The sequence below is a fragment of the Paenibacillus sp. ov031 genome (assembly GCF_900143165.1).
Lineage (GTDB): Bacteria > Bacillota > Bacilli > Paenibacillales > Paenibacillaceae > Paenibacillus > Paenibacillus marchantiae.
Genome location: NZ_FRDO01000008.1, coordinates 57672 through 173014, shown reverse-complemented (window position 1 = coordinate 173014; position 115343 = coordinate 57672). Strand labels below are relative to the sequence as shown.

Below are 115343 nucleotides of genomic sequence, written 5' to 3'. Positions count from 1 at the left end.
CCGATATCGACCATACCATTCTCGACCTGGGTATAGATCTGGGAGGAAGGCAGGGATTGGATACTGGTCTTGATGAGTGGAAATTGATCCTGAAAGTAGGATAAGACCCGTGGCAAAATCTGAATGGCAATGGATGTGGTTGTACCGAGTCTGATATGTCCCTGAGGGGTCTCATCGAGATCCATCAGCTTCTGTTTCAGCTCCCCCACGATGTCCAGCATACGTTCGGCATGTTGAAGAAATACCTGTCCGCGATCGGTGAGGGTGACCGGTTGGTTCCGATCGACAAGAACGGTTCTGAATTCATCCTCCAAGCTCTTGATCTGGGCCGAGACGGCGGGTTGAGTCAGATTTAGAAGTTCTCCGGCTTTGCGGAAACTCATCGTTTTCGAGATGGTAATCAGCGTCTCCAGTTGACTGATATTCATGTATGGCCTCCTTGCACGTAAAATGTCTTCTGTCTATCCATAGGTGGAATCCCGTAACTGGTCATTGTTCCGTTCCTTAAATTATAGGTGATTCAGGACAGCAGGGCAATGAAGGGAACATCATGGATTTGGGGAGGTCCATTAGAACGAGAAATTAATTTTATTTCAAGAAATTAAATTTTTAACATTTTAAGAAACAGTAAAAAAGTCCTAAATGCCTTTTGCCATGCCTCTCTATGGCAATTGTTCTTGCAACAGATGCGAAAAGCCTCGTTTTTTCGCTAGAATCAGCTATAAACATTTGCCCCGCGGATGACGATAAATTATAGTACACATGCCTTACCGAATTCTTGGTGAATTCTTGTACGTGATAAAGTATAATAAATTTATTGAATATGGGACTTTTGGTGTGTGACCAATAACCCAGTGTAAGGGGGACATTAGACAGTGAAAGCGGAAGTGATTAATCCTTTCCTGGAATCCGCACGGAACGTATTCGAACAGCTCATCCAGGTTTCGCCTTCCACCGGGAGTCTTGGCGTGAAAAATGTGGAGTACATTGCAGACCATGTCTGGATCGTGATCGGAATGACTGGACAACTGAGCGGAAACATCGTGTTTGGAATACAAGAGTCGGTAGCATTGAAAATCGTTTCTGCCATGATGGGCGGCTTTGTCATTACAGAAATGGACGAAATGAGTAAAAGTGCTATTTCTGAACTTGGCAATATGATTAGCGGCAATGCAAGTACCATCCTGTCCAATCAGGGTGTCGTTGTTGATATTACACCTCCACAAGTGATGAATTCTGAATACGTGAGTTCTTTTAGTGCAACGAAGGCATTGAGCATTCCTTTGCTGATGGACGGAATCGGTGAGATGGATATTCAAGTGATGATCTCGTAGAATAGAACCATACGCCTCTTGGGGCAATATGTGTTCAATACGGGAGGACATCGGGTATGTTGAAAGATCAGGTTGTTTTTATCACAGGTGCGTCGAGCGGAATTGGTGCGCTCTGTGCACAGATGCTGATAGAAGAAGGAGCCATCCCGATTCTGGCTGCCCGCTCGCGGGACAAGCTGGAAGAGATTGGTGCTTCGCTGAAAGGGCAACATGAACTACTCACGTTAGATGTAACGAATACTGAGCAAGTTCAGACAGCCGTGGATGCGATGTTGCAGAAATACGGACGAATCGATATTTTGCTGAATAACGCTGGTTACGGAAAATTTGCAGCGATGACGGATATGTCTGTGCAGGAATTCGATGAGATGATGGACGTTAATTACATGGGCATTGTTCGCTGCACCAAGGCAGTGCTGCCGCAGATGTTACAACGAGGCAGAGGGCAAATCGTGAATGTAGCTTCCATGGCTGGCAAGATCGGAACTGCAAAATCCGCTTCATATACGGCAACCAAACATGCCGTACTTGGCTTCAGCAATGCCCTGCGCCAGGAACTTCGCAAGACCGGAGTCACGGTAACGACCATTAATCCCGGACCCATCGATACACCGTTCTTCCAACGGGCAGACCCCTCCGGCAACTATGTTAATAATGTACGCTGGATGATGCTGAAGCCGGAAGAGGTTGCGGGGCATATGATCCGGGCGATGAAGAAGCGCAAGGAAGAAGTGAATCTGCCCAGACTGGCTTCGGCTGGAGTGTGGCTGTATCAGCTATTTCCGCGTCTCGCTGACAGGCTGTCGCACGGAGTAATGAATCAGAAGTAAGATGCAACAATGGGCATCATATATCGGATAAAAGAAGGGCTCCGCCGAGGGGCTTTTCTTTTTTTTGTGTGCAAAGACATGTTTCATGAATAAGATTTGGTCCGCAGGCTTTTTTCGCATATAATGAAAGGTAATGTGATGACAGGCTTCGGTTTTATTAGTACAAGCAGGGCTAGAGCATCAAAACGAATAAATTTAAAGGATGGACATACATGACGAATCAAACATTTGCTTCAATTGGCGTAGAACAGGATCTTGAGGCTGTACTCGCCAGACATGGCATCAACGAACCTTCACCGGTACAGGCACAGACAATCCCGGTTATTTTGGAAGGTCGCGATGTGGTTTCAAAATCGCAGACGGGAACAGGCAAGACACTCGCCTATTTGCTGCCACTGCTGCAATCCATCAAAAGTGATGTAAAAGGGACACAGAAGCTCATCATAGCTCCTACACAAGAGCTGGCGATGCAGATTGTCCGCGAAGCACAGCGATATGGAGAAGAACGCAAAATTGGCGTTCTGGGGCTAATTGGCGGCGCCGCAGTAAAACGTCAGATCGAGAAGCTGCGTGAACACCCGGAACTGGTTGTAGGAACGCCAGGACGTCTGAAGGAATTGATCACGCTGAAAAAGCTGAAAATGCACAATGTCTCCACGATTGTTATTGACGAGGCAGACCAGGTATTCCAGCTCGGCGGGGTAAGTGACGTGGACTTCGTATTGCGCAGTGCCCTGCGCGACCGTCAGCTTATTTTCTTGTCAGCAACGATTGATGAGCACACTGCTGGACTTGCGAAGCGGGAGATGAAAGAGCCGGTACAGATCGGAATTGAACCGGACCGGGCAACTGCGGCGGGACTTGAGCATTTTTATTTTGTAGAAGAAAACCGCAACAAAATTGATATGCTGCGCCGTCTGGTTAGACAGTATAACCCGGATCGTGCCATCGTCTTTGTGAATGCTACCGAGGATATTGGCGAGGTTGAAGCGAAAATGAATCATCTGGGCTTCTCGGCAGCTGCGCTGTATGGAGATGCTGACAAAGTGACCCGCAGCAACGTGCTATCCGCTTTCCGTAACGGGAAACTGCAACTGCTGATCGCGAGCGAGGTTGCAGCCAGAGGACTGGATATTGAGGGTTTGCCGATGGTCATTAACTATGACCCTGCATTTGATTCGGAACATTATGTTCACCGTGCAGGAAGAACAGGTCGTATGGGTCGCAGTGGTATCGTGTTGTCGATCGTGGACGAAACGCAAATTTTCATTATGCGCAAGTTTGCGCGGGAACTTGGAATCGAATTGCCGGAACGTGTATTGTTCGGGGGTAAAGTGCTGGAGGCTGATCCGCGTCCGGATACGCGGCCTGAAGGACATTCTTTCTCCAGAAAACCAGGGCAGTCCCGGGATCGTAAACCTGGTCAGGCCAGCCGCAATGGCGGCGCCAGAACTGCTGCTTCGAATCAACGTCCGGCGGGCGGCAAGCCAGCTGGCAATACAGGCAGAACAGAACGGGACCAGGATCGTAAGAACAAGGGCGCTCCTAAATGGAGCAAAGGTAAAGAGCCACGCTCTGAAGAATAAAACCTGACGAAAGAGGTGCAGGGATAGATGGATAACGTTCAACCACCCGTATTGAAAATCAACGGGCTAAGCGGAGGATACAGTGCCAAGCGGCCGGTCCTCCACGGCATCGATCTGGAAGTTGGACGCGGAGAAATGGTCGGACTGATCGGATTAAACGGTGCTGGCAAAAGTACTACGATGAAGCATATTTTAGGATTGATGACTCCTCAACAGGGAGAAGTGCGGGTCATGGGCAAGAAGCGGGACGAAGATCCACAGGTATATCAATCCGCCATGGCCTTTGTACCGGAATCTCCTGAGCTGTACGACGAGATGACAGTCATGGAGCATCTGGAGTTTACGGCCAGAGCATATGGCGTTTCTGAGGCTGATTTCAAAAAGCGTACGGAGAAACTGCTCGACTTGTTCCGCATGAATGAGAAAAGTACCAGTCTGTCGACCCACCTGTCCAAAGGTATGCGGCAAAAGGTCATGATCATGTGTGCCTTTGTGGCAGGTCCGCCACTCTATATCATTGATGAGCCTTTCCTGGGACTTGACCCCCTCGGAATCCGCTCTTTGCTTGATTTTATGCTTGAAATGAAGGCTTCGGGATCATCCATTTTGTTGAGTTCACACATTCTGTCCACCATTGAAAATTACTGTGACCGTTTTATTGTCCTGCACAGAGGACAGGTCATTGCTCAAGGGACGCTGAATGAGCTGCGTACTCAATTCGGGGAATCGGATGCCACGTTGGAGCATATGTTCTATTCCCTTGTACAAGGCAGGGATTAAGCATGGATCTCAAGCAGTTATGGAAGCAAAGACGCACTGGATTCTGGAATGGAATTCTTCCTTATCTGGGTTATGTCATTCAGAGCGGCGTAGCCATGGTGTTCTTATTTCTCGTCATTGCGTTCTCCGCCTGGTATACATCGTTTGTACAGCACATTCCGGAGGGATTTCCGATTCGCTGGATAACGTTGCTATTGTTGGCGCCACTGGTGCTGTTTAGCAGCTATCGTACATATCTGCATCCGGCAGACATCGTATTTTTACGTCCGCAGGAATATCGGATGCACGAATATCTGAAAAACAGCTTTGCTCGTGGCATTATCTATAAAACCTTGGGTATGCTGCTCGTATTTGTAACGTTGTGGCCGCTCTATGTTCGAGCAGATCAGGATGCAAGGCCATTTGGCTGGTTTATCCTGCTTCTTCTGTTGTGGAAAGGGTTATCGAGCTATGGGGCTTGGCAAGAACTACGCATGGTGCAAATCGGTGCCGCTAGAGGATATCGTTTGCTCCGATGGGCTTTGGCTATACTGGCGATTGCCGCCTGGTTGTGGCAGCCTCCACAGCGCAGTATCTGGTTCCTGCTGCTGCTGGCCGTCGTTTATATCGTTGCTCTGCGTATCCCTCTGAAACATCGGGTTTCATGGGACCGTCTCATTCAGGTGGAGCAGGGCCAGGCTGGACGAGTGATGCGCACGCTGGGATGGTTCGTAGATGTGCCTTCATCAGGCCAAAAAGTAAGTTCTCGCCGCTGGCTCAGCAAATGGGGGAGTGGCCTCCCGTGGAACGCAGGGAAAGCCTACCGCTATCTGATCACCAAAACGTTCATCCGAACTGAAGTGTTCTCTATCGTTGTGCGCTTGGTTGTACTGGGCATGCTGCTGTCCTGGTGGACGGCAGGCAGTTATTTCGGGATTGGTGTATACCTGTTCTTCCTGCTGCTTGTGGGTGTGCAACTGGGTGCACTGCGTCGCAGTCATGGTGAATCGTTCTGGATTATGATTTATCCCATCTCGGGAGAAAGTCGTCGATCCCAGGTGCTAGGGTTCATCTCGAATCTACATGCGCTGGTTGCTTTGCTTATGTGGTTGCCGATGCTGGCTGCGGGATGGAGTGGACTGAGCATGACCATAGCAGCACTGGTCCTTGGTGTGCTGGTCATCTACTTGATGCGACGTTCTCAGGGTAACAAGTGGTTGAAGGAAGAAGAGGATGAATGAACGGTTGGGCGTCTGACTAGTTAACGTTCAATGGCAACGCCGACTAGGGACGCTTGCGTAACATAACAAAAGAAGGGTATTCCGAGCTGTATCCCGGAATACCCTTCTTTGTGCTACAGTCAGCTTACCTTGTTCCGACTCCTGGTGAGGACGTATGAACTAACAGAGGAATGATTTTGTGATAATGACGAGCAAGATGAACAGAACGAGAATGGCACCTGTATTTGTAAATCCTCCTCCGTAACCGTAACCGCCGCATCCATAACCGCCTCTTGTTTCTTCAACTACTCCAGACATGGTCATTCCCCTTTCAAGTGGTGTTGGGCACGCCCTTGCGTACATCGTATATTATGTGCTTTGGGGATAGGCTGATTGGGCCGTTGCCCGGTAGAGCCTGAAAATTCATCGTTTTGGGCCTTTGCCCGTCAAGATAGCCACACGTTTTCAAAGCGGAACACAAAATACCCCTTTATATCGAGAGACATTCATCAGGATACAAAGGGGTTCGTATTTGAGTCAGGCAACGGATGCAAGTCCGCTCCCTGACTTATTTATTTGGATTAGCATTACTGCATATAAATTAAGTTGTCTGTAGATCCAAAACTCCACGATAGATCGTGTCGAACAGATCTTCCAGTCCGGATTCTTCAATACAGGAGAAGGCGATTCGCAGATCCGCCTCACCCAGCGCAATCGTACCGACGCCGTATTTCTGTAGCAAATGGGTCCGGAGCTGCTCTGCGCCGACATCCTTCAGCTTCAGGCACATGAAGTAACCGGAGTTGAACGGATAGTAATCCCATACCTCACCGTATTTACCGCTATCGAGGATGGATTTTACTTTGTTGGCGCGGCCTTTCATGATTTCAAACTTCTCCAGCTTCTGTGCCTCGAACTCAGGTGCTTTCAGCGCATCCAATACAAAAGTTTGGGAAGGATGCGGACCACTGGAGATGGTTGCCCGGATAATACCGAGTGTTTTTTGCTCCAGAGCATGGAGAACTGCAGCATCTTCATGGGCGTACGTGATGAATCCAACGCGGAAGCCCCATACGAATTCTTCCTTCGTGGCACCGTCAACTTTGACAGTTAACACACGTGGGTGGAGGTTCGCCAGTTTGCCAAACAGGGATTCGTGAATGGAATCTTCGAAGAAGAGACCAAAGTAGGCATCATCTGTCACAGCAACGACGTTCACACCAGCCTCAGCCGCTTGATGGATCGTATCCACGATTGCATCTGCTTCTTCGGCTCCAGGCGTATAACCTGTCGGGTTGTTCGGGAAGTTCAGCAGCACGATGGCTTTGCCTTTGTCCTTCTGCGCAAGCAACGCTTCGAGCAGGCCAGCACTGTTGAAGTTCAATTGATCATCGAACAGGGGATAATGAACTAACTCGCCATGACGACGAATTCCGAAGGTCAGCTCATAATTTTCCCAGTTTTTATCCGGATATATAACAGCGTCCCCTTCTTCGGCGAACAGGTCGGCTACGATACTCAGTCCATGAGTTAATGCGTTAGTCACAATGGGGTTACCAAATGTTTTACCTTCAAGGGAAGGTGTTTCCTTCAGCATCTTGTCTCTCCATACGGTCCGCAACTCAGGCTTCCCTGCAGGCGGAGCATAAGGGTACAAATCTTTCGGTTGGTATGCGGACAGCTTATCCTGAATAACAGCTAGGTGCATCGGCACACCGCCCTCCAGAGCAATACCAATCGTAGCATTGTAGGTTTTGGCCAGACTTGCTGCTTCAGCAGACTGACTCAAGATACCTTCTTTTGGAAAATAGATTTCTTTGCCGAGCTGCGACAGCATGGAGTAGACGTGACTGCTGCCTGCCTGAATACTTTCGTTCAACTGTTCAGCCAGTGGATTCATTCTTTTCATCCTTCCAAGTCTTTGGGATTCAACTGCCTAACATTATAACACCTTGCCTTGCCCCCGTCACGGAAATTACGCATAATGACAGTTTTATCACTTCACCGCGTTGTTGCGGGTGTTTTCGAGTTAGGTTAATGTTACTTCTCCCGATTGATTATACTATGGAAAATGAATGTTATTTCTGATGGAAAGGACAATATTTCCGCATCATTTCGGCAGTTTCTGCATCTCGTCCTTCGTTACGCTGTTCCAGTTCGCCGCTAATATGGTCAAAGCGTTCAGCCGAGAGGTTCTGTCCAAATTTGAACTTGGCACTGATCCGTTCAGGAACAATGCGAACCACAGCAACGGCTTTGAGATTACCCTTGTAGCGGGGATCAGCTGCATCAATGGGGACATATCCGCCCTGCGGCTGGAGTTTCTCCATAAAGCGTTGAAGAACCTTGCCCTTGATGTCCAGATCCTGAACCGGCTCTGCCTGTCCGAATGCCATTACACTTTTGAAAAAAGAAGTTGCCGGACAAGCTAATTCGGGATCACTGAAATAAGATGGAATCAGGGAAAACTCTTCTGCCACGGTAAAACTGACGGAGGAATCCTGCTTGATCTGTTTCATTTTCTCTCCGGCAAGACTGCCATGGAAATAAAAACAACCGTCCATATATACGAAGTTTAGCGGTGTTACCCGTGGCTGCCCGTCCGGACTAACCGTTCCCAGAAAACCAAAGGAGCATTGGTCCAGAAATGTTATCATTTCCTGTTCTTCATCTACATTGAATTCTTTTCTTCTCATCGGTGTTCCCCCTTGAATAGCATGTGGATTAAATCACTGTACCTTAGCCATAACATTAGAACTTGCATTGACATATAAAAAGATCCAATTTACATTCACTTTAATAGACCAATTTATTTGGAAAAAGAGGTGCACGATGGAATTGTGGCTGCCTATGGATTCATACGTGGTTCAACACCGTTACAAATACGAGGCATTGTACCATGCTTTGCGTGACGCCATTCATGCAGGGACGCTGGTTGGAGGCACAAGACTGCCTTCCACTCGAGAGTTAGCACGTCAATATGAAATGTCACGCGGCTCCGTGGCACAGGTATATGACATGCTGCTGGCTGATGGTTACGTGCGAGCGCATAGGGGAAGAGGGACTTTTGTTTCGGACACCATAACAGCACAGGACCATGCAGAGCAGGAGGCAATGATTCAACTTTCTCCATGGGGAGAGCGGGTGAGTACGCTGAATATTCAGAATGAAAAGGAAAAACCGTCAGCCATTGACCGGGAGCAACGGGTCATCAACTTCCATGTACAGCGTATGCCTGCCGAGCATTTCCCACAAGCGGAATGGAAAAGTGCGCTGGCCGCCGTTCATCGGAGCGGATCGCATGAACGAAGTGGTGCTGCTGGAGACCTTGAACTACGTGAGGCCATCGCATCACATCTGAGGTGGACACGGGGCATTCAGGCTGAGGCATCACAGATCGTACTGTTTAGTGGTTCCATGCAGGGCATCACTTTGATAGCACAGCTGCTTATCCCTGAGGGGGCCGCTGTTGTATTGGAAAACCCGGGATATAAGGGAATTGCTCATGCCGTTAAGTCCTGCGGAGGAAAGATTATTCCAGCGGAAGTAGATACCGGGGGGATTATTCCGCAGTCCTGGGAAGCACAGACGTTATTTGTGACACCTACCCGCCAGTTTCCTACAGGGGCTGTCCTTGGTCTGGACAGACGGAGAGCAATACTTGAATGGGCCTCGGAGCGAAATGCCGTCATTATTGAAGATGATTATGATAGTGAATTTCGCTGGGGAGGTAGGCCGATTGAACCGCTCAAAGTACTCGATCGTGAACAACGGGTCATTTATGTCGGATCGTTCTCACAAACGATGGTTGCATCCTTCCGGCTTGGTTACGCCGTTCTGCCACCCAGTCTGGTGCAGCCACTGATCGCTGCAAAAGCACTGTACGAACCCGTACCTCCTGCCCTTCTGGAGCAGCGTGCACTTGCGAAGTTTATGGCCCGAGGAGGGTATTTGCGCCATCTAAGACGGTTAACCCGTCTCTATGGGGAACGGCATGCTTTTTTTGTCAGTGAGATGAAGCGGGAATTACCGGAACCTTTCATCATGCAGCCTGGGGATGCTGGATTGCATATTTATGCTACGTGGAAAGGGGATATTGACAGTTACGAGCGGTTCAAGGCACTGGCTCAGGAAGAAGGTGTCGTATTCCGTGATGCGGTTCGTTATTGGCTGACTCCAGGTCCGCCGGCTGTGTGTTTTGGCTTTGCACATCTGGAGAAAGAGGAGATTGAAGAGGGGATAAGGCGAATGCGGTTAGCATGGGAGAAGTGCACATTTTCGTTTCGGTGAATTCCGCTGTATAATGGAATAAGACGTTTCGCTCCAGCAGGAGCAGAAATATATAAACACATATCGCATCATTTTTGATGCAGTATGCAAAAGAGATTAACTTTCAAGGGGGAGTGGCGACATGCTGCAGGCATCGCCGTCATCTTTTGTTATTTTGCCCGCCGTCGCCAAAATTGTCTGCGAACCGGGATGGAAGTGGCAAAAGCGGGAAAAACCGATGCAAAACTATGACTTATTTTATGTATGGAGTGGTGAAGGGACCGTTGTGCTGAATGACCGATCGTATGAAGTTGGCAAGGGTAGTTGTTTTCTGTTCAGGCCAGGCGATCATCCTACTGCAACACATAATAAGCAAAAACCGTTGGTACTAACGTATATTCATTTTGATGTAGATATACCCGTTAATGATGTTCCCCAGTCCTATCGTGAGGTACTGGAAACGGTGGAATTCGAGCACTTGCTGGCTCGTTATGTAAGATTGTTCCTATCCGATGTATATGGGCGGGATGAGGAGAGCCGACTGATTCTGAAACAGCTGATGATTCATTTGCTGCGTGCAGATACAGAAGCTCCTGTGGAGAAAAAGGTGAGCAACCAGTTGTCCGATGTCATCCAGGAGGTAGCTAACTATGTACGCCAGCATCCGGGGATAACACATCGCGTGGAAGACCTCGCTGCAAGGGCTGGATTATCGCCGCGATACTTCTCGATCAAGTTCAAGGAATTGATTGGTTCGTCCGTGCAATCCTATATCATTCGCATGCGCATTGAGCGGGCTGAGCATCTGTTGGTGCATACCGGCATGAATGTGACCGAAGTGGCAGATGCCCTGGGGTACCGCGATATCTTTTTCTTCAGTCGTCAGTTCAAGCAGTATACCGGCAAAAGTCCGTCCGAGATTCGTTAGGGCCTCTCTGTCCGGTAGAATATGGTAACGTTTCAATTCTGGGAAGCAGGGGTAAGTATGTAGCATTCCAGACGATCGAAAGGGGGAACTTGTGATGAACGGAAAACGTCGGGTCCGCAACCGGGGATGCTCTATCAGGGGCTTTAATATTTTCCGGAACCGCCTGCGCCGCTCCAAACCGGCAGAGGAAATGCAGGACGTATGGTTTTAAGGAATGGTCAGAAAACCAATATGACGAAGCTTAGCTTCGTATTGCATGTATACATGGAATGGGAACGGTAATCATCCTGACTTCTACATAGCTCTGAAGCGGATAATCGGATTCTCTGATCGGCAAAAGGTACTCATAGCCTGGACACTTTACCCTTAAAAGGTGTTCCGGCTGTGAGTACCTTTTTATATTTATTTTTTTATATAGGCCAAAGTTCTGTGTAATCTGTTTCTTGAGATCAGAAATTAAAAAAGATGACTCCTGTTATTCAGGAATCATCTGCGTATTGCTCAATGGATTGGTTTTAACCGACCGAGCAATTCTCCCATTTTGACGGAGTCGCCAGGCTGCAAGCCTGGGTCCGGTTCGAATGTACCGCTCTGTGTTAACAGTACGACGGTGGAACCGAATTCAAAATATGCGAGATCATCGCCTTGTGCCCATGAACTTACATCCGCACCAGCGTACTGTATGCTGCTCACGTTCATTGCGCCTACTTTCACGACAGCAACTTCTCCATAATCATGAGCAATATACGTAATGAGCCGTTCGTTCCGACTCAGCACCGATTTCATATGGGTCAGACCAAAATCGTTTACTGGATAAACCTTGCCCTTAATATGTTCACTCTCAATGCGGCGACCGCTAACAGGAGCATGAATGCGGTGATAGTCGCGTGGGCTGAGATACAGGACAAAGGCATAACCGTGCTTGTACTTCTCCAGATGTGGTGAGTGGTTTAATAATTCAGCAAGTGTATAATTTTGTCCCTTAACATTCAGGAGCGTTCCAGCAGATACAGGACCGGCTGCCGTGATTTTGGCATCGACCGGACTGATCAGTGCATGTTCTGAAAGTTCAAGCGGGCGCATGCCCGGTTTAAGTTTACGGGTAAAGAAATCATTCAATGAACGATATTCCTTCCAGTCTTTCTCAGCTTCCTGAACAGGGATGTCGTAGGTCCGGACAAAATAAGGGATAAATGCCTTGCTTCCCCGGCTCTTGGAGAAGGCTCCCACAGTCCGGGAGATCCATTTGCGAGAAGAAAGCTCGGTCATTAACCGCAACAGCGTTTTTGCCATGAATATCCCCCTTAGGGTTAGTGCGAACTTCAAGGCCGGCAGGGCCGGCCGTTCTGCATAATATTGACACAGAATGCCCACGAAATCAATATAGGCCGCGATCATACGTCTGGGGTTGCCTTGGTATGCGCGAATTCTGCTCCAGCAGCAGACGTCCATAAGCCATCGGCTGCCGGTAGCTGGCTTTCCAAGTCTCCGTCATTCCGGCCTTGCGGAAACCGTAGCGCTGATCCCTTCCGTTGCATTCGATAAAATAAATCTGGCCCTTCTCTGTGATCCCCAGATCAAGTCCGAGGTCCGCAAGATGAGGCAGGCTCGAAGCCAGCGTCCGTGCGATTCGGAGCCCGACAGACCGGATTCTGGTCTCCAGTTCAAGTGCATGCCAGTCGGTTGCCTGCAAGTCAAGAGCTTCAGCCAGCGTCATGACTTTGCTGCCTTGGGCGATATTCGTGACAAACGTATGCGCCGGAGCCACCTTGGCGAATATGCCTGTGATCGCCCACAATCCGTCACTTCCTCGTTGCACGGATACCCGCAGATCTACAGGTCTTCCCTCAAAACGAACCAGAGGTATGCGTTCTTCAATGAGATAGGCATGCCGGAAAATACGGCGCAGGGTGGCTGATGGCAGTTGTCCCTTATTCAGTCGAAAGGTGGCCCATCCCTTGCGTGAAGTCCTTGTCTCACATGTCAGTTTCCATTGACCGTCCTTTTGGAATATCCGCATAATGCCGTGACCGATGCTTCCGCTGCATGGCTTGATCACCAGATCATCGTAATGTTCCATCATATATGCCAAAGAATCAGGTGTAGCTTTGACCGCACGGGGGAGATGTTGCCTGAGACCGGGGTCCTGATAAAGCATCTCGTGAATGTGGTCTTTGCGGTATCGATTGCGGACATTGTAAACCTGTATGCCCTGCAACAGCAGTTTGGTCACCTGATGCTGCTCCGAACGGCGAAGCTGGAGAGCCCGGTTATGAATAACGGAGGGCAATGGCATCCTTTGACGAACGTATATACCCTCTTTTTTTACATAAGCCATACAGGTTTTGTTGTCCGAATCCACGTCTTCCAGCCGCAAAAAACAAGGGGTTAATCCATAACAGGCCGCTGCCTGTTCAACATTCGCGAGTGATTCCTGACCCGTCCTTCCAGCCGGTATCCCCCGGTACATGCGTGAATCGAACAGAATACCGATCGTTTCTTGTAGCATGACCGTTCCTCCTTCAATGTTATCGCGACCATGGATCGTCCATCCATGGAATGCCGGCCTGTCACCGCATGGTTGGACATCACGATAACGCAGACCGGAATCATGATGCTTCGATATGCATCAAAGAGTGCTCTTTCCAGCCCTTTGCATCATATGGATTTATGCAAATGGCTTACATGATATCGTATGACATCTCTGGGGTAGGGGCGTGGACAGCCGCCTTACATAAGTGAACGGGTACAGCCTATTTCAATAGGGACAGCTCGATCATTCATACCTTGAAGCTTGTGCAGCGATGAAAATGTAACCCACCAAAGTCATGAATTACAGTGGCAGATGCCCATACTGACGCATAAGATGCCGGAGACGAACGTTAGAGGAAGGAGCTAGCTGTATGAGTAAAAAAGGCAATAAGAAGGTTCCTACGCCAAAACTGCGGCATGTGAGTCCTAAATTTAAGGAACTGGATCTGACCAATCGACGGTCAGACACAATGGACTCAGGTTTCACTTCGAATAGGGAAGAACGCTTGAATACAAATAAACGGAATTCGAAGGCCATTCAGGCATCAGAAGAATTCCTATCCGAATCAATGGAGCTACCTGCTTCAACGAACGAGCTGGAAGACCTGGAGATCGTAACCAAAGCCATCAAACCGGAACCCGTAGAGTCTGATAGCGAGAAAGTCGTCGAGACGCAAGATATCCTGGAAAAGCAGATTCAGGTCAGCAGCGTGGCTCCGCTTGTTTTGGAAGAAGAGCTGGGTATCAACAAGCAAGAAACAGCAAGCAGGGACCGGTTGCAGATCCTGAACCAGAACCAGATGCCTGGTCATACCGGACACTATATCTACACGGACGACTTGAGTGAATTTGCTGTTACGGAGAGCAAACTGGCTCCTTTCTCTGTGGATGCCTCCAAGCTGAAACCGGATGCGGTCGGCAGTGAAGCATTGCAGGATTATGCGGTGACCAGCATACACATAGCAGACGGGGCCATTGTTTCAGCGAAACTTGCGGAAGCGTCTGTATCTGAGGAGCACCTGATTGACGGCTCTGTGTCTGGTCATAAAATACGAAATGCTTCTATTGCAGGTGAGAAAATCAGAGATGGCAGCATTACTTCTCAGAAGCTTGGCAACCAGGTCATCGATTCGGCCAAAATTGCCGACGGTTCCATCGGCACAAGACATCTCAGCCGCATGCTGGTAACGGAAGAATTAATCAAGAATCATGCCGTAACTGGAGACAAGATTGCGATTAGCGGGGTGGATACAAGACATCTCACGGGGGGAGCTGTGAATACCTCCAAACTGGCTGACGATGCAGTGACTACATCCAAAATTCGGGAAGCTGCTGTCACAGGCAGCAAAATCGAAGAACTATCCATCGAGTCTCACCATATTCAGGCAGGTGCTGTTAAACAGACACATCTGGCAGAAGGGTCTGTCGGTCGTTCACAACTATTAAATGGCAGTATTGGAAGTGACCAGATAGAGGATGGGTCCATACAAACAAGACATTTAGCTGAGGGTTCACTAAGTGGAAGACATCTCTTGGACGGTTCAATCGGATCAAGCCAGATTCGCGCTCATTCTGTTGGCAAGGAGCAGATTGGCAATGGAGAAGTGGGCAGTGAGCATTTGACGGAAGGTGCAGTAACCAGCAGCAAACTGGCAGACCAGTCTGTGGGAACAGCAAAATTGCTGGAGCAGTCCATTACGGCATCCAAGATCTCTGATCAGAGCGTCATTTCTTCCAAAATTGCGGATGAAGCCGTACAAGGTAAACATCTTGCCAAAGGGTCCATTCGTGCGGAACACATTGCGAATCGGGGAATTACACCGGTACATGTGGACAATTCCGCAATTCACTCCATTCACATTGCAAGTGGGAGCATCGAGGCAACTCATCTATCTACCGCAAGTGTGTCCGGAGATGCTCTCGCAGACGACGTGGTGTGTGAGCGGCATCTTGCAGAGTCGGCCGTGGGTACGTATGAATTGCAGGATGCTGCCGTTACAGACGTTAAACTCGCGGATGGAAGTGTGACAACAGAAAAGCTTGGAACGGCATCGGTGAGTAGCAGAGCGCTTGCCCCGGGAAGTGTTATATCCTCGCATCTTGCGAGTGGTGGAGTCACAGGTACACATCTGGCTCCAGGCAGCGTGGGTTCCGAGGCTCTGAGACCTTATGCAGTGAAATCGGAACATCTGACAGAACATGCCGTAGGTGTGCCTCATCTTCAGCCAGGCAGTGTTGAAACGGATGCGATTGCACGGGCCGCGGTCACAACAGATAAATTGGCTATTGATAGTGTAACTTCAGCCCAGCTGGCTGGCGGGTCCATTTTTCCGCCTCATCTAACAGATCATGCGGTTACCTCCCCCAAGCTTTCACCAGAGAGTGTTGCCACAGATAAACTGGCGGATTTTGCTGTCACGTCAGCTAAACTGGCAGACGGCAGCGTGACTTCTTCCAAGATTATGGCAGAGAGCATTAACGCCAAACATATTCCATCAGGAACCATTCGCGGATATCACCTGAAGCAGCATGCCGTTTCCTTGGAACATTTGTCGGAAGAAATACGCTCGCCGGAATTATTCGCTGATGGCAGTATTACCGGCAACAAACTTCGGCATGACTCCATAAGTGCGGACCATTTGACAGCAGACTCGGTATCGGGGACAGAACTACAACAGGCTGCTGTAGGTAGCGAGCACTTGCAGCCATCCGTTGTACAATCCGTCCATCTGGCTGAAGGCAGCGTGAAATCTGACCATTTGGGAACTCAAGTAGTGAGCTCACAGCATCTGAAGGCAGACATCATTCATGAGGAGCATATTGCTGAACAGGTGGTCACATCGCATCACTTGGCACCTGGATCTGTTGAAACAGACCATCTGGCACCTTTATCCATTACAGCGGCTCATCTTCAGCCAGGTTTAATTAGTGGTTTGCATCTTCAGGCAGAGTCGACAAGTGCTGTTCATCTGCAGCAAGGAGCTGTGCATTCCCGTCATATTCAAGATGGTGAGATTCTTCCTCATCATATCCATGAACGCAGCATCGGAACGTCTCATCTGGAAGAAGAAGCGGTAAGTACGATTATATTGCAGGATGAATCTGTAACACGCTCCAAACTAGCAACTGGTAGTGTGGATGGCAGTAAATTAGCCGCAGGAACCGTATCGGCTACTCACATTGCTAATGAAAGTGTGCAGACCCGTCATATCCAAGAAGGAGCAATCCTTGCTGATCATATTCAAGAGTGCAGTATTGGCTCAGTTCATCTGGATGAGGAGTCTGTAAGTGCGGTTCATTTGCAAAATGGATCTGTAACAAGTGCCAAACTGGCGGATGGCAGTATAAACGGCAGCAAATTGCTTGAAGGAACCGTATCGGGGATTCATATTGCGTCCGAAAGCGTGCAATCCGAGCATATTCAGGCAGACGCCATTCATGCTGACCATATTCAGGAGCGGAGCATCGGCACAACCCATCTGGAGGAGGAAGCAGTAAGTGCGATTCACCTGCAAAATGGGTCTGTCATCAGTGCCAAACTGGCCGACGGCAGTGTAACCGGCAGCAAGTTGATCGAAGATGCGGTGTCGGGAATCCATATCGCCTCTGAAAGTGTGCAATCCCGCCATATCCAGGCAGGAGTAATCCTTGCTGACCATATTCAGGAGCACAGCATTGGCATGCTTCACTTGGAACAGGAAGCAGTAAGTGCCATTCATCTGCAAAATGGATCTGTAACAAGTACCAAGTTGGCCGACGGCAGTGTAACCGGCAGCAAGTTGCTTGAAGGAGCAGTATCGGATATCCACATTGCAGACGATAGTGTGCAATCCCGTCATATTCAAGAGGGAACAATCCTTGCTAATCATATTCAAGAGCGAAGCATCGGCACAGCACATTTGGAAGAGGAATCGGTAAGTGCCATTCATTTGCAAAATGGATCTGTAACGAGTGCCAAACTGGCGGATAGCAGTATAACCGGCAGCAAGTTACTCGAAGGTACGGTATCCGGGATTCATATCGCATCGGAAAGTGTGCAATCCGAGCATATTCAGGCAGGAGCCATTCAAGCTGATCATATTCAGGAGCGAAGCATAGGCACAACCCATCTGGAAGAGGAAGCAGTAAGTGCGGTTCATCTGCAAAATGGGTCCGTAACGAGTGCTAAATTAGCTGACGGTAGCATTAGCGGCAGCAAATTGCTCGAAGATGCTGTATTGGGGAGCCATATCGCGTCGGAAAGTGTGCAAACTCGCCATATCCAGGCAGGAGCGATCCTTGCTGATCATATTCAGGAGCATAGCATTGGTACGTCCCATCTGGAGGAGGAAGTAATAAGTGCGGTTCATCTGCAAAATGGGTCCGTAACGAGTGCCAAACTGGCCGATGGCAGTGTGAGCAGCAGCAAACTGCTTGAAGATGCGGTGTCGGATGTCCATATTGCCAATGGAAGTGTGCAATCCAGTCATATCCAAGAGAGAGCCATCCATGCTGACCATATTCAAGAGCGAAGCATTGGAATCTCCCACCTCAAAGCGGAATCGGTCAGTTCGATTCATCTGCACAATGGTTCCATAACAAGTGCCAAAATGGCTGACGGCAGTGTAAACGGTAATAAATTGCTTGAAGGTGCGGTATCGGCTATCCACATAGCAGACAAAAGTGTGCAATCTCGGCATATTCAGGATGGAACGATTCTTGCTGATCATATTCAGGAACGCAGTATTCGCACAACCCATCTGGAAGAGGAAGCAGTAAGCGGGATCCATCTACAGAATGGGTCCGTCACAAGTGCCAAATTGGCCGATGGCAGCGTGAACGGCAGCAAACTGAGTGAGCAGAGTATTACCTCTAATCATTTGAATGCGGGGATTGTAGGTCCGGCGCATTTGAGCGAAGAGATATGGAATGCGATTCGTCAGTTCAGTGGAGAAACGCTGGAACAACTGGCAGCTATCAAAAGACAAGAGGGATTGCTTCAAGCAGGAAGTGAGGCAGTACCGCCATCACAGCCGGCAATTGTCGTGGAACCCTCAAGTGTCGATCTGAAGGAAACGCAGTTTATCCAGACGTCGGGTCAGGAGCTGGGGCAACAACAAGAGCATCCATCGCAAGCTAACCAGCTTGGAGATTCATTGACGACAGCTGGCACGGTCCAGCCACAGCTACCGCTACCACAGCCTGAATTTTCACATGAGATCGATGGAATTAAGGAGTTCAAGCTGAGGGAGCAAGCAGTTAAGCAGGAGCATTTGAGTGATGGAGCTGTTGGAAGCAGCCAGTTGCAGCATGGAGCTGTGGGTCCTGAACACCTGTCATTCCAGCCCGTACGAAGTGTCAGCCGTCAGCCTGTGGTGCAGCAGTTCGGTATGGAGGCCTTTATATTGCCTGAGGATGAACAGTGCGTGGAAGTAACGGTAGCCTTTGAGGAGTCGTTTATATCGGAGCATTATGTGATTGTAGCCATGTGTAATGATCGGGGATTCCAGGTGTCGCTCCTCTCCCAGAGTGAGGATGAAGCCGTACTGGAAGTGTCACGAACTACGGGCTCCACACACACCTATGGATTATTGTCATGGATTGCCGCTGGGCCTTCCGTGTAAGAATGCGAGATCATGTGTCCTCATTCAAGACATCTGTAGACGAATGATTTCACATGTTTAAATAGACAAAAGCGGTTCCCGGATATGTCCGGGACACCGCTTTTTTTCATATATAAGCTTGCTCCGTTCGGACGATGAGGGGTGCCTGAACGATTTAATATGAGTTCAACAACGAATGATTCTTACAGTCCTACAGCTTGATAAGCTTTGGTAATTGCAGTAGCTTCAGCCGAAGTCGCTCCGTACAGATCTTTAGCGGCTTGGATTGTCGCTGTTTTGGCAGCAGCAAATTTGGATGTAGGTGTCAGATAGTTCACGAGTGTGCTGTAGAAGATTTGAATGGCTTTATCACGCCCGATCCCTGTTACAGTGACACCATTATGTGTACCGCCTTGAGCTGCAAGATAGTACGCTTTGTTAATGATACCGCTGTTGGTATGAACGCCTCCGTTGTCCGCTGTTCCAGTATAACGGTCAGCGTATTTGTCAGGTTGTCCATACAATGTAGGGTTGGATAGGGAGCGCAGTGCATCACCTGCAATGTTAGGGGTGTAGACATCGTCGCCAAGCAACCAGTTTTTGCTTTGGATCGTATTTCCGAAAATATCAGCGAAGGCTTCATTTAATGCACCTGGCTCATTGCGGTACTCCAGATTGGCTGTATACTCAATGACACCGTGAGTCAATTCGTGGCCTACTACATCCAGATCACCAGATAGTGAACGGAAAGTCGTTCCATCACCGTCACCAAATACAATCTGTACTCCGTTCCAGAATGCATTATTGTAGTTGGAGCCATAATGCACAGTGGATTTAATGAGCAAACCGTTGCCATTAATACCGTTGCGGTTGAATTTGTTTTTGTAGAAATCATACGTGGCAGCAGCATGGGCGTGGGCATCTACGCCAGCACGATCAGTCCATACGTTATCGGAATCTGTCAGGAGTGTACCTGGAATGGAGGAACCATTGTTTGCAGTGTAAGTTTCAATCCCATTGCCGCGAGTGGTATCTTTCAGTTGGAAGGTACTGCCGGATTGGGTGGTTGTAAGGGTTTTGGTATCACCAAGTACACCTGTACCTGTTCCTGTTGCGAAGTTGATGAGGTCATATTGAGATACGATACTGCCGTCAACGGCATTCACGAAATATTTGGTACGTAATGGGGCAGGATCCAGCACATTGACTTCGGTAATGTAAACAAGGTAGGTTTGGTTGTCCTCTTCATTGTGGTAAATGTTCAACTCGGCTTCAGGGGTTTTCTGTGGTTCGCCAAGCTCTCCAACGCGGGAAGTGGCTTCTTCCGATGCAATCTTGATCGCATCTTCTGCACTGATTTCAGCGACACCGTCATTAGGGATAGCTTGTTCTTCAACCGGTGGGAGATCTCCAAGTGCGGATGAAACCTGGCCTGTTTTGTCTAGGTGGATCGTTTGCTCGGCACCGTAGACTGGAATGCCCTTAATGTACTGCTTCAGGCGGAAGTGTCTTACACCAGAGGTGTCCGTAGTCCTTTTAATAATTTTGAGTTGGGATTTCACGTCGGAATTCAGGAATTGTTCCTGTTGTCCAAGGAAATTGAAGATTGTTTCGTCAGAACCGCTGTTCAACTGGATACCCTCCTCAGAGGCATAAGGGGCCTGCAATGGAATGGACTGATCAGACAATGGAGCTGCAGCAGCAGAAGATACGGAAGCGAGCAAAAGAGCTCCTCCAAGAATTGTTGGCATAACTTTAGCAAATTTCATAGTAAACTCTCCCATTCTCAATATGATTTTTTTGGAAAACACATAATTATGCCAATCTCGGTTGGAGTTCCGTCTGCAACTTGGGCAGCGCGGAGTGTGGGGCTGAATCTGAAACGTGGAATATGACAAGAAACGATAAGGAACAAAGTCGGCAGAGCCTGTATGCCTGTGGTTGGGCGTGTCAAAGGAGTACCGTTTATCCGGTTCAGCCATGAGGCTTAATCGTTCATTGTGGTTCCTCTTTCAGAAGCCAGGGGCCTTGTCCACTTGCGAAGCAGAAGATGTTCTTACGGAGCCGGGGTGTTCGTTCCGGGTTCACATAATAGAGCCTGAACTACGTATTGAACGGCATCACTCCTCTCAAGGTACATGCAACAGAGCAAAAACAGCCTCTTGTATCATCCTGTACGCATAATTAACCCCAGGTCAATTAACAGGAATGAAAAAAGATTACTAAGGAACGTTTGTTCCTCATTAGGATTTTTTTGTCAATCTACTGCTTGCAACGTATATTATCACAATGTAAAAGTTTGGAAAAGATGCAATTTTAAATTTTTTTTAAAATTGTGTCTGAAGTAGGGGAGCGGTAGCATATTTCGCATATTTTGACGAATTCTGTCTAAATAAATGGATTGACTGAGCCGGGTGGCAGACAGAACCTGCTCGGTTCAAGGACATACGCCGTTTCCACTGCTCCATGAATACATAGAATAACGTGTACTCCCTTTGCATGCCGATGATGTACACCCGGGAGGTGACTGTGTTGCAAAAACGTGGCAATACAGCTTTTTATGCAGCCAAATCGAATCTGGCACAAAGAAAAGCGCAATTAAAGAAGCGTCGTTTGAAATCTGCTTACCAAAAGGGTACAAAGGCCTACAAGTACGTAATTCCACCCGTGGAGCAAACGGAATTGCCAGCATTCGGAGCTGAGCATGCGATGAGAGAGACACTTGCACAGGATTCGACGTACTCGCATAAACCACTGCTTTCGGTCATTATACCTGCCATGAATGAAGAGCGAACCATTGGTGCAGTCGTGCGTCAGTCGCTGCGGATATGCCGTGATGCTGAAGTGCTTGTTATTGTGAATGGTTCAACGGATGGGACGGCAGTAGCGGCAAAAAGGGCAGGGGCACAGGTGCTTCGTTATGCCGAAGCTTTGGGACATGATGGAGGGAGAAGAATCGGTGCAGCGGCAGCTCGTGGCAGGGTGCTGTTGTTCACGGATGCAGACATTCCAATTCCGGCAGAACATCTCGCGCCTTATGTGCGAGCGGTTCTGGACGGGACGGATGTGGCGCTTAATGATTATAACGGACCGGTCGCGCGTATCCCTGTTCACCCTGTGGTAGAGGCCAAACATGCGCTGAACAGCATGCTCGCGAGACCTGATCTGCAAGGGGCTTCCATGACAGCCATTCCGCATGCATTAAGTCGCAGGGCACTTGAAGTGATTGGGACGGACACACTGGAGATTCCACCGTTGGCACATGCAAAGGCGGTTACCAACGGGTTGAAGGTGCGTGCCGTCCATCATGTGCCTGTAGGCAAAATGAACGCAGTTCGAGTCAAGAAACGAAGCGGACCTGACCCGCTCAGTCAAGTGGTCTGGAATGATCATCTGACAGCGATCAGGTGGATAACCGATACACTCGGCCCACGTGGAGGACATTCCGATCTGCAGCGTGTTCGTAGCCTGACGAGGTGAGCATGTTGCCTAAAACAAGAAAGAAACCTCGTCAAAAGATGCAGCATGCTGGAGGTGAGGAAATGAAGGAGCGTTCAGGGGGTGTCCGTCGTCAACGGACAGCAGGCAGACGAACACCAAGGAACAGAACCAGAACCATGGGCAGGAAGAGCCTGACTAAATCGCCGCTAAAGAGTTCAGCATCGAGCAGGTCGGCAATGAACAAATCCGTATTGCATGAAGCATTCAGCGCAGGGCAACGGGCAGGACGCATGACGTTGGAAAATGAACAATCGATTGAACAACATGCGCGTTCAACATGGCAGGAGCATGGGGCTGCGATCTCAGCGGAGCTAAGGAGTTATTCTGCTGCAATGCAGGCAGGGAAAGCATTCATGCAGGGTTATGCTCAAGCTGCGGGACGCTCATTGAATATTATTCCACTTGCCCTGAATAAACCTGCCGCTGCAGTCGTCTGTGCCTGCAATGAGGAACTTACGCTGGGGCAAGTACTTGTACAACTGAAACGTTTGCCGCTGACAGATATCGTTGTGGTATTGAATGGAACAACGGACAACAGTCTGAGACAGGTGCTTGAACAGCCTGGCATCACGCTGGTCTATGAACCTGACCGGGCGGGACATGATGTAGGCCGCGCCTTGGGGGCCAAAATGACGGAGGCGGAGACCCTTCTCTTTGTGGATGGGGATATGGTCGTCCCGGCAGAGCAACTCGCCCCGTTTCTGTATGCGGTCGACCGGGGAGATGACGTGGCACTGAACAATCTTTCATCGCTGTTGCCTCCATTTGCCCGCCAGGATGAAGTGAGCCGGATCAAGGCATATCTCAACCGTGTGCTTAATCGTTCGGATCTGGGTTCCAATTCGTTGACGGCTGTACCTCATGCCCTCTCACGTAAGATGATCCAGATCGTAAAACCGGAGGCGCTGGCCGTTCCTCCCAAAGCGCAAAGTCTAGCCATTCAGCATGGATTAAAAGTGACTGCACCCAGTCAAGTGGATGTCATTCGTTCCAATCGCCTGCGTTCCACCAATACGGGCAGCGGCAACGAAGTCGCCCGATTGATCATTGGCGACCATCTGGAGGCGATTGCAACCTGGCTGGATATGGGCGGCAATAAGTCACAAGCCCGATCCATTTCTCGTGCTGAAGTGGCCTACAGGAGGAACGCCAGATGACACTGACGAGTATTATTATTCCGACGTACAACGGGCTGGAACTGCTGAAGCCGTGTATCGATGCCATTCGAAAATATACCGATTCTCATACATCTTATGAAATCATCGTTGTGGATAATGGCTCGGTTGACGGAACAGCAGCGTATTGTGCACGGGAACGAATTCGTTTTGTTCGGTTGCCGGACAATCGGGGTTTCCCGGCGGCTTGCAATGCCGGGCTCCGTGCAGCCTGTGGTGATGAGCTATTGCTGCTGAATAACGACGTTACTGTTACCACCCGCTGGCTCGAAAATCTGCGGGCAGCCCTCTACAGTGATGCAAACATTGGTATTACAGGTCCGGTGACCAACTATGCAAGTGGTATCCAGCAGGTAGAGCTTGAGTTCCGGGACATGGCACATTTTCAGGAACTGGCAGCTGCCAACAATATAGTCGATTCTTCCAGATGGAAGGAAGTCAGACGAATTGTCGGCTTATGTATGCTCATGCGGCGAAGTGTGATGGAGGACATTGGTGTGCTTGACGAAGTCTATTCGCCGGGACACTATGAAGATGACGATTATTGCTACCGGGCCTGCCAGAAAGGCTATCGTTTGCTGGTATGCGGGGATGTCTTGGTACATCATCGCGGCAGCGCGAGTTTCCTGAAGACCGATCCTGTAGCATGGAAACAGTTGCTTGAGCGCAATCGATCCATTTTTATCAACAAATGGCATGTCGATCCCCTTAAATATATTGAGACATCCGATGAAGGAGGGATAGTGGAATGAAAGGTGTAATTCTTGCTGGTGGAACAGGAACACGACTGTATCCTCTGACCCGGCTGATTAACAAGCATCTGATTCCAGTCGGCAAGCATCCGATGATTATGTATGGCATCGACAGACTCCGCCAGGCAGGCATTGAAGAGATATTGATAGTGATCAACAAACATTCCGCTGGTTTATACACGGAGTATTTGGGTGGTGGAGCAGATCATGGCGTCAAGCTAACGTATCGGATTCAGGAAAAGGCAGGCGGGATTGCCGAAGCATTGGATCTGGCGACATCGTTTATCCTTCCTGGAGAGAAATTCGTTGTGCTGCTGGGAGACAATCTGTTTAGCGACGATTTGAAGCCTTATGTGGATAAGTATATGCAGCAGCCTGCGGGTACAGCTCGTGTCTTGCTCAAAGAAGTGGACGATGCACGGCGGTATGGGGTGCCGGTGTTTGATCCACAGCATCCGGAACGAATCTCATACATTGAGGAAAAACCGAGTGATCCGAAGACCTCTTATTGTGTTACTGGCATATATATGTATGATGACCATGTATTCAACCTCATTCAGAACATTACACCTTCTGCACGCGGCGAACTCGAAATTACGGACGTGAACAATCATTATGCAGCAGCTGGAGGACTGGAATACGATATTTTGCAAAAATATTGGAGTGATGCAGGGACGTTCCAATCGCTTCAGGAAGCAGCCATCCGCATGAAGGGTCAACTGCCCTAAAATATATGCGCCTGATGCTGCCGCTGTGAGAGGTCCCATGAGAGCAGAACAACCTGCGCCGGAGCCGGAAGAATGCTCCGGCGCTTTGTGCAGCGGCGGCACTCCTCGTGCATGCCAAGGGAGGGAATGCCGTGAGAGTAGCAAAACGCAGCGACTTGGGCAGGAAGAAGACACTGGGCGGTCATGCCGGCTCCTTGTACGTATCTGTGGGAGTGCAGCCCAAAGCAAGTTCGAATCACGAATGGGGAAACCAAGGTGCGAAGCAGGGGAATGTGGAACTCGCAGGAATAGAGCGCAAGCTTCTTGCAGAACCGAAAGGCAAAGCCAGCGGGCGCACCGGCGCAAGACGTGGTGCGAGCGCTGGATCACGAACCAAAACGGGAGCGAAAACAGGCGAAGGGCGTGGCATTGCAGGCACCCGCGTGAAAGCAGGCGAGCGTACAGGCGTGAGCCGTGGCCGTAAAGGGGCGCGAGCCAAAACGGGCATGCGCGCAGTTGCAGGCCGCAGGCATGCTGCGCCGCGGGGCGGGTGGGCCGCAGGCGCCCGCGCCAAACAGCGCACGGCTGCGCAGCGTGCGCCCGGGCCAGCACCACAAGCCAGCACGCCACAGGCGCTGCCTGCCAGCGGTGCTGGCCCCGCCCCGCCGCAAGCGACACACCGACACGGTGGTGTCGCCCCCGCGGGGCGGGAAAGCGCTGCCGCGCATGCTGGCAGCGCAAGGGCAATGGCGCCTGCGCAGCCGGCAGCAGCGCCCGAGAGCGGCTACGCCGAGGGCTTCCGCGACGGCGTGTTCGCGGGCGGGGAGGCGCTGGTGGCGCAGCACATCCCGCCCGATCATATTCTGCCTGCCGTGGCGGCGGCAGATCTGATCGAGGCGGGATTCCGCCAATATGCGCCCACCCTAACCCGGCTGGCCAGCCCTCATGAGATGGCTGTCCATATCCAGGGGGCGCTGGATGCGCAGCGCCCCCTGTCTGTCGTTCGCCTCGGAGATGGCGAACTGCTGACCCTGGCAGCCGATACGGTGCTGCCCGGCGAGCAAGTGCAGGAGCTGGCACCGTTTCTGCCTTATGCAGGGGTGCCACGCTCCACCCCAGACATCCGCGCTGAGCTCGCGGAAGCCATTCGCGGCGCGGATTGGATCGGTGTCCCCATCTCGCGTGCGCCTACTTTTCAGGGACTTTTATTTCCAGTATTGCGCCATTTCGGCATTGACTGGTCCCGTCTGAATCTGACCAGTTCCACGATTAACTACAGCCTGCATCATTCGGGTCTGTTGTTGCCTGTGGTACAGGGGCGCCGGGTGCTGCTGATTGGAAGCCAAGCTGCAGAGCTCGGGGCGTTGTTGAACGGCCACGGGGTGCAAGTGACAGGCATTATAGGAACAGTGGATGGTGTTGTGGATATCCCGAGAGTGATGCAGCAGACTGCGGAGCATTCGTTCGATATCGCTCTGGTAGCAGCGGGAATTCCGGCCGTCATTCTGTGCCGCCGAATCGCTGGTGAACTGGGGCGGGTTGCCATAGATTTTGGACATTTGGCTGACAAATTGGTTACAGGAGAGCTTCATCTCTAATGGACGATCTGGTGCGACGTTCATCGTAACGCGCATTTGGATGAGGGGAAATGGAGGAAGCAACATGAGCACATCAGGCAGACGTTCAAAACAGCGGAAAGCATCATCATCCGAAACCGTTGTTTTGCATGCAGCTCGAAGCCGGAGTGGAGGGAAGATTAGACGCCAAGGCTCAGGCAAACGGGCAGCCAAGAACGCAAAACTGTATAAGCAGGGCTACCATAGAGGCTATGATGAGGGCGTACGACAAGGGGAAAGCTCATTCGGGCTGGTATTCGAAGGCGTAAGCATTATTATTCCGACGTACAACCAGCGCGAATATGTCCTGCAATGTGTGTCCAGTATTGAAAAGCATACACCGGCCCCCTTTGAAATTATTGTTGTGGATAACGCATCCAAGGATGGCACGGCGGAAGCCGTGCTTCGCAAAGGTGGCATGGTAAGGGTCGCTGCGCTGGATAAGAATCGTGGTTTTGCCGGCGGTGTCAATCATGGACTGATGATGGCGAGGGGGCGACATATCGTCGTGCTGAACAACGATACACTGGTCACCCCGGGCTGGTTGGAAAACATGATGACCTGTCTTGACAGTCATCCCGAGATGGGAGTTGTGGGTCCGGTTACAAATTACATCGGCGGAGATCAGCAGATTGAAGTCCCATACAGTGATGTGGATGACATGTGGTCTTTTGCTGCCCGACATAATCGCCCGGATGCCACGAAACATCGGGAGACCGACAGGCTGGTCGGATTTTGCTGGCTGTTCTCACGGGAATTGCTTGAGCGGGTAGGTTATCTTGATGAAGGTTACGCCGTGGGCAATTTTGAAGATGACGACTGGATCATTCGGGCGAAGCTGGCGGGATACAGGCTGGGGGTAGCCGGAGATGCCTTCATACATCACTACGGAAGTGTAAGCATGAAGGCGCTGGGAGAACAGGATTATGAAGTCGTAAATAAGGATAACGAACAGTTTTATACTCAAAAATGGGGAGATCCCCATGCGTTGGTTGCCGATACTTCTCGGCTCTCGTTGCGTGCCAAGGTGTCGACCAGTCAGCAGGAGAACAAGACACCCCTGGGCAAGACAGACACCCCTGACCTGCGACAGCGCATTTCCACTAAGGGCAGCAGCGATGTAACTCATAAGCTGAGACGGAGTACGGACTTTTACCCGGAGGGTTGTTTCATCTCTGATATCAAGGGCGATGTTTATCGACTGATGCGTGGACAGCGACGTAAGCTGAATATCCCGGTTCCACGCGGCATTTCTCCTGTTTTGGTTGCAAAACCGGATCTGCTCGGCGTACCCGCAGGTGAGCCGCTGGTATCTGCGGGTGAGGTACAGGGCTGGCCCCTGGAAAGAAGTCATGTTCATGCTCAATCCGTTCAGAGCAACCGGGATGCGCTGGAGGAAGGCATGATTGTTGCCGCGACGAATGAAAGGGATACATGGTACCAGATTAGTGGCAATAAACGCAGGAGGTTTGCAACCCCTTATGCTGCGGAACGGTGGGGAGTGCAATTCGGGCATATCGTTCATGTATCTGCGAACCAATTGCGTACGATCGAAGAAGGCTGGCCCATTATAGCTCCTCCCCAGCTCTTGAACGAAGATTTGTAATGACCGGGTTCGGCTGCCTTGTATATCGGCACGACAGCATGATGCGGAATGTGATGTAAAGCGTATCGCTATACATCTGTCCGCATCCGAACTATACATATATCACGAATCACGAAATGAAACGATAGAGAGATTAGCAAATTACTTTTCCACGAGCATTTTGTATAAACTCCAAGAGCGTCATCCGAACATTTTCAACATGGTTAGGGATGCGTTCAAGGGATAATGGGAGCTCTTGCAGAGCTCTTTTCAAATTTAAAATTTAATCTTTCTATCCTCTTATAGGTTTATTCTATTGGAAGATCCATTGACGCTTGAAGAGGTGAGGAGTACATTTATAGCCATAATTCTTATTTAACAGATAGGAATTAATGGTCTGGGTGGTAATCCATCCTGATCTGACAATGAATCAATCAGGAGGTATGCCGATGTCTTCTACATCGAAAAAAGTAGTGCTCTGGAGCAAAACAGGCTGTCATTTCTGCGGAGAGGTTAAGGCATTCCTAACGGCCCGCAACCAGCCTTTTGAGAACATCGAAGTGCAAGGGAACGATGTGCTGAGGGACGTGCTTGAAGCCAAATATGGCATTCGACATGTACCTGTCATTGAGGTGGGTGGAGACGGCAAGTATGAAGCATTGCTGGAGCCCGATCTGGAGAAACTGGCGGAACTTCTCGCTCAGCCTGATGAAGCAGCAGTCTGACCGGACGTGGCGGATTTCTTGATAAAGCAGTTTCCGGCTGCTAAAGGCTGACATATCAGTGTGCAGCAGTCGGGGACTTTTATAAGCTCTAATCCATCCTCTTATTCAGATATCCAATCCTTATATAGAAAAGTTCTATAAGCAACGCTGTTGACCGATGTGCGGGGCAGTGATAAGATTTGTGAAATTAAAGCTGACCAAACTCATAGGAATAGTTAACTTTTGAATTTTCTTCATTCGTAATCCATATCAGATCGGAATTTAGAAATTTCTTGATATATCCTAATCCAAGGAAGGCGGAATGTAATATGACGGCTCAGCGCAGTTTGAAATTTGGAGCGATTGTCCACGGTGTCGGAGGTAGCATGACGACTTGGAGACACCCGGAGATTCAATCGGATGCCAGTGTGAATTTTGAATTTTACAAACGCCAAACGTTGAAGGCAGAAGAAGGCAAATTCGATCTCGTTTTTATCGCTGACGGTCTTTATATTACCGAGAAATCCATACCTCACTTCTTGAATCGATTTGAGCCAATCAGTTTGTTGTCCGCCCTGGCCGCCATTACGTCACGAATCGGTCTGGTTGGAACACTTTCCACCTCCTATAGTGATCCATTCACAGTTGCCAGACAGTTCGGTTCCCTTGATCTGATCAGTAATGGCCGCGCTGGTTGGAACGTGGTTACATCCCCGCTTGAAGGCTCAGCCAAAAACTACAGTAAAAGCAACCATCCTACCCACCCGGAACGTTACCGGATTGCAACGGAATATTTGCAGGTGACCAAGGGCTTGTGGGATTCGTGGGAAGACGATGCTTTTGTAAGAGACAAAGAAAGCGGCGTTTTCTTCGATCCATCCAAGCTGCACACACTCAATCATGAAGGAGAGTTCTTCTCCGTACAGGGTCCACTTAACATTGCACGTTCAAAGCAGGGGCAGCCGGTTATTTTCCAGGCAGGTTCTTCAGAAGATGGCAAGACCCTTGCTGCCAAAGAAGCGGATGCTGTTTTCACAGGACATGATTCAATTGAGGATGCACAGGCCTTCTACAAAGATGTCAAAACCCGCGCAACAACCTATGGACGTTCCACACAGGATATCGTCATTTTGCCAGGGATCAATCCAATTATCGGACGGACAGAAGAAGAAGCAGAACAGAAATATCAGGAGATTGCCAGCCTGGTCACTATCGATAAAGCGCTGGATTACCTGGGACGTTTCTTCGAGCATCATGACTTCTCCCAGTATCCGCTGGATGAACCATTCCCTGAATTGAATGGCATCGGTAGCAACAGCTTCCGTAGTGGTACGGACAAAATCAAGCGGGATGCCAAAGAGCAAGGATTGACGCTGCGTGAAGTAGCCCTGCGGGCAGCAACACCGAAGAGCAAATTCCTTGGTACACCGGAGCAGGTGGCTGACAAGATCCAGGAATGGTTCGAAGCCGAAGCGGCGGATGGATTCATTATTCATTCCGAACTGCCAAGTGGATTGGCCGATTTTGTGGAACTGGTTGTTCCGATTCTGCAAGAGCGTGGCATCTATCGCACCGAATATGAGCATGACACATTGCGTGGCAATCTCGGTGTGAAAATTCCGGTGAATCGTTACACGGCTGCCCGGGAGCAAGTTGGAACCGAGGCTTGAGAAACAATTAGATAGCTGAAGTTCGGCAGTAGTCTAGGAATGGTATCCGGATGAAATATTCGGATTGCATATGCGGAAGGTGCCGAATGATGACCTAAAACCAAGTTAACGGATAGGTTATGTTGATAAAAAATCTATAATTCATTAATTCAATGAATCAATGACACCTGTATACACAGAGGGGGAAGCTATATGAACAGGTCTATCTCATGGATGAAATATATGGCATTGGCGGCAGTATTGGTGCTGGTATTATCCGGTTGCGGAGCGGCAGGTAACTCGAACAGTGCAGTTCAGGCTTCCGGTGGGGAGCAGGCGGCTGGGCAAGCAGAAGGTGGGAATCTAACCTACGCACTCGCCACATCGCCGGATACGCTGGACCCACATCGAAGTGGCCTTGCAGTAACCGTACGTGCGATCCGAACGATCTATGACAATCTGGTGGTACAGCTGCCGGATGGTTCCATTAAACCTTGGCTCGCCAAGGAGTGGAGTGTATCGGAGGATGGCAAAAGTTATACGTTTAAACTGCGTGAAGATGTGAAGTTCCATGATGGCACACCATTTAACGCGGAAGCCGTGAAGTTCAATCTGGATCGGGTAATCGATCCGGCCACCAAAGCCGCCAATTCCCTTGCCCTGATTAGACCTTATAGCTCCTCGGAGGTCATTGATGAATACACCATTAAGGTAAATCTGGAACAACCTTCGCAAGCTTTTCTCGGTAACTTGAGTCAGGCCTTGCTAGGAATCGTATCACCTACAGCCGCCAAGAAATATGGGGATCAACTGGGTAAAAATCCTGTGGGGACCGGTCCGTATACCTTTGTGAAATGGGATGAAAATGCGGATATCGTTGTCGCCAAAAACAAGGATTACAACTGGGCTCCCGCAACTGTTGAAAACGAAGGTGCCCCGCATATTGATACGATTACGTTCAAAATTGTACCGGAAGAAGCAACGCGTATCGGCAGTGTTCAGAGTAAGCAAGTACTCGCAGCGGAGACTGTTCCGCCGCAAAATATTGCTGCCCTGAAGAACGATCCGAACCAGCAATTGCTTCAAGCCAATACCGTTGGTTTGCCGTATACTCTCTTCTTCAATCTGCGCAAAGCGCCTTGGGATGATGTGAAAGTCAGACAGGCGGTGCAATCTGCAGTTGATGTGGAGTCCATCGTGAAGACACTGTATCTGGGCAACTACGAACGCGCGTGGTCTGCACTGTCTCCGGGAATCCTCGGTTATGATACTTCTCTGGAAGGAAGTATCAATCCGGATATCAACAAGGCCAATCAGCTGCTTGATGAGCAAGGTTGGGTCAAGGGAGCAGATGGCATTCGTGAAAAAGATGGTAAGAAGCTGACCCTGCATTATGTGGACGGTTCGCCGAACCGGGAGAAGCGTAACGACATTGCAGCGATTATTCAGCAGCAACTCAAGCAGGTGGGTATAGCTGTTGAGGTTGAAATTACGAAGGACGTTGCTACGGTCATTTATCAGAACTGGGATTATGATCTCTATGGCAACAGCCAGGTCAATTCTGATCCGAATGCGCTCTATGCCTTCTATCATACGAGTGCAGAAGGTGAACGTCCGACTTTATCCGGTTTATCTGATCCGAAGATCGATAAACTGCTGGAACAGGGAGCGGTGGAGACTGATCCGGATAAACGCGTGGATATCTATAATCAGATTCAACAATATTTGATCGAGCAGGCTGTAATTTTGCCAATCTATGTGTTCCCTTATACGGTGGCTGCATCCAAGTCGGTGCAGGGCATCAAGTTTGATTCACTCGGTTATCCGTTGTTCAACGATGTTCGGATTCAGCCATAATACGAAACGTCAATTATGCAGACAGGAAGGAGACGACCCGGTATGGTTCAAACGATACTGACAAGACTTGCTACATCGCTTCTGGTTATTTTGGGAGCTTCGGTGTTGGTGTACTGCATCATGTATCTGCTGCCGGGTGATCCGGTCCTGCTTATGCTGGACCCGTCATCGGCAACACCCGAGATGATTCAGAATCTGCGGGTTCAGCTGGGTCTGGATCAGCCGTTTTACATCCAGTTTGCCAACTATTTCGGAGACATGCTGCGCGGCGATTTCGGCAAATCAATGATTAATTCCGACCCGGTGCTGCCCAAAATATTGGAACATTTCCCAGCCACACTGGCGCTGACCGCGCTCAGCTCAATCATAGCGATAACCATTGGTATTACGCTCGGCGTATTGTCTGCCATTCATCGTAATGGCGTGATTGATTTCATCGCCCGGCTCGTTGGATTGTTTGGCATCTCCATGCCCACCTTCTGGACCGGCATTCTGTTGATCCTGTTGTTCTCAGTTCAGCTCGGCTGGTTCCCGGCGATGGGCTCCGACGGATTCAGTTCATTGGTGCTTCCTGCTGCAACACTAGGCCTCGTCGGTGCGGGTTTCATCGTACGTATGGTGCGTAACAGCATGCTGGAAGTGGTAAACGAGCCGTTTATCGTAGCATTGCGAGCAAAAGGTCTTTCACAGCGAACCATCATGTACGGTCACGCGCTGCGTAATGCGCTGATTCCTGCGGTGACGGTCATCGGCATGTTGATTGGTGATTTGCTTGCAGGAACCGTCGTGGTGGAGACGGTCTTCTCCAGACAGGGCATAGGCAGAATCATCGCGGATGCGTTGATGGCCAAAGACCTGCCTGTTGTGCAGGGCGTAGTCTTTTTCACAGCAATTATCTATGTCGTGTTGAATTTACTGGTGGATATCTCTTATGCGTACATTGATCCCAGAGTTAGGCGTGCAGTCCGAACGTGAGGATGGATGGAACAGTCTGAAACATCTAAACGCGTAGTGAGGAAGGAGGAGTCTTATGAGCATGAAACCATTGGTGGGTGACGAAAAAGGTTGGACGGCCAGAACAGGGCGTTTACGCCTCTGGAGTCGCCGTCCCCTGCGTCAACGCGTCTCATTCACGGTATCCCGTTTATTCTTTTATGCAGCTTTGCTGGTCGTGGTGTTTACCGTCACTTGTGCAATCGTGCCGGGATGGATTGCACCTTATGATCCAACTCAGATGATGACGGATGCCATCCTGCAGGCTCCCTCTGCTGCGCACCTGTTTGGGACCGATTATTTTGGCAGGGATATCTTCAGTGTGGTTGTACATGGCAGCAGGGATTCACTGCTGATTGGATTTGCCTCGGTGCTGGTGGGTGGTCTTGTGGGCAGTGCTCTTGGCATTATTGCCGGCTATGCAGGAGGTGTTTTGGACACAATCACCATGCGTGCCGTCGATATTCTGATGGCTGTTCCAGGCGTGTTACTGGCATTATCCGTTGCGGCAGCGTTGGGACCTGGACTGCTTAACATTGCACTGGCTGTTGCGGTATCCTCCATTCCAGGATATGCACGGGTGATGCGTGGGCAGGTCATGTCCGTTAAAGGTTTGCCTTTTATTACAGCTACACGTTCACTTGGGGGCTCCAATGCCCGTATTTTCTGGAAGCATGTACTGCCTCATTCGTTGTCACCTTTGCTGGTTATGGCGACGCTGGGCGTGGGTACCTCCATTCTGACTGGCTCCGGGCTCAGCTTTCTCGGACTTGGCGTGTTGAAGGAAATTCCCGACTGGGGAGCGTTGCTCTCTCAAGGGAGAGGTTATCTGACGGTTGCCTGGTGGATCTGTACCTTCCCGGGACTGGCAATTACCATGTTTGTACTGGCGGTTAATCTGATTGGAGACGATATCCGCGATCGGCTGGACCCCAAAGTAAATGGAGCGGCTTGACCGCTATTCCAAGGAGGAATCATGATGTCACATGTCGTTATTATTGCCGGATCGCCTTCCAAACGTTCGCGTCTGACAGGCCTTACGGATTACAGCAGCAATAAATTAAGAGAGGCAGGCATTACCGTTGAGGTGATTCATGTAGCCGACCTGCCAGCGGAAGATCTGGTGCAGGCCAAGTTCGATAGCTCATTCATTCGGGATGCGCTCGCTGTTGTTGAAGCCGCGGATGCAGTCATCGTGGCAACACCGGTATACAAAGCATCGTACTCTGGCGTGCTGAAGCTGTTCCTGGATCTGATTCCACAGGAAGGACTGCGAGGCAAGCTGGCTCTTCCATTAGTCATCGGCGGCTCGATTGCCCATCTGCTCGCCATCGATTATGCATTGAAGCCTGTTCTGGCAGCACTTGGCGGAAGACATATTCTCGGCGGAGTATATGCAGTTGATCAGGGAATTGATCGACTTGATGACGGAAAATATGTGCTTTCGGCGGACATTACTACAAGATTGAATCGTTCCCTGGAAGAATTGATATTGACTCTGGAAAAGAATGGTATTACGATATCATAAAACCAAGTAAATTCATTGGATAAATAGATATAGATAACGTCTGCGGACGTGGATTCGGGGGGCGCTTATGAATATTGAGAACATTGAAGCATTTGTATACATCAATCATTACGGAAGCTTCAATAAGGCTGCCGAGGTACTCTTTTTGTCCCAACCTTCTGTCACCGCTCGTATTCAGTCCCTTGAACGTGAACTCGGCTGCAAATTGTTTGACCGTCTTGGCAAACAGATTGTGCTCACGGAAGAGGGGAGAAAGTTCCTTCCCTACGCCCAGCAGGTGCTGCAAGTGATTCAGAAGGGCAGACAGAAAATACAGCAACGCCGTACGACGCCCGATGCACTTCGACTCGGCAGTACGGTATCCGTATCTAACTATGTCATTCCCGACTTTCTGCCCAAAATCAAGGAAGCTTACCCTGAGGTGAACATCAAACTGACTACAGCGACGACGGACCAACTCGTCGCCAAGCTGCTGGGTCAGGAAATCGATCTTGCTTTTGTGCGGAAGGTCATGCATCCTGCGATCCGTACGGTTGCTTTTTATGAAGATCCAATCCAGTTATACGTGTACAAAGGGCATCCATTTATTGAACGCGGGCATGTCAGCATGGAGGCGATCAGGAATGAGCAGCTGGTCTTTTTTGAATGTGGTTCATTGGACTGGCTGCGCATTCACCGGGCCTTTGACTCGCTGGAGCACCCGCCGGATATTACATATCACGTTGATAATTCGGAAACGGCGAAGAAGCTGGTGAAGCAAGGAGCAGGTATTGCGTTTCTCCCAGGTCTGACAGTGCAAAAGGAAGTGCAGGATCAGGAGCTGTTTCCTATTCAGGTACATGAGGTTGCAGGTGTATCATTGCAGATCAGCGTCGTTACGTTAAAAGAAGAACATTCGCCTTTTGCAGAGCCTTTCGGGGAACTGCTGCGGCAGCTATAGAGACTTATTAACGGAAGTAAGAACGGATTTTAAAAAGTCAGGTTCGGCATGATCGAAGGAGGAGAATATGATGGGTATTCGTGTTGGCATATTAGATCAAACCCCGATCTATGAAGGGGAGACGCCGATTGATGCTTTTCGGCATACGATTGAATTGGTACAGCGGGCTGAACAGCTTGGATTTCATCGTTTCTGGGTATCGGAACATCATGATTCAGGTCATGTTGCCGGCTCCTCACCCGAGGTACTCATTTCCCACTTGCTGGCGCATACGGAGCGGATTCGTCTCGGTTCTGGCGGGGTGATGCTGCAACATTATAGTCCTTACAAAGTGGCAGAGAACTTCAATGTGCTTTCTGCGCTTGGTCCGGGGAGAATTGATCTGGGTATTGGACGTGCACCGGGAGGATTGCCCCGCTCCACGCAGGCACTACAGCAAGGGATTCAGGAGGCCGCTTCACTGAAAGAGAAAATCAATCAGGTGAAGCAGTTCATTCATAATGAACCGCATGAAGACGAAACACATCCTTTGGCCGGCTTGAGCGCTGCGCCGGTATCCGAAATCCCGGCCGAGCTATACGTGCTTGGAGCAAGTATCGATAGCGCAGGCATGGCGGCAGAATTGGGACTGCCTTATGTATTTTCATTGTTTATTAATAGCAATACGGAGGTTGCTCTGGAGGCTCTGCGAACTTATAGGGAACAATTCGACCGCTCACATGGACGGGAGCCATATGCCATCCTCGCTATATCATTGATTGTGGCGGAGAGTGCGGAAGAAGCCGAAGGACTGGCAAGTGAACACATGCTGGTCAAGATCCATCTGGAGAATGGCAAGGTATTGACGGTTGGTTCCGTGGAGCAGGCGGAAGAATTCGGACGGCAATCGAACGAGAAGTATCGGATCGAGATTCTGGAGCCAAGTGTGACGAGAGGTACGAAGGAAACGGTTGGTCCGACTCTGGCGAAGTTCCAGCAGGATTTTGCCGTGGATGAACTGATTGTTACCACAGCCACACGTGATTTTGCCAAGCGTATTCGTTCATTTGAACTGTTGCGTGAGGCGCTGGATGAGCAGGGACTGGGCGAATTTGCGCATGAGTCGACACCTGCGCAAGCGGTGATCGGTTAGGTATATACATGGTATAGAGCATACCTGTTGAAGTGACCCGTGTATTATATTAACCCATCTTACATGGCACATACGATGATAAAAGGAGGCAATGTCGTGAGTAGTGATCTGAAACAGCCTGAGCAACAGGCAGAGCAAGAAGAACAGAGCCGCAAGCATGAATTTTACGTTGGGCAGGATGAAGGATTTGCAGAGCACTTAACCGCGATTCGGCGACATTTGCATCGTAACCCCGAGCTATCCGGAGAGGAACGGGAAACGACAGAAGCTATTCGAGGCTGGTTGGTGGAGGAAGGGGTACGGATCGCAGATGAATATTCACTGCGAACGGGCCTTATCGCTGAAATTGGGCAGGGTAATGGCCCGGTAGTGGCCTTACGCGCAGATATTGATGCCCTGCCGATCCAGGAAGAAACGAAGCTGGAGTATGCCTCGCAAATCGCTGGCCGGATGCACGCCTGCGGTCATGATGCACACACCGCCATTCTGATCGGTGCTGCACGATTGTTGAAACAGCGAGAGTCCCGGCTGCCGGGCAAGATTCGTTTGATTTTCCAGCCTTCGGAGGAGAAGGCGACGGGGGCACGGCAGGTTATTCAGAGCGGAGCGCTATCCGAAGTTCAGTCTATTTTTGGGTTGCATAACAAACCGGATCTGCAGGTCGGTACGGTAGGTATCCGTGAAGGAGCGCTGCTTGCAGCGGCAGATGGTTTTGTGGTTAAAGTGGAGGGTATCGGAACCCATGCGGCAGTTCCGGAAGCGGGCATTGACCCGATTGTGGTGGCCTCTCATATTGTGACTGCATTACAGGCCATCGTGAGTCGTAATGTTGGAGCACAGGAGAGCGCCGTGATCAGTGTGACCAAAATTAACAGCGGCACCGCTTGGAACGTCATTCCCGAAGAAGCCATATTGGACGGCACCGTGCGTACCTTTGACGAGAAGGTGCGCGCCCGGATTCGCGAACGTTTCAACCAGGTGGTTGCCGGTGTCGCAGCAGCCTATGGGACACGGGCTACTGTGCGCTGGATTCAGGGACCACCTGCCGTAGTCAATGATGCATCATTGGCTGCTGCGGCTGAGCAGGTCGCGAGCGAAGTTGGATTGAACAGTATCCGGCCGATACCTTCCCCGGCTGGCGAAGATTTTTCCTTTTACCAAAAGGAGGTTCCGGGACTGTTCCTCTTCCTCGGAACGTCAGGCCCACACGAATGGCATCATCCTGCATTCGATGTGGACGAACGGGCACTGCCACTTGGCGCACATCTTCTGGCAGCGCTGGCTGAAGATTCACTGCAGAAATTGCAGTCAAACGGCGAGTAACCGATAACAGTTACGTGAATAAGTGATTAATTTAATGATTAATTAATAAGTTAATATGCTAATACAATAGCGAATGACGCAAAAAACGGTGACCTCAATCAGGTGACCGTTTTTTACTGTTTCCGTATTTTTAATTTAGTAGTTGTGGTTCTCCATATTGTATGAACGAAGAGTGCGGGATCAATCTGACATCGGGCGCAGCAGACCACGGCTGATCAGCAGTGTAGTCATGCTGTTTGCTTCATACGTATTTGGAGCCACCACGACCTTTCTTCCGCTGTATATGGTATCGACCGTGAAGGAGAGCGGGGGTGTTTTTAACGATGACCTATTTGTCATATATGCTGCCTGCCGATTCCAGATATGAGACAACAACGATCGGAGGACGATCCGTGACCCAAGCGGCCACCTCGCGCGAGAAAAACAAAAATGATTTGACAACATGGTTCAACAGGATTATAGTCATTGTTGTTAATCGTAATAATTACTATTAAGGTCAGAGGTATATGGACCACAACCATAAGGAGTAGATACACATGACACAAAAGCAGGTTCCGGTAACTGTTCTTAGCGGTTACCTCGGTTCAGGTAAAACAACCGTTCTTAATCACGTACTGCACAATCGGAAGGGGCTCAAGGTCGCCGTCATCGTTAATGACATGAGTGAGGTCAACATCGATGCCGCTCTGGTGAAGGGTGAGGCGACGTTGTCGCGCACCGAAGAAAAGCTGGTGGAGCTGTCCAATGGCTGCATCTGCTGCACCTTGCGGGATGATCTGATGCAGGAGATTGAGAAGCTGGTGAACGAAGGCAGGTTTGATTATATCCTGATTGAATCCACAGGCATCAGTGAACCTGTGCCGGTAGCACAGACCTTTACATATGCAGACGAGGAGTCAGGTATTGATCTGACAAGTCTGGCGAAGCTGGATTGTCTGGTAACCGTCGTGGATGCCCATCGATTCTGGCATGATTTTGCCTCAGGGCAGAGTCTGCTGGATCGGAACCAGGCCACAGGTGAGGAAGATACCCGCGATGTTGTGGACCTGCTGATTGATCAGATAGAGACTTGTGATGTCCTGTTGCTGAACAAATGTGATCTGGTCGATGACGTGGAGCTGAACAAGCTTGAAGGTGTCATCCGCAAGCTTCAGCCTAAGGCCAAAATCATTCGGACTGTGAACGGACAGGTCAACCCGTCTGAAATTTTGAGTACAGGTCTCTTCGACTTCGAGAAAGCAAGCATGTCCGCCGGGTGGATTCAGGAGCTGGAGAAGGAATCCCATACACCGGAGACCGAGGAATACGGTATTGGCTCCTTCGTGTATCGTCGTCGAAAACCATTCCATCCTTCTCGTCTGGCTGAATTCATGAGCTACTGGCCGGAAGAAGTGGTGCGTGCCAAAGGGCTGGTCTGGCTCGCGGCTAAAGGGGATGTTGCTGCAAGTCTGAGTCAGGCGGGATCGTCGATTCAGTTTGGCCCTGCCGGACATTGGGTTGCGGCATTGCCGGAAGCTGATAAGGAAGAAATTTTGCGTGCGGAGCCAGATGTGCTGGAGAAGTGGGATGCGCAGTGGGGAGACCGTCAGACCGAGCTGGTCATGATCGGGATTGAAATGGAGCGCGTCATCATTGAAGACGAACTTGACCAATGTCTGCTCAGTGATGAAGAAATGCAGGCCGATTGGGGGCATTTCGACAATCCTCTGCCTTGGCCAGTTGAAGTCGTATAAAAAATAAATTTATAAAAGGAGCTGTAAACCATGGCCAAAAAATCAAAAGTGGTACGTGAAAAACAACGTCAGGCAACCGTAGCCAAATATGCGGAGCTGCGCCGGGAACTGAAAGAAAAAGGGGATTATGAAGCGCTGCAGAAACTGCCGCGCAATGCTTCCCCAACCCGATTGAAAAATCGCTGTGAACTGACAGGCCGTCCGAGAGGATATTTGCGCAAGTTCAAGGTATCGCGGATTGTGTTCCGTGAGCTGGCTCATCAAGGGCAAATTCCGGGCGTCACGAAGTCAAGCTGGTAAGACACATGCATGATCCATTTGATTATGATTGTGTAATTGTTGGAGGGGGGCCAGCGGGGATCGGCATGGCCTCTGTCCTGCAGGATCTGGGAATGCCTCGTTTTACTGTGCTGGAACGCAGTGAGGTGGGGGCAACTTTTCTGGCGTGGCCGGAGGAAATGCGTCTGATCACCCCTTCGTTCACAAGCAATGCCTACGGCATGATGGATCTGAACGCCGTGGCTTTGAATACGTCTCCAGCGTACACACTGGGAACAGAACACCCGACAGGGTTGGAGTATGCGAAGTATTTGCAGGTGGTGAGCCAGTTCAAGAAATTGCCTGTGCAAACGGGAGTAGATGTTTCGGAGGTTATTGCGGAGGAGAAAGGCTTCAGGGTCGTGACATCCAATGGACAACTGTGGACACGCTATGTCATCTGGGCAGCAGGTGAATTTCAATATCCGAGACTGGACCGGTTTCCTGGGGCTGAGTATGGTGTGCACAGCAGTTTATTTTCCAGCTGGACGGCGGTTCAGGGAGAAGAATGTGTCATCGTTGGTGGCTATGAGAGCGGTGTGGATGCAGCTATTCACCTGAGTAAACTGGGGAAAAACGTAACGGTAATCGACCGTAATGGACGAGGACTCGCCAAGGGCAGCAGTGATCCAAGTGTGGAACTAAGCCCCTATACGAAGGATCGCCTGCGCGCGGCGATGATGGATATGCGAATACACATGATGCAAGGTTATGAGGTCAAGTGGATTGAACCGGATGAACCGGGCGGTTATGTTCTCTATTGCGAGAACGATTCCGGAGAGTCCCGATTGCTTAAGACGGGTCAGGCTCCTATTCTGGCGACCGGGTTCCGCAGCAGTTTGCACCTGATTGAGAATCTCGTCGAGCGCAACAAGGAAGGTCAGCTGCAATTGGGAGCGGCGGATGAATCGACGATTGCCCCCGGACTGTTCATTACTGGACCACAGGTCATGCATGGTCAACTCCAATTTTGCTTCATTTATAAATTCAGACAGCGCTTTGCGGTTGTGGCTCAGGCCATGGGTGAGAGGCTCGGGCTGGATCTGGCTCCGCTGGAAACCTATCGCAAAGAAGGCATGTTCCTTGATGATCTGTCCTGCTGCGGTGAAGACTGCACATGCTGAATTCGGTTGTGGAGCAACCCGAAGAACTTCGTAAAGTGGTGCTGGTTGGCTTCGAATCCGCGGGCAAATCGGCTCTGTTTCGGGGACTTACGGGCAGAGATACAGGCGAGGAATCCAATGTGCGGGGCTCCACGGTGACCGTCCGCAGGGCGGAGTTGCTTGAGCACCAGCTTGAACTACTCGATACACCTGGAATCCGGATGAAGGATGACAGTGTCACGACCATGCTGACGTTAAATCAGCTCGCAGCTGGTGACACAGTAATCTTGGTCATCCGCGGCACGGATGTGGTGCAGGAACTGCCTTTACTGCTCGGTATGCTGGATGTCACAGACAAAAATGCTGTATTGGTACTTACGTTTGCCGACAAATGTGGTCCCGGATTATCGGCTCAGGTTAACTATTACCGTAAAGGTCTGGGCATTTCCGTTCTGCCGCTCAATACAAGGGAAATGGATGGAAACACCCAAGACCTGATATGCCGGGCGATTGTTGCCGCCAGACCCATGAAGAGGCATCCGGAGCTCGCATCACCTCCTGAATCGCCTGTGGACGAACCGCAGACAACGATGTTTGAGCATACGGTTTGGGGACGTTTTGTGGCTTTGGCTGCATTGGTATTATTATTTGCAGCACCAGTGTATGTGGCCTATCTGTTCTCCGGCTGGATACAACCGCTCGCAGATGCCTGGATTCTTGAACCGCTCCATCGCATTACTGCGGGATTATGGAGCCCGCTGCAGGCGATAATGCTCGGAGATTACGGCATGATTAGTCTGGGCTTGTATTCGTTTATATGGGCATTTCCGGTCGTATTCCTGATTGGGTTCAGTGTGGCGGCGACGGAGGAAAGCGGACTGAAAGACCGGATTACCGACTCGCTGGATGGGTGGATGCGCAAAATCGGCATGAACGGCAAGGATCTGATTCCGGTCCTCAGTGGTTTTGGGTGCAATGTCGTGGCTGTGTTCCAGAGTCGTACCTGCAGCTCCTGTACACGAAAGGCCTGTGTTTCATTGATTTCCTTCGGTTCTGCTTGCAGCTACCAGATAGGAGCTTCTCTATCCATATTCAGTTCCGGCGGCAAGCCGTGGCTGTTCTTTCCTTATATGCTTGTACTGGTACTTGCGGGTGCAATTCATACACGTCTGTGGAATCGAAATCGGCTGGATGACACGCTCCCGTTACATGCTAACCGGACCTTTCTGCAAAAGCCATCATGGCGCTCTATTAGCTGGCGCGTTCGGTCTGTCATGAAGCAGTTTCTCGTGCAGGCGATGCCTATTTTCATCGGTATTTGTGTGGTGGCTACGTTGCTGGAGCAGACGGGGGTACTGTCTGCCCTGACTGGCGCGTTGACGCCGACACTTGCGATCTTTCATCTGCCGGGCGATGCCGCAGGCGGCATTCTGTTTTCCATTTTGCGAAAAGACGGATTGTTGGTGCTGAATCAGGATCAGGGTTCCTTCGTTGAAGACTTGAGCGGCGGGCAGCTGTTTATTCTTGTGTACCTGGCTTCCACGTTAACGGCATGTCTGGTGACGATGTGGACCATTCGCAAGGAGTTGGGAGCAGTCTTTGCCATGCAACTGGCAGGCAAACAGCTCGTAACGTCACTAGGCAGTGCATTTGTACTGGCATGGCTATGGAACTGGATTGCATAACGATGTTGATGAAAGGGTGTGATCTCCATGCTGGACTCGTTTACCATTCGGAGAATTCAATCGGTGATGAACGGTTATATCCATGAGAAGGTCCCGGCACCACTGCGCACCATGGTGAAATTAACGTATGAGATGAATGACAATGAACTGATTTTGACCGAAGAAAGGCTCGCTGAAGAACGATATCAATGGGAAAAACTGCATATTGCCCGATTTTACTGGGAAGAGAATCAGTGGAAGGTATATGCCAAAGACGGACACAGTAGCTGGAATGTGGTAGACGTTATTGAGCCTTGTCCTGATTTTGAAGATCTGCTAGAGCAGGTTGAGCGGGACGAAGCGGGTCTGTTCTGGCGCTGAATGCGCGGTTTTTAACGCAAATATGTGCTGGAGGGAGGATTTGTAATGCAAAAGGTACAACAGAATAACAGGATTAGCCGAGTAGTGAACGATTCTTTTATCATACCGGATAAAGCTGAGCGCTTGCGGTTATTCGGCTCCGTTGATCCCATACAGGGAGATAAGCCTGTACGGAAAGAAGAGATGCAAGATTTGCAGAATAGCAAAAATGATTTTCTATTTGAGCTGCAGCAAGTCGGTATTGATCAGGTGAAGTATCCTTTGGATGTCATTTCGGCCAAAGATCCCGTTCGATTGTCCAGCATCGGAACGTTCCGGCTGACGACTTCGCTGGATCGCGAATCGAAAGGCATTAACATGAGCCGCTTGATGGAGCAGCTTCAGCACAGTCGCGGTGAAGGGTTAAGTGACCGGATTCCGGATCTCGTTGCGCTGACGCAGCAGATGGCCGAACAGATGAATCAGGCGAAGGCAGAGCTGAAAGTGACCTATCCCTGGTTCTACGAACGAACCGCCCCCGTAACCGGTTTGTCTGGACTAAATCATTCTTTGGCTACGGTTCATGTCATCTGGGAAGCTGGAAAATCTCCTGTTCTGAGAACAGGTTTACATATACAGGTCACGACGTTATGCCCATGTTCAAAGGAGATCAGCGAATTTAGCGCGCACAACCAGCGGGGGTTATTGCGTATCCAGGTCCAAGCCAACCCGGGAGAAGTGCTGCCGGGCTATTGGAAGGAAGAGCTGTTGAATGTGGCGGAATCCAATGCAAGTAGCTGTCTTTACCCCATACTCAAAAGGCCTGATGAGAAACGGGTCACGGAACGTGCATATGAGAACCCGCGATTTGTGGAAGATATCGTCAGGCTGGTGGCGGCAGATCTGTATGAGAAGCACTGGGTAAATAAATTTAAGGTAGACTGCAAAAATGAAGAGTCCATTCATCAACATGATGCCGTAGCTCGTATCGTATATGACAAGTCGAGATAACGATAGTGTGAGGGATAAGGAATTCATTTTATTTTATATCACTTTACAATATGAAGAGAAAACAGAAGAACCACCGTCAGAGCTTCAGCGGCGGTTCTTCTGTTTTTTTTAGCGATCCTATGAGCAATCCAAGTGCCATTGCACTAGACTTCATACAAAATTTCACCCGTTCGGGATACATCATATCCCTCAAATGATTGCAGTTCCTGCCTGAATGCCGGTGATTGCAGAATGCGCAGTACTGATTCGATCCACGCTTCGTTCCCTTGTTTCTTCAGCATGACCAGATCGTAACGTTCCTGAACAAGTGGAATAAAATCAACCTGACCGACAAGTCGTGCAGCCTTCTCGCTGCCGATCCCTACATCGGCTTCACCGGAACTGACCTTGGCAGCTACACCCATGTGACTGGTTTCTTCCACGTCATACCCAATCAGCTGGGAAGCAGGGATACCATGCAGACGCAATTGTTCATCCAGTAATACACGTGCACCCGACCCTTTCTCCCGGTTAGCCAATCGCAGCTCAGGCTGCTTCAGATCTGTCCAGTTTTGCAAGCCCCGCGGGTTACCTCGTTGCACATACAGCCCGGCAGGCCGTGTTAGCAGATTCACGACGACATATGACCAGCCAATCAGGATTTTGCGAATGTAGGGCAGATTATATTCTCCTGTATCTCCATCCAGCAGATGGGTACTGACCAGATCGGATTCCCCACGGTACATGGAGATCAAGCCGTCGAGACTACCCATGAACGAACGCAGTGGACGAATATCCCGTGTGTGCTTTTCCATATATCGCATGAGAATATCGAGGCTGACATCCTGTCCTGTAATGACCAGATGACGGGCCGAATGGGCTGGCGAAGGATTGCCCGTCATGGAGGTAGTGGCTGCGAATGTCCCTCTGGATAGAGGCGAAGCACTTGTAGCGGAATGAACAGCATGATTGGTCGGATCACTTCCCGTCCCGGAATAAGACTCAGAAGGGGGAACTGAATCCACAGCGGCCCGGTGCGTTGGCGATTGAAGCTGCTTGGAGCGCTGTTTATAAGCCTCCAGATCGGTGGCGTCAACACGCATTTGTTTGCCGACGCGATAAGCGACGAGGTCTCCCTTTTTAATCAGATCGTAGACCGTTAGTTTGGATATTTTGAGTAGCTTGGATATTTCTTCGGTGGTATAGGATTGCTCCTCCGTCATCAGTGAAGATCCTCCTTCAAGGTACAGATCATATAACGTTTCGTTCATCAACGCTCATCGTCCCGGATAAACGCTGGGGTCTCTTGTACTATACCATTAACAGCCAGAGAGGATAAACTCGCCCACCACAATGCAGCTATCGATGGCTTGCCCATCAACAGACACGTCAAAGACTACCTTCCTATTTCAATGATCTTATGTATAATTAAATATAATTAATTATATCTAGTTATAACTAAACATAACATCGGGGGAGAAGTAGATGAAAAAGAGTATTGGATATGTGTTGGGGAGTATGTCACTTGGAATGGCTCTCGTATTGGCCGGTTGTGGTGCAAGCACAGACAGTAAAGATACATCCACAGCAATGGAACAAACGGGTACAACACCAGCGACATCAGGTGAGAGTTCAACGGCTGGGGCAACAGATCCTCAGGAAAAGGTGGAGCTAACCATCTCAGCCGCAGCCAGTCTCACGGATGCCATGAAGGAAATTGAAACGAACTTTGAAGCCGCGAATCCCAATGTGGAGCTTAACTTCAACTTTGGTGCATCCGGTGCATTACAACAGCAAATTGAACAAGGCGCGCCAGCAGATGTTTTTGTATCGGCTGCGACCAAAAATATGAACGCGCTCGTGGATGAGAAGCTGATTGCATCCGGTGATCAGACGAATTTGCTCCAAAATTCATTGGTAGCCATCATTCCAGCGGATCGTTCAGATACCGTAACAAGCGAGAAGGATCTGACGGCTGATTCTATCAAGACCGTAGCGATTGGTATACCGGAAAGTGTGCCTGCAGGAACCTATGCGAAGGAAGCACTGACCAATGCCAAAATGTGGGATCAGTTGGAAGGTAAGCTTGTACAGGGCAAGGATGTCAGACAGGTTCTGCAATATGTAGAAACAGGCAATGCGGATGCGGGGTTTGTGTACAAAACGGATGCACTCACTTCTGATCAGGTGAAAATTGCTTTTGAAGTGGACAAGAACAGCTATACACCAGCCAATTATCCAGTAGGGATTATTGAAGGTACGAAGCACCGGACAGAAGCAGAACAATTCTACACGTATTTGCAAACGCCTGAAGTGCTTGATGTATTTGCTAAATACGGGTTCTCCATTCCGAAATGAATGTGAGCGCAATAGACTGGGCGGTATTCTGGCCACCGGTTCGTCTTTCTCTTCAAGTTGCGTTGCTGTCCAGTGTGATCGCAGCAGTGTTTGGCATCGCTGTGGCCTGGAAGATGTCGCGTACCTCGTTCCGTGGCAAAATTTTTCTGGAAACGGCATTTATGCTTCCGCTTGTGCTTCCGCCGACCGTGGTCGGATTCATCTTACTCGTGTTACTGGGGCGTAAGAGCCTGCTCGGACAGTGGATTGAAGCCATCTTCTCCGCACCTGTCATTTTCTCCTGGTGGGCTGCCGTGATTGCCTCGGTGGTGGTTGCATTCCCATTGGTATATCAGACGATGAAATCCGGCTTTAGCGGGATTGATAAGGATCTGGAAGATGCAGGCCGCTCCATCGGAGCGAATGAATGGCAGGTATTTCGTTATATCTCACTTCCGCTTGCAGGGAGAGCGTTGATGACGGCGTTCATCCTGGGTTTCGCTCGTGCACTGGGGGAATTCGGGGCCACACTCATGATCGCAGGTAATATTCCGGGCAAAACGCAAACCGTACCCACTGCGATCTATGTTGCTGTGGATTCGGGCAATCAGACGATGGCCTGGATGTGGACCGGCTCTATTATTATCATTTCGTTTATCATGCTGCTCTTAACCAGACAGCCGCGCGACGGGAAGGCATGATGCGGGCTATATAAAGTGAAAGCGATAAGGATTAGCATTCAAAAACCCGCTCAAGGAATCTTTCCTCGGAGCGGGTTTTCATTTACACAGGCGGCGTATATCGTATATCATGTATGTTTACGTTCGTCCAAGCCGCTATTTGTTCAGCCTGTTTGAACAGAAGGCGTCTCATAACGGGAAGGGTCGAGCGTTTTGACCATAAATACAATCTCTTCCTGCCGTTCAGGTGTCTGTACCGTTTTGTGATGAAAAGGTTCATATCCCCTCCGTTCATACATGGGAGCAAGCCAGGGATGGCGGGTCGCCGTTGCCAGAAATACGGCAGGAGCATCAAGCTTCTGTAGAATGATATGTTGCTCAACCCAATCCAATAGTTTAGAGCCATAGCCCTGGCTTTTATGGGCCGGACTTACCGCGAACCAGCGGATGAAAGGATAGGGGCTGATGGCTTGCCGCTGTACATCTTCGGCTCGATCAAGGGTAACCGTGGCAATGATTTCTCCGGCTTTTTCAAGAATATAGCATTCATGCTGTACAATATTATTCTGTATAACTTCCAGTGTAGCGTGTCCGGCTGGAAAAGGAATGTTCAGGGCCCGAATCGTTTCATAGGCATCAACGGTAACAGCCTGCAATTGTTCGGCATCTTCAAGTGTTGCCAATCGGTATTGTTCGGTCATGGTCGATCAATCCCTTCTATGAAAATTAACTATTCCAACCTGTTAAGTTGGTTTAATATTTTGGTGTTATTTTATCATGAAATTCATGGTTGGAATATAATTCTCGAATCAGATCTGTCTATAAGCCCATCGAAAGCTTCTATATGTAAAAATGACAAAACTTTTTCCAATTTTACTCGTTTCAGGACTCGCCTAAACCATGCTCTATCCTGTAAAATAGAACTAACTGATTCCAGCCAAGAACTGAAATAAGGAGAGACGACTAATGAATACGAAACCTGATTGCGGTATATCGTTGCAAATCGACGACTATCTGGATCTTTTGCATTTTGCCATCCAAATCGAGGATCAGGAATGGCAGCAGTCCCTTATCCACCAGCTCAAAATATTTCAGCCGGAAGCGGAGCAGCGCACACCTGAAGAAGAATTATGGATGAGATTTGATTATATCAACAGTAAACTAACAGGTCTCTGCCACCAGATTCACGCGGCCCATTCAACGGATGAACGTAAGAAGTTTGAAGAACGAATCGGACTCTTGCAACTGCAGCGTATAGAAGTAGCTCGTAAGATTAAATGGGCTAGTCGCAGATAGATGCGTATTTGAATTTAATATGATCTGCAATTGAAGAAGCGATCCCCAGCCTGGTTGGAGGATCGCTTCTTTTGGTTTACTTTTGGATTAGGGAACGGGTGAAGCATAGAGAAGTTCTATAACGTTATCAGGATGTCCTATTAACATATATATTGCCTAGGTATGACATACGATGCTATTCTTTGTTCAACCTAATTCCGACTATACAAGTGTGAATGGTTAGTTAAATCAAAGATGAGGAATGGGAGTACACATCATATTGGCTGAAATAACAGCCTGTGGAGGAGATCGGGAATGGTTAATCAATGGGGGATTCAGAAATTCCGGACAGCATTGCTGTTCATTACTATGTTGGTGGTACTGGCGGGTTGCAGTTCAGGCAATGCATCGAATGAATCGGATTCCGCATCTGCGTCCGGTCAAGATAAAGTGAAGAAGATCATTGTGGGTACAGGTACTCAATTCCCGAATGTTTGCTTTATTGATGAGAATGGCAAGCTGACGGGGTACGATGTAGAACTGATCCGCGAGATTGATAAACGATTGCCTGAATATGAATTCGAGTTCAGTACAATGGAATTTAAAAACCTGCTGCTTAGTCTTGAAACGAAGAAAATAGACCTGATCGCTCACCAAATGGAAGTGAATGAAGAGAGACAGGCCAAGTTCCTTTTTAATGACGAGGCATATAACATTTTCCCTAATAAAATCGTTGTAAGCGAGAAAAACCAGGATGTAAAATCCATCGAGGATCTGAAAGGTAAAAAACTGATTGTTGGCGCTACGAGTAATGCGGCTGTACTGGCTGAGAAATGGAATGCAGCGAATGGAAATGCCATCGACATTGTGTATTCCGGAGCAGGAGAAGATACGAATACCCAGATCAAAACAGGCCGAGTGGATGCAACCATCAGCACGCAGTTTGCCATCGATTATCAGAACAAAGTGGTGGATGCACAGTTAAAGACTGTAGGAGAGGCTCTGTCCAACTCCAAAGTGTATTTCATTCTGAACAAGGATGAGGAAGAGCTCAAAACAAAAATTGATGAAGCGCTCAAATCAATCAAGGAAGATGGAACATTGAGCAAATTGAGCACAGAGTGGCTGGGAGCCGATTACACGGTTGAGGAATAGTTCGTTGAGAAAGGTGAGCGACGGTTATGGGTAAATCATTCGATCTGTCATTAGTTCTGGATTTCGTCCCTGAACTGCTGCGATATTTGCATATTACACTGAGTGTACTGGGCGGTTCCATTGTGCTCGGTTTGGTGGGCGGTGTACTTCTGGCGGTTCCGAGGTTATACCGGATTCCGGTGCTGAGCCAGCTCGCGACCCTGTACGTCTCTTTCATGCGGGGCACACCGATTCTCATCAAGTTGTTTCTGGTCTATTACGGATTACCTGAATTGCTCAAGCCTATAGGCGTCGATCTGTCCAGGACCGATCCGCTGGTATTTGTCATCGTGACTTATGCGTTAAGTGATGCAGCGTCCTTTGCGGAAATCTTTCGCGGAGCTGTACGCAGTGTGGACAAGGGTCAGACGGAAGCGGCTTATGCTGCGGGCTTGACCACGTTTCAGTCGTTTCGGCGCATTGTGGTTCCGCAGGCGCTCATCGTTGCTTTTCCAAATATGGCGAATACGTTGATTGGTTCGTTAAAGGATACGTCACTTGCTTTCTCGATTGGGGTCATGGACATGGTGGGCAGGGGGCAAACGCTGATCTCGGCTACATCGCATGCACTTGAAGTGTATATCAGTCTGTCGATTGTTTACTATGTTATCGTGCTTGTACTTGAAAAAGGGTTTGCTATCGCAGAACGCAGACTCCAGCGTCACGAACGTAAGAAAGAATTCCCTGGGCCAGTGGTTAGAGCTGAACGCCTGAAACGAATAGCGGGGTGAGCGAATGTCTATTGATTTCAACTTTATCTATACATCTTTTTTCCAGATTCTAAAGGCATTGCCACTAACACTCGTCATTACGATTGTACCGTTGATCGCAGGCTTTGGCATTGGTCTGGTTACTGCTTTAATTCGAATCTATAAGGTTCCCTGGGTCTACCGGATCGCTGATTTCTATGTTTCGTTTTTTCGGGGGACACCGATGCTGATGCACTTGTTTCTAATCTATTACGGGATTCCGTTGATCATCGACAAGCTTGCAGCCCGGTACGGCTGGGCCTTTCAGTCTTCCTCCATCCCGATTCTGGTGTTCGTGCTCATCGCCTTCTCGTTGACTGCCGGATCTTATATGTCCGAGATTATCCGTTCCGGTATTCTTGCAGTGGACACTGGGCAGATGGAAGCTGCACATGCCGTGGGCATGAGTACCTCCCAGGCAATGAGACGCATTATTTTACCGCAGGCGGTGGGTGCGGTTCTGCCGAATCTGTGCAGTATGTTTGTTGGTTTCCTGCATGGATCAACACTCGCGTTTACCGTATCACAGATGGATATTCTCGGGAAAGCGGATGTGGTGGCTTCGGTCAGTCTGAAATTTCTGGAGGCTTTCATTGCTGCCGCATTGATCTATTGGGGTCTGACGGTGATTGTCGAACGGATTACAGCTTTGCTGGAACGCAGAGTTGCCGTGTACAGCAAAGGAGGGGTGTCATGATATCACTGACGAATATACACAAATCTTTTGGTCAGCAGGAAGTGTTGAAAGGTATTGATCTGACTGTGGAGCAGGGGGATGTTGTTGCCATTCTTGGACCGAGCGGGTCCGGCAAAACGACATTGCTGCGCTGTGTGAATTTTCTTGAACGTGCCGATGAGGGCAAGGTACAGATCAGCGGATTAACCGTAGACTGCAAGCATGCCCGCAAACATGACATTGTGCAGTTGCGGCGAAAAACGGCGATGGTGTTCCAGCACTATAACCTGTTCAAACATAAAACGGTACTGGATAACGTAACGGAAGGATTAATCATCGCTCAGAAAATGTCCAAAGCCGATGCTCGTGAACGAGCCTTGCGTGTACTTGAACAAGTGGGCCTGTCCGCCAAAATTAATGAGTATCCCAGCATGCTGTCAGGTGGACAACAGCAGCGGGTAGGCATTGCTCGGGCGCTGGCACTGAATCCAGAGGTAATTCTGTTCGATGAACCAACCTCGGCGCTTGATCCTGAACTTGTAGGTGAGGTGCTGTCGGTCATTCGATCGATTGCCCAGGAGGGCATCACCATGATTGTTGTCACCCATGAAATGGGTTTTGCCCGCGAGGTGGCAAATCGAGTTGTATTCATGGATGGGGGTTCCGTAGTGGAAGAAGGAACACCGGAGGAAGTATTTGCGCGGCCCAAACAGGAACGTACCCGCCAATTCCTCAGCCGTTACTCATCCGATTGGAGTTACGTCATCTGACGATATAGGCGCAAGCTGGAGTAACTGACGATCCCGGCCCGGCATATGCTGTAGCAGGCAAATGCTGATAGGCCGGGTTTTTCTATGGGTGAAGCAGGCCGTGACGGTAAGGAGGAGGACCATGCAGAGCAAAATCGATGAAATACTCACACATATTGCACATTCTCACCAGCAGGTTGCACGTGTACTGGATGCCAAACGTCAAGTCGCTGTGCGCATGTCTGAAATCATTAATCATTTGCCGGATATCGAACCGGAGCTGGATGGCGTTGACGGTCTGCTGGATAGCTCGGGACAAATCAACAAAAGCATCATCTCCTATTTGGGAGGCCTGGCAGACTTGGAAGAAGCCGTAGCCGAAACGCTGACTCAGGTGATGCGGGAGATGGCGGGTCAAGAGGAAGAATAAGCCCGGAAGGCGGGTGAATGGACATGAGCAGAGAACAAAGTCTCATACTGATGCTGGATGCAGCAGCCAAGATGCAGTGGAATATTGCCCTGATTTTGGAGGCCAAGGCGATTGAAGCCGAGAAGGTAAGGAACTGGGCGTTAAATCATTTGAATGGTGAGTCTTTTCTGACGCATAGCGATCAGGTGGCAGAGCCACTCAAAATGCATGATCAACTGGTGGAAATACTAGAAGGATTGACCCGAATGGAAACCGGATTATGCAACAACCTGAAGGCCATCATGGTGCAGAACGATGGTGAAGAAGGCGGCATGGACGGTGGCATGTTTGGCGGCATGGATATGGGGGATCTCGGAAAATGAGTCTGTTGCGGCGTGAGCAGGAAGCGAAACTGTCCCTCATTGAGTCCATTGCACACAGTCAGCAGGCGCTCGCCCGCATTCTGGACAGTGTGGCCAGCGTGTCTGCCCACTCGGAAGTATCCGCCCGCAGTCTGGCCGAGAACATTCGTTTGCTAAGCCGTTATCAAGAGGAGATGTCCCGGATGGTTACGGGGATAAGGCTGGCCCGAATCCAGCATGGGGAGCCTGGTGTGCCATGGCTCAAAGACCCTGGATATGCGATACGCATGGTCCGGAACATACAGGAGGAATGTTGACATGTTAAAGAAGAAAAAAATACGTCTGAGAACCAAAAGAGCTTTGCTTGCTCGCGGGGCCCGTCTGCGTAAAATCCGTAAACTGCGTGCGGTCAAAGGCAAACGTGTGCTTCACAAACGTACCCTCAAAGGACGCAGTGCGTGGCTCAAAAAAAAGAAACGTGCGGTACGACGGCACCGGAGTGTGAAGCCCGCACAACCTGTCGTCCCGGCTACCCCTACCGATCCGAACCCGGACAGCGCGTACAGCCAGGGGTACAACGAGGCGTACAACGAGGGATTCAACGCGGGTTTCGCCAAGGGATTCGAGGACGGACATCAGTTGGCTTACAAAGCGCAATAACAGAGTAGGTGTACATTTTCGGATGACTATAGATGCATGTCCAGTGTATGACGATTGCCCGGGGGGACGGATCCCTCCGGGTTATTTGTATCGCTGCAAAAGCGGACATGCCCGTGCAGGCGGTTGTGGAGGGCAGACGCCAATTTTGCGCCTTGCAGGACACCCGTCCATGATGCATCTGACCCCGGGGCATATCCTTTAGAGGGAACACCAATCTCGGGGAGAATCTGAAAGTGGGATCTCCTGAAGGAAGACAGGGTGAAGGATGTGGCAAAACGACGACACCGGCCGCCTACAGAAGCGGAGATAGCTTACCGTGGCGGATATGCAGAAGGCCGCAGATTTGGCGGCTGTCAGGCCATGATGGAGCGAGTGCAGATGTTTGAGCCGACCGTGCGGAATATGAAAGTGCTGTACATTCCGCAAGGATTCGATGCCATCGATGAAGGCGTCATTGGAGCCTTGCAGCAATCTGTTCGTGAATGTGTTGTCGGATCGCCGGCAAACATGCTGCAGGAAGCCAGCCAGCACATGCCCGATCTGGTGCTGGTCATGAATGGACTACACGTATTTCCTCCCGATCATCTGGAACAGGTGAATGGCATAAGGGGACTTGGAATACGAACAGCAGTATGGTTTGTGGATGACCCGTATTTTACCGAAGATACGACAACCATCTGTCAGCATTACGATGTCGTGTTCACGCATGAGGAAGCGGCCGTGCCGTTCTATACTGCACATGGAGCAGGTCGGGTGATCTATATGCCGCTGGCAGTGAACCCGGGAATGTTTCAACCAAGGCGTACGGCGCCGCAGCATCAGTATGACATTTGTTTTATCGGCACCGGATTCTGGAACCGAATTGCACTGTTCGATGAGCTGGCTCCTTTTCTGGCGGACAAAAAGGTATTCATTGCCGGCAGCCAGTGGAACCGGCTGAAACGCTCCGACATCCTGGGCCGATTCATCCATGAAGGCTGGATTGATCCTGGAGCGACAGTGGATTATTACAATGGCGCCAAAATCGTGATTAACGTACACCGGACTTGCGAGAATGGGGAAGACAATCGCAATACGCATCATCTCCAAGGCCATTCCATTAATCCGCGGACGTATGAGATCAGCGCCTGTGGCACGATGCAGATAACGGATGCACGCAATGATCTGCCACGTTACTACCGGCCTGGATATGACATCGAGACCTTTACAACCGCGGCTGAACTTCAGCGCAAAATCAAATATTATCTGCACCATGAAGAGGAACGGCGAGCCCTGGCTTGGCGAGGGCTGCTTACCACACTGAACCAGCATACGTTCACTCGTCGTATTGCTCAGCTGCTGGAGCACGTGTAAATTCTCTTTCTGCAGGGCAACAGCGTTAGAAAACCCTATCCCAAAAATAAAAGGAGTGGCGGTATGTCTCTCAAACACCGTAAAACGAGAAAGTCTCATGCACCAGTGCTCAGTCTGGCTGACCAAGCACGCAAAAACGGGCAACATGCCGGATATGATGCGGGCAAGGAAGAAGGATATTTACGTGGCCGTGCCAACTATATCGTCAATTGTGCACAGGAGCCATTGCCTTTCCGGCAGCTTCACGTGCTGTATGTATCTTCGGGTAAAGGATTCCCATATTCCCCACTGGACGAAGCCATCATGGCAACATTGCAGGGCATGGTTGCCCAAGTAACTCTTTCCGATCCACGTCAGCCTGTATCCGAAATTGCGTTGCAAACCCGTCCTGACCTGGTGCTTGTGCTGGATGGTATGGATATTCCGCTGGAACATCTCGATGCGATTCGCCAAGCAGGCATTCAGACGGCAATTTGGCTCACGGATGATCCGTACTATACGGATATGACGCTTGAGACAGTACAGCATTTCGATCATGTGTTCACATTGGAACTGAACTGTGTCGAGTTGTATCGACAAAACGGCTGCCCTTCCGTTCACTACCTGCCCTTTGCTGCATTCACTAATCATTACTTCCCAATCACCACACCATCTGCATTACACCGGGATGTCAGTTTTATCGGATCGGCCTACTGGAACCGGGTGTATTTCTTCAATCCGATCATGGCACAGCTGATGTCACACAATACCGTATTTAATGGCATCTGGTGGGATCGCCTGCCAGACTATGCTGCTTACGGTGAGAAGATCGAACTGGGTCGCTGGATGAGTCCGCAGGAAACGAATGATGTCTATAACGGCACTAAAATTGTCATCAACCTTCACCGCTCCCATGAAGACGATTCCGTTAACAACAACCATGTTAAAATTTCACCAGCCTCCCCGAATCCGAGAACATTTGAAATTGCGGCGTCTACGACCCTTCAATTGACCGATGCGCGGGATGACCTGGCACGTTTCTATAAACCGGGTGTGGAGATCGAGACCTACTCTTCCCCTCAGGAGTTGCTCGATAAGGTTGAATACTACCTCACTCATGAGAAAGAGCGCCGTGAAATTGCACTTCGAGGGCTGGAACGGACATTGAAGGATCACACGTATGGCAAAAGAATCAACGAAATATTGAGCATTATATTCCCTTAATCTTGTCCGGAAGGAGGTGTGCACAGAACCCTGCATATTCGTATTCAGGGTCCGTGCGGCCATGGCGACTAAACCCAAACTCATGTTGTTTTCCCATGTGTGCAACACCCGCAGCATTACGGGTGCGGAGAAGCTGTTGCTTCATTTTATGAGGGAGATGGGTTCCATCTTTGATTGTGTACTCGTGGTTCCTCAGGAAGGAAAGCTTGCCGGACTTGCACGGAGATTCGATATCCAGGTCAAAGTATGCTTCCTGCCGATGCTTCACGGTGTGTACACACCTTACCGGGGGATTGCAACGGATGCAGAACAGCTTCGCCATAAACCAGCTTATCAGGACGTGGTCTCCCTCATCAGGGAGACTGCACCTGATCTGGTGTTAACGAATACCTGTGTCAATGTGATGCCTGCCGTAGCAGCGAAGTCTCTGCAAATTCCGGTGATCTGGAAGATTACCGAGATTATTGCGTTGAATGAACATACAAACGAAGCTGTACAGATGATTGAGCGTTACTCCGATTGGATCATAGGCATATCCGAAAGTGCAGTAGCACCATTCAAACAAGCCGGCATGAGTGCCAAATTAACCGTGATCTCCCCAACCTGGGACCCGGCCTTACCGGACCCGGAGCGATGGGTTCACTTGAGGGAACGCAAACGCAAAGAGCTTGGTTTTAAGCCATCACAGATCTGTATCGGTTACATCTCTTCCTTCATATATGATGCCAAAGGTCTGAAACCTTTTGTGGATATGGCTTTGCAATTGTGTGAAACCCATCCGCGCTGCCGTTTCTGGATTATTGGTACATCAGCGGACAAAAAGTACTATGACGAATGTGTATCACGGGTGAAAAAATCCGGTTATTATCGCAGATTTACCTTTACGCCGTTTGAAGAGAATGTATCTCTAGCCTATACGGCTATGGACATGGTGGTCATTCCGAGCATGGTCAAAGAAGGATTTGGCATGACCGCGCTGGAGGGGCTTTATTTCGCCAAACCGGTTATCGCTTTTGCCCAGGGCGGACTCAAGGAATTGTTGGAATCGGTAGGCAGCGGTGCATTTTTGGCCCCGGCCGGGGATTCTCAGGCGCTTACTACTCTGGCAACAACTCTGCTGAATGATCCTGAACTGGCCTCCGACACCGGTTGGCGTAATCGGACAGAAGCGGAAAAGCTGTACGGTATTGAAACCTACAGGGCAAAGCTGCATACGATGGTGACACAGTGGTTGATTCGTTTTCCCGGATGGTTTCCGTACATTCAGCCTCCGAATGGTCCAGTGTACGCATGGGGTGAGGGTCGTTTGCGAACCGTGCTGATTCTGGAACCGGCTTCGGTTCGGGCACGATTGTTCCCATTGACTGTGATTCAGGCGTTGCCACTCTCGCCCTTGCCTCCGCTTGCCATAGGTCAGCCTGTTCATGAAGATACAGAACCTCGCTCAAGCCATAGATCAGGACGAAGTCGTTACCCGCATTCAACCCACCGCAGCAGGATCCGTGACCGAATGAAACGAGGAACGGGAACAGGCAGGAGGAAGCTGAAGGCAAGCAAAAAGAGGAAACAACGTGTGCGCGTGGTGCAACCGACTGTTCGCAAACGTGCGCCTGGCAAAGCCAAACGAAGCCGGGTTCGCCGGAGATTATCCAATAGACGATGAAGGCAGGGATTACGATGAAGATCATGACGGTGCTGGGTACGCGACCTGAAATTATACGGCTCAGCCTGATCATTTCCAAGCTGGACCAGTACGCGTCCAAACATATTCTGGTACACACGGGACAGAACTTCACGGAAAGTCTCAGCGGTCTTTTCTTCAAGGAAATGGGCTTGCGTGCGCCGGACTACGTCCTTCAGGATGAAGCGGCCTCGTTGGGTCGACAGTTATCCTCGATGTTTACGCAAATGGAAGATTTATTAAATCAGGAGAAACCGGATAAAGTGCTGCTGCTCGGCGATACGAACAGTGCATTATGTGCTGTTCTGGCTGAACGGATGGGCATACCCGTCATTCATATGGAAGCAGGCAATCGATGCTTTGACCTGGATGTGCCCGAAGAGAAAAATCGCAGGGTTATCGACGCCATTTCCACCATTAATATGCCGTATACCGAACAGAGTAAGAAACATCTGATTAGTGAAGGGGTACCTAGTCGCCGAATTGTGCTGACAGGGAACCCGATCTATGAAGTGATGCGTCACTACGACGCACAGGCAAGTTCCAGCAAAATACTGAAGAAATTGAAGCTGAAGTCCGGGCAATATTTTTTGGTTACGGCCCACCGGGCGGAGAATGTGGATCACCCTCCTCATTTGCTGGAGATTATGAAAGGTTTGAATCAGGTTGCTGAAGAACATGCCATGCGAGTCATATGCAGCATTCACCCTCGAACGGCTATTCGAATCGCCGAGCATCTGCAACTGGAGATGCACCCGCTGGTGGAATTTCACGAACCATTCGGTTTTTTCGACTTCGTGATGCTGGAGCGACATGCACGCTGTGCACTTACGGATAGTGGTACCGTACAAGAGGAGTGCTGCATCATGGGTGTGCCAACGGTAACCATGCGTCGCACGACAGAACGACCGGAGACGGTGGATTGCGGCAGCAATGTGGTCTCAGGTCTGGATGCGGAGCGTATTGCGGGTTGTGTGAAAGTAATGACCGAAATGTCAAACGACTGGGATTGTCCACAAGGCTACAAAGCAACCGATGTATCCAGTAAAGTGGTCAAATTTCTGCTTGGAGGGAAATTGCATGTTTGAAAATAAGCGTATACTCGTGACTGGCGGTACGGGATCATGGGGTTATGAACTTGTGGCTCAACTGCTGCCCCAGCAGCCCAAGGAGATTATCGTTTACTCCCGGAATGAGTCCAGCCAAGTGGCGATGAGTCGTGAATTCGAAGACCCGCGTCTTCATTTTCGCATTGGTGATATTCGAGACAAGGATGCCTTAACCGTTGCATGTCAACATGTGGATTATGTATTTCATCTCGCAGCGCTCAAGCATGTGCCGGTGTGTGAAGACCAACCTTATGAAGCACTCAAAACCAATGTGATCGGAACACAAAATGTCATCGAAGCTGCGATTGAAAATAATGTAGAAAAAGTCATTTACATCTCGACCGACAAGGCCGCCAATCCATCCAATTTCTACGGCATGACAAAGGCGATCGGTGAGAAGTTGATCGTATATGCCAATCTGCTTCACAGCAATACGCGGTTTGTCACCGTACGTGGTGGCAATGTACTTGGAACGAACGGCAGTGTCGTGCACTTATTCAAAAATCAGATTCGATCCAAAGGTCAAGTTTCCATCACGGATATGAAAATGACTCGATTTTTTCTCACGCTGAAAGATGCGATCACTTTGCTGTTCAAAGCTTCGGTGGAAAGTGTCGGTGGTGAGATTTTTGTCATGACGATGCCAACGTGCAAAATCGTAGATCTGGCAGAAGTTCTGATTGAGGATTCAGGTGTGGAGAATGTCTCCATTGTGGAGCGTGGTACTCGGCCAGGTGAGAAGATTCACGAGATTCTGATGAGTGAATTCGAGAGCATGACCACAGTGGTATACGATGAGCAATACTTGGTGATCTTGCCTACACTCGGCATACCGGGGTTGAAAGAGCATTATACGAACTGTCCTCCGGTATCCTTCAGCAGCTTCAGTTCCGAGCATCAGCTAATGACCAAACAGGAGATTCGTGACATTCTGCAACGCGGAGGGTTCCTGTCATGAAGTTGTTGATACTTGGGGGGAACGGAATGGCCGGCCATATTATGGTCGACTATTTCCGCCGTCAAGGCGTCCACAGCGTCTTCTATACGACCCGAGATGTATCGGACCCTAATGGTCTTCTGTTGGATGTAAATGACTGCTTTATGGTCGACCGTCTGGTGGAGGTGGTGCACCCGGATGTCATCGTTAACGCGGTGGGTGTTTTGAACAGTTTTGCAGATGAAGACAAAATTACCGCTTATCATATTAATGGATTTCTGCCGCATCGTTTGCGGCGGATCGCTGACACGATCGGTGCACGTCTGATCCACATCAGTACAGATTGTGTGTTTAGTGGGGACCGGGGGGCGTACCGGGAGGATGATGTTACCGATGGAACATCTGCCTATGCAATCACGAAAGCACTGGGTGAAGTTCAGGATGCGGGTCATCTGACGATCCGTACGTCCATTATAGGACCCGAAATTCGGAAAGGCGGCATTGGTCTGATGCATTGGTTCATGTCCTGCACAGGTGAGGTTGGCGGATATACACGCGTCTTCTGGAATGGGGTGACCACCCTTGAACTGGCCAAATGGGTAGATCATTATCTGGCATCTCCGGTCAGTGGTCTAATCCATCTGGCTCATCCGGTGCCTGTCAGCAAGCATGACCTGCTTGTGCTGTTCAAGCAGATATGGGATAAACAGGATGTTGTTATCTTACCCGATGATAGCGTTGTGCAGGACCGCACGTTAGTTTCCACACGTGAGGATGTGAAGACAGACCTTCCGGATTATTCTACGATGCTGAAGGAGCTGGCATTATGGATGGAGCAGAGCTAACTGGCAAAAAGGTACTGATTACGGGTGCTTCTGGCTTTACTGGACGGCATGCGGTTGCTTATTTCAAGTCAGCCGGTACGGCGGTCGCAGCAGTGGTCAGGCGGGCAGGTATACATTCTTTTGGCGATGGTGTGGCTGTACATGTCTGTGATCTTAACGATAAGCAGCAAGTCCGTCTTCTGATTGAAGAGGTGAAGCCGGATTATGTGCTGCATCTTGCAGGTAAAAATTCCGTGCCCGATTCGTGGTCCAATCCGCTGCTGGTGCTAGAGACTAATGTGATGGCTGTTCTCTATTTGCTGGATGCACTAAGAAGCTGTCCGGCGGCACGGACCGTTATTGTGGGCTCCCGATTAAAGTATACTCCTGAACCCGGTCGGCCACCGCAGCCTCCGCACCCGTATAGTCTCAGCAAAGCATTAGAGGAAATGGTATCTCTATCATGGATGTCTCTTTTTGGACAGCAGATTATGCTGGCCGAGCCGGGGAATCTGATCGGGGCAGGCCCTTCAACGGGCATATGTTCGCTACTGGCACGTCATATTGTTGCCTGTGAACAGGAAGGTAAGACGGAGGCCTTTCGTCTATCCGGCCGGAATAATACCCGTGATTTTCTAGACGTGCGGGACGCGGTCCGGGCCTATGCGACCCTGCTTGTTCAAGGCACAACGGGCAACGTATATCCGGTTGTATCGGGCACGGAGCGCAGCCTCGGAGAGATTGCGGATACGCTGCTAACGATGACCGAAGCGGAGGTGCCGGTACGCTGGGACGGAGCTTCTTCCGGGCCGGACGGGGCTGGAGATCAGGAGGAGTTCTCGGCACTGCGCAAGTTGGGCTGGCAGCCGCTGATTCCATTTACCCAATCTCTTCAGGACATTCTGAGCGATGTTCGTACTCAGCAGGGGAGGGCGACTACATGAATCCGAGCGTGTCTATTGTCATTCCGTTTTACAATGATCCTTATGTACCTCAAGCGATCCAGAGTGCACTGAACCAGACATATACCGATGTGGAGATCATTATCGTCAACGATGGCTCTACCCGGAATGAAGAACTGCTTCAGCCGTATCTTCCCTACATTTATGTTCTTGGCAAAAGCAACGGCGGTACAGCTTCGGCTCTGAATCACGGCATTCGTCATGCTTCCGGGGACTATATCGCCTGGCTGAGTTCAGATGACCTCTTATATCCAGATAAGATTCGTCATCAGGTTGAATTTATGCAACGGGAGAATGCGCTCATCTCACATACCAACTTTAATTACATTAATGAGCACTCTACAGTGACCAAGCTGAACGGTGGAGCTCAAGCGATGGCCGAACCGGATTGGCTGCGCCTCTTCGTAAACGGTAATCCGGTGAACGGCTGTACCGTGATGATCCGCAGGGATCTGTTTAGTGGGGTGGGTCTGTTCGATGAACTTTTGCCTTATACGCATGATTTGGATCTATGGATGCGTATTCTGCTGAACGGCCATCGTTTTCCATATCTGAATGAATCGCTTACGGCATATCGTCGGCACGGGGGAATGGGGACGGTACGTCACGCGGATGCCATCGGCCGAGAGGCCTCTATGGTATGGTCCAGATATCGGGAGCCTTTGTTGCAGCGCATTGCTGCCATGGGAGGATAAAGAACTTTGGTGGGGGTTATGGAGGCCGTGAGCTGGCCGAATAACGCCCTCTTTATTTATATGCATTTCGATCTATATCTTAATGATGGAAAGCCGCTCTTTGAATTGATGCAAAATGCTCCATGTGCGTAATTTATACGTCGCTATGCAACAGATGCCTGATACCTAACGGACCTATCTACATATAATAGGGAGAATGGTATTATTCACGCGGAGAAAGGGGAGGACCGAATGGAGCCGAAAGTATCAATCGTCATTCCTTTTTATAATTGCGCGTACATCGAGCAGGCTGTTCACAGCGCCATTCACCAGACGTATCCGCATATTGAGGTCATTGTGGTGGATGACGGCTCTACGAAGCATGTGGAGCGGCTGCAACCATTCATGGATCGCATTCGCTATATTCGAAAAGAGAATGGTGGAACGGCAACCGCTTTAAACGAGGGAATCAAGCAGGCGACAGGTGATTACTTTGTCTGGCTCAGCTCCGATGATGTAATGTTGCTGGACCGGGTAGAGAAACAACTGAAGTTCATGCTTGACGTTAAGGCTTCGTTCTGTCACGGGGCTTATCATTATGTTGATGCGAACAGCGTATGGATGGACACGGTGAGACCAGAAGTAGGGAGTCGTCTGGAGATGCTTCAGGTACTGACCGAAGGTTGCCCAATCAACGGTTGCACTGTAATGCTTGAGATGGATGCATTTCGAAAGTTCGGCGTATTTGACACCGATTTTCGCTACACGCATGACTATGAGATGTGGCTGAGACTGTTTCCGCTCTATGAGCTGTTCTATTACAATGAGCCACTGATGTGTTATCGGGTTCATGAATCGATGGGAACCAAGAAACACTTTGAGGCATTAAAAGCCGAGATGGAACTTGTTCAAGCGAAGCATCGGCCCGTTTTACTTAATCTGCTGCAGGTTGGCGGTTACTGGAAGTAGAGGCTAGAAGTCTTGGAATCACGAATGCTAGACATATGAACCTAACTGCAATAAAAAGAGGGTATTCGGTTGCCGTTAAGTGATTGCGGCACGAACGAATATCCTCTTATTTGTTCCTGTTTGTAAAATACTTGACTCTAATTTTTCTCGGATGTGAGAATGTGCATGGTTGCCGGATCAGGGAAAACGTACCCTTTGGGCAGCTTCCTCATTAATTCGTTCATTACAGCGTAATCCACCTCAATATGTGTCGTCGACACAGGGGTGGAGAACCAACGATTATACAAATCACTGGGGACGAGCAATGTCATATCCTCTGACCTCCCAACTGAATGGCTTCCTGGTAGACATGCAGCGTGCGCAATCCCATCTCGTCCAGTGATCGATGTTGTTCAGCCCATGCTTTAGCTGCTGCTCCTACCTTTGCACGGGTGGCACCATCCTGCAGAAGGGCATTTAACAGTGCGCTAAGGGCTTCGACATCCTGCGGTGGCACGACCCAACCGGTATGTTCAGGCTGCACCATCTCAGGCATACCTGCCGTACCGCTTACAATGACAGGCAATCCGGCGAGCTGAGCCTCTGTAACAGAGAAAGGCTGCGTATCCTGCAAGCTGGGCTGCACATAAATATCGGCATGGCGTAAGAATGAAGGGATATTATCGAGTTTACCCCAGAAAACGATGTCAGCACCTACTCCAAGATCATTGGCTAGGGAGCGCAAATCCTCCATCAGATTGCCTTCCCCAGCAATCCAGCAGATCCAATCCGAGCGATTCTTCTTCAGGCTGGAGAGCGCTTTAACCAGAATATGAACCCCTTTGATGTGCTCCAGTCTGCCCGTAAATGCGATCACTTTTTTGCCCGCTGGCTTCCTCTGACGGAACTTGACTGCTGCTTGGGCACGGTAGGCTGGAATATCCACAGCATAAGGAATAATTCGAAATTTGGACTCGGGAACATGGAGATCCGTAAGGGTGCTCTTAATCCAATGGCTGGAGACCAGAATAAGCTGGGATTGCTCAGCGCTTCGCTCTTCCAGTGACAGGAAGTAACGTCCTCGTGTGGATTGCAAATATTCGGGAAGCGTGAGCTTCGCGTTAGAGTTTTGAGCATCGTAAAAGGCTTCACGCGCAAGCGCTCCGTGATAACTCGTTACCATGGGTGTGTTGCGATTCAATATGCGTCTCATCGCGACCGCTGCTACCGGGTCCTGCGCATGGATGACATCGTAATGATCAACGCCGAGATAGGCGGCTCCCATTTCAAAGGCATACCTGTTCAATTCATAATAAGCCACGAGAGAATCGGCAGTGAATTCAGGCAAATCTGTCGGATTAAGTTTGGCTTGAAGCATGGGCCATACTTTATCTTTGGAGAAGGAACGATTGAGATTGCGAATGTATACTTCATTTTTGGCTCCGTTGGTGCCCATAATATCCACATCTACGCCAAGAGCCATCAGCCTGTCAGCTAGCTGTTTCACATATGTCCATATTCCACCCATCTGTGTAAGCTCCCAATAGGTAACGAGCAGAACTCTCATAGGTACCTCCTTGTCACGGCCTGCACAGGCCGATCTTCTATCCTGTTAGTCTATGAAAAAAAGCAGACGAAAGGGTGGGCATTTCCGTGGAATTGATTAAAATGGGTGATTGCAAATAGCAATGGACGAGAGCAGGCATACCATATCTAGAGAAAGGTTCAACTCTGCTCTACAGGAGGGATATACCGTGGCCGCATATGTGCTGGAGATTCACGAAAACTTGCTGCAAACCGTTGTTCCGGTGAGATATATGGACATTGAATTGTCATTTGTGGGGAATGACGATGTGGATATCTTTGTCGGAGGAATCAGTCACACCCATGGGGAGTTGTATCGCTATCTTTGTCGGATTGGGGCGGATACGGGAAATCACATTATTCATAATCTCGCGGTCTCATCCGATCCATCCGAACTACGCATCATTAGCAACAGTTCTATACCAAGTCATCTGGTTATTCGCATGTACTGCAGAAGTGACCAAGGCCAGACCCTGGGTATACTTTCGGAGCATCAGATGATCAAATTGGCAGATTAGCAAAGATCACCATAATGAGCATCGATTAACCAAATGGGTGGAGCAGGAGAAGACCTGGTCCATTTTTTGGCATACATACGTGATCCGTTATCCAATAAAAAATAGCTTGACAGCAAAGGTATTTTCATTAGAATTAACCTATGCTCAAACAAGAGTTTAAAACGACGGTTTAAAACAAAAGTTTGAAACGTCGTGAATATAAGGCCAATGGAGAGGCACATACAAAGATAATGCCTCCAGGCCGGAAAAGAGAGTGGAGAGATTGAAACAACAAACAGCAGTACCCCAGGACCCGGCGGAATTCTCGATTAAAACGATTATTCTGCCGCTACTGGCTATTATCGTCGGGATGATTATGGTCATCTTGGACAGCACGGTGGTTAACGTGGCGATTCCGAATCTGGTTCAATATTTTGAGACCGATCTGAAGACCATTCAATGGACGGTTACAGGTTACACGTTGGCCTTGTCAGCCGTCATTCCGCTGGCGGGATGGTTGACCGACCGATTCGGTGCCAAAAGAGTATTTCTGTTCACGATTGCGATGTTTACTCTGGGTTCGGTCTTATGTTCGATCGCGCAATCTCCTGAACAATTAATTATTTACCGTATCATTCAGGGACTTGGCGGAGGCATGGTTGCTCCGATTGGTATGGCGATGGTATTCCGCCTGGCTCCTCCTGAAAGAAGAGGTTCTATCATGGGTATGCTCGGGATTCCGATGCTGTTGGCTCCTGCACTGGGTCCGGTATTATCGGGCTGGTTCATTGAATCATTCAGCTGGCACTGGATCTTCCTGATCAATCTGCCGATTGGTATTGCCGCTTTTATTCTATGTATCAAATTCCTGCCGGATACGGATCGTGGACGCACGCCTGCGCTTGATCTGCTCGGTATGATTCTGGCACCAATCGCATTCTCGATGCTCGCATACGGTGTAAGTGAAGGCGGAACAAGCTGGACGTCTGCAACAACACTGACAGGTGTGATTGTCGGAGGCGTGGCGCTGATCCTGTTCGTTATCGTGGAACTTCGTCACAAAAATCCGCTGTTGGAACTTCGGGTGTTCAAATCATCTGATTTCACACGGGGTATTATTCTGGCATGGGTATCACAAGTCGCTTTGTTTGGGGCGATGATTTTGATCCCACTTTATCTGCAACAAATCAAAGGCTACACTGCATTGGAAACAGGACTCATTCTGCTCCCGCAGGCGCTGGCTTCGGGTGTGGGTATGCCACTTGGTGGACGTTTGTTTGATAAAATTGGTGCAAGACCACTTGCTTTCGTGGGTCTGGGTATAATCTCGGGTGCACTGTTTATTCTGTCTTCGATTACGGCGGAAACGGGCCTTGGTCTGATCATTCTTAGCCTTGTCATGATGGGATTGGGTATGGGCTTCTCCATGATGCCACTCAATACGCATGTACTGAATGCTGCTCCACGTAAGCTGGTAGGTCGGGTTACCCCGCTTACTGCTGCTGCACAACAAGTGGTTGTGTCCTTTGCAGTTGCTGGCCTGACTGGATTCCTGACCTCCCATATTGCAAGCAATACAGCTGGAGCTACTGACGCTACAGGTATGGTGAATGGATTAGTGGCTGGTTTTAACGACACCTTCTTCCTGGCCGCGTGTATTGCCTTGTTTGGATGCCTGCTCAGTCTGATTCTGCGCAAACCAAAACGGATGGAGGAAGATACCCTTCAAACAGGGGATCAACCTGATCCTGCAATGATGATGGGACACTAATTTTATAAGCCGATCTTAAGAAAATAAATTAAGGCAGTTCAGAGCATGCTTCTGAACTGCCTTTTTTGTTTTGTTTAAAAGAAAATGCTCAAGGCTGTCATCATTTCTCGAAATGAAGTGGCGTAACGATCAGGGGAGAAGGAGATGGCCATATGCTGTCTGCCCTGAATGCGTATATACTCCCGCAGCTTTTTGTTGCGCATAAGGTCTGCAGCTTCGGATACAGCCGTATTCACGTTGCCAATCGGATAGAATTTACCCGTTCGGTTATGTGTAATAAAGGACCTTACGCCATCCGAATCGGTACTGAGTACCGGACAGCCGCAGCTGATGGCTTCAGCAACGGCGTATCCAAAACCTTCAAGCAGCGATGTGGACAGCATGATACCCCCGGAAGCTGCAACCATGGAATAGAATGTAGGCATCTGGGAATGGGGCACGTTGATAAAGATGCCAATCCGATCTTCAAGTCCGTACTCCGCAAGCATGTGTCGGAACATGACCTCGTCCTCGGGATTAGCCAAGGTCGGATCGTGGAACAACCATAGTCTGGCTTTTGGAATTTTTTTAATGATTTCACTGGATATCATCAAATACTCCCGCCAGTTTTTGTTGTGTTCGAGCCTTCCTACCCATGCAATTACTGGATAGGGAGGGGTATCCACCGAAATTGGGGCAAAGGTATTGGTATCCAGCATATTGGGAATGACAAACCGGTGAAGCCATGGACACATGTGGATGAACAGCTCCAGTAAATGATCTGTTGGAGGAATGAGCGCAGCATTACAGTGGGCTTGCAGATAAGGTACTCCCATCTGAATGGTTTCCATAGCTTGCTCACGTGTCCCAAGTCCCTGTGCTTCATAGATAATGCGTCCTTTATACCCGAGGGCTCTTAATCTGCCCGGCATGGCAATATCGGAGGTAACAATAATGGCATCATAACGATGATGATGAATCAAACTGTGAATTTCCTCATCACTGGAAGCGGTGAAGACCGGCGTGCTGGTATTGTTCTGCATTCCCGAGCCAGGGTACAGATACAATACATGCGCTTCGATGCCATGGCGTTGCAGAACGGCTGTGCGCAATCGATTTAAAGTATCCACACCGCCGCTTGGAACAAAAAATGTGAATAGTACTTTCACACGGTTCACCCTCTGACTTTTGTGCAGGTGCTCATGCTCCTGTACTTTAAGGTACGTTGCCCCAGAGTGCAGGGTGTGGGTGAATGAAGCGTTGTTCACATTTTAGACACATATTTTTAAGCTCTCTTTTAAGTGACTTTAAGCTGCATTTAGGATACAACACGTAAGATACAAGGAACTTCCCGTGTTGACCATCAGAAGAAAGCGATGATGGCACACGGGTATTTTAACGGGAAAGGATGAATGATGTGCTCGAAGTGAAACAGGTAAGCAAAGTATTTGATGGACGGCGCGGCGTGCATCAACTGGATTTCACAATGGAGCGCGGTGAGATTGTTGGATTTTTGGGACCGAATGGTGCCGGGAAAACTACAACGATGCGAATGATCACGGGCTATTTACATCCAACGGCAGGCTCCATTGCAGTAGATGGCATATCAGTGCACGATCAGGGCAGGAGCGTCCGTTCCAAGATCGGTTATTTGCCGGAGACACCTCCGCTTTATCCAGATATGACTGTACAGTCGTATCTGAAGTTCGTCGCTAATCTGAGGGATGTCCCGACACGTGAAGTGAAATTGCGAATCAGTGAGATGGTGAGTAGGCTGGGTCTTCAAGGTCGCGAAAAGCAATTGGTTCGCGGACTGTCTAAAGGGTACAAGCAGCGTCTGGGTCTGGCTGGAGCCATTATTCACAAACCGGATCTGCTCGTGCTGGATGAGCCGACTTCAGGACTCGATCCAAATCAGATTATGGAGATACGAGATCTGATCCGTGAACTGGGTGAGAATCATACAGTGCTGCTCAGTACACATATTTTGCCGGAAGTGAGCGCGCTGTGTAATCGAATGTTGATTATTAATCAGGGACAGCTCGTATTGGACGGTTCACCGCAGCATTTTGGCTCAGCGATGGGGGATCAGTTCAAGGTGTCCATTGAAGTGAAGGCAACAGAGCAGCAATTACATAATGTGCTGACACCATGGGAGAAGGTACGAAGTGAAGTCATTCAAGCAGCAGATGGACAGACATCCACTGGTTCTATTGATACGGTCAAAATGCTGCTTACCGGTGAATCTTCCGAGGATTATCGAGAAGAACTGTTCTACCTTTTGTCTGGTGCAGGCTTGCCGATCCTGGAGATGAAGAAAGAAAATCTCAGTCTGGAACAGATTTTCCTGAAGCTGACCACAACGGAAACGGAATCCGAAGTGGAACTGGCAACCCAGGAGACAGAAACTGATAAAGTGCAGCTCGCCAATGAGGTGACGGATGAAGAGGCCAATTTGAGCACGACGTCAGATCTGAAGCAATCGACTGGGTCCGAGAGCGCTTCATCTGATTCCCACACAGGGGAGGGTTCCAAATGAGACGAATGATGGCGGTTTGCAATAAAGAACTGCAGGCATACTTCCTGTCACCGACGTCGTATTTCGCTTTTGCCGTATATGTACTGATGACAAGTTTGCTGTTCTATTCCAGCTTTGTGTATTACCAGCCAAGCATTGTGGATTATCGCCTGGTGCTCGGAGACACGTTATCCATGCTGCTGTTTGTGGTGCCGTTGCTGACGATGCGACTGGTGGCAGAGGAATTCCGGCAGGGAACGGACGAACTGTTATTGACTTCACCTGCACGGGTGACCGAGATTATTTTCGGTAAATATTTGGCGTCACTCGCCATTCTTGTTGTACTTATCCTGTGCAGTCTCGTTTATCCGTTTATTATGTCCTTCTTTGGTGAATTAGATCTGACATCCGTATGGTTGTCTGCACTGGGTCTCTTTTTCCTGGGCGGAAGCATGATGGCGATTGGACTGTTTGCTTCCACGTTATCTCAGCACCAGATGGTGTCTGCGGTAGCCGGTTTTATTATTTTGCTCGTATTGTGGATGCTTGATTCATTTGCAGGCAATTCCGGATCTACGTTACAGCAATGGCTGGATCCATTTGCGCTGACGAACCGGTTTGACAGCTTCACGAAGGGTGTACTTAGTGGCCCAGATATATTGTATTACGTGACGCTCTCAGGTGTGTTTCTGCTATTAAGCATTCAAATTGTGGAACGGAAGCGGTGGAGGTGAGAAGATGAAAAAATGGTTGAGTCATACCAACAGTACCGTGCTGTCTGTAGCGATGATTGGCATCTTTATTTTGCTGACCCTGTTTCTGAATTCGCTTGGCAGCTTCCAACTGGATCTGACCTCGAATAAACAATATACCTTGTCAGACCAGTCTCTTACCGCGATCAAAAATGTAAAAGAAGACGTCAACATTCTGGTATTAACCGTCGAAAATGCGAATAATACGGTCTTGAACCGCGAAGTATCGGATATGGTTCAAGAATATACGAAACGCAACAGCAAACTGACGATGAAGCAATACAATCTGACGCAGGAGCCTACACTGGCCTCCAAATATGGCATCACAGGCAGCTCCATTGTATTAGAGCAGGGCGATCAGCATAAAGTCATTGATATTGCCAGTCTATTCACGGCTGTCGGGGATGGAAGCGATGGATCGTACCAGTTCACAGGTGAGGAAAAGCTGACACAAGCTCTAATGAATCTGTCTTCCACGGAGATGCACAAGATGGTTTTCCTGACAGGACATGAAGAGCTCGGCCTGGATCAACTGACTACACTGCGCTCATCTCTGGAACAGAATAATATCACGACTGAAGAACTTCAGCTGAATCAGGCAGGTCAGGTTCCGGAAGATGCGGATGTACTCGCGATTATTGGACCACAGCGGGATATTAGTGATACAGAATTGAAGGCTATTCGGACTTATCTAAGTAACGGAGGAAAATTGCTGTTATCCCTCGGTTTTCATGAAGACATGAAGTTGACTTGGAAAAATATCGATGCACTCATGACGGATTATGGCGTGGTTGATGAGCATGCAGTCATGGTGGATAATCAGCAAGCCAGCACAATGGGCCCACTGTGGGTTGTGCCGGAGTATGGCACACATGCCATCACGGATAAACTATCAGAAAGCAAACTTTACCCGATGTTATCTTTGTCCATTGCTTTGACGAGCAAAGAGCAGGATAAATACACCTTGTCGCCGCTCATTCATTCATCGGATGACAGTTATGGCGAGACGAACATTGCAGGTTTATTGCAAAACGAAACAACCAACGATCCGGATCAGGATGTACAAGGTCCTGTTGAGCTTGGATATGCGGCGGATACAACAGATGGCAAACCGAAGGCTGTAATTCTGGGTTCATCTATTTTCATGCAGGACTCGGAAATAGTGAACGGTGGGAACCGAGATTTTATTCTGAATACCGTCAATTATTTAAGTGAAAAAGAAGATGGATTAACGATCCGGCCTCGGGTGCAATCCGGTTATCAAACGGCGTACCTGGATGGTAAACAAGCCAGAACCATTTTCTTCGTGGCGATTGTCGCATTCCCGCTCATCTTTGTTATGATAGGTGTACTCTTATGGTGGAGGCGCAGACGCGTATGAAAAAATGGGTCCCAACGATTCTAGTCTTATTGGTCTTGATTATCGGGTGGATCTATGCGGCCAGTCAGAATTATTTTCGTGAAGAGGAAGCGGAGAAAGTCAAGTTACTTGGTATTAAGTCTGCCGATATACAGTCCATCACGATTCATGATAACAATACAGACACATCAGGTGCTTCAAAACCCTCATCTTCACAATTGGAACTAAAAAATGGCGTGTGGAGTATGGTGGAACCCAAGGCATATCCTCTGAATGGGTATACGGTTAGCAGCTGGCTTGATGCCTTAAGTGGTGCAGATCAGGAACTGGTTGTGGAGGAAGAGCCGAAGGATCTCGCCAAATATGGATTGGGTTCAGATGCAACGTTGCTGGATATCCAACTGAAGGATAACCGTGAGATCAAACTGAGCATCGGTGGTCAGCTGCCAGCAAATGACGCTCGTTATGTGCGAGTAGACTCCGGACCTGTCGTAGCAGTACAAACGGAATCCATAAGTAATATAGAAAAATCACGGCAGGATCTGCTGGATACAACTCCGTTTAATCTGGATGAAACCAATGTCACTACGCTGGAATGGGAAGGCGAAGCAGCCACCTGGATGCTCAAATCTTCCTTTGAGGAAGGTGCGGCAGAGCAGACATGGAAGCTTAATGGTGAAGCGGTTGAAGCTAACGATGCTGTATCGCTGATTGGCAAAATTAAAAACCTGTCCACAGCTGACGATGTGCGCAAAGCCTCTGAACTGAAAGGCACCGTGCCACGCTTTACTTTATCTGTTGAGCAGACGGTTAATGGAGAAGCTGTTACGGATGTGTACCGGGGACTTACTATTCCATCGGAACCGGATCAGATCTGGGTAGTCACACCGGACGGTCAATGGGCCTATCTGATGGATGCGGCTAGTCTGAAGGAAGCAGAGCAATTTCCGAATTCGATCAAAAAATCAGAATCAGATGCAACATCTTCTTTGAGTGGAGAAGATGCTGATGCGAATTCCTCATCCACATCCAAGTAAGGGAATGGCTCCTTCAACATAATAATGAAGGTTCTCACTTGAACAGGAAATACGCGGTTATAAAGAGCGGTGCTGCACTTTGTGCAAGCATCGCTTTTTTATGTGGAACAGAACCCATTGAGCCCAGATAAAGGAGGCTAATGTTCCATATCCTTTCAGCATATCGCTCCGTACAGAAGAGCATCCTATCCTTGTGACCAAAACCAACATAATTGGAGGATGAGACATGCCAGCAGCCAAAAAGGCGACAGCAATCAGCTTATCTTTGTCTACTGCAATCTTCGTAATGGCCGGATTGACGGGTTGTGGAACAAGTACAAAAGATAACAATCTGCACACCCAAAGTGTTCGTCATGAAGTGAAAGGCATTAACCGTTATGGTGTTGAATCCAATGGGATGGATGGCATTCGTGCGAAAAGTTATCGTACGCATAACGTCACCGACCTGAAATCAAGTGACGAGCTGGCTAAACGTATTACGGAAATGAAGGAAGTGAAGTCAGCACATGTTATGCTGACCGATCGTAACGCGTATGTTGCAGTCCGTTTGACAGATGGTCACACTGGCAAATTGGAGAGCAAATCTTTGCGTAACCGGGCAAATGGCACTATGCGTACAGAAAGCATGGGTCAGGATATGGGCGGTTTGCGTGTAAATGGTGGTAATGGAACCATGTCTCCATACAGCACCAGTGGCATTGCTCCGGGACTGAACACCAATGCAGCTACGGATCGCAGCCACATGGGCAATGACCGCAGTATCTATGGCACCATGGGTACCGGATCTTATGGCATGATGCGTGGTCTGACTAACAGTGGCAATGGCAATGCACGTACAATGACCGAAGGTCACTACGGGATGAAGAGTGAAACATCGCGTATTGACAGCACGGATGACAACACATCCGAAGAGATTAAATCCAAAATCTCGGCGAAAATCAAACAATTTGCACCTAACGTCGAGAACGTATATGTATCGGCTAACCCGGAATTTGTTCAACATGTGGAGAGCTATGCCACAGATATCCGTAACGGCAAACCGGTTAGCGGCATGATTAACACGTTCCAATCGATGGTTGAACGTATTTTCCCAACGAATGCGATGAACACAAATCACCGTGACGGCGTGCTTGATGATGGCATCATGAATCGTAACAATAACGATGGCATGATGAACCGCATGAATCGGTAATTTAAGTTGAACAAGTATGCCTTTGCGCTGATGGTCAACATTAGTTGCAGGGGCATGTTTGTTTTTAAAGGGTTATTGAAAATAACGATTAAGAAGGATGATACATAGTATGCTCTATAATACTTAGTCCAAATTGACGATTTTGGATTACTACGTTTGTACCTACATAGCGATTATTCATTCAAATTACAATTCACTGCCCATTTTTTTGATAAAACTGAACCAACGCCCTTGACCTTACATAAGATGAGTTGACTGTATCCCCTTAACCTTGTTACACCAACACAACCCAGGCAAGGAGGGGTGAACATTGAAGGGTATCGATCATAAAAGCAAATTTCTGTTGACCCACCGTGAACGCGAAGTATTCGAATTACTGGTTCAGGACAAAACGACGCGTGACATCGCAGGGCAGTTATTCATCAGCGAGAAAACGGTGCGCAACCATATTTCGAATGTGATGCAAAAACTCAATGTTAAGGGTCGTTCGCAAGCAGTTGTAGAGCTGATTAAGCTCGGAGAACTGAAGATCTGACGCGATACTGCACAGTTGATTGAAGCAGCATGAAAGTCTTTTTCTATTCTTCATCATGAAGAATGGGGAAAGACTTTTTTGTTAATTAAGGATGTGTGGATCAAAAAACAAGTGAAAAACTCTTCAAAATTATTTTATGTGGAAAGATAAATTTCATCTAAATAAGTCATCCGTTCCAAATATCGTGTGTAACACCACCTGTATCAAAGGATTTTCCTATAATATGGGCCAAAGTGTTGTGAGTTAGAATCTTAGAACGGATACATAACAGTTATATTTACATAAATGTTAGCATAATTATTAAGCTGCCCTTATCACTTGAAAAGTTCAAAGTTATGATTCTGCGAATTCTAATAATTCATAGGATGTACCTCACTTGTTAGAACTAAACATAGCAAGAAGTAATTTCTGATTATCATGATTATGTGGTACATTGTAGAAATTAATAAAATTTGCGAGGTGGGCAGTAGTGATGGAGAAGATATACAGATGGATTAGTGCTGAAAAAATAAATACAATGATAGTCGCCATGTCATTGTTATTAGTTAATATTTTATCAGTAATTGTTCCACCAAGCTGGTTTATAACCAAGTATTTTAATACTCCAATTTTTTTAATCAGTATCATTATTTTAATTATTATGTTAATTAAAAAATGCAAAAAAGACAAAAAAATTTCGTTGGTTTATCTCATAAGCATAAATATTATTTCAGTTATTAGTTACGTTTTTGTCTCAGGTATATGGTTTGATGTATGGCAATTATGGCTCAAAGCAGTGATATTTATTACAATTGTAATATTAGGTTTAGTAGTTGTATGGAAAGCTAAAACTAAGTTTGTTGGTAAATTTAATTTGTATTTAATTATAAGTCTAATAACAGTAATTTTAAATTTCGGGGGATTTTATAACTCGTTATACTCCATATATTTCAGATACGGATTAGAAAGTTTTAAGATTGAACAGGGAATGACCTACCCACAAGCAATAATCCCAAGTGATTTTATTTATTATAGCGCAGATGCTTTTTTTGGAACAGATTTAAGTGATGTTAGTCTTAGATATAATGACCATAATAATCTTATAGATAAAAATAATATAGCTTCGAATTACATTGATAAATATGACGATGCTAATCTCACTATTGATATTGTTAAGATGTTTTCAATGCTTGAATCTATATTATTTCTTGTCTATATCTCTATCATTGTTTTAAATACAGAAGGCATAAAAAAGAAAGCAGAGTCTTAATTTCCATGAGGAACCAGCCTTTATTTAAAGTGCTATGGAAACTGGCGGAAATAAATAAATCTCATCTGAAAATTTGAACTTAGTTAACCATATTTCGAATGTGATGCAAAAACTCAATGTTAAGGGTCGTTCGCAAGCAGTTGTAGAGCTGATTAAGCTCGGAGAACTGAAGATCTGACGCGATACTGCACAGTTGATTGAAGCAGCATGAAAGTCTTTTTCTATTCTTCATCATGAAGAATGGGGAAAGACTTTTTTGTTTTAGGTTGGAAAGCAAAAACAAGCGAATTCCTAAAATGAAGGAATCGCTTGTTTTAAATATTCATTCTCAGAAGTCTGGATTCAGAAGCTGCTGATTGCAGTCCGCTATTCTGGTTAGCTCAGATTTTGGATAGCCTAGCCGCTTTGTCTTTTCGCAGCACCACCAGCAGGAACAATGAATTTTTCCTTTGGCAAAAGTCCCTTCGAACTTGTAGGACCAATCGTACCGCATAGCGAGCTGTTTTTTACGTTGAATAACACGCTTTCTGTGGTGCCTGTAGTAGGCTTGATTTCTTTGCTGAGATTTCATGGATCATCACGCTCCCTTGGGAAAAGGCTCAGCCCGCAGAAATTCCAAGGGTATAGATTGCTACGGGCAGAGCGTGATGGAAATCGTATTCGTATATGGCATAAGGGTTCACCTACATATGGTTATTGGAATGTTCCTCAATAAAGGATCTCCATTGTTTCTTTGAAAAAGGCTGATAGAAGAGCTGCTCCAATTCCCTGTATTGTGTTTCATCTAGGTGCAGATAGAGTGCTTTTTTCGCAATTTTGGCAGCAGGTTGGGGGGAAGATTTTGTACCGCCAGTTTTACGTTTGATTGGAATATGAAACTGCAGCAAGTCTGCGAGGCTATTCCAACCTTCCCAGCTCAGTCGCGCTCCGCGCTTCCAGTCGATGGCATAGAGGGCAAAGTATTTACGAGCTTCGGTCTGTTTTATGGCAATAATCCAGGTGGAAGGAATCATTTTTTGACGTTGTCGTTGATTCATCGAGTGTACCCCTTCCTTAGAAATGAAAATGTTCACATTCACTTCAAGGTTTATCTCCAATATAAGCGGAATCCCATTCCTTAATCAAGAAGATACCTTTTCAAAAATTTCATCATACATACCGCGAATACATGGTTAAAATCCTCTTGATTTGCAACAACGTATTGATTAAAATGAAAATATAAAAATAATTTTCTTTATTTATAATGAATTAATAAAAATAATTTTCATAAAAGGAGAACTCATGGCAGCCATACTACATGCGTTGCAGCAAGAGCTGAATGAACTTCCGTCTCAGGAACGACGAATCGCAGAGGTGATTTTACAGTCCCCATCTGATATTCCTGGCTGGACCATTAACCATCTTGCACAGCAAAGCGGAACAAGTGCGGCTACGGTAACCCGCTTTTGCAAATCATTCCATTTCAAAGGTTTTCCTGATTTCAAAATGAAGCTGGCCGCAGAATTGTCGCATTCCACCAATGAAACAGCATATCAGGATATCGTGGCAGGTAATCCTTTATCCAAAATTGTGGAAGCCATTGAAGCCAATCATCTTGCATCCATTGCGGACACTACCCGTTTGCTGGATCTAGGAAGGCTGGAGCATGCAGTTCAGTTACTATGTCATGCCCGTCGTATTGATCTCTACGGTGTCGCAACCTCTTCCATTGTTACGCAGGATTTCTACCAGAAACTTGTGCGGATCGGCAAAAGCTGTACTGCCTTCTCGGATTCACATATGCAAATTACGTCGGCTTCTTCACTGGGTGAGGGAGATGTGGCGATGGCGGTATCTTATTCGGGTGAAACACCGGAGACGATCGATGCCTTGCATTGTGCCAAACAGGCGGGAGCCTCTACCATTTCACTGACATCCTATGGAAATAACAAACTTGCGGGGGTGTCTGATATTCCGCTCTTTACGTCTTCGTTGGAAGAAGGCATGAGACGGGGGGATATGGCTTCACGTATTGCACTGCTGCATGTCGTCGATATTCTATTCACGGGCATGGTTAGTGCCGACTTTGACCGTTTTATCCCCAAATTGGAACAATCGTATCACAATGTACAGTCTTATCGAGTTCAACATAACGGAGGTGCCTAAGAAGATGAATATTCGTATTTTTGAAAATGAAGAAGATTTGAATGCAACGGGTGCAGGGGTGATTGCCAGTTTGCTACAGACAAAACCCCGGGCTGTACTGGGACTCGCGACTGGAAGTTCTCCTGTGGGTATCTATAAACAGCTTATTGCTTTGTATCAGAAAGGTCTGGTCAGCTTTGCGCAGGCCTCTTCCTTCAATCTGGATGAATATGTCGGTCTTCCTGTAGAACATCGCGAAAGCTACCGCAGCTTTATGAATGAGCAACTGTTTTCGCATATTGATATCGATCTCGCCAGAACCCAGGTGCCGAATGGACAGGCTTCGGATTTAAATGAGGAGTGTGTTTCCTATGAACAACGGATTGATGATCGTGGACCAGTAGATCTGCAATTGTTGGGTATCGGACATAATGGCCACATTGGCTTCAATGAACCCGGAACCGAGCTTACAGGACGGACACATGTGGTGGATCTCAAAGAAGAGACAAGAAAAGCAAACGCCCGCTTTTTTAATCATATTGATGAAGTTCCAACTCAGGCCATTACGATGGGGGTAGGTACAATTCTGAAAGCCAAACAAATTCTGCTGATCGCCCGTGGTGAGGAGAAAGCCGAAATTATTCGTGAAGCCTTTATGGGGCCGATTACGACACAATGTCCCGCTTCGCTGCTGCAATGTCATCCTAATGTGGTCGTGTTACTGGACCGTGCGGCTGGGAGGCTGGTGAAATGAACGTAGAAGCTATGGAAAACCAGGAGCAAGAGAGTGAAAAAACCATTTCACTTCTTCGAGGTAAAATCGTACTGCCCGATGGTGTAATGGAGGATGGTGTACTGGTCTGGACGGATGGGAAGATCCTTTATGCTGGCGCACCCGAGGGATTATCTGAACAGATTCGCCGTGAAGCCGTATCTGTGCCTGTTTCCAAGCATGGCGTCATTGTGCCTGGATTTATAGATATCCACGTACATGGTGGCAATGGCGAAGACTTTATGGACGCGAGTAAGGATGTGATGGATAAAATCACTTCATTCCACAGCACACAGGGGACCACTGCCATGCTGGCAACGTCTATGACAGCGCCCAAAGATAGTCTGGACCGGGTATTGGCTGAAGTGGACAGCTACCGTTCCGGTGACATGCCTTATGCACAGCTGGAAGGTGTACATCTGGAGGGTCCTTTTTTCAGTCCGAAGTGGCCCGGCGCACAAAACCCGGATCATATTGTATTGCCTAATGTGTCCTGGCTGGACGCGTGGGAAAAACAATATCCCGGCCTGATTCGTCAAGTCACCCTGGCGCCGGAACGTGAGGGAGCGCTCGAAGTCATTTCATGGCTGCGCGAGCAGCGAATTACGGCAGCATTAGGACATACGGATGCGACCTATGAAGAAGTACAGCTTGCGGTCGAGGCCGGGCTGCACCATGCCGTGCATACATTCAATGCGATGACACCGCTCCATCACCGGAATCCCGGAGCTGCCGGCGCAGTGCTTAGTGATTCCCGCATCAGTGCAGAGATCATTGCAGACGGTATCCATGTGCATCCGGCGGCGATGTCTATTTTGGCTCAACTGAAAGAACAAGCAGATCAGCTTGTGTTAATCACAGACGCGATGTCTGCTGCCGGGCTGGATGATGGTGAATACAAAATTGGCGATCTGCCTGTGATTGTTACGGAAGGTGTGGCACGTTTGAAAGACGGAGGCGCACTGGCAGGAAGCACGCTCACGATGATTCGTGGTTTCCGCTATCTGGTACAGGAAGTAGGCTTGAGTCTGAATGCAGCTTCACGCGCAGCCAGCCTGACGCCGGCACGTCTGCTCGGCATTGATCACCGCACGGGTTCCTTTGCTAAAGGCAAACAGGCGGACGTCGTTTTGCTGAATGGTGATTTGAAAATTGAGGAAGTGTGGGTCAAGGGAAGACGAATCGGCGGTTAATTCTACATTTGTAGTGTTGTCGTGTGCCTCAACAGGCAATAGCTTGCGTAATGTGTTAAAATAGATCTCAAAAAAGCCGGGATCTGCGGATCACGCATTACGGAGGCGTGAAACATGGAACGTAACGCTATGCTCGAATTCGACCCGTTCATCACAGAGCTGGCGGAAAAGCTGCACGTACACGGATATTATGCCTTTTATGGCGAGCACTACAATGAGACCGATATGGAGCAGTACCGTAGACACCTGTTCACCTCATTCAGCAATATCGTATGGGTGGAGCTGGATGCACGCAAAAAGTATATGATTGTGGATCATCGTGGACGCAACACGGTCATGAAGTTAATCGACGGTATGCTGAACACCCGTAGAACGCTGCGGGCCAATCTGGCGATGGCTGGTACAGACACCTCCGAAGTCCAGCAGGAAATCACGCACATGATGCAGCTTGTGCATATGTTAAATTTCACAACCTTCCGCTCATAAGTGGAGGATGCTACGTGCTAGGTTCGTTAAAAGGTAAATAACGAGCCGTTGTAACGAATGTAACTGTCTCAATTGAGAAGCAAAAAGGGGAGTCCAGTAATGAAGATAACTGAACTCCCCTTTGGTATGTCACTTATAAGGCGAATAGCTTAGCCTAATGCTTGCATGCGGAAAGCTATCATTTTACACCTCATATAAAGTTATACCTAATCTACTATCCAATTTTAAATCTCACTTACGCATAGAATTCACTTTTCTCGAAATAAAAACGACGACCTCTAGGGCCGTCGTTTTTTTGTTGTATCTACCTACCCTACTACTACCCTTCATTTGTAAAGCAAGCTCAGTCTTAAAATAAGTTCATGGAAAAGCTGCAAAGTAGTGAAGGGGACGAAATCGATTCTGGAAAAGCGAAGCGTTCGCCTAAAAGCTTTCTGCAAGAAAGCTACTTCGGAAGCATATGCTATCGTCGGATCTTACCCTTTGAGAAGGGGAATCCAAAAAGTCCGACGATAACAGCGATCGAAAGAACGATTCGTATCCGGAACGGCCACTTGCACGCTTTCCAGCACTTATTTTTCACATGAACTATACTTTACAAACTTTTTAAAAACTGAACAATCGTCAACAACCCTTTATCAAAGTTCTCCAGGTTGAAATGCTCATTCGGTGCATGCAGGTTCTCATCTGGCAAACCGAAGCCCATCATAACAGCCGGAATACCAAGCACGCGTGAAAGTTTCTCCACGATCGGAATGGAGCCGCCATCTTTCGTAAACAGGGCACGAACGCCGTACACTTGCTCATAGGCATCAGCTGCTTTTTGCAGTACCGGATCGGAAGGATCAGTATTGAACGCAAAGGCTTTCTCGATCTGTTTCACATGCAGCGTTGCGCCAGGTTGAACGTGCGCGCGCAGATGTGCTTCGATACGGTCCAGCACCTGCTGTGGATCTTGATCCGCAACAAGGCGGCATGTAATTTTGGCATGAGCTTCCTTCGGAATAACCGTTTTGGTGCCTTCACCTTGGAATCCGCCCCATACGCCATTCAGTTCCAGCGTTGGACGTGCGCCAATACGCTCTACGAACGAGTAGCCTTCTTCCCCGTACAATTGCTCCAATCCGAGGTCTTGACGAAGCTGTTCTTCATTGAAGCCTTGCTTCACGAACTCTTCTCTCATCTCAGGAGAGAGCGGCAGAACGCCATCATAGAAACCATCTACGCTCACGCGACCTTGCTCATCATGCAGCGAAGCGAGCAGGGATACGAGTGCGTGCAGTGCGTTCGGTACACCGCCTCCAAATGAACCGGAGTGCAGGTCCGTGTTGGCTGTATTCAGATCCACTTCGAGCGAGCAAAGACCACGCAGACCCGTAGAGATCGCCGGTTTTCCTTTTTCGAGCAGGGACGTATCCGAGATTAGTACCATATCTGCACGCAGCTTGTCTGTATTGTCGTTCAGGTAGATCGGCAGGTTCGGGCTGGAGATTTCCTCTTCACCTTCGATGCAGAATTTCACATTAACAGGAAGTTCCTTGTTTTCGGCAAGCAGAGCTTCAACCGCCTTGATATGTATGAAGATTTGTCCTTTATCATCCGTAGCACCACGTGCAAACAGCTTGCCGTCCCGAACGGTAGGTTCGAATGGAGGTGTTTCCCACAGGTTAAGCGGATCGACAGGCTGTACATCATAGTGTCCATAGATCAGTGCGGTTGGTTTGCCGGGTGCATGCAGGTGATCTGCATATACAATCGGATGTCCCGCTGTTGGAATAACCTCTACATTTTCCATACCTGCACGAGTGAGTGCATCTGCAGCCCATTGTGCCGCACGGTTAATATCCTCTTTATGTGCCGAAATGGCTGAAATACTTGGAATGGACAACCATTCGTTCAATTCCGCCAGGTGTTTCTCTCTATTTTCTTGAAAATAAGTTTGTTCCTTCATTAAAAGGCCTCCTTCATGTTTTGCTTTATCCTATTGTAATCCATTTTGATGCGTTAATAAAACATTGGTTAAAAAATGATCTGCTACATACCGTTTCATTCCCCCGGAAATTATGCGTATAATACAAGAAACGGATTTCATCCATATATTCTCATGTAAACCATTCAGCAGGGGAGTTGAGGGAGTTCCCATGACAGTCAGAGCATACGCAAGCAAGCAGGTGAGCACTGATGGAACCAGTTAGGAAGGTAAGATCCTCCGGCAGACTCACGCGTTGGCCAGGGTTAACCACAGGACGACATAAAGGGCGTTTTTATCGAAACAGCCTGATGCTTATTTTGCTCATTGCCAGCATTCCCGGACTGATTACAGGAATCGTGATGTATCAGTTGGTCGTTGGCCGGATGGAAAATGAATTTAATCAGATGCACCAAAGCCAGATTGAGAACCGGGCGCGCAACGTGGACGACCAACTCGCTTATTTGGAGATGACCTTGTCCCATTGGGCTTTTGAACCCAGGTTTGGCAATGCGCTGCGAACACTGGATTTTGTGTATTATTTCAACGAAACACAGGAGATCGTCACCACACTATACGTGTTGCAAGGCTCTCATCCGCTCATCAAATCCGCGCAGCTATATTTGCAGGAACCGAAACCGATTTTGTTTAACCGGGATTATAACGAATTGAAGGATGATGCAAAAATACAGGCCTACAACCGCTATCTGACGATGGGCAACCATGTGTATTGGACAGACTGGATTGCGAGCCAGAGTAGTGATAAAGTATCTCAAACGAATGATAGTATACTGCATACCGATCCGGGTAATGCACTGGTTCTTGTACATAAGATTCCGGGTGAAAGCATTAATCCATTTGGTGCGCTGATCATTACGCTGGATAATGAGAAAGTCGCCAGCTTGTTGAAAACGCTTACTCCTTATGATGAAGGGTTAACGTTCCTCATGGATAAACAGGGTAATACACTGGTTACCGGTAATCCGGTAGCAGGGAAGACCGATCTTGCTTTTGAGCAGCAGCTAAAAGAAGAAGTAGCCCTGCATGCAGACAACCATTCATTCCTGTTCAAATATGAGGACGAAACCTATTCCGTGTCCTATGGATCACTGAGTCGGATTGATTCGGACTGGACGTATGTCTCCGCAGCTCCGCTGACATCGGTGACCTCACCGGTGAAGCTCGTATCCAAAATCATCGTCATTGCGAGTGCTGGCAGTCTTATCCTGGGGTTGGTATTATCCTGGTTTGCTTCACGCAGAATATACTCTCCCGTAGCAAGGATGCTCCATTTATTGACGCCGGGCAGGAGTGAAACGACAACAGATACCAGGCTAGATGAATTCCAGCTGCTGGAACAACAGTGGAACGAATTGACTTCGCAGAGTCTGACCGCCCATCGACAATTACAGGAGCAGCTTCCCCATTTGCGGGACAGTTTTGTATTACAACTGGTGCAGGGGCATCTGTATGCCTATAACGAGCAGGATCTTCAGCAGCGGATGAGGAATCTTGGATTTGAGGTGGAAGACCAGCAGTTTTTGCTGCTTCAGATGTATTTTACGGGCTATGCCCAGTTACAGGGTCGATTTGGGAGCCAGGATACAGGGCTGGTTACCTTTGCAGCAGTTAATATCATTGAAGAAGTTGCTAAAAATGTTTTCAGTCAAATTAGTGTAATGAACTTTCACGACCTGTCTTCAGCCATGCTTGTGATTGCTCCCAACGACGAGCCTGTGAAATCACAAGCGTTATTGTGGGGACAAGAGTTGGTGGAGGTCATAGGTCAGACTTTGAAAATGAACGTGACGGTGATCGTAAGTCGTCCTGCTGCTTCCCCGCAGGAATTGCCGGGATTATTCATGGAGATGGAGCAGGCGGTTGCTTATCGCAGCGTGGAGGACGGGAGCCAGATTCTCGATTTGGAGGATGAGCAATGTTTCCGCAGAACGGAAGAAGCCTCGTATCCACTGGGGCTGGAACGTGAGATCCTTCAGGCGATCAGGCTTGGGAAGAAGGATGAGTCTGAGCGTGTACTGGAGCAATTTGTGACCGAGATCACCCAAGCGGGCAGTTCCGAATTCCAGGTGCAGCAGATGATGCTTCAATTGCTCGGAAGTATTCAGCATATGATGCTGCAGACCGGGGTAACGCCTTACAAGCTGTTTGGTGGCTGCAACATGTATGAGCGCTTGTCCACGATTCGCGAACCTGCACAAATGATGAAATGGATGATCGGAGAAGTATTGCTGCCATATGTTCAGGAGATCGAGATGCGTTCCCAGGAGCCGATGAAGCAGGTAGTGGAACGTACGATGTTGTTTATTGATGAGAATTATAGAAACGAACTTTCCCTGGAAGGCTGTGCAGATGCGGAGCAGATGACTCCTTATGCATTAAGCAAGGCATTCAAGCAAGTATCGGGCATGAATTTCATTGATTATTTAACACGGATACGAATGGATGCGGCGAAGCAATTGCTGCGTGAGACCACGATGAAAATCAATGATATCGCAGGAGCTGTTGGATACCAGCACAGTTACTTTAATCGGATTTTCAAGAAACAGGAAGGTTTAACACCGAGCCAGTATCGGGATCAATGGCTAGGTAAATAAACCTGTTCATGAGACTTCATCATTGACCGGAATCCCGCTTCATGGGAGTCCGGTTTTTCATGTTTCACCTCGGAAACAAAGAAGGATAATGCTGCAAAAATGTGCAATAACCTTTGCCGAAATATATCCAAATTGAAGAAGGAATGGCGTTATAGCGGGCTTTCGGACCACTTTGCGCAACCATGCAAAAAATGAAGGTTGCCGGAAACAGGGCAGCTGTATAGTCTGAATAACAGGTCGATTGATAACGCTTACATAAACAGGGAGGGGAGACATTATGAACGGGAAGACGGACTGGAATGGAACTGGCGCTACAGCAGCTCAGGTGGAAATCGCCGCATTGCCCATGAAGCGGGAGTCCAACTGGAAGAGGCAGATCAAACGAAATAAATGGCTGTACGTACTTGTGCTTCCCGGATTTTTGTACTTTGTCATTTTTAAATACTTGCCCATGTGGGGGATCGTTATTGCCTTCCAGGACTATCAGCCTTTTCTGGGCATTCGCGACAGTCAATGGGTGGGCATGGAGAACTTTACGAATTTCTTCTCCAATCCGGACTTCTTCCGATTGCTGAGGAATACGCTCGTCCTTGCCCTATATGATCTTATATTCTTTTTCCCGGCACCGATTATTATCGCTTTGTTACTTAATGAAATCAGGGTCGCTTTCTTCAAAAGAACGATTCAGACGCTGGTCTATGTACCTCACTTTGTTTCCATGGTCATTATCGCGAGTATCACTTATGTATTCCTGACTCCGCAAGGCGGGGTACTCTATGACCTGATCTCCTGGATCACAGGCAAACCGATCGATGTATTGGCGAGTCCGGGGTCATTCCGTCTGCTCATTATTGTTCAGATGATGTGGAAAGAGATGGGCTGGGGAACAATTATCTTCCTTGCAGCACTGGCAGGTGTGGATACAGAGCAGTATGAGGCTTCGATTGTGGATGGTGCAGGTCGATTACGGCGCATGTGGCACATCACGCTTCCAGCGATTCGCACGACCATTGTTATCTTGCTCATTCTCAGGCTGGGGAACTTTCTGGATACCGGTTTTGAACAGATCTATCTGATGACCAACTCGCTGAATCGTGATGTGGCAGATGTATTTGATACGTATGTATACACCGTCGGGATTACGCAAGGTGCATTCAGTTACAGTACCGCGGTTGGGTTATTCAAGTCAGTGGTCGGCATTATTCTGGTGCTGGGCAGCAACAAACTGGCCAAGAAATTCGGGCATCCTGGGATCTATTAAGCGTGTGTTGACATCCATTCATAAGGAGGAAATCGCCCATGAACAGCCGTCTATACAACAGCCCTGCCGGCAGAGTATTTGATATTTTCAATTACGTCATGCTGGGGATTCTGGGCATATTAACCGTTCTTCCTTTCCTATATATTATAGGAAATTCATTCGCAACCGAAGCCGAGATTACCGAACGCAGTTTTTTCCTTATTCCGAAGGTGTTTTCGTTCAGTGCGTATGAGTATATTTTTTCCTCGTCCACCATCTTCCGCAGTATAGGGGTTTCGATATTTGTTACGGTTGCAGGTACATTGGTCAATCTCTTCTTCACACTGACGATGGCTTACCCACTGTCCCGAAGTGACTTCTGGGGCCGAAATGTCATGATGAACATGGTGATTTTCTCCATGTTGTTCGGCGGCGGGATGATCCCGACCTATCTCGTCATTCGTGGACTTGGACTTCTGGATTCCTACTGGGCCCTCATGCTTCCTGGCGCGATCAGCGCTTTTAACTTAATTGTTGTCAAAAACTTTTTTCAACAAATGCCGCCAGGGCTGGAGGAAGCGGCCCGCATCGACGGCTGTTCGGATCTTGGGGTACTGTGGCGAATTGTTCTGCCATTGTCCAAACCGGTGATTGCCACCTTTGCGTTATTCTACGCCGTAGGGCACTGGAACAACTTTTTCTCGGCACTCCTGTACATTTCCGACAGTGACAAATGGCCATTGCAAGTCATGCTGAGACAGATCGTTCTGCTCTCACAGGCCAGTGTCGGAGATATGGCGAACATGGACCCCAATTTTGTACAGCCACCGGAGCAGTCCATTAAAATGGCGGTCATTGTGGTTGGTACCATCCCGATTTTGCTGGTGTATCCGTTTTTGCAGAAGCATTTTGCCAAGGGTGTCATGTTAGGTTCAATTAAAGGCTAAAGTCAAGGGGGAGAACGTATGGGACAAAAGACGGGATTCAAAAAAGGCGCATTGCTACTCTCTGCATCATTGGTATTGAGTACGATTCTGGGAGCTTGCTCCACGGACAAAGCAGGTTCAGGAACAGCTGCGGGTGGCACGGATCAGATCACGATTATGCTTCCGAACTTTGAAGCGGAGAATCCGCCGGATAACAGTCCTGTGATTCAGAAGCTTGAGGAATTGACGAAGATGGATGTGAATCTGCAATGGGTACCGAGTAGCTCCTATGAGGATAAATTCAATATCACACTGGCTTCGGGCAAGCTGCCCGATGTTATGGTTGTGCTTGGTAAGTCCCCAAGTTTCATTAATGCGGCTCGTACTGGAGCTTTCTGGGAGCTTGGACCTTATTTGAAAGACTATCCGAACCTCAGCAAGATGAATGAAATTATCACTAACAATGCTTCTATCGATGGCAAAACCTATGGCATCTACCGCGCACGTGCTCTCGGACGTAACGGTGTCACGATCCGCAAGGATTGGCTGGAGAAGCTTGGTCTGGAAGAGCCAAAGACCATTGACGAGTTCTACAATGTATTGAAAGCGTTCACGAAGGATGATCCAGACGGCAACGGTAAAGACGATACCTACGGTCTGGTGGCGAGCAAATTCACAGGTCCTTGGGATAATATGCAGATTTGGTTTGGTGCACCCAACAAGTGGGGCGAGGATGGTAACGGAGGTTTGATGCCGGCACACGAGACTCCAGAATATATGGAAGCTTTGAAATTTTTCCGTCAAATCTATAGCGAAGGTCTGGTCAACAAGGACTTTGCCGTGATGGATGCAACCAAGTTGTCCGATCCGTTTGTGAACGGGCAAGCAGGCGTAATGGTGGATGTAGCAGATAACGCACAGCGCATGGATCAGAAGATTCTGGAGAAAGATCCGTCAGCAACTGGGCATGTGGATGTGCTTCAGGCAATGGAGGGGCCGAACGGTTTGCGTGACATGCCAACATCCGGCTATTCCGGCATGATTGCCATTTCCAAAAGCAGTGTCAAAACGGAAGAAGACTTGAAAAAGGTACTGAGTTTCCTGGATCAGCTGAATGAACCTGAATTGCAGGCGCTGCTGGGGAACGGTCTGGAAGGCAAGCAGTATGAGAAAAAAGAGGGTTACATCATTCCGACAACTGACAAACTGGCGCTGCGAGATGTACAGGGTCTGAATCAGATCCTTATGTTTATTCCAGAGGACAAAACGCTTCGTGTGCAACAGACACCTGTTCGCGAAAAGGTTGCACAAGTGCAGAAAGCCAATGAGGAAATCGTCATTGCTAATCCTGGCGAACCGCTGATTTCCGATGTGTATGCCCAGAAAGGACCACAGCTGGATAACATCATTAATGATGCCCGTATCAAATTCATCGTGGGGCAAATTGATGAAAAAGGTTTCCAGGATGCTGTAGCACTGTGGAAAAGCAGTGGTGGCGACGATTATGTCAAAGAAGTGAATGAGCTGTACGCTGCACTGAAGTAGATTGATGTTCCAGAGCCCGGCAGCCTTTCTTGTAGTGCAAAGGTGGCAGCCGGGCATTTCCGTGTATCCCTAGTTAGTTCAGGCTATTTAAAAAACGATCTTCATCTCTTTTTTTGTGAATTATAGCTTCCAGTATTTAGATTTTGATGTATAATCAATGCAAAACAAACCTATTTGAACTTAAATGAACGTTATCGGTAGATGGACGACCACTCTTCATACAGGGAGGAAGCGACATGTGGAACGGGGATGCATTTGAAAATCCCGAGGCGCAGTACCGGGTTCATCCCTTTTGGTTTTGGAATGGGGATATGGAAGAAGGGCAAATCAAACGACAAATAGCCGAAATGTCTGCACAGGGCGTAGGTGGTTTTTTCATCTGTCCACGTCAGGGGCTGGAGATTCCCTATCTGTCCGAAGCATGGTTTGACAAGGTACGGATTGCAGTGGAAGCGGCGGCTGCCTGCGGTATGCAGGTATGGTTATATGACGAGTATCCCTATCCAAGTGGGATGGCTGGCGGTGAGGTGACACTTGATTTTCCCGAGGCGAAGCAGCGCCAGCTTGTGCATCAGCAGATTCGTGTTCATGGCGGAGATACAGTGGATCATGAGTTGCCGTGGGGTCGAATTCTAGTGGCGAAGGCAATACCCAAGGATGCGCAGGGCAAACGATTGTGGCATGAATCCATTGATTTGCGCAATAACATCGGCAATATCCAGACGGATCAGGTCTATCAGGAGACAGGGCTCACGTCGTATAATCGCAAGCGGTTTTTTACATACCGAACGGCTTTCCGCCTGTCATGGAAAGCTCCCGCTGGGGAATGGGACGTGATTATATTTCAGGAAGAAGAGATGGATGATTTCAAATATTACGGCAACTTTGTAGACCCGTGTCACAAGGAAGCGATGAGCCGTTTTATTGAACTGACCCACGAACGGTATAAGGAAGCAATTGGAGAACAGTTTGAAAGCGTAATCAAAGGCATGTTCTCCGATGAAATTGCGCCGCTTGGGCGTATCCCCTGGTCTCCACAGCTTCCCGGCTATTTCAGTGAACGCTGCGGTTACAGTCTGATTGAGTCCCTACCTGCTCTGCTGCATGGCGATGTCCCAGACGCGGAACGTATCAGGTATGACTATTATCAGTCGCTACATCTGCTGCTCAGGGAGTCGTATCACAAACAGGTACATGACTGGTGTGAAGAGGCAGGGATTCAGTATGCGGCAGAAGTGCCCGGGGTACGGATGACCACGCAGTTGTTCAGTCATATGCCAGGTGGAGATTCAGCACATGAGAAAATCGGACGCCCCTTATCCTGGATTCTGGAACGGTATGGCAAGAAGATGCGCGACAATCCGAAGATGGTCAGCTCGCTTGCCAGACAGCTTGGCCGAAGCCGCAATCTGATTGAGTGTTTTCACAGTGTGGGCTGGTCGATGACTTTACAGGATGCCAAATGGATGATTGACCGAATGGCAGCCATGGGCACCAACTTTTTTAATTTCCACGCCTTTTTCTATACCATCGGCGGACTCGCCAAGCATGATGCACCGCCGTCCCAGTTTTTACAGAACCCGTATTGGCGTCACTTCCGGCAGTTGGGAGATTACACAGGACGTTTAAGCTATCTGATGAGCACCGGGACTGCGGATATTCGTATTGCCGTGCTTGATCCAACGACCACGTTCTGGAGCCTGATGGGCAATCCGTTACACGGGTTCGAATATGGCGGAGAAGACGAAGCAGAACGGGCGAAGCTGGATCGTCTCACGAACGATTGGATGCGGATCACCTCGCATCTGCTCGAAAACAGACGTGACTATGATCATCTGGACCCCGAGCTGTTAGCGGAAGCTGTGCTGGCCGAGGGCACAATTCAGATTGGTGTTGCACGTTATGAAGTGCTGATTCTTCCACCGATGCTGAACCTGGAGGCAGCAGCCTGGCAGCAGGTTATGCAGTTCGTAGAACAGGGGGGAACGGTCATATCGGTAGGCATGCCTCCGCATGTAGCCATCCAGCCAGGAAGCCCTGCAGGAAATGAGGCCGCTCAGTTCTTTGGAGCAGGCAACCAGCCGCACGAGGCATATTGGGGCAATACAGACGAAACAGGTCATTACAGCAGCGAATTGATGTGGCTGCAGGGACAGGGAAATGCCTATTTTCTACCTGCTGGAACAGGTCGCGGGGATGACTTCTCCTTGGAACTGATCTCCCTGCTGCTGGATCAGGTACTGCCCGAACCGATCTGTTGGATCATGGAAGAAGAAAGTGCGTCGCTGCTTATGCAGACCCGTCAATTATCGGACGGAGAGTTTATGATCTTTTTGTCCAACCAGGAAGGACAACAACTTGAAGGGCAATTGAAAATGGTAGCCAAGCGGTTATGGACGGATGTGGATTTTTCGACGGGTACACGTCTGCTGGCGGAACGGCTCGATTTGGAGACAGGACAGCGTGAATCATTGCCGTTTACCAGCAGTGGTGGTGAATGGTGCATTTCGTTAAAGCTTGCTCCCTATGAAGCACATGTGGTGAGGCTTACTTTACAACATGCTCAAGAGGCATCAGAGGAGAATTCTTTTGCTCTGAACCAAACAGGGACGAAGTCTGGAGCGGATCGTTTAGTTACTGAGATTGAGAACGCACCCTATACGATTCAGTTTCCTGCGGAGGGGCCATGGCGACTGGAAACGGTGCAGTCCAACACACTTCGGATGGGGCAGTTCAACGTAACAGCTTCCAATGACAACGGTGTAATTTTTGAACGTAATCATGTTACAGTCAAGCCCTTTATTGATCAGGCGGCTGAATTGTCGGAGAACCATCATCTGCCGCTCCAGTTTAATCAGGTATTTGGTACACCGAAGAAAGCATCCGTTGCCTATCCAATCCAGTGCAAGTATACAACTACATTTGAGCTGAGAACGGCATTGGAAGAATGTCTGTTATTCATGGACAGGGCAGCGATATCAGGTGACTGGACCATGGAAATCAACGGTCAACCGATCGGACCTGATCTATTTGAGCCAATTGAAATTACCGATCACCATAATATTGGCTGCAATATAACTGAGTTGTTGCGCAGTGGCCTGAATGAAATGATCGTTACCTTAGAGGTCACGAGGGATGAAGAAGGTATCGTTGATCCGCTGTATCTGCAAGGGCGGTTTGGCGTGGAATTCCATCATGAAGGCATGGTCTCTCTCGTTCGTGAGCCGGATACGTCGATCCGAATTGGGCCTGAGCCACAGCCGTTGTATCCCCATTTTGCAGGAGAGATGAGTTACAAACGAAGCTTCTGGGTGGATCAGCCTGCTGAAGAGGTCGCGTCTTTTGAACTGGAATTCAGTAACTGGCAGGTGCAGGATGTGGTAGAAGTACGGGTGAATGGTTACAGTCTGGGCGTTCGATGCTGGTCTCCATATCGCTGGACGGGAGAAGCCTCGTGGCTGCGAGCAGGGGAGAACGATATTGAAGTACGCGTTACCAATACATTAATCGGACTGCTGGAAGGTACGTATTTTGACTCGGGCAGCCACAGTTTGCAGGAAGCCGGTCATGTATCAGCTGAAGAATAAACCTCCCAAGATAAACGGATTTATTCCCAAAGGAGAGATAGCACATGAGCTAAATAGAGTTATGTGCTTGTAGTAACAGGTGGAAGAGCGGTTTTTTTTATACAGTACTAGCGAAGCAGTGGTTGGATCGTTGATCTGCTGTTTTACAGCAAGGAAAATGAAAAGCCGGAAAAAGCAATTGAAGTGGGAGGAGGAACAAGATGGGACATCGTATCCAGTTTGACCGCTACCCAGGTGGCGTGATGAAGGCCTTGACGTTCAGTTATGACGATGGTGTGGTGCATGATCGCAGACTGGTGGGGATTTTCAATCAACATGGGCTGCGGGGCACATTCAATCTGAATTCCGGTACCCTGAGCAAGCCTGGCCGAATTGAGACGACAGAAGTTGCGAAGTTATATGCCGGGCATGAAGTGGCTGTACATACGGTCACCCATCCCACATTGCCCTATGTCCCGGATGAGCTGCTGACCGAAGAGATCATGGAAGATCGGAGATCGCTGGAACAGCTTGTCGGTTATCCGGTAAGAGGTATGGCCTATCCGAATGGAGGTTATGACCGTTCACTCAGCACCAAGCTCGAATGGCTTGGCATCGATTATGCACGCACGGTTGAATCCCATGGCAGGTACACACTGCCTGAGCGGCCGCTTGAATGGCATCCAACCTGCCACCATAACCATAATTTGGCGGCCCATGCCGAACGATTTATCCAGCATACGAAGACAGGTACGCCACTCTTGTTATATGTATGGGGTCACAGCTATGAATTCAATGATAACGACAATTGGCAGATTATAGAGCAGTTTGCTGAGCAGATTGGTGGCCGGGATGATATCTGGTACGCAACGAACATCGAAGTGATTGCTTACTGGAAAGCGGTCAAACGCCTGGAGTGTTCAGCAGATAGGTCCATCATCCACAATCCGTCCGCGATCACCGTCTGGTTTACGGCGGATCAGCAGGTGGTTGAAGTGAAGGCTGGCGAGACATTGCGACTAACCGAACGAATCAAGGTATAGGAAGGGAGCTGATGATCATTCGTTATTTTCATGAGAACGAGGCGATTGCAGGCAAGGTGTATGATTCAATTCCGGATATTTTGACTACCGTGGCACAGCGTTATATTGGGGACCATCCGAAACACTCCTTTCTGTTCCGAGCGTACCATCGTGGAGGCTTCCGCAGACTTGGGGATTATCGTTATGATCTGAATCTGGATGCCAAGTGGAAAGAGGCTCGTGCAGGACAGTACGTATACGTATGGGGCAAGTTGTGGAGCCAGCAGGAGGCTACGTTAAATACGGGACTGAACTGTTATAGTCCGGTGACGGTCTATGTGAACGGAGAAGAGATTTTCAAATCTGAGCTATTGCAGGAGTTATTTCCCGAGCGCAGAACCCAGATTCCGATTTCCGTGAAATATGGCTGGAACGATGTGTTGCTTTGTTTTGTAAAAACAGAGGTGGGATTCGGCGGGATCTACGGAACGGCCTCATTTAAAAACTTTCCGCTTCACTTCCTCATACCTGGTGTGAATCGCCAAGGACAGGAGGGCTGGCTGTACTCGGAACCCGTCGATGAACCTTTATCATCACTCCCTCGTGATGGCATGACTGAAGAAGAAACGGGCCTGTCCTGGTATCCGCGCAGGGACTGGACAGAAGGGGAACAGAACGCTGGAGCTTTCGCCAGAATCTTTGGGACAGAGCAGCCTGCTGTTGCGTACGCATGGTCCAAACTGGATGTCATCCAACCGGGATCGTCACCTGTTCTTTTGCAAGGGAAACATGAAGGGGCTCTCGCCCTGTACGTTGATGGCAAGGAGATATATTCCGCTGGGCAAAGCGGCAATTTCCGCATTGAACTGCCTCGCCGCTACGGTCCATCTGATCTGGTAGCGAAAGGTGAAACCAAGGCTGGGTGCAAGTTGTGGGGATTCACACTGGACGATGCGAAGGATTCCACTGCAACCGGATGGAGATTAAGACCACCTCATCCGGTTGCAGGATGTCCCGATGCGTGGCTGTATACGGGTGTATTTTCCCCAGGCTCTGAACCCTCTCACCGAGACATCATGGTAACAGATACTGTATTTGATGATGGAGCCCAAGGTGTATACTGGCATGTTGATCTACCTGAAACGAGTGTCCGGCCCTATTTGGAAAATACCCATTATGGCAAATGGAATTATCCACTCGGTGTCACCCTCCTTGGACTTCTTCAGATTGGACAGGAGTTGGGACGTGACGACTATGTTCAGTATGTGCGGGACCATATCGGCCTGAGTACGTCGTTTGACCGTTATGGTCTGTGGGATCGGGAAGGGTACGGCGCCGCGGGAATTAATAATCAGTTGTCTGCAATCGACAGTCTGGATGATTGCGGTTCATTTGGATCTACGCTGCTCGCAGCGATGGAACTCGGCGACATTCGTGGAGGTAAAGATACCGCAGATCGTATTGCGGGCTATATTACGGATGAACAGGAACGTCTAGACGACGGAGCCTTTTACCGTGTTCGTGGCAGCGGCGAGATGCGGCAGGAAACGATTTGGTGTGATGATCTGTATATGAGCACACCTTTCCTGATGCGTTACGGTCAGTTGACGGGAGATACTTCTTATTGGGATGATGCGATCAACCAGTTCCTGATGTTCCGCAAATATCTGTATATTCCCGAGCAACAGATCATGTCCCATGTGTATGATTTTGTGCGTGGACGGGCGACGGGCATACCATGGGGACGCGGAAATGGATGGGTTCTGTTTTCGCTAACCGAACTACTGTCGATTCTGCCAAGTGATCACGTCAAACGGCCAGAACTGCTGAGCTTCTACCGGGATTTATGTCAGGGGTATCTGGCGCTGCAAGGTGAAAATGGTCTCTGGCATCAGGTGCTGAACCGCCCGGATTCATATGAGGAAACCTCCTGCACGTCGATGTTCATCTACGCTTATGCCCGCGGTATTCGTGAAGGCTGGCTGGAGCAGCCAGAGGTCTACCTGGATGCGGTGCGCAAAGGATGGGAGGGCATGACCCATCTGTCCATTGATTATAAAGGCAACGTCTACGGTGTATGTCGGGGTTCTGGTTACTCCTTTACCGCACTTTATTACCGGGACGATTTGGGATGGATTCTGAACGATACGCACGGTATCGGCATTGTGCTTCTGGCCGGGATTGAGGCGTATAAAATGAACCAGCAGCTGAGCCAGATTTCGCTCGACCCTTCGGTTACAGCTGGACAACGCTAGTACAGCAATTATGAGAGTTCCTCTGCATACAGCCTAACGACAAAAAAAGCGGCACAGCCTGAAGGGCTTGCCGCTTTTTTCGTTATGAATGGAAACAACGTTCAATTTTCGAATTAAATGTGTGGTTAAAACAGTTCCAATTGCTCCGGCCCCTCTTCCTCCTCCCGCTCCGTACGGTCAGGAAAGGGCTTCACGGGCTGCTCCAGCAGCTCCATCATCATCTGTGCATTGGCAGCCGCGTCACCGCCCGAGTTGTTGTTGAAAATCACATAGACATCTTTGCTCTGCTCTTGCAATTGCTCCAAATAACCTTTCCACTCCAGCAGCTCTTCCTGGTTGTAGCGATACAGATAACGGGTCTCGCGCCAATTGGGTGCACCATTCTGATGCCAGCCTGATACATTGCGCCCATGCATACGTACCAGCGTCATCTCGGCATCGGTAGCTTCGGGTACAATAGGGATAGATCCTGGCCCCGCCTGAGGTTCATCACAGACGCTGTGAATCCAGCCTTGTTCCTTCAGAAATGCAAGCGTTCGTTCGCGCATGCCCTCTTCATACCAGCTGCGATGACGAAATTCGAGGGCACACGGGATGCCTTCCATTCTCAGTTTTACTTCACGCAGTTCATTGACATTGTCCCGATTGCATTCAAACCACGGCGGGTACTGGAACAAGGCCGCTTGCATCTTGCCTGCTTCCATGACAGGCTCCAGGGATTCGCGAAAAGCCTTATACATCTCCGAGGTGCTTGTGAAATAGGGTTTTCCCCGCAGATGTCCGGTCATCCCTTGATAGGCTTTGACGATAAAAGCAAAGGACTCCGGCGTCTCCGCTGCCCAGCGTGCCATCCGATCCCGAGGCTGAACGGCGTAGAAGGAACTGTCTACCTCCACGGTCGTAAAATATTGTCCATACAGACGGAGCTTGTCTTTCGCTTTGGTACGGTTCGGGTACAAATCTTCCTGATCTCCCCAGCCCGTAAGTCCAATCCGAATCATAAATAACACCTCCTGCTGCTTCTTCTGATGTCGCGTTATATTTTAGTCGTCTAATGGCGTTCATGAAGTGAAGATGCCATAGTAGTTATATATCAATCTTCTATGTATAGTTAACCGATTCGCGTGGGCCTGACTATGTTTAACATTATATCGTGTGGTTTCCGGCCGTTCAATGTGGGCGAAGCTTGGAAATTTTTGAGTTTGAAGGATAAAGACGGTACAATGGCTAAAAGCTATAGAGATATGATCCGGCTGATATAACAGCGTATTACGGATAGTTGGGCCAGTGACCATGTGGAGGGCGATACGTAATGACGGAATGGTATGAAAAGAGTTTTGGAGAAGACTACCTTCTTGTGTACAAACATCGGGATGTGCAAGGTGCATATCAGGAAGTACATAAAATGATCAATTGGTTAAAGCTTCAGCCAAAGTCCAAGGTACTTGACCTGTGCTGTGGTATGGGCCGACATTCTCTGGCCCTTGCAGATGCTGGTTTTCAGGTGACCGGAATCGACCTGTCTGATGTGCTTCTGCGTGAAGCACGCAGCATGGATACCGAACATCGTGTAGAGTGGTATCACGCCGATATGCGCGAGCTTCCACTGAAGGGCGGATTTGACGCCGTGGTCAATCTATTTACCTCATTTGGCTATTTCCGAGAGGATGGAGAGCAACTAAGAGTGTTACGCGCCATTCATCGGATGCTGAAGCCGGGGGGCAGCTATATTATTGATTTCATGAACACGGCTTATGTGACTCGTCATCTGGTGCAGCATTCAACACGTGAAAGCGAAGGACAGAATATTGAGGAATTTCGCAAGATCCAGGATGGATTTGTGCAAAAAGAAATTCACATTACCGATACCGAATCGGGCCAAAAACCACGAATCTATCAGGAACGCGTCAAGCTGTACACTCGCGAACAACTACGTGATCTGCTTCACGAGGCAGGACTCGTGGTGGATCAGGTACATGGCGGTTATGATGAAGAGAAGTACGATGAGCAGACATCGCCGCGGATGATTTTTGTCGGTCATCGGCCGGAGCAGTAGAGTTGGAGGAGAATATTAATGAAGCGAACGGAATCCATTCCCATGCCAGCAGGCATGCATCGGGTTAAGATTACAATGGCTTTTCCACTGCGTTGGGTGAACAGCTATGTGCTTCATGAACCGGATGGAACAATAACGATTGTTGACCCGGGACCACGCAGTACTGAGACGGAACAGGAGTGGCACGAAGCACTCGCAGATTTCAATTTAACTTTTCAGGATATTAGTCAGATTGTACTGACCCACCATCACCCCGATCATCTGGGGTTGTCCGGCTGGATACAGCAGCAAACGGGTGTGCCTGTTCGAATGTCCACACGATCCCGCCAGGAAGCGGATTACATGTGGGGAACGGAGGCAACTATAAATACAGTTTTGCCTGAATATTATAGTCACCATGGAATGCCGGAAGAAAAGACGCAGCAGATCCGTGAACATATGGAGGGATTCATCTCACAGATTACGCCACTTCCCGTAGTGACACCGATTGAAGATGGCGAATGGTTGGTTATGGGCGGGAAAAAGTGGCGTGCTGTAGAAACAGGTGGTCACGCGCCAGGACATCTATCCTTCTATGCGCCAGAATCCAGGGAGATCTTGTGTGGAGATGCCGTATTGCCGCAGATCTCACCGAATATTAGCCTGCAGCCGGGAAGTGACGATCAGCCTTTATTGTCTTATATGGAAGGGCTGCATCGACTGGGGGCTTTGGATGTAGAAGTGGCATATCCAGGGCATCGGAATCCGTTTGGCCATTTTGGCGATCGAACGGTTCATCTGCTTACTCATCATGAAGAGCGCCTTCAGAAGATGATGGAGCGAATCCGGGAAGCACCGACGAATGCGTATGATATCTGTGTGTTTATGTTTGGTGACCGATTGGGAACACATCAGCTTCGTTTTGCGATGAGCGAGACTTTGGCGCACCTGCAGGAATTGATCCGGCGGGAGCGTATAGTACAGGAGCAGCAGCCCGACGGAGTGTTCTTTTTTATCGAAAATACTTAGGATGACAAGACTTTGACCAGGAGAACTGCCTGTTCAGAGTCTTTTTTTTTGCGTGTAACGACTCCAATAAATGAAAGCTTTAGTCTCTCTTAACCGTTCATTCATCTTCTTTTAAGGCAGCACTTCTATGATAAATGCATGAACTTCGCCAGAGAAAGCAGGGAAGAGCGATGACTAGGAAAAAACGAAATCAATGGAGAAAATGGCAAGCCTCAGCGGCAGCAACGTTGACCGTGGCTGCACTCTTTCAATATGTAAGAACTTCTGATGCCTTTGATGTCGCTTATGCGGCGGCTAATGGTACCGATATAAGCAGTACAGCTTCTACTCAGATAGATGCTCAGGATGATGTCATGGACGAATGGACGAACAACGCAGATGGCAATTCCGATGCATCGTCCAATGAGGGCTATAGCCTGGATGAGGGAACGGCCGATGGAAGCAATGCCATCGGTTCGAATCAAGGCAGGTCTTCGGGCGGTTGGATAACAGATCAGAACAGCAATCAGGATACAGACTCCGGATACAGCCGTGGCAATTATCAGTCACGCACGGGTGCATCATGAGCCGCACGGAGCAAGTCTCCCGTCTTCTTAAGTTCCGCTTCCGGGCGATGAACACGGACGTGGAAGTTCAGTTAGCCGCAGGACGGGAAGAAGCTGAGCATGCAGCAGCCTTGGTGAAGAATTGGTTCGAAGCGCAGGAACAGCGTTTCAGCCGATTTGTGGCAGACAGTGAATTGAATCGTCTGAATCGTTGCACAGGATGGATGCCCATCTCCGCAGCAATGGATGAAGTGTTAAGTTTGGCATACGGTTATATTGGACAGACGGAAGGGATTTTTCAGCCAGGTATTTCTCAGGCTCTACGGGCTTCTGGTTACGATGTCAGCTTCGAGCAGCTGCAACAAAGAGAGCTTCAGCAATCTGGAACCGAACGCAGATTGGACATCCGACAATTGGATATAACAGATATGCTGAGAGACGAATATGACTATAGCCGCCCACGTTGGATTCAAAGGGAAGGCAGCCGAATGGTTCATAAAGACCCTGGGACTGAGCTGGACCTTGGGGGCATTGTTAAGGGTTGGGCCGTTGAGCGTATCGCCGATTGGCTGCAACGTACACTTCATATTTCAGCCGGATTAATCAATGCAGGTGGAGATATTCAGGCATGGGGGACAACACTTCATCCGATGTGGTCCGTGCAAGTCACCGATCCTTATCAGGAGGAGCGTAATCTGATAGGGAATATTCAATTGAGGAAAGGTGCAATTGCTACTTCAGGAGTGGTACGAAGACAGTGGCAGAATACGGACGGAAGCCTTTCACATCACTTAATTGATCCCCGGACGATGGAGCCAGCAGATACGGATGTGCTACAGTGTACCGTTCTGGGCCAGCATACTTCGCAATGTGAGATTATTGCCAAGACCGTCTGTATTTTGGGAAGTGCCGATGCAGTAGGTTGGTTAAACCGTCATTACGACCGGCATGATGTCCTGTGGATGACCCGGGATGGGAGCACTTATTTTAGAGGAAATACCGACACGCTCGCTGAACGCTGGCCTGGTTTCGATCCGGATCACCGCTTCAGTCTTATATAAACGACAAGTCTATCAGATATGGGGGAGCCGGTTATGGCGCAATGGATTGTAGATTACCTGCCGACGTGGAATATCATTCGAATTAGTGGGATCGCCGCTTATTTGCTGCTCTTTGCGGGGGTATTTCTGGGAATTGCTCAAGGCATGCCCATGGCTAAAGGCAAACCTAAAGCGGCCATGTTTAAATGGCATACCCGAACGACCTGGCTCGCCTTTGGACTTGGGCTCGTGCATGCGTTAACCCTATATATTGATCACTATAGTCCATTCACCTGGAGTGAACTGCTCATTCCGTTTACGGCTTCAGTACATCCGATCGGCAGCGGACTGGGCACGTTATCCTTCTATGGTTTGGTGATCGTTCTGCTATCCAGTGATCTGCGTAACAAGCTCGGCCGCAAATGGTGGTTTATGTTCCATATGTTGTCTTATCCCGTATTCATCGGTTTATTGTTCCATGGCATGGTTACCGGCTCTGATTCAGGCAATGTGATTTTGCGTCTGATGTATGTGTTTACTGGCTTGAGCATTCTTGGTATTACGGTACTTCGTGGCATGCTGAGAGAACGCAAAGGCCCGGAAATTACAATTGGACCCAGTCGTGTACAGCCTAAGCCAGCAGCGGAACAGAAATGGGCTGAGGTGTATCGTTTGGCGGGAGCGGGAAGACAGGAGCATCTGAAATAGCGTATTACAAAAATAAGTGAATCAACACAAAAGAAGCGGCCTTCGTGGCCGCCTTTTTGTCATGATCAGAAGAAGTCTGATTGTTGAATTTACTTGGTTCGTTCATTTCCAACTCCTATTACACATGCAAATTATACGATATCATCGCTGACAGGTTTTTCTCCCAAAGCTTCTTCAAGCTCCGATTGTTTGCGATGCGCAATCCGGCTGCTGGCCGCTGAGGCAATGGCCCCCACGATATCATCCAGAAACGTATGCACAGGCCCGAGACTCTTGTCGTTTAAACGTTCAAGCACACCGGGTTTTAGCTTGTCTACATAACCGTAGTTCGTAAATCCGATACTTCCGTATACGTTGACGATGGAGAATGCGAGAATCTCATCCACGCCATATAACCCTTCATCATTCTCAATCATCTCCTGCAAAGGAGAAATGAGTAAGCCTTGCTCTGCCAGCAAGTCCAGTTGAATACCTGTCAGGACTGCGTTCTGCACCTCACGTTTGCGTAATACTTTCTCCACATTGTCGATACATTCTTCCATCGTTAGACCTGGGTAATACTTATTTTGCAGCATCATGACCAGTTCTGCGATCTCAGGGATCGTAACGCCCCGCTTGTGCAGCCATTCCCTCGTTGCCTCTGCCACTTTACGGCTATTCAGGCTGTAAGGGATTTTTTCTTGCTCCGGATGTTCCATGGGCGATTCCTCCTCTGAAGTTAGCATTGTCCCTACACTTGTATCCTAATACGTTATTAACCGTTTTGGGTTTCTTTGCTATCCCTCGATGGGGATGGAAAGCCTGTTTTCAGTTTTATGCATGATGAGCTTGTTTAAAAAGTAGTTATTTTTTGGGCAAAGGCTCGTATACATGGTAGTACAAACTGTAAAAATGATGAGGGGGAACGTGATCATGAGTAAGATCCGTTATTTGCGTACAGCTTCTGCAGCTGCACTGTTGAGTATTCCTGTGGTGTTATCCGGATGTGGTATGTTTGGGGCACAGTCCTCCGAGGCTATTGATCCACCGCCGCCGATTCAGGAAGCGGCCATGATTCAGGCGGCCGAAGGCAACGGATCACTTGCCAAGCTGCCACTTACAACCGTGTATCTGCAGGACCAGCAAGGTTTATTGGCTCCAGTATCCATGACACTTCCGTCGGGCACGGACGTCAGCAGTCCCAAGACCGCTCTGGATACACTTGTGACGGGTGGTCCATATGCTGGGATGTTGCCTGAAGGATTTCAGGGCGTTCTCCCGCAGGGTACCGTTGTTCAGAACGTAACGATTCATTCGGATGATAAACTGGCAGTCGTGGAGTTCTCCGGCAATTTTGCCAAGTATGATGCCAAGAACGAGCGCAAAATGCTGGAGGCTGTCACCTGGACTCTCACCGGCACACCAGATGTGCAGAATGTACAGATTTGGGTAGACGGCAAAAAGTTAACGCAAATGCCAGTAAACAGCACACCGCTGCCGGAACCGCTGAATCGGGCGGTAGGCATTAATCTTGATTTGGGTGATACATTCACGACCAACAGCAGTCCGGTAACGGTTTATTTCTCAGCCGCTTCGCCAGCAGGCATTCAATATTACGTCCCGGTTACACGTCTAGTGACACCAGGTGGAGACCGGGTGCAGGCGGCGTTGAATGAACTGATCAAGGGGCCAGCCAAAGGCGGCGAGCTGGAAGAGGTTATGACGGGCGGAACGCAGCTGCAATCGGTCAAAACGTCTGAGGATGGAACCGTAACGGTTGCACTCAAAGATGATATGTTCACTGAGGGAGATGTCGTGCCAAGTGAACTGCTGCAATCCGTTGTATTGACTACGGCCGAGAATACAGCTGGCAAGGAAGCTAAAGTCCAGATCGAATGGAATGGGCAAAAGACAGTCATGAGTGATGATAATCGGGATTACAGTGCCCCAGTATCGAAGCCTGAATATATCAATGAAATTCCAATTTAAGTCACAAAGGCGTTTTAGCCTACTGTTGGTAGAACTCTTTGGGGGACAGGATGCTTTTAAGTGAACTCTTTGGTAATATAGAAGGGATTAGTAAAAGTGTGAACAAGCTCGACATTACAGGATGCTTAAGTCGTAGGAGGCAGAAATGATGAGATCTAACGGACGAACCAGCGACCAGCTGCGCCCGATGAATTTAACAATTAACACGAATAAATACGCCGAAGGTTCTGTACTGATTGAAGTGGGAGATACCAAGGTTATTTGTACAGCTACGGTGGAGGAACGTGTTCCTCCCTTTATGAAAGGGCAGGGTAAAGGCTGGGTAACAGCTGAATACTCCATGCTGCCACGTGCAACACATACCCGTAATCAACGTGAAGCGAACCGCGGCAAATTGACTGGACGCACCATGGAAATTCAGCGTCTAATTGGCCGGGCACTGCGCTCGGTCGTTAACTTGCAGGCGCTTGGTGAACGTACGATTACACTGGACTGTGATGTAATTCAAGCAGACGGAGGTACACGCACAACGTCCATTACTGGTTCGTTTGTAGCTCTGGCACTCGCGGTGAACAAAATTGCCCAACAGCATAAATTGCAAGTATTCCCGATTACGGATTTCATTGCAGCGGTAAGTGTGGGTGTAGTTGGAGAACAGCCTGTGCTGGATCTGAACTATGATGAAGATTCCAAAGCCAAGGTAGATATGAACCTCGTGATGACAGGCGGCGGGAAATATGTGGAGCTTCAGGGAACAGGTGAAGAAGCACCATTTGACCGTCGTGAGCTGAACGCGATGCTGGAGCTGGGTGAGCAGGGCATTCTGGAGATGATTGAGCGTCAAAAAGAAGTTCTCGGACCCATTGCACTCAAGATCGGTGCTCGTGGATTAGGAGAAGCCTAACATGAGTCTGGATAGCCCAATTATCATTGTCGCAACCCGTAATGCAGGGAAAGTACGTGAATTCGCTCATGCATTCGCTCCACTGGGCAAAGAGGTCAAAAGCATGTTCGACTATCCGGAGCTGCCGGATGTTGTTGAGGATGGCGTAACCTTTGCAGATAATGCCTGGAAGAAAGCCAAAACGGTGGGCGATGCTCTTGGTTTGCCTGTCCTAGCTGACGATTCGGGATTGTGCGTGGATCTGCTGGACGGTGACCCGGGAGTGTATTCTGCGAGGTATGCAGGCGAGGGTGCAACCGATGAGAAGAACAATGCCAAACTGCTTGAAGCGCTGGAATCGCTCAAATCCGGTGAGGATACGGAGCAACCGCTTTTGAGTCCAGCAAGATTCGTCTGTGCATTGGTGCTGTATGATCCGGCAACCGGAGACAAGTATGAATCAGAAGGCATGGTGGAAGGCTGGATCACAGCTGAGGCAGCCGGTGGTGGCGGTTTTGGATATGACCCACTCTTCTATGTGCCTGAATATGAGATGACGATGGCCGAGCTTACGCTGGAGCAAAAGCAGGCGATCAGTCACCGGGGCCATGCCCTGAGAGCGCTCGTATCCAGCCTGAAAGGCTGAGATTCAAACGAATCAGCTCATATGAATATGAATGTATAAGGTGAATTATGGCCTTGCTTAAATATCAAAGCGTTAGTGGAAGGTAAGAGTCATTCCTGTGGAATGCTTCACCGACCATTAACGTTTTTTTATTTTTATGAGTGGAGCAGATTCGTTTAAAGCCAATACGTGGGACCCAAAATAAATCCCGCTTTTTTTAGTGAAAATATCGGAACGTACGTTCTTGTACCTATATAAAAAATACGGATATTTCACGTTTGAGCAGCGCATTAGGACCGGGGTTGGAAGAAGTTGCAAGTCTTGTACAGTATGGGTTAACATTCAAGTTAACGAATCATCAATGAACTCAAACGGAGGGGATTTGCTTATGCAAGAAGTGAAGCTTACGGTGTCTTATGATGATTATGAGAACGGTATTCGTATGGAAACGTTGATTAGGGAACTGGCTGCCAAACCGGAGGCTGGTTCGCTGGAGAGTCTGATTATTGGAGACTGGGGGCAGGCTTATGAAAATTCGCCGGATGAATTTATGGGCACGCTCATCGAGCTGGCTCCCAGCTTTCCTTCTTTGAAGAAACTGTTCATCGGAGATATGGGCTTTGAAGAATGCGAAGTATCATGGATTATTCAGACGGATCTCACACCACTATTGGCTGCTTTTCCTGAATTGAAGTCATTCTCAGTGAAGGGCAGCAGCGGACTAAGTCTGGAACCCATCGAACATGCCAAACTTGAAGAATTAATCATTATTTGCGGTGGTCTTCCCAAAAGCGTGTTAGCTTCAATTGCCCGGGCTAAGTTGCCTGAATTGCGTAAGCTTGAGCTGTATCTGGGCGTGGATGATTATGGATTCGACGGTTCACTTCAAGATGTACTTCCACTTTTGGAACAGGGCTTATTTCCAAAGCTCGTATACCTGGGTCTGAAAGACAGTGAAATTCAGGATGAGATTGCGAAAGCTGCGGCTGAGGCACCCATTCTGGATCAACTTGAAATCCTGGATCTGTCAGAGGGCACGTTGTCTGATGAAGGGGCAGAGGCGCTGCTCGCTAGTGATAAGATCAAAAAACTGAAACATCTCAATCTTAGTTACCACTACATGACAGACGACATGCTCATTCGCTGGAAACGTTCAGGTATACACGTAGATGTTAGCGAGCAACAACAGAGTGATGAAGATGACTGGCGTTACCCGTCGTTAACGGAATAAATGATGTCAGGCATGACAGAAATGGAAGAAAATTTGCAAAGCCCAGTTAAGGATTCGGATATGACGCTGGAGCAGCCGTTATTGTTAATTGGAAACCCGAATAATCGCCGAACCCTTGGATTACAGGAGGCAAGACAGCGTATTGGCTTACAACCTGCACTTGTGCTGCCTTATGCCCGGTTGCTAAAGACTTGGAGACGGGGCGGAACCATGGCGGATGCCGTACAGCAATGTCTGGAAGGGCGAGGGACTACACACGTTAAGGGAGAGCCGTGGATATCTTCACCAGCATCGATATTATATGCGAATCATGATTTAGTTCATGGAGTGAATAGTGTACCTCTTATTCGACTGGATGCCCCTGGTGAGGAATGGGAAGTAGAGCGTGAGCTGCTCTTTCTTGGAGCTGTGAATGATGTATCTCCGTTAATCGATGGCCTTTCTGCGGGAATGATTCCGGCAGAACAGACACTCACTCTTGAACAGGAGTGGGGACGGATCTACGCGCCCAACCAATGGTTTCGTGGCTGGAAGGCCTGTTTGGAACGAATTCGCCATGAAGCTCTGGAATATTGGCCTAATGCCCGGTTCATGAATGATCCTCATGACATTGCGATTATGTTTGATAAAAGGAAATGCCAGCAGCATCTATCTGTCCATGGCGTTCACGTTCCCCCAACGCTCCAATCTTCGGAACCGATCCGCAATTATGCGGACCTGCGTACAGCGATTACAACAGCCGGTATGAATCGCGTTTTCGTGAAACTTGCATGTGGCTCCGGGGCTTCAGGCGTTGTTGCCTATCAAATTAATCCGCGAACGGGTGCCGAAATCGCTATAACCACTGTGGGAATGGAACGGGTTCAGGGAAAGGTCATTTTTTATAATGAAGGCCGGTTGCGCAGGTACACACATACTTCAGAGATTTCTGCGCTGATGGATTGGCTGTGTTCTGAGGGTGCCCAGATTGAACGTTGGATGGCAAAAGCATCCCTGGGTTCAAGCGTATTTGATATTCGCCAGCTTGTGGCAGGTGGACAAGCAGGTCATGCCATCGTACGGCTAAGTCAGACACCAATCACCAATTTGCATTTGCGTAATGAGCGGTTGCTGCCTGCAGAAGCAGGGCTGGATGAACAGCGGATGGATAGAGTTCAGACAGCAGCGAAAGCAGCAATGGCTGCCTTCCCCAACTCATGGTCTGCCGGGATTGATGTGATGCTCAGTGGAGGTACTGAGCCGCGTGCCTATATTCTGGATGTGAATCCGTTCGGAGATTTGTTGTACAGAGTGCAGCATAACGGACTTGGAACCTATGAATGGCAAATGGAACTTTTGCGAAAGGAGCCTTACAACCATGACTGATATGAACACCATCGTAGGCTCCCATGATCTATTAATGGTTACGCTGGACACGTTAAGGTATGACGTGGCTAAGCTGGAGGAACAGAATTGCCCCAACCTGTGCGGTACGGGTCCTTGGGAGAAGCGCCATACTCCGGGAAGTTTTACCTATGCGGCACATCATGCTTTTTTTGGTGGCTTCATGCCTACACCTGCCAATACGGACAAAGCCTCCCACGTACGACTTTTTCATTCCCGAAATACCGGATTAAAGACGCATCCGCATACGTGGCTGTTTGACACACCGGATATCGTATCCGGGTTAGCGGCTGAAGGATACCGTACGATTTGTATTGGCGGGGTCATTTTCTTCACCAAGAAAAATCCACTTGCCAAAGTGCTGCCGGGTTATTTTCAGCAAAGCTATTGGCGGATGAATTTTGGGGTAACCAATCCTAAATCAACTGAGCATCAGGTTCAGCATGCCTTGAAGCTGCTGGAGCAAAGCGCACCGGATGAGAGGTTGTTTTTGTTCCTGAATGTGTCTGCTATCCATGGTCCCAATCGCTATTTTGTGGAGGGTGCAAGAGAGGACTCGGTAGAAACACAGCGTGCAGCGCTTCGGTATGTGGACGAGGCCCTTGGGCCATTGTTTGATGCAATGAGGCAGCGTTCACGGCCTACGTTTTGTTTAGCTTTTTCCGATCATGGAACGGCGTATGGGGAGGACGGTTATCAGGGGCACAGGCTTGCGCATGATGTTGTCTGGAATGTGCCTTACCGTGAATTTATTTTATAGAACTAATGATTCATATCATCAACAACTACAAACCGGATACAGGGAGGAAACCGATGGACGATCAATCTCAACATACGACAGCAGGTCATTCCGCACAGTCCGGATCCAATACAGCTACAGGTCTCAGAGAAGTGCTTGCTTCCCCCTATCGCTCTTATTTATATTCGTATCCCCACAAGACCGCATATCGGGAGTTGAACCCACCTTTACCGCTCGGTCCATTGTGGGAACGTGAGAATACCGATACGTATTTTTTATATATGCACATTCCGTTTTGTGCCGCTCGTTGCGGATTCTGCAACCTGTTCACGTTGCCGGATCGTCGTGATGACACCCATGTGCGTTATGTGGATGCGCTGGAACGGCAAGCCAAACAGTGGGCACCACTCACATCACGGAGACCCTATTCGAGGTTTGCCATCGGTGGTGGGACGCCCACATTATTAAATGAAATTCAATTGAACCGCTTGTTCGATATTGCGGAACAGGTGATGGGGCTCGATCCAACGCAAGCTTCGATCTCGGTAGAAACATCACCGGATACCGTGACGGAAGCCAAATTGGCGATTATGAAGGAGCGAAGTGTGGACCGGGTAAGTATGGGCATCCAAAGTTTTATTGAAGCCGAAGCCTCAGCCATTTACCGTCCGCAAAAACCCCAGGAAGTGGAGCGCGCGCTTGAGAAGCTTACACGGTATGAATTCCCTCTGTTGAATCTGGACCTAATCTATGGTCTGCCAGGACAAACGGTGGAATCATGGTTGTATTCGCTGGAACGTGTCCTTTCATATGAACCGGGTGAAATTTTCATTTACCCACTGTACACTCGCGAGAATACCATTGTGAAACCCGATGATATTCAGCGTCAGGGACCGGATATTCGAATGGAGCTGTATAAGGCTGCGCGTGAGACTTTAAAAAGCAGAGGCTATCTCCAGTATTCCATGCGCAGATTTGCCAAAGAACAATCATCTTCTGGAAGCAAAGAGCTTCTACCCTACAGCTGTCAGGAGGAAGGCATGGTAGGTCTCGGTTGCGGTGCACGCTCTTATACTAGTGAAGTACACTATGCTTCCAAGTATGGTGTTAGTTATAAGGCCACACAGAGCATCATCGCCGATTATGTGGCAACTGAGCGTTATGATGTGGCCGATTACGGCATAGTACTCAGCCTAGAGGAGCAGAAGCGCCGCTTTATTCTGAAAGCTCTGCTGCATCGGGAAGGTTTGGCGCTATCTGATTATGATCAACGATTCGGAACGGAAGTCCTGTCAGACTACGGATGGTTGAGTGAACTGTTGTCTGAGGGCATGGCTGAGCTTGAGCAGGACGATAAGGGTAACCAGGTGCTGCGTCTGACAGAAGAGGGATTGGGCTACTCGGATGCTATTGGAGATTGGCTCATCTCCGCTGAGGTTCGTGAACAAATGGAAGGGTTTGTGTTCTCATGAGAGCAACCTTGTATTATCGGGGGAAGCTGTCGTCCTGTAATTACGACTGTCCATACTGCCCGTTTAGCAAAACGGTAGATTCCAAGGAGACGTTGGAAGTGGATGAACAACAACTGCGTCAATTTGTGAATTGGGTTAGGGATCAGGAGAGTGCTGGACATCAATTTTCGATTTTCTTTAACCCGTATGGAGAAGCTCTGGTAAGGCGTTGGTATCGGGAAGCGATGATTGAACTATCGCATATGCCACATGTGGATAAAATTGCAGTCCAAACCAATCTGTCTGTCAAACTGGACTGGGCCCGCGAAATGAACCGGGATAAAGCGGCATTCTGGGCAACCTATCACCCGCGTGAAACGAAGGAGTCTTCCTTCGTCAAACAATGTTTGACTTTACGTGAGATGGGACTTGCTTTCAGTGTGGGGACGGTTGGATTGCGCAGCGCATTTCCTGCTATTGAATCGATGAGGCAGGCGTTACCCGATGACGTGTATATGTGGATCAATGCATTTAAAGATCGACCCAATTATTACAGCGTGGAAGAGGTCGACTTTTTACGATCCGTTGATCCGCTGTTTGATGGGAACCTGCGGGATTATGATAGTCTGGGCAAGCGCTGTTCCGCTGGTTCGGAGGTATTTTATGTGCAAGGGTCAGGGCATGTAAAAAGGTGTTACAAGGATCGTCGAATTATTGGGCATCTCTACCGCGATGGTTTGCAGGCTTTGGCCGCAGATCGGCCGTGTGGCATGAAGAAGTGTGGCTGTTACATCGGTTATATTCATATGGAGGATTCTCCGTTCAGAGATATCTTTGGAAGTGGATTGCTTGAACGTAATCCGGTACTGATCAATCCATAGATATCGGTAAAGGGGTGCTTGATGAACAGCTATTATGCTGCTCATCGGCACCCCTTTTAAGAATGAAAAGATAGCTTTTTTTATCGAATGGCCACTTTGTACGTACGCAACCACGAGTTGATCTGTGTCAGATATGCAAATAGCTGTGGACCCGACATTAACTGTCCAAACCAGGGCAGGTTCGATGAAGCATCCGGTGAAGAGGCCAATTTACGAATTTGAGCTTTGTCGATTAAAGGCAAGATCGGTGAGCTTGCGTCATCCAGAATATCAAGCACCTGCTGTTTAACGGCAGCAAGATACTGCGGATTATGTGTTTTCGGATAAGGACTCTTTTTCCGGTACAACACATCGTCAGGCAGTACACCTTCCAGCGCTTTACGCAGAATGCCTTTTTCCCGTCCGCCTGTCATTTTCATGTCCCAAGGCACGTTAAATACATATTGAATCAAACGGTGATCACAGTAAGGTACCCGAACCTCAAGGCCCGCTCCCATACTCATCCGATCTTTCCGATCCAGTAGTGTAGGCATGAAGCGGGTGATGTTCAGATAGGACATTACTCGCATTTGAGCTGCTTTACCGGTCTCCCCATCGAGTAAAGGTACTTCAGCCACAGCATCCGAGTAGCGGTCCGCGAGATAGTCGAGTGGCCTGATCCATTCCCGAATGTCCGGGGATAACAATCCTGCTCGCATATCAGGCGCAACAGACCATGGGAATGTACCGGAGTTGAGCATCTCTTCCCGGTGGAACCAAGGATAACCGCCAAATACTTCATCCGCTGCTTCGCCCGAAATGGCAACGGTGGCTCCTTTTTTGATTTCTTTACAGAACAGATAGAGAGAGGAATCTACATCCGCCATACCCGGCAAATCACGCACAAGCATCGCCTGGGTCAGTGCGTGAACCAACTCGCCATTTTCAATCTCAATCCAGTGATGATCTGTCTTCAGTTCATCCACCATACGCTTAATCCAGGGTCCATCTGCACCAGGCTGGAAGGAATGGGCCTGAAAATGCTTTGCATTATCCACATAGTCAACAGAATACGTGCTGACCTGGCCTTGACCTGTACGGTTATAATAATCTACCGCTAACGCAGATAGAGCGCTTGAATCCAGTCCCCCCGACAAAAGAGAGCAGACCGGAACGTCCGAAGCCAATTGGCGTTCTAATGTATCCTGCAACAGTCTGCGTACTTCGGCAGCTGTCTCTTCCAAATTATGTTCGTGATTCTGACTTTCCAGCTTCCAGTAAGCATAGGTTTTAATACCGTTTCGGTTGTAGATAAGCGCATGCGCAGGTTTGAGCTCGTTAAGGGAGGAGTATACGCCGTGTCCAGGTGTCCGGGCAGGACCGACAATAAATACTTCTGCCAAACCTTCAGGGCCTACTGCAGCTTCTACATCCGGGTGGATGAGCAGTGATTTCGGTTCTGAGCCAAATACGAGTGCATCCTTTGCATGACTGTAGAACAGGGGTTTGACACCCAACCGATCACGGGCGATAAAAACCTGTTCACGTCCGCCATCCCATATGGCAAAAGCAAAAATTCCGTTAAACCGGTCAACGCAGGCCGGACCCCACTCAATATAAGAGGCGAGCAGCACTTCCGTATCACATTGTGTGCGGAAATGGTGTCCGCGCTGGAGCAATTCCTTTTTCAACTCGGGTGCATTGTATAGTTCTCCGTTATACACGACGGTATAGGAGGTGTCTCCCTGTAACGCATGCATGGGCTGTGCCCCGTTCTCCGGGTCCATAACGCTGAGACGCCGATGTCCGAACGCACAAGGATTGGAGATCCATGTACCTGAAGCGTCGGGCCCCCGGTTCGACAAGCTGTCCGTCATCCGGACCAGCAGCTCTGATTCCTGGGTCAAATCCCGATTCCACTGTATGAAGCCGGTTATACCGCACATGGTTTGTTCATCCTTTCTTAGTCGAGTCATTCATCCGTATGGCTGCTTAGTTGCTAACAGCCAGCAAATGTTGTCTTTTTCGTCAGAAGTCGTAACAAATATATGCCGAAAGCAGGCATAAAATGTCTGTCCTCTTCGGAAACTATATCTAGGGACAACGGCCTCAACATGCCTGTGAAGGAGAGAACTTGCAAATGGACAGTATGACCTATTATGTATCTGTCATGGGGCGCTCCGTTATTCCGGACCCGCACGTAACGTCGTATGAATGGGTGATCCAGGCGACGCCTCAGGAGGCGGAACAATTACTGGGACTGCTTAATCTGATGCAGGAAAAAGAGGAAGAGGCCTTTCCAGGAATGGTATTCCCTTGGCCGGATACGCCGGAGGAGTCTGTAAACCGCGCATATGAAGCTGTGTTACAGCAGGTGTATCGGGAGATTTACCGTTTGGGAACACCAGAGACCCGATACCAGATCGAACAAAGTACATGAAATGGACAAAGGAGCGCGATAACAAATGTATGCCATTCAGGATGCCAAAATACGCAGATTAACCGAAGTGGATGGATTGTCTTGTGCAGAAGTTGAGGTACAGCCTGGAAATACGGGTGATCCGTCTTTGCTTGTATACGTTGCGGCTACCCAGCCAGGGAATTCGCTTGAAGTCGTTCGAATTGTACGCAATCATTCGGATGCAGTCCTGGATTGGTACAATAACAATATGCACAACGCGTTTGAAGATGCCACGGAAACGGCGTTTGAGAACAGTGAAGGCATTACAGCAGGAGAAGATAAAGCCCGGTTTCAGAGTGAGTTACTTGCTTTTGGATTACTGGGACCGACGCTTCAGCGTTATTTGGTGGGGCAAGGTTAAGGTGGGCGTTCCAACAAATGCCGATAGCTGCAAAGGATAAGCGGAATTACCCGGAGCCATACTATATGCAAGTTCCGGGGAGGTGATAGCAGTGGCTTCCAAGTTCAAGAAAAACAAAGGGAACCTTTATGCGCATCACACCGAGTTTGCCGAGGAAGTGCTCGCCATTAACAGCAAGCGTCCTGCCCAGAGAAATCCGTGGCGTCAGGGAAACAAGTAACCGGAATGCAGAAACCCGCCCTTCTTTCGAAAGGCGGGTTTTTGAATGTTTATTTTAACTTCGTTGTGGAGCTTGTGGTTAGGTTAGGCATATTCACGCAGTACTTGAATACCTTTGACGATATTGTACACAAAACTTAATGCATAAATGACAAAGAACAGAATTACGAATCCGACAGCTGAACCTAGACTGTGGGCGGTAACGAAGAAATAAAGTAGCGGGATTGCCGCAAGAAACGGGAATATATGTGAGAGTAAGGCTCGTTTAGCATGTCCCTCAATATAGTTGTCTTTAGCTACAATCCAAATAATGATGGGAAACAGGAACGGGGCGAAGAAGATACTAAAATAGGATAATGCTGATAAAAGTTGTCTCATAGCGGTTTCTCTCCTTTATTTGGTTCAGTTGAATGTATGTATGCAAATGATTACCCAGCAAGTCTCATCCTGAATATGTCTGCCCATTTTAAATGCAACTGAGCTTAATATCCTCAATATTGCCTGCTTAAAGCATTCATATTCTGTATCTGTGTTGAGTATGAAAATAATACGTTCAAGTCATGTGGAATGATGCAATTATTAATTTTTTTATAAAACTATTGAAAAATATAGAAATGAGAGTATAATAGGAATCGCGCGGTATTTTTATTATACATATTTGTCTCAGTAGCTCAGCAGGATAGAGCAACGGCCTTCTAAGCCGTCGGTCGGGGGTTCGAATCCCTCCTGGGACGTATTTAGAAAAGCTTCCTTTGGGAAGCTTTTTTTGCGTTCTGGGGATGAGAACCCCAATGGTTCGTCGGAGCATCCGCTTCGGGAGCACTACTTCGCAGTCTCGACTGTAAGGAGAGTATCCCTCCTGGGACGTTAGAAAAAAGCTTCCTTCGGGAAGCTTTTTTTGCGTACAGGGGATGAGAACCCCGAGGTTAGGAGGTTGGTAATTGTTTATAGGTGTAAACTATCAAATGTATAGAATTTATATATTTAATTAATAAACCATCTTGTGACACAATGAAGATATCAATCATGAAAGCGATGGTGGTATCCATGCAATCGATTAATCAATGGCAAGCGGATGAGTATGACAACAAACTGGCTTTTGTATCGGGTTATGGTAAAAGTTTAATCTCATGGCTTCAACCTCAAAAAGGGGAGTATATCCTTGATTTGGGATGCGGGACAGGGGATTTGACGTACGAAATTACTGCAGCGCAGGCTGATGTAGTCGGCATGGATGCATCACCCGACATGATTCGTCGTGCAAGAGAGAAGTTTCCCAATATCGAGTTCATGGAGGGGGACGGACATCAGTTTGAGACGAACAAGCTCTATGATGCCGTCTTTTCCAATGCAGCTCTACATTGGATGCGAAGTCCGCGACTTGTAGTGGATAGTATATGGAAGTCTTTGAAGCCTGGGGGACGTTTTGTAGCGGAGTTCGGTGGCAAAGGCAATGTACAGATCATTGTAGATGCATTAGAGGAAGTGTTTGAACGACACACTGGTATTCCTGGATCAGAGCGCAACCCTTGGTATTTCCCGACGATCGGGCAATATAGCAACATTTTGGAACAATGCGGGTTTTTGGTGCGACAGGCCTACCACTATGACCGTCCTACTAGACTGGCGGATGGTGAACAGGGTATAGAGGGCTGGTTGGCTCATTTTGGAGGGGACTATTTTGATGGTTTGAGTCAGGAACAAATTCAGGAAATCTGTCGTGAAACGAACCAAATCGTTGTGCCGAAGCTCTGGAAAGAAGACGCAATCTATGCCGATTATAAGCGTCTTCGAATTGAAGCAGTGAAGCCGGGAAGTTAAATAAACAAAAGATGTATCTTTGTTAAATGAATTAATAGAATATTTTTCATGAAATCCATCGATCACAATTAGGCTAGGAATCTCTTTCAGAATGAAGAGGATCTTGGCCTTTTTTCCTATGCCTTATTTAAAATTTGAAATATTCGATCGACAAATAAATACAATTTCACGCTTTTCTCTTACTCAAGAACCATATAAGTAATTTTGATATCATATTTGTAATTATTTAGAAGGAAAATGTGTTATTTTAGTAGAATAATTTACCAAGGGTCAATCTTCTTGCAGATAGGGCGGTGAGTTGTTCACAGGTATTGCAGTACTTGTCATAGCAGGACCCAAGCGATT

General features: G+C 48.7%; 106 protein-coding genes, 1 tRNA gene and 1 pseudogene (1 of these 108 only partly in view). 89 read left to right on the top strand and 19 right to left on the bottom strand.

Annotated elements, in window-relative coordinates; genetic code table 11:
* Nucleotides 1-428, bottom strand: partial view of a LysR family transcriptional regulator gene (locus BUA17_RS26210; protein WP_063566083.1) — the 5' end (the start) only. 475 nt of this gene lie to the left of the window's left edge; only the first 428 of its 903 coding nucleotides appear in the window; its start codon is at nucleotides 426-428; its stop codon lies off the left edge, out of view.
* A 447-nt stretch (nucleotides 429-875) separates the two neighbouring features.
* On the opposite strand from BUA17_RS26210, the gene BUA17_RS26205 reads away from it, so the two are divergent.
* From BUA17_RS26205 to BUA17_RS26185, 5 genes are all read left to right on the top strand, one after another.
* Entirely contained in the window at nucleotides 876-1334 is a 459-nt protein-coding gene (locus tag BUA17_RS26205; protein WP_063566082.1) for a chemotaxis protein CheX, read from the top strand.
* 56 nt (nucleotides 1335-1390) lie between these two features.
* Nucleotides 1391-2164, top strand: coding sequence for an SDR family NAD(P)-dependent oxidoreductase (locus BUA17_RS26200; protein WP_063566081.1), 774 nt, complete (start codon nucleotides 1391-1393; stop codon nucleotides 2162-2164).
* 212 nt (nucleotides 2165-2376) lie between these two features.
* On the top strand, nucleotides 2377-3750 hold the full coding sequence (locus tag BUA17_RS26195) for a DEAD/DEAH box helicase (RefSeq protein WP_072735468.1): 1374 nt from the start codon (nucleotides 2377-2379) through the stop codon (nucleotides 3748-3750).
* Between the two features lie 27 nt (nucleotides 3751-3777).
* Nucleotides 3778-4530: an ABC transporter ATP-binding protein gene (locus tag BUA17_RS26190; protein WP_072735467.1), complete on the top strand. Its 753-nt coding sequence runs from the start codon at nucleotides 3778-3780 to the stop codon at nucleotides 4528-4530.
* A gap of 2 nt (nucleotides 4531-4532) precedes the next feature.
* The gene (locus BUA17_RS26185; RefSeq protein ID WP_072735466.1) at nucleotides 4533-5750 is read left to right on the top strand and encodes an ABC transporter permease; all 1218 of its coding nucleotides are present in this window, start codon (nucleotides 4533-4535) and stop codon (nucleotides 5748-5750) included.
* Nucleotides 5751-5909: 159 nt separating this feature from the next.
* Here the strand turns inward: BUA17_RS26185 and BUA17_RS31375 are convergent, their stop codons facing one another.
* The 3 genes from BUA17_RS31375 to BUA17_RS26175 form a co-directional block, all read right to left on the bottom strand.
* On the bottom strand, nucleotides 5910-6047 hold the full coding sequence (locus BUA17_RS31375; RefSeq protein WP_162842448.1) for a hypothetical protein: 138 nt from the start codon (nucleotides 6045-6047) through the stop codon (nucleotides 5910-5912).
* A 283-nt stretch (nucleotides 6048-6330) separates the two neighbouring features.
* Complete coding sequence (locus BUA17_RS26180) at nucleotides 6331-7629, bottom strand: aminotransferase class I/II-fold pyridoxal phosphate-dependent enzyme (protein ID WP_063566077.1); 1299 nt, start codon at nucleotides 7627-7629, stop codon at nucleotides 6331-6333.
* A gap of 178 nt (nucleotides 7630-7807) precedes the next feature.
* A complete protein-coding gene (locus tag BUA17_RS26175) occupies nucleotides 7808-8425 on the bottom strand; it encodes a pyridoxamine 5'-phosphate oxidase family protein (RefSeq protein ID WP_072735465.1) in 618 nt (205 codons plus the stop codon).
* Nucleotides 8426-8561: 136 nt separating this feature from the next.
* Between BUA17_RS26175 and BUA17_RS26170 the strand changes: the two genes are divergently transcribed.
* Both BUA17_RS26170 and BUA17_RS26165 read left to right on the top strand, forming a co-directional pair.
* Nucleotides 8562-10019, top strand: coding sequence for a MocR-like pyridoxine biosynthesis transcription factor PdxR (locus BUA17_RS26170; protein WP_072735464.1), 1458 nt, complete (start codon nucleotides 8562-8564; stop codon nucleotides 10017-10019).
* Nucleotides 10020-10140: 121 nt separating this feature from the next.
* Complete coding sequence (locus BUA17_RS26165; protein ID WP_053783204.1) at nucleotides 10141-10926, top strand: helix-turn-helix domain-containing protein; 786 nt, start codon at nucleotides 10141-10143, stop codon at nucleotides 10924-10926.
* Between the two features lie 501 nt (nucleotides 10927-11427).
* Here the strand turns inward: BUA17_RS26165 and asd are convergent.
* Together asd and BUA17_RS26155 are read right to left on the bottom strand one after the other, a co-directional pair.
* Complete coding sequence (asd, locus tag BUA17_RS26160; RefSeq protein ID WP_063566074.1) at nucleotides 11428-12219, bottom strand: archaetidylserine decarboxylase; 792 nt, start codon at nucleotides 12217-12219, stop codon at nucleotides 11428-11430.
* Nucleotides 12220-12304: 85 nt separating this feature from the next.
* Nucleotides 12305-13435, bottom strand: a complete 1131-nt coding sequence (locus BUA17_RS26155) for a YheC/YheD family endospore coat-associated protein (RefSeq protein WP_072735463.1) — start codon at nucleotides 13433-13435, stop codon at nucleotides 12305-12307.
* A gap of 394 nt (nucleotides 13436-13829) precedes the next feature.
* On the opposite strand from BUA17_RS26155, the gene BUA17_RS26150 reads away from it, so the two are divergent.
* Entirely contained in the window at nucleotides 13830-19061 is a 5232-nt protein-coding gene (locus BUA17_RS26150) for a WIAG-tail domain (protein ID WP_072735462.1), read from the top strand.
* A 182-nt stretch (nucleotides 19062-19243) separates the two neighbouring features.
* Here the strand turns inward: BUA17_RS26150 and BUA17_RS26145 are convergent, their stop codons facing one another.
* Nucleotides 19244-20809, bottom strand: a complete 1566-nt coding sequence (locus tag BUA17_RS26145; RefSeq protein WP_072735461.1) for a M4 family metallopeptidase — start codon at nucleotides 20807-20809, stop codon at nucleotides 19244-19246.
* 760 nt (nucleotides 20810-21569) lie between these two features.
* On the opposite strand from BUA17_RS26145, the gene BUA17_RS26140 reads away from it, so the two are divergent.
* From BUA17_RS26140 to BUA17_RS26070, 15 genes are all read left to right on the top strand, one after another.
* On the top strand, nucleotides 21570-22520 hold the full coding sequence (locus BUA17_RS26140; protein WP_244552232.1) for a glycosyltransferase family 2 protein: 951 nt from the start codon (nucleotides 21570-21572) through the stop codon (nucleotides 22518-22520).
* Between the two features lie 62 nt (nucleotides 22521-22582).
* Nucleotides 22583-23698, top strand: a complete 1116-nt coding sequence (locus BUA17_RS26135; protein ID WP_244552231.1) for a glycosyltransferase family A protein — start codon at nucleotides 22583-22585, stop codon at nucleotides 23696-23698.
* Complete coding sequence (locus BUA17_RS26130) at nucleotides 23695-24468, top strand: glycosyltransferase family 2 protein (protein WP_072735458.1); 774 nt, start codon at nucleotides 23695-23697, stop codon at nucleotides 24466-24468. The genes BUA17_RS26135 and BUA17_RS26130 overlap by 4 nt, the downstream gene beginning before the upstream one ends.
* The gene (locus tag BUA17_RS26125; protein ID WP_072735457.1) at nucleotides 24465-25196 is read left to right on the top strand and encodes a sugar phosphate nucleotidyltransferase; all 732 of its coding nucleotides are present in this window, start codon (nucleotides 24465-24467) and stop codon (nucleotides 25194-25196) included. The genes BUA17_RS26130 and BUA17_RS26125 overlap by 4 nt, the downstream gene beginning before the upstream one ends.
* Before the next feature lie 812 nt (nucleotides 25197-26008).
* Complete coding sequence (locus BUA17_RS26120) at nucleotides 26009-26773, top strand: GT-D fold domain-containing protein (RefSeq protein WP_244552230.1); 765 nt, start codon at nucleotides 26009-26011, stop codon at nucleotides 26771-26773.
* Between the two features lie 64 nt (nucleotides 26774-26837).
* Entirely contained in the window at nucleotides 26838-28397 is a 1560-nt protein-coding gene (locus tag BUA17_RS26115) for a glycosyltransferase family 2 protein (protein WP_170867949.1), read from the top strand.
* Nucleotides 28398-28825: 428 nt separating this feature from the next.
* Complete coding sequence (locus BUA17_RS26110) at nucleotides 28826-29101, top strand: glutaredoxin family protein (protein WP_063566643.1); 276 nt, start codon at nucleotides 28826-28828, stop codon at nucleotides 29099-29101.
* A 308-nt stretch (nucleotides 29102-29409) separates the two neighbouring features.
* Nucleotides 29410-30750: an LLM class flavin-dependent oxidoreductase gene (locus BUA17_RS26105; protein WP_072735456.1), complete on the top strand. Its 1341-nt coding sequence runs from the start codon at nucleotides 29410-29412 to the stop codon at nucleotides 30748-30750.
* A 192-nt stretch (nucleotides 30751-30942) separates the two neighbouring features.
* Complete coding sequence (locus BUA17_RS26100) at nucleotides 30943-32586, top strand: ABC transporter substrate-binding protein (RefSeq protein ID WP_063566645.1); 1644 nt, start codon at nucleotides 30943-30945, stop codon at nucleotides 32584-32586.
* A 42-nt stretch (nucleotides 32587-32628) separates the two neighbouring features.
* On the top strand, nucleotides 32629-33561 hold the full coding sequence (locus BUA17_RS26095) for an ABC transporter permease (protein ID WP_062324145.1): 933 nt from the start codon (nucleotides 32629-32631) through the stop codon (nucleotides 33559-33561).
* Between the two features lie 55 nt (nucleotides 33562-33616).
* Nucleotides 33617-34534, top strand: coding sequence for an ABC transporter permease (locus BUA17_RS26090; protein ID WP_170867948.1), 918 nt, complete (start codon nucleotides 33617-33619; stop codon nucleotides 34532-34534).
* A gap of 24 nt (nucleotides 34535-34558) precedes the next feature.
* Complete coding sequence (gene ssuE / locus BUA17_RS26085; protein WP_072735455.1) at nucleotides 34559-35107, top strand: NADPH-dependent FMN reductase; 549 nt, start codon at nucleotides 34559-34561, stop codon at nucleotides 35105-35107.
* A 67-nt stretch (nucleotides 35108-35174) separates the two neighbouring features.
* Nucleotides 35175-36047 (top strand): LysR family transcriptional regulator, encoded by an 873-nt coding sequence (locus BUA17_RS26080; protein ID WP_063566647.1) that lies wholly within the window; start codon nucleotides 35175-35177, stop codon nucleotides 36045-36047.
* Nucleotides 36048-36117: 70 nt separating this feature from the next.
* Nucleotides 36118-37179, top strand: coding sequence for an LLM class flavin-dependent oxidoreductase (locus tag BUA17_RS26075; RefSeq protein ID WP_072735454.1), 1062 nt, complete (start codon nucleotides 36118-36120; stop codon nucleotides 37177-37179).
* 207 nt (nucleotides 37180-37386) lie between these two features.
* On the top strand, nucleotides 37387-38502 hold the full coding sequence (locus BUA17_RS26070) for an amidohydrolase (RefSeq protein ID WP_072735530.1): 1116 nt from the start codon (nucleotides 37387-37389) through the stop codon (nucleotides 38500-38502).
* A gap of 180 nt (nucleotides 38503-38682) precedes the next feature.
* Here BUA17_RS26070 and BUA17_RS31370 read toward each other — a convergent pair whose 3' ends face one another.
* Nucleotides 38683-38841, bottom strand: coding sequence for a hypothetical protein (locus BUA17_RS31370; RefSeq protein ID WP_161490625.1), 159 nt, complete (start codon nucleotides 38839-38841; stop codon nucleotides 38683-38685).
* Between the two features lie 197 nt (nucleotides 38842-39038).
* Between BUA17_RS31370 and BUA17_RS26060 the strand changes: the two genes are divergently transcribed.
* The 6 genes from BUA17_RS26060 to folE2 are packed head-to-tail and all read left to right on the top strand — an operon-like array spanning nucleotide 39039 to nucleotide 44691.
* Nucleotides 39039-40235, top strand: a complete 1197-nt coding sequence (locus BUA17_RS26060; protein WP_072735452.1) for a GTP-binding protein — start codon at nucleotides 39039-39041, stop codon at nucleotides 40233-40235.
* A 30-nt stretch (nucleotides 40236-40265) separates the two neighbouring features.
* The gene (rpsN, locus tag BUA17_RS26055; RefSeq protein ID WP_063566651.1) at nucleotides 40266-40535 is read left to right on the top strand and encodes a 30S ribosomal protein S14; all 270 of its coding nucleotides are present in this window, start codon (nucleotides 40266-40268) and stop codon (nucleotides 40533-40535) included.
* Between the two features lie 5 nt (nucleotides 40536-40540).
* Nucleotides 40541-41677, top strand: a complete 1137-nt coding sequence (locus tag BUA17_RS26050) for an NAD(P)/FAD-dependent oxidoreductase (RefSeq protein WP_072735451.1) — start codon at nucleotides 40541-40543, stop codon at nucleotides 41675-41677.
* A complete protein-coding gene (locus BUA17_RS26045) occupies nucleotides 41671-43341 on the top strand; it encodes a nucleoside recognition domain-containing protein (protein ID WP_072735450.1) in 1671 nt (556 codons plus the stop codon). Before BUA17_RS26050 ends, BUA17_RS26045 begins: the two co-directional genes overlap by 7 nt.
* Before the next feature lie 27 nt (nucleotides 43342-43368).
* Nucleotides 43369-43701 (top strand): DUF3024 domain-containing protein, encoded by a 333-nt coding sequence (locus BUA17_RS26040; RefSeq protein WP_072735449.1) that lies wholly within the window; start codon nucleotides 43369-43371, stop codon nucleotides 43699-43701.
* Between the two features lie 45 nt (nucleotides 43702-43746).
* Entirely contained in the window at nucleotides 43747-44691 is a 945-nt protein-coding gene (folE2, locus tag BUA17_RS26035) for a GTP cyclohydrolase FolE2 (protein WP_072735448.1), read from the top strand.
* Nucleotides 44692-44834: 143 nt separating this feature from the next.
* Here the strand turns inward: folE2 and BUA17_RS26030 are convergent, their stop codons facing one another.
* Complete coding sequence (locus BUA17_RS26030) at nucleotides 44835-45893, bottom strand: substrate-binding domain-containing protein (protein WP_072735447.1); 1059 nt, start codon at nucleotides 45891-45893, stop codon at nucleotides 44835-44837.
* A gap of 262 nt (nucleotides 45894-46155) precedes the next feature.
* On the opposite strand from BUA17_RS26030, the gene modA reads away from it, so the two are divergent.
* Nucleotides 46156-47028: a molybdate ABC transporter substrate-binding protein gene (modA, locus tag BUA17_RS26025; protein ID WP_072735446.1), complete on the top strand. Its 873-nt coding sequence runs from the start codon at nucleotides 46156-46158 to the stop codon at nucleotides 47026-47028.
* On the top strand, nucleotides 47025-47708 hold the full coding sequence (gene modB, locus BUA17_RS26020) for a molybdate ABC transporter permease subunit (protein WP_170867947.1): 684 nt from the start codon (nucleotides 47025-47027) through the stop codon (nucleotides 47706-47708). The genes modA and modB overlap by 4 nt, the downstream gene beginning before the upstream one ends.
* A gap of 143 nt (nucleotides 47709-47851) precedes the next feature.
* On the opposite strand, the gene BUA17_RS26015 is transcribed toward modB, so the two are convergent.
* Nucleotides 47852-48388: a GNAT family N-acetyltransferase gene (locus tag BUA17_RS26015; protein WP_072735445.1), complete on the bottom strand. Its 537-nt coding sequence runs from the start codon at nucleotides 48386-48388 to the stop codon at nucleotides 47852-47854.
* Between the two features lie 265 nt (nucleotides 48389-48653).
* On the opposite strand from BUA17_RS26015, the gene BUA17_RS26010 reads away from it, so the two are divergent.
* The 19 genes from BUA17_RS26010 to BUA17_RS25925 all read left to right on the top strand — a co-directional run bounded on the left by BUA17_RS26010 (nucleotide 48654) and on the right by BUA17_RS25925 (nucleotide 63473).
* On the top strand, nucleotides 48654-48983 hold the full coding sequence (locus tag BUA17_RS26010; protein WP_063566659.1) for a hypothetical protein: 330 nt from the start codon (nucleotides 48654-48656) through the stop codon (nucleotides 48981-48983).
* Nucleotides 48984-49277: 294 nt separating this feature from the next.
* Nucleotides 49278-50117, top strand: coding sequence for a transporter substrate-binding domain-containing protein (locus tag BUA17_RS26005; protein WP_063566660.1), 840 nt, complete (start codon nucleotides 49278-49280; stop codon nucleotides 50115-50117).
* A 26-nt stretch (nucleotides 50118-50143) separates the two neighbouring features.
* Nucleotides 50144-50887, top strand: coding sequence for an amino acid ABC transporter permease (locus BUA17_RS26000; protein WP_072735444.1), 744 nt, complete (start codon nucleotides 50144-50146; stop codon nucleotides 50885-50887).
* A gap of 4 nt (nucleotides 50888-50891) precedes the next feature.
* Nucleotides 50892-51602: an amino acid ABC transporter permease gene (locus BUA17_RS25995; protein WP_063566662.1), complete on the top strand. Its 711-nt coding sequence runs from the start codon at nucleotides 50892-50894 to the stop codon at nucleotides 51600-51602.
* Nucleotides 51599-52351: an amino acid ABC transporter ATP-binding protein gene (locus tag BUA17_RS25990; RefSeq protein WP_072735443.1), complete on the top strand. Its 753-nt coding sequence runs from the start codon at nucleotides 51599-51601 to the stop codon at nucleotides 52349-52351. Before BUA17_RS25995 ends, BUA17_RS25990 begins: the two co-directional genes overlap by 4 nt.
* Before the next feature lie 121 nt (nucleotides 52352-52472).
* Nucleotides 52473-52760: a hypothetical protein gene (locus tag BUA17_RS25985; RefSeq protein WP_063566664.1), complete on the top strand. Its 288-nt coding sequence runs from the start codon at nucleotides 52473-52475 to the stop codon at nucleotides 52758-52760.
* A 23-nt stretch (nucleotides 52761-52783) separates the two neighbouring features.
* Nucleotides 52784-53122 (top strand): alpha-helical endospore appendage domain-containing protein, encoded by a 339-nt coding sequence (locus tag BUA17_RS25980; protein WP_063566731.1) that lies wholly within the window; start codon nucleotides 52784-52786, stop codon nucleotides 53120-53122.
* Nucleotides 53119-53418: a hypothetical protein gene (locus tag BUA17_RS25975; RefSeq protein WP_063566665.1), complete on the top strand. Its 300-nt coding sequence runs from the start codon at nucleotides 53119-53121 to the stop codon at nucleotides 53416-53418. Before BUA17_RS25980 ends, BUA17_RS25975 begins: the two co-directional genes overlap by 4 nt.
* A 1-nt stretch (nucleotide 53419) precedes the next feature.
* Nucleotides 53420-53761 carry a hypothetical protein gene (locus BUA17_RS25970; RefSeq protein WP_063566666.1) on the top strand — a complete coding sequence of 114 codons (342 nt, stop codon included), beginning with the start codon at nucleotides 53420-53422 and terminating at the stop codon, nucleotides 53759-53761.
* Between the two features lie 22 nt (nucleotides 53762-53783).
* Nucleotides 53784-53963, top strand: coding sequence for a hypothetical protein (locus tag BUA17_RS31015; RefSeq protein ID WP_139295735.1), 180 nt, complete (start codon nucleotides 53784-53786; stop codon nucleotides 53961-53963).
* Between the two features lie 56 nt (nucleotides 53964-54019).
* On the top strand, nucleotides 54020-55114 hold the full coding sequence (locus BUA17_RS25965) for a CgeB family protein (protein ID WP_063566667.1): 1095 nt from the start codon (nucleotides 54020-54022) through the stop codon (nucleotides 55112-55114).
* A gap of 63 nt (nucleotides 55115-55177) precedes the next feature.
* A complete protein-coding gene (locus tag BUA17_RS25960) occupies nucleotides 55178-56317 on the top strand; it encodes a CgeB family protein (protein ID WP_240321512.1) in 1140 nt (379 codons plus the stop codon).
* A gap of 61 nt (nucleotides 56318-56378) precedes the next feature.
* Nucleotides 56379-57980, top strand: a complete 1602-nt coding sequence (locus tag BUA17_RS25955) for a glycosyltransferase family 4 protein (RefSeq protein WP_063566668.1) — start codon at nucleotides 56379-56381, stop codon at nucleotides 57978-57980.
* Between the two features lie 14 nt (nucleotides 57981-57994).
* Nucleotides 57995-59086, top strand: coding sequence for a non-hydrolyzing UDP-N-acetylglucosamine 2-epimerase (gene wecB, locus BUA17_RS25950; protein WP_072735529.1), 1092 nt, complete (start codon nucleotides 57995-57997; stop codon nucleotides 59084-59086).
* A complete protein-coding gene (locus tag BUA17_RS25945) occupies nucleotides 59079-60065 on the top strand; it encodes a polysaccharide biosynthesis protein (protein ID WP_072735442.1) in 987 nt (328 codons plus the stop codon). Before wecB ends, BUA17_RS25945 begins: the two co-directional genes overlap by 8 nt.
* Nucleotides 60062-60889 carry a dTDP-4-dehydrorhamnose reductase family protein gene (locus BUA17_RS25940; RefSeq protein ID WP_072735441.1) on the top strand — a complete coding sequence of 276 codons (828 nt, stop codon included), beginning with the start codon at nucleotides 60062-60064 and terminating at the stop codon, nucleotides 60887-60889. Before BUA17_RS25945 ends, BUA17_RS25940 begins: the two co-directional genes overlap by 4 nt.
* Complete coding sequence (locus BUA17_RS25935) at nucleotides 60871-61812, top strand: NAD-dependent epimerase/dehydratase family protein (RefSeq protein ID WP_072735440.1); 942 nt, start codon at nucleotides 60871-60873, stop codon at nucleotides 61810-61812. The genes BUA17_RS25940 and BUA17_RS25935 overlap by 19 nt, the downstream gene beginning before the upstream one ends.
* Nucleotides 61809-62525 (top strand): glycosyltransferase, encoded by a 717-nt coding sequence (locus BUA17_RS25930; protein ID WP_063566672.1) that lies wholly within the window; start codon nucleotides 61809-61811, stop codon nucleotides 62523-62525. Before BUA17_RS25935 ends, BUA17_RS25930 begins: the two co-directional genes overlap by 4 nt.
* Nucleotides 62526-62756: 231 nt before the next feature.
* On the top strand, nucleotides 62757-63473 hold the full coding sequence (locus BUA17_RS25925) for a glycosyltransferase (protein WP_072735439.1): 717 nt from the start codon (nucleotides 62757-62759) through the stop codon (nucleotides 63471-63473).
* Between the two features lie 137 nt (nucleotides 63474-63610).
* On the opposite strand, the gene BUA17_RS31365 is transcribed toward BUA17_RS25925, so the two are convergent.
* Nucleotides 63611-63784, bottom strand: coding sequence for a hypothetical protein (locus tag BUA17_RS31365; RefSeq protein ID WP_170867946.1), 174 nt, complete (start codon nucleotides 63782-63784; stop codon nucleotides 63611-63613).
* Nucleotides 63781-65019, bottom strand: coding sequence for a glycosyltransferase family 4 protein (locus BUA17_RS25920; protein WP_072735438.1), 1239 nt, complete (start codon nucleotides 65017-65019; stop codon nucleotides 63781-63783). Before BUA17_RS25920 ends, BUA17_RS31365 begins: the two co-directional genes overlap by 4 nt.
* 187 nt (nucleotides 65020-65206) lie before the next feature.
* On the opposite strand from BUA17_RS25920, the gene BUA17_RS25915 reads away from it, so the two are divergent.
* Together BUA17_RS25915 and BUA17_RS25910 are read left to right on the top strand one after the other, a co-directional pair.
* Complete coding sequence (locus tag BUA17_RS25915; RefSeq protein ID WP_072735437.1) at nucleotides 65207-65554, top strand: hypothetical protein; 348 nt, start codon at nucleotides 65207-65209, stop codon at nucleotides 65552-65554.
* A 262-nt stretch (nucleotides 65555-65816) separates the two neighbouring features.
* On the top strand, nucleotides 65817-67304 hold the full coding sequence (locus tag BUA17_RS25910; RefSeq protein ID WP_063566677.1) for a DHA2 family efflux MFS transporter permease subunit: 1488 nt from the start codon (nucleotides 65817-65819) through the stop codon (nucleotides 67302-67304).
* Nucleotides 67305-67378: 74 nt separating this feature from the next.
* Here BUA17_RS25910 and BUA17_RS25905 read toward each other — a convergent pair whose 3' ends face one another.
* Nucleotides 67379-68452 carry a glycosyltransferase family 4 protein gene (locus BUA17_RS25905; RefSeq protein WP_162842454.1) on the bottom strand — a complete coding sequence of 358 codons (1074 nt, stop codon included), beginning with the start codon at nucleotides 68450-68452 and terminating at the stop codon, nucleotides 67379-67381.
* Nucleotides 68453-68700: 248 nt separating this feature from the next.
* On the opposite strand from BUA17_RS25905, the gene BUA17_RS25900 reads away from it, so the two are divergent.
* The 8 genes and pseudogenes from BUA17_RS25900 to BUA17_RS31795 form a co-directional block, all read left to right on the top strand.
* Entirely contained in the window at nucleotides 68701-69822 is a 1122-nt protein-coding gene (locus BUA17_RS25900; protein ID WP_072735436.1) for an ABC transporter ATP-binding protein, read from the top strand.
* Nucleotides 69819-70535 (top strand): ABC transporter permease subunit, encoded by a 717-nt coding sequence (locus tag BUA17_RS25895; RefSeq protein ID WP_063566679.1) that lies wholly within the window; start codon nucleotides 69819-69821, stop codon nucleotides 70533-70535. Before BUA17_RS25900 ends, BUA17_RS25895 begins: the two co-directional genes overlap by 4 nt.
* A gap of 4 nt (nucleotides 70536-70539) precedes the next feature.
* Complete coding sequence (locus BUA17_RS25890; protein ID WP_072735435.1) at nucleotides 70540-71934, top strand: GldG family protein; 1395 nt, start codon at nucleotides 70540-70542, stop codon at nucleotides 71932-71934.
* Nucleotides 71931-72950, top strand: coding sequence for a DUF4340 domain-containing protein (locus tag BUA17_RS25885; protein ID WP_072735434.1), 1020 nt, complete (start codon nucleotides 71931-71933; stop codon nucleotides 72948-72950). The genes BUA17_RS25890 and BUA17_RS25885 overlap by 4 nt, the downstream gene beginning before the upstream one ends.
* Before the next feature lie 226 nt (nucleotides 72951-73176).
* Nucleotides 73177-74142: a YhcN/YlaJ family sporulation lipoprotein gene (locus BUA17_RS25880; protein ID WP_063566682.1), complete on the top strand. Its 966-nt coding sequence runs from the start codon at nucleotides 73177-73179 to the stop codon at nucleotides 74140-74142.
* Nucleotides 74143-74452: 310 nt separating this feature from the next.
* Entirely contained in the window at nucleotides 74453-74677 is a 225-nt protein-coding gene (locus tag BUA17_RS25875; RefSeq protein WP_017692532.1) for a helix-turn-helix domain-containing protein, read from the top strand.
* 472 nt (nucleotides 74678-75149) lie between these two features.
* Nucleotides 75150-75926, top strand: a complete 777-nt coding sequence (locus BUA17_RS25870) for a hypothetical protein (RefSeq protein ID WP_072735433.1) — start codon at nucleotides 75150-75152, stop codon at nucleotides 75924-75926.
* Nucleotides 75927-76005: 79 nt separating this feature from the next.
* A pseudogene (locus tag BUA17_RS31795) lies at nucleotides 76006-76104 on the top strand (LuxR C-terminal-related transcriptional regulator); the annotation flags it as partial.
* Between the two features lie 505 nt (nucleotides 76105-76609).
* On the opposite strand, the gene BUA17_RS25860 reads toward BUA17_RS31795, so the two are convergent.
* Entirely contained in the window at nucleotides 76610-76963 is a 354-nt protein-coding gene (locus BUA17_RS25860) for a hypothetical protein (RefSeq protein ID WP_072735431.1), read from the bottom strand.
* A 244-nt stretch (nucleotides 76964-77207) separates the two neighbouring features.
* Between BUA17_RS25860 and BUA17_RS25855 the strand changes: the two genes are divergently transcribed.
* The 4 genes from BUA17_RS25855 to BUA17_RS25840 all read left to right on the top strand — a co-directional run bounded on the left by BUA17_RS25855 (nucleotide 77208) and on the right by BUA17_RS25840 (nucleotide 80501).
* Nucleotides 77208-78071: a MurR/RpiR family transcriptional regulator gene (locus BUA17_RS25855; protein ID WP_063566684.1), complete on the top strand. Its 864-nt coding sequence runs from the start codon at nucleotides 77208-77210 to the stop codon at nucleotides 78069-78071.
* Nucleotides 78072-78075: 4 nt separating this feature from the next.
* The gene (gene nagB, locus BUA17_RS25850) at nucleotides 78076-78804 is read left to right on the top strand and encodes a glucosamine-6-phosphate deaminase (protein ID WP_063566685.1); all 729 of its coding nucleotides are present in this window, start codon (nucleotides 78076-78078) and stop codon (nucleotides 78802-78804) included.
* Complete coding sequence (gene nagA / locus BUA17_RS25845) at nucleotides 78801-80015, top strand: N-acetylglucosamine-6-phosphate deacetylase (protein ID WP_244552229.1); 1215 nt, start codon at nucleotides 78801-78803, stop codon at nucleotides 80013-80015. The genes nagB and nagA overlap by 4 nt, the downstream gene beginning before the upstream one ends.
* Nucleotides 80016-80129: 114 nt before the next feature.
* Nucleotides 80130-80501 (top strand): hypothetical protein, encoded by a 372-nt coding sequence (locus BUA17_RS25840; RefSeq protein ID WP_053783145.1) that lies wholly within the window; start codon nucleotides 80130-80132, stop codon nucleotides 80499-80501.
* Nucleotides 80502-81096: 595 nt separating this feature from the next.
* Here BUA17_RS25840 and BUA17_RS25835 read toward each other — a convergent pair.
* On the bottom strand, nucleotides 81097-82452 hold the full coding sequence (locus tag BUA17_RS25835; protein ID WP_063566686.1) for a dipeptidase: 1356 nt from the start codon (nucleotides 82450-82452) through the stop codon (nucleotides 81097-81099).
* Nucleotides 82453-82682: 230 nt separating this feature from the next.
* On the opposite strand from BUA17_RS25835, the gene BUA17_RS25830 reads away from it, so the two are divergent.
* The 7 genes from BUA17_RS25830 to BUA17_RS25800 all read left to right on the top strand — a co-directional run bounded on the left by BUA17_RS25830 (nucleotide 82683) and on the right by BUA17_RS25800 (nucleotide 95639).
* Nucleotides 82683-85085, top strand: coding sequence for an AraC family transcriptional regulator (locus BUA17_RS25830; RefSeq protein WP_083584865.1), 2403 nt, complete (start codon nucleotides 82683-82685; stop codon nucleotides 85083-85085).
* A 346-nt stretch (nucleotides 85086-85431) separates the two neighbouring features.
* The gene (locus BUA17_RS25825; protein WP_072735526.1) at nucleotides 85432-86346 is read left to right on the top strand and encodes an ABC transporter permease; all 915 of its coding nucleotides are present in this window, start codon (nucleotides 85432-85434) and stop codon (nucleotides 86344-86346) included.
* 38 nt (nucleotides 86347-86384) lie between these two features.
* Nucleotides 86385-87272, top strand: a complete 888-nt coding sequence (locus BUA17_RS25820; protein ID WP_024632531.1) for a carbohydrate ABC transporter permease — start codon at nucleotides 86385-86387, stop codon at nucleotides 87270-87272.
* A gap of 18 nt (nucleotides 87273-87290) precedes the next feature.
* On the top strand, nucleotides 87291-88796 hold the full coding sequence (locus BUA17_RS25815) for an extracellular solute-binding protein (protein ID WP_072735430.1): 1506 nt from the start codon (nucleotides 87291-87293) through the stop codon (nucleotides 88794-88796).
* Between the two features lie 236 nt (nucleotides 88797-89032).
* A complete protein-coding gene (locus BUA17_RS25810) occupies nucleotides 89033-92383 on the top strand; it encodes a glycosyl hydrolase (protein WP_072735429.1) in 3351 nt (1116 codons plus the stop codon).
* Between the two features lie 200 nt (nucleotides 92384-92583).
* Nucleotides 92584-93405 carry a polysaccharide deacetylase family protein gene (locus BUA17_RS25805; protein ID WP_063566690.1) on the top strand — a complete coding sequence of 274 codons (822 nt, stop codon included), beginning with the start codon at nucleotides 92584-92586 and terminating at the stop codon, nucleotides 93403-93405.
* Nucleotides 93406-93416: 11 nt separating this feature from the next.
* Nucleotides 93417-95639, top strand: coding sequence for a glycoside hydrolase family 88/105 protein (locus BUA17_RS25800; protein WP_244552228.1), 2223 nt, complete (start codon nucleotides 93417-93419; stop codon nucleotides 95637-95639).
* Nucleotides 95640-95764: 125 nt separating this feature from the next.
* Here BUA17_RS25800 and BUA17_RS25795 read toward each other — a convergent pair whose 3' ends face one another.
* On the bottom strand, nucleotides 95765-96640 hold the full coding sequence (locus tag BUA17_RS25795) for a DUF72 domain-containing protein (protein WP_072735428.1): 876 nt from the start codon (nucleotides 96638-96640) through the stop codon (nucleotides 95765-95767).
* 311 nt (nucleotides 96641-96951) lie between these two features.
* Here BUA17_RS25795 and BUA17_RS25790 point away from each other — a divergent pair, with 311 nt between their 5' ends.
* The 5 genes from BUA17_RS25790 (at nucleotide 96952) to BUA17_RS25770 (ending at nucleotide 100996) form a co-directional block, all read left to right on the top strand.
* Nucleotides 96952-97695: a class I SAM-dependent methyltransferase gene (locus tag BUA17_RS25790; protein WP_063566693.1), complete on the top strand. Its 744-nt coding sequence runs from the start codon at nucleotides 96952-96954 to the stop codon at nucleotides 97693-97695.
* Nucleotides 97696-97713: 18 nt separating this feature from the next.
* Nucleotides 97714-98703: an MBL fold metallo-hydrolase gene (locus tag BUA17_RS25785; protein WP_063566694.1), complete on the top strand. Its 990-nt coding sequence runs from the start codon at nucleotides 97714-97716 to the stop codon at nucleotides 98701-98703.
* A gap of 170 nt (nucleotides 98704-98873) precedes the next feature.
* Nucleotides 98874-99269 carry a hypothetical protein gene (locus tag BUA17_RS25780; RefSeq protein ID WP_063566695.1) on the top strand — a complete coding sequence of 132 codons (396 nt, stop codon included), beginning with the start codon at nucleotides 98874-98876 and terminating at the stop codon, nucleotides 99267-99269.
* Nucleotides 99266-100309 carry an FAD:protein FMN transferase gene (locus BUA17_RS25775; RefSeq protein ID WP_072735427.1) on the top strand — a complete coding sequence of 348 codons (1044 nt, stop codon included), beginning with the start codon at nucleotides 99266-99268 and terminating at the stop codon, nucleotides 100307-100309. Before BUA17_RS25780 ends, BUA17_RS25775 begins: the two co-directional genes overlap by 4 nt.
* Nucleotides 100310-100342: 33 nt before the next feature.
* Entirely contained in the window at nucleotides 100343-100996 is a 654-nt protein-coding gene (locus tag BUA17_RS25770; protein WP_063566697.1) for a ferric reductase-like transmembrane domain-containing protein, read from the top strand.
* 131 nt (nucleotides 100997-101127) lie between these two features.
* On the opposite strand, the gene BUA17_RS25765 is transcribed toward BUA17_RS25770, so the two are convergent.
* On the bottom strand, nucleotides 101128-101694 hold the full coding sequence (locus BUA17_RS25765; RefSeq protein ID WP_063566698.1) for a phosphatidylglycerophosphatase A family protein: 567 nt from the start codon (nucleotides 101692-101694) through the stop codon (nucleotides 101128-101130).
* Nucleotides 101695-101908: 214 nt separating this feature from the next.
* On the opposite strand from BUA17_RS25765, the gene BUA17_RS25760 reads away from it, so the two are divergent.
* From BUA17_RS25760 to BUA17_RS25725, 8 genes are all read left to right on the top strand, one after another.
* Nucleotides 101909-102964 (top strand): GerMN domain-containing protein, encoded by a 1056-nt coding sequence (locus tag BUA17_RS25760; RefSeq protein ID WP_063566699.1) that lies wholly within the window; start codon nucleotides 101909-101911, stop codon nucleotides 102962-102964.
* A gap of 145 nt (nucleotides 102965-103109) precedes the next feature.
* On the top strand, nucleotides 103110-103868 hold the full coding sequence (gene rph, locus BUA17_RS25755) for a ribonuclease PH (RefSeq protein WP_053783129.1): 759 nt from the start codon (nucleotides 103110-103112) through the stop codon (nucleotides 103866-103868).
* A gap of 1 nt (nucleotide 103869) precedes the next feature.
* Entirely contained in the window at nucleotides 103870-104493 is a 624-nt protein-coding gene (locus BUA17_RS25750) for an XTP/dITP diphosphatase (protein ID WP_063566701.1), read from the top strand.
* A gap of 367 nt (nucleotides 104494-104860) precedes the next feature.
* The gene (locus BUA17_RS25745; RefSeq protein ID WP_063566702.1) at nucleotides 104861-105703 is read left to right on the top strand and encodes an STM4015 family protein; all 843 of its coding nucleotides are present in this window, start codon (nucleotides 104861-104863) and stop codon (nucleotides 105701-105703) included.
* 12 nt (nucleotides 105704-105715) lie between these two features.
* Nucleotides 105716-107068 (top strand): STM4014 family protein, encoded by a 1353-nt coding sequence (locus tag BUA17_RS25740; RefSeq protein ID WP_244552227.1) that lies wholly within the window; start codon nucleotides 105716-105718, stop codon nucleotides 107066-107068.
* The gene (locus tag BUA17_RS25735; RefSeq protein ID WP_072735426.1) at nucleotides 107061-107846 is read left to right on the top strand and encodes an STM4013/SEN3800 family hydrolase; all 786 of its coding nucleotides are present in this window, start codon (nucleotides 107061-107063) and stop codon (nucleotides 107844-107846) included. The genes BUA17_RS25740 and BUA17_RS25735 overlap by 8 nt, the downstream gene beginning before the upstream one ends.
* A gap of 53 nt (nucleotides 107847-107899) precedes the next feature.
* Nucleotides 107900-109297, top strand: coding sequence for an STM4012 family radical SAM protein (locus tag BUA17_RS25730; protein ID WP_072735425.1), 1398 nt, complete (start codon nucleotides 107900-107902; stop codon nucleotides 109295-109297).
* Nucleotides 109294-110157 carry an STM4011 family radical SAM protein gene (locus BUA17_RS25725; protein ID WP_072735424.1) on the top strand — a complete coding sequence of 288 codons (864 nt, stop codon included), beginning with the start codon at nucleotides 109294-109296 and terminating at the stop codon, nucleotides 110155-110157. The genes BUA17_RS25730 and BUA17_RS25725 overlap by 4 nt, the downstream gene beginning before the upstream one ends.
* A gap of 80 nt (nucleotides 110158-110237) precedes the next feature.
* Here BUA17_RS25725 and asnB read toward each other — a convergent pair whose 3' ends face one another.
* Entirely contained in the window at nucleotides 110238-112082 is a 1845-nt protein-coding gene (asnB, locus tag BUA17_RS25720) for an asparagine synthase (glutamine-hydrolyzing) (protein ID WP_063566706.1), read from the bottom strand.
* 194 nt (nucleotides 112083-112276) lie between these two features.
* On the opposite strand from asnB, the gene BUA17_RS25715 reads away from it, so the two are divergent.
* The 3 genes from BUA17_RS25715 (at nucleotide 112277) to BUA17_RS31920 (ending at nucleotide 113178) form a co-directional block, all read left to right on the top strand.
* Nucleotides 112277-112576, top strand: coding sequence for a hypothetical protein (locus tag BUA17_RS25715; protein WP_063566707.1), 300 nt, complete (start codon nucleotides 112277-112279; stop codon nucleotides 112574-112576).
* A 25-nt stretch (nucleotides 112577-112601) separates the two neighbouring features.
* Complete coding sequence (locus BUA17_RS25710) at nucleotides 112602-112958, top strand: hypothetical protein (RefSeq protein ID WP_063566708.1); 357 nt, start codon at nucleotides 112602-112604, stop codon at nucleotides 112956-112958.
* A gap of 91 nt (nucleotides 112959-113049) precedes the next feature.
* Entirely contained in the window at nucleotides 113050-113178 is a 129-nt protein-coding gene (locus BUA17_RS31920) for a hypothetical protein (protein ID WP_256336669.1), read from the top strand.
* An 83-nt stretch (nucleotides 113179-113261) separates the two neighbouring features.
* On the opposite strand, the gene BUA17_RS25705 is transcribed toward BUA17_RS31920, so the two are convergent.
* Nucleotides 113262-113555, bottom strand: coding sequence for a magnetosome magnetite crystal formation protein family (locus BUA17_RS25705; protein ID WP_063566709.1), 294 nt, complete (start codon nucleotides 113553-113555; stop codon nucleotides 113262-113264).
* 282 nt (nucleotides 113556-113837) lie between these two features.
* Between BUA17_RS25705 and BUA17_RS25700 the strand changes: the two genes are divergently transcribed.
* Together BUA17_RS25700 and BUA17_RS25695 are read left to right on the top strand one after the other, a co-directional pair.
* Nucleotides 113838-113911, top strand: a tRNA-Arg gene (locus BUA17_RS25700).
* Nucleotides 113912-114203: 292 nt separating this feature from the next.
* Nucleotides 114204-114998 carry a class I SAM-dependent methyltransferase gene (locus BUA17_RS25695; protein WP_244552226.1) on the top strand — a complete coding sequence of 265 codons (795 nt, stop codon included), beginning with the start codon at nucleotides 114204-114206 and terminating at the stop codon, nucleotides 114996-114998.
* Nucleotides 114999-115343: the final 345 nt, after the last annotated feature.

What these genes read in the sequence shown, in the direction of transcription:
- BUA17_RS26200 (WP_063566081.1), top strand. Translation starts at nt 1,391, where the DNA reads ATGTTGAAAGATCAGGTTGTTTTTATCACAGGTGCGTCGAGCGGAATT.
- BUA17_RS26195 (WP_072735468.1), top strand. Translation starts at nt 2,377, where the DNA reads ATGACGAATCAAACATTTGCTTCAATTGGCGTAGAACAGGATCTTGAG.
- BUA17_RS26190 (WP_072735467.1), top strand. Translation starts at nt 3,778, where the DNA reads ATGGATAACGTTCAACCACCCGTATTGAAAATCAACGGGCTAAGCGGA.
- BUA17_RS26185 (WP_072735466.1), top strand. Translation starts at nt 4,533, where the DNA reads ATGGATCTCAAGCAGTTATGGAAGCAAAGACGCACTGGATTCTGGAAT.
- BUA17_RS31375 (WP_162842448.1), bottom strand. Translation starts at nt 6,047, where the DNA reads ATGTCTGGAGTAGTTGAAGAAACAAGAGGCGGTTATGGATGCGGCGGT.
- BUA17_RS26180 (WP_063566077.1), bottom strand. Translation starts at nt 7,629, where the DNA reads ATGAATCCACTGGCTGAACAGTTGAACGAAAGTATTCAGGCAGGCAGC.
- BUA17_RS26175 (WP_072735465.1), bottom strand. Translation starts at nt 8,425, where the DNA reads ATGAGAAGAAAAGAATTCAATGTAGATGAAGAACAGGAAATGATAACA.
- BUA17_RS26170 (WP_072735464.1), top strand. Translation starts at nt 8,562, where the DNA reads ATGGAATTGTGGCTGCCTATGGATTCATACGTGGTTCAACACCGTTAC.
- BUA17_RS26165 (WP_053783204.1), top strand. Translation starts at nt 10,141, where the DNA reads ATGCTGCAGGCATCGCCGTCATCTTTTGTTATTTTGCCCGCCGTCGCC.
- asd (WP_063566074.1), bottom strand. Translation starts at nt 12,219, where the DNA reads ATGGCAAAAACGCTGTTGCGGTTAATGACCGAGCTTTCTTCTCGCAAA.
- BUA17_RS26155 (WP_072735463.1), bottom strand. Translation starts at nt 13,435, where the DNA reads ATGCTACAAGAAACGATCGGTATTCTGTTCGATTCACGCATGTACCGG.
- BUA17_RS26150 (WP_072735462.1), top strand. Translation starts at nt 13,830, where the DNA reads ATGAGTAAAAAAGGCAATAAGAAGGTTCCTACGCCAAAACTGCGGCAT.
- BUA17_RS26145 (WP_072735461.1), bottom strand. Translation starts at nt 20,809, where the DNA reads ATGAAATTTGCTAAAGTTATGCCAACAATTCTTGGAGGAGCTCTTTTG.
- BUA17_RS26135 (WP_244552231.1), top strand. Translation starts at nt 22,583, where the DNA reads ATGAAGGAGCGTTCAGGGGGTGTCCGTCGTCAACGGACAGCAGGCAGA.
- BUA17_RS26130 (WP_072735458.1), top strand. Translation starts at nt 23,695, where the DNA reads ATGACACTGACGAGTATTATTATTCCGACGTACAACGGGCTGGAACTG.
- BUA17_RS26125 (WP_072735457.1), top strand. Translation starts at nt 24,465, where the DNA reads ATGAAAGGTGTAATTCTTGCTGGTGGAACAGGAACACGACTGTATCCT.
- BUA17_RS26115 (WP_170867949.1), top strand. Translation starts at nt 26,838, where the DNA reads ATGAGCACATCAGGCAGACGTTCAAAACAGCGGAAAGCATCATCATCC.
- BUA17_RS26110 (WP_063566643.1), top strand. Translation starts at nt 28,826, where the DNA reads ATGTCTTCTACATCGAAAAAAGTAGTGCTCTGGAGCAAAACAGGCTGT.
- BUA17_RS26105 (WP_072735456.1), top strand. Translation starts at nt 29,410, where the DNA reads ATGACGGCTCAGCGCAGTTTGAAATTTGGAGCGATTGTCCACGGTGTC.
- BUA17_RS26100 (WP_063566645.1), top strand. Translation starts at nt 30,943, where the DNA reads ATGAACAGGTCTATCTCATGGATGAAATATATGGCATTGGCGGCAGTA.
- BUA17_RS26095 (WP_062324145.1), top strand. Translation starts at nt 32,629, where the DNA reads ATGGTTCAAACGATACTGACAAGACTTGCTACATCGCTTCTGGTTATT.
- BUA17_RS26090 (WP_170867948.1), top strand. Translation starts at nt 33,617, where the DNA reads ATGAGCATGAAACCATTGGTGGGTGACGAAAAAGGTTGGACGGCCAGA.
- ssuE (WP_072735455.1), top strand. Translation starts at nt 34,559, where the DNA reads ATGTCACATGTCGTTATTATTGCCGGATCGCCTTCCAAACGTTCGCGT.
- BUA17_RS26080 (WP_063566647.1), top strand. Translation starts at nt 35,175, where the DNA reads ATGAATATTGAGAACATTGAAGCATTTGTATACATCAATCATTACGGA.
- BUA17_RS26075 (WP_072735454.1), top strand. Translation starts at nt 36,118, where the DNA reads ATGGGTATTCGTGTTGGCATATTAGATCAAACCCCGATCTATGAAGGG.
- BUA17_RS31370 (WP_161490625.1), bottom strand. Translation starts at nt 38,841, where the DNA reads ATGACAAATAGGTCATCGTTAAAAACACCCCCGCTCTCCTTCACGGTC.
- BUA17_RS26060 (WP_072735452.1), top strand. Translation starts at nt 39,039, where the DNA reads ATGACACAAAAGCAGGTTCCGGTAACTGTTCTTAGCGGTTACCTCGGT.
- rpsN (WP_063566651.1), top strand. Translation starts at nt 40,266, where the DNA reads ATGGCCAAAAAATCAAAAGTGGTACGTGAAAAACAACGTCAGGCAACC.
- BUA17_RS26050 (WP_072735451.1), top strand. Translation starts at nt 40,541, where the DNA reads ATGCATGATCCATTTGATTATGATTGTGTAATTGTTGGAGGGGGGCCA.
- BUA17_RS26045 (WP_072735450.1), top strand. Translation starts at nt 41,671, where the DNA reads ATGCTGAATTCGGTTGTGGAGCAACCCGAAGAACTTCGTAAAGTGGTG.
- BUA17_RS26040 (WP_072735449.1), top strand. Translation starts at nt 43,369, where the DNA reads ATGCTGGACTCGTTTACCATTCGGAGAATTCAATCGGTGATGAACGGT.
- folE2 (WP_072735448.1), top strand. Translation starts at nt 43,747, where the DNA reads ATGCAAAAGGTACAACAGAATAACAGGATTAGCCGAGTAGTGAACGAT.
- BUA17_RS26030 (WP_072735447.1), bottom strand. Translation starts at nt 45,893, where the DNA reads ATGACGGAGGAGCAATCCTATACCACCGAAGAAATATCCAAGCTACTC.
- modA (WP_072735446.1), top strand. Translation starts at nt 46,156, where the DNA reads ATGAAAAAGAGTATTGGATATGTGTTGGGGAGTATGTCACTTGGAATG.
- modB (WP_170867947.1), top strand. Translation starts at nt 47,025, where the DNA reads ATGAATGTGAGCGCAATAGACTGGGCGGTATTCTGGCCACCGGTTCGT.
- BUA17_RS26015 (WP_072735445.1), bottom strand. Translation starts at nt 48,388, where the DNA reads ATGACCGAACAATACCGATTGGCAACACTTGAAGATGCCGAACAATTG.
- BUA17_RS26010 (WP_063566659.1), top strand. Translation starts at nt 48,654, where the DNA reads ATGAATACGAAACCTGATTGCGGTATATCGTTGCAAATCGACGACTAT.
- BUA17_RS26005 (WP_063566660.1), top strand. Translation starts at nt 49,278, where the DNA reads ATGGTTAATCAATGGGGGATTCAGAAATTCCGGACAGCATTGCTGTTC.
- BUA17_RS26000 (WP_072735444.1), top strand. Translation starts at nt 50,144, where the DNA reads ATGGGTAAATCATTCGATCTGTCATTAGTTCTGGATTTCGTCCCTGAA.
- BUA17_RS25995 (WP_063566662.1), top strand. Translation starts at nt 50,892, where the DNA reads ATGTCTATTGATTTCAACTTTATCTATACATCTTTTTTCCAGATTCTA.
- BUA17_RS25990 (WP_072735443.1), top strand. Translation starts at nt 51,599, where the DNA reads ATGATATCACTGACGAATATACACAAATCTTTTGGTCAGCAGGAAGTG.
- BUA17_RS25985 (WP_063566664.1), top strand. Translation starts at nt 52,473, where the DNA reads ATGCAGAGCAAAATCGATGAAATACTCACACATATTGCACATTCTCAC.
- BUA17_RS25980 (WP_063566731.1), top strand. Translation starts at nt 52,784, where the DNA reads ATGAGCAGAGAACAAAGTCTCATACTGATGCTGGATGCAGCAGCCAAG.
- BUA17_RS25975 (WP_063566665.1), top strand. Translation starts at nt 53,119, where the DNA reads ATGAGTCTGTTGCGGCGTGAGCAGGAAGCGAAACTGTCCCTCATTGAG.
- BUA17_RS25970 (WP_063566666.1), top strand. Translation starts at nt 53,420, where the DNA reads ATGTTAAAGAAGAAAAAAATACGTCTGAGAACCAAAAGAGCTTTGCTT.
- BUA17_RS31015 (WP_139295735.1), top strand. Translation starts at nt 53,784, where the DNA reads ATGACTATAGATGCATGTCCAGTGTATGACGATTGCCCGGGGGGACGG.
- BUA17_RS25960 (WP_240321512.1), top strand. Translation starts at nt 55,178, where the DNA reads ATGTCTCTCAAACACCGTAAAACGAGAAAGTCTCATGCACCAGTGCTC.
- BUA17_RS25955 (WP_063566668.1), top strand. Translation starts at nt 56,379, where the DNA reads ATGGCGACTAAACCCAAACTCATGTTGTTTTCCCATGTGTGCAACACC.
- wecB (WP_072735529.1), top strand. Translation starts at nt 57,995, where the DNA reads ATGAAGATCATGACGGTGCTGGGTACGCGACCTGAAATTATACGGCTC.
- BUA17_RS25945 (WP_072735442.1), top strand. Translation starts at nt 59,079, where the DNA reads ATGTTTGAAAATAAGCGTATACTCGTGACTGGCGGTACGGGATCATGG.
- BUA17_RS25940 (WP_072735441.1), top strand. Translation starts at nt 60,062, where the DNA reads ATGAAGTTGTTGATACTTGGGGGGAACGGAATGGCCGGCCATATTATG.
- BUA17_RS25935 (WP_072735440.1), top strand. Translation starts at nt 60,871, where the DNA reads ATGGATGGAGCAGAGCTAACTGGCAAAAAGGTACTGATTACGGGTGCT.
- BUA17_RS25930 (WP_063566672.1), top strand. Translation starts at nt 61,809, where the DNA reads ATGAATCCGAGCGTGTCTATTGTCATTCCGTTTTACAATGATCCTTAT.
- BUA17_RS25925 (WP_072735439.1), top strand. Translation starts at nt 62,757, where the DNA reads ATGGAGCCGAAAGTATCAATCGTCATTCCTTTTTATAATTGCGCGTAC.
- BUA17_RS31365 (WP_170867946.1), bottom strand. Translation starts at nt 63,784, where the DNA reads ATGACATTGCTCGTCCCCAGTGATTTGTATAATCGTTGGTTCTCCACC.
- BUA17_RS25920 (WP_072735438.1), bottom strand. Translation starts at nt 65,019, where the DNA reads ATGAGAGTTCTGCTCGTTACCTATTGGGAGCTTACACAGATGGGTGGA.
- BUA17_RS25895 (WP_063566679.1), top strand. Translation starts at nt 69,819, where the DNA reads ATGAGACGAATGATGGCGGTTTGCAATAAAGAACTGCAGGCATACTTC.
- BUA17_RS25890 (WP_072735435.1), top strand. Translation starts at nt 70,540, where the DNA reads ATGAAAAAATGGTTGAGTCATACCAACAGTACCGTGCTGTCTGTAGCG.
- BUA17_RS25885 (WP_072735434.1), top strand. Translation starts at nt 71,931, where the DNA reads ATGAAAAAATGGGTCCCAACGATTCTAGTCTTATTGGTCTTGATTATC.
- BUA17_RS25880 (WP_063566682.1), top strand. Translation starts at nt 73,177, where the DNA reads ATGCCAGCAGCCAAAAAGGCGACAGCAATCAGCTTATCTTTGTCTACT.
- BUA17_RS25870 (WP_072735433.1), top strand. Translation starts at nt 75,150, where the DNA reads ATGGAGAAGATATACAGATGGATTAGTGCTGAAAAAATAAATACAATG.
- BUA17_RS25860 (WP_072735431.1), bottom strand. Translation starts at nt 76,963, where the DNA reads ATGAATCAACGACAACGTCAAAAAATGATTCCTTCCACCTGGATTATT.
- BUA17_RS25855 (WP_063566684.1), top strand. Translation starts at nt 77,208, where the DNA reads ATGGCAGCCATACTACATGCGTTGCAGCAAGAGCTGAATGAACTTCCG.
- nagB (WP_063566685.1), top strand. Translation starts at nt 78,076, where the DNA reads ATGAATATTCGTATTTTTGAAAATGAAGAAGATTTGAATGCAACGGGT.
- nagA (WP_244552229.1), top strand. Translation starts at nt 78,801, where the DNA reads ATGAACGTAGAAGCTATGGAAAACCAGGAGCAAGAGAGTGAAAAAACC.
- BUA17_RS25840 (WP_053783145.1), top strand. Translation starts at nt 80,130, where the DNA reads ATGGAACGTAACGCTATGCTCGAATTCGACCCGTTCATCACAGAGCTG.
- BUA17_RS25835 (WP_063566686.1), bottom strand. Translation starts at nt 82,452, where the DNA reads ATGAAGGAACAAACTTATTTTCAAGAAAATAGAGAGAAACACCTGGCG.
- BUA17_RS25830 (WP_083584865.1), top strand. Translation starts at nt 82,683, where the DNA reads ATGGAACCAGTTAGGAAGGTAAGATCCTCCGGCAGACTCACGCGTTGG.
- BUA17_RS25825 (WP_072735526.1), top strand. Translation starts at nt 85,432, where the DNA reads ATGAAGCGGGAGTCCAACTGGAAGAGGCAGATCAAACGAAATAAATGG.
- BUA17_RS25820 (WP_024632531.1), top strand. Translation starts at nt 86,385, where the DNA reads ATGAACAGCCGTCTATACAACAGCCCTGCCGGCAGAGTATTTGATATT.
- BUA17_RS25815 (WP_072735430.1), top strand. Translation starts at nt 87,291, where the DNA reads ATGGGACAAAAGACGGGATTCAAAAAAGGCGCATTGCTACTCTCTGCA.
- BUA17_RS25810 (WP_072735429.1), top strand. Translation starts at nt 89,033, where the DNA reads ATGTGGAACGGGGATGCATTTGAAAATCCCGAGGCGCAGTACCGGGTT.
- BUA17_RS25805 (WP_063566690.1), top strand. Translation starts at nt 92,584, where the DNA reads ATGGGACATCGTATCCAGTTTGACCGCTACCCAGGTGGCGTGATGAAG.
- BUA17_RS25800 (WP_244552228.1), top strand. Translation starts at nt 93,417, where the DNA reads ATGATCATTCGTTATTTTCATGAGAACGAGGCGATTGCAGGCAAGGTG.
- BUA17_RS25795 (WP_072735428.1), bottom strand. Translation starts at nt 96,640, where the DNA reads ATGATTCGGATTGGACTTACGGGCTGGGGAGATCAGGAAGATTTGTAC.
- BUA17_RS25790 (WP_063566693.1), top strand. Translation starts at nt 96,952, where the DNA reads ATGACGGAATGGTATGAAAAGAGTTTTGGAGAAGACTACCTTCTTGTG.
- BUA17_RS25785 (WP_063566694.1), top strand. Translation starts at nt 97,714, where the DNA reads ATGAAGCGAACGGAATCCATTCCCATGCCAGCAGGCATGCATCGGGTT.
- BUA17_RS25780 (WP_063566695.1), top strand. Translation starts at nt 98,874, where the DNA reads ATGACTAGGAAAAAACGAAATCAATGGAGAAAATGGCAAGCCTCAGCG.
- BUA17_RS25775 (WP_072735427.1), top strand. Translation starts at nt 99,266, where the DNA reads ATGAGCCGCACGGAGCAAGTCTCCCGTCTTCTTAAGTTCCGCTTCCGG.
- BUA17_RS25770 (WP_063566697.1), top strand. Translation starts at nt 100,343, where the DNA reads ATGGCGCAATGGATTGTAGATTACCTGCCGACGTGGAATATCATTCGA.
- BUA17_RS25765 (WP_063566698.1), bottom strand. Translation starts at nt 101,694, where the DNA reads ATGGAACATCCGGAGCAAGAAAAAATCCCTTACAGCCTGAATAGCCGT.
- BUA17_RS25760 (WP_063566699.1), top strand. Translation starts at nt 101,909, where the DNA reads ATGAGTAAGATCCGTTATTTGCGTACAGCTTCTGCAGCTGCACTGTTG.
- rph (WP_053783129.1), top strand. Translation starts at nt 103,110, where the DNA reads ATGATGAGATCTAACGGACGAACCAGCGACCAGCTGCGCCCGATGAAT.
- BUA17_RS25750 (WP_063566701.1), top strand. Translation starts at nt 103,870, where the DNA reads ATGAGTCTGGATAGCCCAATTATCATTGTCGCAACCCGTAATGCAGGG.
- BUA17_RS25745 (WP_063566702.1), top strand. Translation starts at nt 104,861, where the DNA reads ATGCAAGAAGTGAAGCTTACGGTGTCTTATGATGATTATGAGAACGGT.
- BUA17_RS25740 (WP_244552227.1), top strand. Translation starts at nt 105,716, where the DNA reads ATGACAGAAATGGAAGAAAATTTGCAAAGCCCAGTTAAGGATTCGGAT.
- BUA17_RS25735 (WP_072735426.1), top strand. Translation starts at nt 107,061, where the DNA reads ATGACTGATATGAACACCATCGTAGGCTCCCATGATCTATTAATGGTT.
- BUA17_RS25730 (WP_072735425.1), top strand. Translation starts at nt 107,900, where the DNA reads ATGGACGATCAATCTCAACATACGACAGCAGGTCATTCCGCACAGTCC.
- BUA17_RS25725 (WP_072735424.1), top strand. Translation starts at nt 109,294, where the DNA reads ATGAGAGCAACCTTGTATTATCGGGGGAAGCTGTCGTCCTGTAATTAC.
- asnB (WP_063566706.1), bottom strand. Translation starts at nt 112,082, where the DNA reads ATGTGCGGTATAACCGGCTTCATACAGTGGAATCGGGATTTGACCCAG.
- BUA17_RS25715 (WP_063566707.1), top strand. Translation starts at nt 112,277, where the DNA reads ATGGACAGTATGACCTATTATGTATCTGTCATGGGGCGCTCCGTTATT.
- BUA17_RS25710 (WP_063566708.1), top strand. Translation starts at nt 112,602, where the DNA reads ATGTATGCCATTCAGGATGCCAAAATACGCAGATTAACCGAAGTGGAT.
- BUA17_RS25705 (WP_063566709.1), bottom strand. Translation starts at nt 113,555, where the DNA reads ATGAGACAACTTTTATCAGCATTATCCTATTTTAGTATCTTCTTCGCC.
- BUA17_RS25695 (WP_244552226.1), top strand. Translation starts at nt 114,204, where the DNA reads ATGAAAGCGATGGTGGTATCCATGCAATCGATTAATCAATGGCAAGCG.